This window comes from Pseudarthrobacter raffinosi, from assembly GCF_023913735.1.
GTDB lineage: Bacteria > Actinomycetota > Actinomycetes > Actinomycetales > Micrococcaceae > Arthrobacter > Arthrobacter raffinosi.
Window position 1 is genome coordinate 1 of the sequence record NZ_JAMXBH010000014.1, and the last position, 113,220, is coordinate 113,220.

General features: G+C 65.9%; 109 protein-coding genes and 1 riboswitch (1 of these 110 only partly in view). Of the genes, 42 read left to right on the top strand and 67 right to left on the bottom strand.

Annotated elements, in window-relative coordinates:
* Positions 1-81 precede the first annotated feature (81 nt).
* On the top strand, positions 82-753 hold the full coding sequence (locus NG698_RS13880; protein ID WP_252610533.1) for a GAF and ANTAR domain-containing protein: 672 nt from the start codon (positions 82-84) through the stop codon (positions 751-753).
* Positions 754-881: 128 nt separating this feature from the next.
* A complete protein-coding gene (locus tag NG698_RS13885) occupies positions 882-1,622 on the top strand; it encodes a GAF and ANTAR domain-containing protein (RefSeq protein ID WP_252598635.1) in 741 nt (246 codons plus the stop codon).
* A 147-nt stretch (positions 1,623-1,769) separates the two neighbouring features.
* Here NG698_RS13885 and purU read toward each other — a convergent pair whose 3' ends face one another.
* From purU to gcvP, 9 genes are all read right to left on the bottom strand, one after another.
* Entirely contained in the window at positions 1,770-2,624 is an 855-nt protein-coding gene (gene purU, locus NG698_RS13890; RefSeq protein ID WP_252610540.1) for a formyltetrahydrofolate deformylase, read from the bottom strand.
* Positions 2,625-4,118 carry a D-serine/D-alanine/glycine transporter gene (gene cycA, locus NG698_RS13895; RefSeq protein WP_252598637.1) on the bottom strand — a complete coding sequence of 498 codons (1,494 nt, stop codon included), beginning with the start codon at positions 4,116-4,118 and terminating at the stop codon, positions 2,625-2,627.
* The gene (locus NG698_RS13900; RefSeq protein ID WP_252610542.1) at positions 4,108-4,935 is read right to left on the bottom strand and encodes a methylenetetrahydrofolate reductase; all 828 of its coding nucleotides are present in this window, start codon (positions 4,933-4,935) and stop codon (positions 4,108-4,110) included. Before NG698_RS13900 ends, cycA begins: the two co-directional genes overlap by 11 nt.
* Positions 4,936-4,976: 41 nt before the next feature.
* The gene (gene lipA, locus NG698_RS13905; protein WP_252610544.1) at positions 4,977-5,987 is read right to left on the bottom strand and encodes a lipoyl synthase; all 1,011 of its coding nucleotides are present in this window, start codon (positions 5,985-5,987) and stop codon (positions 4,977-4,979) included.
* Positions 5,988-6,000: 13 nt separating this feature from the next.
* Entirely contained in the window at positions 6,001-7,398 is a 1,398-nt protein-coding gene (locus tag NG698_RS13910; protein WP_252610546.1) for an L-serine ammonia-lyase, read from the bottom strand.
* Positions 7,399-7,565: 167 nt separating this feature from the next.
* Positions 7,566-8,891, bottom strand: a complete 1,326-nt coding sequence (gene glyA / locus NG698_RS13915; RefSeq protein WP_308216152.1) for a serine hydroxymethyltransferase — start codon at positions 8,889-8,891, stop codon at positions 7,566-7,568.
* Positions 8,888-9,271: a glycine cleavage system protein GcvH gene (gcvH, locus tag NG698_RS13920; protein WP_252598640.1), complete on the bottom strand. Its 384-nt coding sequence runs from the start codon at positions 9,269-9,271 to the stop codon at positions 8,888-8,890. The genes glyA and gcvH overlap by 4 nt, the downstream gene beginning before the upstream one ends.
* A gap of 214 nt (positions 9,272-9,485) precedes the next feature.
* The gene (gene gcvT / locus NG698_RS13925) at positions 9,486-10,598 is read right to left on the bottom strand and encodes a glycine cleavage system aminomethyltransferase GcvT (RefSeq protein ID WP_252610548.1); all 1,113 of its coding nucleotides are present in this window, start codon (positions 10,596-10,598) and stop codon (positions 9,486-9,488) included.
* Positions 10,599-10,620: 22 nt separating this feature from the next.
* Entirely contained in the window at positions 10,621-13,473 is a 2,853-nt protein-coding gene (gcvP, locus tag NG698_RS13930; protein ID WP_252610549.1) for an aminomethyl-transferring glycine dehydrogenase, read from the bottom strand.
* Between the two features lie 159 nt (positions 13,474-13,632).
* Positions 13,633-13,730, bottom strand: a riboswitch (glycine riboswitch).
* Positions 13,731-13,848: 118 nt separating this feature from the next.
* Between gcvP and NG698_RS13935 the strand changes: the two genes are divergently transcribed.
* Together NG698_RS13935 and NG698_RS13940 are read left to right on the top strand one after the other, a co-directional pair.
* Positions 13,849-14,664 (top strand): helicase domain-containing protein, encoded by an 816-nt coding sequence (locus tag NG698_RS13935; protein WP_374210095.1) that lies wholly within the window; start codon positions 13,849-13,851, stop codon positions 14,662-14,664.
* Positions 14,665-14,756: 92 nt separating this feature from the next.
* On the top strand, positions 14,757-15,842 hold the full coding sequence (locus NG698_RS13940) for a DUF8462 domain-containing protein (RefSeq protein WP_252599942.1): 1,086 nt from the start codon (positions 14,757-14,759) through the stop codon (positions 15,840-15,842).
* A 99-nt stretch (positions 15,843-15,941) separates the two neighbouring features.
* Here the strand turns inward: NG698_RS13940 and NG698_RS13945 are convergent, their stop codons facing one another.
* Positions 15,942-17,732, bottom strand: a complete 1,791-nt coding sequence (locus NG698_RS13945; protein WP_252599941.1) for an NAD(P)/FAD-dependent oxidoreductase — start codon at positions 17,730-17,732, stop codon at positions 15,942-15,944.
* A 177-nt stretch (positions 17,733-17,909) separates the two neighbouring features.
* Here NG698_RS13945 and NG698_RS13950 point away from each other — a divergent pair, with 177 nt between their 5' ends.
* A complete protein-coding gene (locus NG698_RS13950; protein WP_252599940.1) occupies positions 17,910-19,217 on the top strand; it encodes a helix-turn-helix domain-containing protein in 1,308 nt (435 codons plus the stop codon).
* A gap of 43 nt (positions 19,218-19,260) precedes the next feature.
* Here NG698_RS13950 and NG698_RS13955 read toward each other — a convergent pair whose 3' ends face one another.
* The 7 genes from NG698_RS13955 to NG698_RS13985 all read right to left on the bottom strand — a co-directional run bounded on the left by NG698_RS13955 (position 19,261) and on the right by NG698_RS13985 (position 25,517).
* Complete coding sequence (locus NG698_RS13955; protein ID WP_252610552.1) at positions 19,261-19,929, bottom strand: DsbA family protein; 669 nt, start codon at positions 19,927-19,929, stop codon at positions 19,261-19,263.
* An 82-nt stretch (positions 19,930-20,011) separates the two neighbouring features.
* On the bottom strand, positions 20,012-20,443 hold the full coding sequence (locus NG698_RS13960; RefSeq protein ID WP_252599938.1) for a hypothetical protein: 432 nt from the start codon (positions 20,441-20,443) through the stop codon (positions 20,012-20,014).
* A 124-nt stretch (positions 20,444-20,567) separates the two neighbouring features.
* Positions 20,568-21,335 carry an amino acid ABC transporter ATP-binding protein gene (locus NG698_RS13965; protein ID WP_252599950.1) on the bottom strand — a complete coding sequence of 256 codons (768 nt, stop codon included), beginning with the start codon at positions 21,333-21,335 and terminating at the stop codon, positions 20,568-20,570.
* 17 nt (positions 21,336-21,352) lie between these two features.
* Entirely contained in the window at positions 21,353-22,276 is a 924-nt protein-coding gene (locus NG698_RS13970; protein WP_252599949.1) for an amino acid ABC transporter permease, read from the bottom strand.
* Positions 22,277-22,314: 38 nt separating this feature from the next.
* On the bottom strand, positions 22,315-23,106 hold the full coding sequence (locus NG698_RS13975) for an ABC transporter substrate-binding protein (RefSeq protein ID WP_252599937.1): 792 nt from the start codon (positions 23,104-23,106) through the stop codon (positions 22,315-22,317).
* Positions 23,107-23,382: 276 nt separating this feature from the next.
* A complete protein-coding gene (locus NG698_RS13980; protein ID WP_308216174.1) occupies positions 23,383-24,114 on the bottom strand; it encodes an SDR family NAD(P)-dependent oxidoreductase in 732 nt (243 codons plus the stop codon).
* Positions 24,111-25,517: a DUF6421 family protein gene (locus NG698_RS13985; RefSeq protein WP_252599936.1), complete on the bottom strand. Its 1,407-nt coding sequence runs from the start codon at positions 25,515-25,517 to the stop codon at positions 24,111-24,113. Before NG698_RS13985 ends, NG698_RS13980 begins: the two co-directional genes overlap by 4 nt.
* Before the next feature lie 227 nt (positions 25,518-25,744).
* On the opposite strand from NG698_RS13985, the gene NG698_RS13990 reads away from it, so the two are divergent.
* The 7 genes from NG698_RS13990 (at position 25,745) to NG698_RS14020 (ending at position 32,382) form a co-directional block, all read left to right on the top strand.
* Positions 25,745-26,974: an MFS transporter gene (locus NG698_RS13990; RefSeq protein ID WP_252610554.1), complete on the top strand. Its 1,230-nt coding sequence runs from the start codon at positions 25,745-25,747 to the stop codon at positions 26,972-26,974.
* A gap of 4 nt (positions 26,975-26,978) precedes the next feature.
* Positions 26,979-27,338, top strand: a complete 360-nt coding sequence (locus NG698_RS13995) for an ArsR/SmtB family transcription factor (RefSeq protein ID WP_252599934.1) — start codon at positions 26,979-26,981, stop codon at positions 27,336-27,338.
* Positions 27,339-27,539: 201 nt separating this feature from the next.
* Positions 27,540-27,854, top strand: a complete 315-nt coding sequence (locus NG698_RS14000; protein ID WP_252599933.1) for a heavy-metal-associated domain-containing protein — start codon at positions 27,540-27,542, stop codon at positions 27,852-27,854.
* Between the two features lie 70 nt (positions 27,855-27,924).
* Positions 27,925-30,078 (top strand): heavy metal translocating P-type ATPase, encoded by a 2,154-nt coding sequence (locus tag NG698_RS14005; RefSeq protein WP_252610555.1) that lies wholly within the window; start codon positions 27,925-27,927, stop codon positions 30,076-30,078.
* 77 nt (positions 30,079-30,155) lie between these two features.
* Positions 30,156-30,641: a hypothetical protein gene (locus NG698_RS14010; RefSeq protein ID WP_252599931.1), complete on the top strand. Its 486-nt coding sequence runs from the start codon at positions 30,156-30,158 to the stop codon at positions 30,639-30,641.
* A gap of 156 nt (positions 30,642-30,797) precedes the next feature.
* Positions 30,798-31,418, top strand: a complete 621-nt coding sequence (locus NG698_RS14015; RefSeq protein WP_252610557.1) for a DUF305 domain-containing protein — start codon at positions 30,798-30,800, stop codon at positions 31,416-31,418.
* A gap of 79 nt (positions 31,419-31,497) precedes the next feature.
* On the top strand, positions 31,498-32,382 hold the full coding sequence (locus NG698_RS14020; RefSeq protein WP_252599929.1) for a F510_1955 family glycosylhydrolase: 885 nt from the start codon (positions 31,498-31,500) through the stop codon (positions 32,380-32,382).
* A 141-nt stretch (positions 32,383-32,523) separates the two neighbouring features.
* Here NG698_RS14020 and NG698_RS14025 read toward each other — a convergent pair whose 3' ends face one another.
* Entirely contained in the window at positions 32,524-33,222 is a 699-nt protein-coding gene (locus NG698_RS14025; RefSeq protein ID WP_252599928.1) for a hypothetical protein, read from the bottom strand.
* 202 nt (positions 33,223-33,424) lie between these two features.
* Here NG698_RS14025 and NG698_RS14030 point away from each other — a divergent pair, with 202 nt between their 5' ends.
* The gene (locus tag NG698_RS14030) at positions 33,425-34,066 is read left to right on the top strand and encodes an arsenate reductase/protein-tyrosine-phosphatase family protein (protein ID WP_252610559.1); all 642 of its coding nucleotides are present in this window, start codon (positions 33,425-33,427) and stop codon (positions 34,064-34,066) included.
* A 389-nt stretch (positions 34,067-34,455) separates the two neighbouring features.
* Complete coding sequence (locus tag NG698_RS14035; RefSeq protein WP_252599926.1) at positions 34,456-35,565, top strand: LCP family protein; 1,110 nt, start codon at positions 34,456-34,458, stop codon at positions 35,563-35,565.
* 420 nt (positions 35,566-35,985) lie between these two features.
* On the opposite strand, the gene NG698_RS14040 is transcribed toward NG698_RS14035, so the two are convergent.
* Positions 35,986-36,405: a hypothetical protein gene (locus NG698_RS14040; protein ID WP_252599925.1), complete on the bottom strand. Its 420-nt coding sequence runs from the start codon at positions 36,403-36,405 to the stop codon at positions 35,986-35,988.
* Positions 36,406-36,805: 400 nt separating this feature from the next.
* On the opposite strand from NG698_RS14040, the gene NG698_RS14045 reads away from it, so the two are divergent.
* Positions 36,806-39,046, top strand: coding sequence for a S9 family peptidase (locus tag NG698_RS14045; protein WP_252599924.1), 2,241 nt, complete (start codon positions 36,806-36,808; stop codon positions 39,044-39,046).
* Between the two features lie 45 nt (positions 39,047-39,091).
* On the opposite strand, the gene NG698_RS14050 is transcribed toward NG698_RS14045, so the two are convergent.
* Positions 39,092-39,559, bottom strand: a complete 468-nt coding sequence (locus NG698_RS14050; protein ID WP_252610561.1) for an SRPBCC family protein — start codon at positions 39,557-39,559, stop codon at positions 39,092-39,094.
* A 201-nt stretch (positions 39,560-39,760) separates the two neighbouring features.
* Complete coding sequence (locus tag NG698_RS14055; RefSeq protein WP_252599922.1) at positions 39,761-40,318, bottom strand: GNAT family N-acetyltransferase; 558 nt, start codon at positions 40,316-40,318, stop codon at positions 39,761-39,763.
* 565 nt (positions 40,319-40,883) lie between these two features.
* On the opposite strand from NG698_RS14055, the gene NG698_RS14065 reads away from it, so the two are divergent.
* Complete coding sequence (locus NG698_RS14065) at positions 40,884-41,756, top strand: NAD-dependent epimerase/dehydratase family protein (RefSeq protein ID WP_252610563.1); 873 nt, start codon at positions 40,884-40,886, stop codon at positions 41,754-41,756.
* 15 nt (positions 41,757-41,771) lie between these two features.
* On the top strand, positions 41,772-42,803 hold the full coding sequence (locus NG698_RS14070; protein ID WP_252610565.1) for an aldo/keto reductase: 1,032 nt from the start codon (positions 41,772-41,774) through the stop codon (positions 42,801-42,803).
* Positions 42,804-42,884: 81 nt separating this feature from the next.
* Here the strand turns inward: NG698_RS14070 and NG698_RS14075 are convergent, their stop codons facing one another.
* From NG698_RS14075 to NG698_RS14085, 3 genes are all read right to left on the bottom strand, one after another.
* Positions 42,885-44,051, bottom strand: coding sequence for an acetate kinase (locus NG698_RS14075; protein WP_252610567.1), 1,167 nt, complete (start codon positions 44,049-44,051; stop codon positions 42,885-42,887).
* Positions 44,052-44,152: 101 nt separating this feature from the next.
* Positions 44,153-44,458: a winged helix-turn-helix domain-containing protein gene (locus tag NG698_RS14080; protein WP_252610569.1), complete on the bottom strand. Its 306-nt coding sequence runs from the start codon at positions 44,456-44,458 to the stop codon at positions 44,153-44,155.
* Positions 44,455-44,652: a hypothetical protein gene (locus tag NG698_RS14085; protein WP_252610571.1), complete on the bottom strand. Its 198-nt coding sequence runs from the start codon at positions 44,650-44,652 to the stop codon at positions 44,455-44,457. The genes NG698_RS14080 and NG698_RS14085 overlap by 4 nt, the downstream gene beginning before the upstream one ends.
* 62 nt (positions 44,653-44,714) lie before the next feature.
* Here NG698_RS14085 and NG698_RS14090 point away from each other — a divergent pair, with 62 nt between their 5' ends.
* The 3 genes from NG698_RS14090 to NG698_RS14100 all read left to right on the top strand — a co-directional run bounded on the left by NG698_RS14090 (position 44,715) and on the right by NG698_RS14100 (position 46,374).
* Positions 44,715-45,830 carry a GTP-binding protein gene (locus tag NG698_RS14090; protein WP_252610573.1) on the top strand — a complete coding sequence of 372 codons (1,116 nt, stop codon included), beginning with the start codon at positions 44,715-44,717 and terminating at the stop codon, positions 45,828-45,830.
* Between the two features lie 67 nt (positions 45,831-45,897).
* Positions 45,898-46,020 (top strand): type B 50S ribosomal protein L36, encoded by a 123-nt coding sequence (ykgO, locus tag NG698_RS14095; RefSeq protein ID WP_058931424.1) that lies wholly within the window; start codon positions 45,898-45,900, stop codon positions 46,018-46,020.
* Between the two features lie 96 nt (positions 46,021-46,116).
* On the top strand, positions 46,117-46,374 hold the full coding sequence (locus NG698_RS14100) for a hypothetical protein (protein WP_252599917.1): 258 nt from the start codon (positions 46,117-46,119) through the stop codon (positions 46,372-46,374).
* 103 nt (positions 46,375-46,477) lie between these two features.
* On the opposite strand, the gene pta is transcribed toward NG698_RS14100, so the two are convergent.
* Positions 46,478-48,556 (bottom strand): phosphate acetyltransferase, encoded by a 2,079-nt coding sequence (gene pta, locus NG698_RS14105; protein WP_252610574.1) that lies wholly within the window; start codon positions 48,554-48,556, stop codon positions 46,478-46,480.
* 165 nt (positions 48,557-48,721) lie between these two features.
* Between pta and NG698_RS14110 the strand changes: the two genes are divergently transcribed.
* The 3 genes from NG698_RS14110 to NG698_RS14120 all read left to right on the top strand — a co-directional run bounded on the left by NG698_RS14110 (position 48,722) and on the right by NG698_RS14120 (position 51,256).
* Positions 48,722-49,207, top strand: coding sequence for a hotdog fold thioesterase (locus NG698_RS14110; protein WP_252610576.1), 486 nt, complete (start codon positions 48,722-48,724; stop codon positions 49,205-49,207).
* 6 nt (positions 49,208-49,213) lie between these two features.
* On the top strand, positions 49,214-50,578 hold the full coding sequence (locus NG698_RS14115; RefSeq protein WP_252610578.1) for an AMP-binding protein: 1,365 nt from the start codon (positions 49,214-49,216) through the stop codon (positions 50,576-50,578).
* Positions 50,579-50,650: 72 nt separating this feature from the next.
* Positions 50,651-51,256, top strand: a complete 606-nt coding sequence (locus tag NG698_RS14120) for a TetR/AcrR family transcriptional regulator (RefSeq protein WP_248758956.1) — start codon at positions 50,651-50,653, stop codon at positions 51,254-51,256.
* Positions 51,257-51,295: 39 nt separating this feature from the next.
* Here NG698_RS14120 and NG698_RS14125 read toward each other — a convergent pair whose 3' ends face one another.
* Together NG698_RS14125 and paaZ are read right to left on the bottom strand one after the other, a co-directional pair.
* Entirely contained in the window at positions 51,296-51,703 is a 408-nt protein-coding gene (locus NG698_RS14125; RefSeq protein ID WP_248758955.1) for a VOC family protein, read from the bottom strand.
* A gap of 155 nt (positions 51,704-51,858) precedes the next feature.
* Positions 51,859-53,961 (bottom strand): phenylacetic acid degradation bifunctional protein PaaZ, encoded by a 2,103-nt coding sequence (gene paaZ / locus NG698_RS14130; RefSeq protein ID WP_252610580.1) that lies wholly within the window; start codon positions 53,959-53,961, stop codon positions 51,859-51,861.
* A gap of 234 nt (positions 53,962-54,195) precedes the next feature.
* Between paaZ and NG698_RS14135 the strand changes: the two genes are divergently transcribed.
* Positions 54,196-54,546 carry a PaaI family thioesterase gene (locus tag NG698_RS14135; RefSeq protein ID WP_252610695.1) on the top strand — a complete coding sequence of 117 codons (351 nt, stop codon included), beginning with the start codon at positions 54,196-54,198 and terminating at the stop codon, positions 54,544-54,546.
* A gap of 62 nt (positions 54,547-54,608) precedes the next feature.
* Here NG698_RS14135 and NG698_RS14140 read toward each other — a convergent pair whose 3' ends face one another.
* Genes NG698_RS14140 through NG698_RS14150 form a run of 3 tightly spaced genes read right to left on the bottom strand, consistent with a single transcriptional unit; the run spans position 54,609 to position 57,653 of the window.
* Positions 54,609-56,702 carry a S1 family peptidase gene (locus NG698_RS14140; protein WP_252610582.1) on the bottom strand — a complete coding sequence of 698 codons (2,094 nt, stop codon included), beginning with the start codon at positions 56,700-56,702 and terminating at the stop codon, positions 54,609-54,611.
* A 10-nt stretch (positions 56,703-56,712) separates the two neighbouring features.
* A complete protein-coding gene (locus tag NG698_RS14145; protein WP_252610584.1) occupies positions 56,713-56,961 on the bottom strand; it encodes a hypothetical protein in 249 nt (82 codons plus the stop codon).
* Positions 56,958-57,653 carry a tyrosine-protein phosphatase gene (locus tag NG698_RS14150; RefSeq protein WP_252610586.1) on the bottom strand — a complete coding sequence of 232 codons (696 nt, stop codon included), beginning with the start codon at positions 57,651-57,653 and terminating at the stop codon, positions 56,958-56,960. Before NG698_RS14150 ends, NG698_RS14145 begins: the two co-directional genes overlap by 4 nt.
* Before the next feature lie 260 nt (positions 57,654-57,913).
* Between NG698_RS14150 and NG698_RS14155 the strand changes: the two genes are divergently transcribed.
* Entirely contained in the window at positions 57,914-58,675 is a 762-nt protein-coding gene (locus NG698_RS14155; RefSeq protein ID WP_252610588.1) for an SGNH/GDSL hydrolase family protein, read from the top strand.
* Between the two features lie 25 nt (positions 58,676-58,700).
* On the opposite strand, the gene NG698_RS14160 is transcribed toward NG698_RS14155, so the two are convergent.
* The 6 genes from NG698_RS14160 to NG698_RS14185 form a co-directional block, all read right to left on the bottom strand.
* Entirely contained in the window at positions 58,701-59,204 is a 504-nt protein-coding gene (locus NG698_RS14160; protein WP_252610590.1) for a GNAT family N-acetyltransferase, read from the bottom strand.
* A 9-nt stretch (positions 59,205-59,213) separates the two neighbouring features.
* The gene (locus NG698_RS14165) at positions 59,214-60,074 is read right to left on the bottom strand and encodes a 3-hydroxyacyl-CoA dehydrogenase family protein (protein ID WP_252610592.1); all 861 of its coding nucleotides are present in this window, start codon (positions 60,072-60,074) and stop codon (positions 59,214-59,216) included.
* Positions 60,071-60,862, bottom strand: a complete 792-nt coding sequence (locus NG698_RS14170) for an enoyl-CoA hydratase/isomerase family protein (protein ID WP_252610593.1) — start codon at positions 60,860-60,862, stop codon at positions 60,071-60,073. The genes NG698_RS14165 and NG698_RS14170 overlap by 4 nt, the downstream gene beginning before the upstream one ends.
* Entirely contained in the window at positions 60,862-62,073 is a 1,212-nt protein-coding gene (locus tag NG698_RS14175; protein WP_252610595.1) for a thiolase family protein, read from the bottom strand. The genes NG698_RS14170 and NG698_RS14175 overlap by 1 nt, the downstream gene beginning before the upstream one ends.
* A gap of 92 nt (positions 62,074-62,165) precedes the next feature.
* Positions 62,166-62,828 carry a pentapeptide repeat-containing protein gene (locus NG698_RS14180; protein WP_252610597.1) on the bottom strand — a complete coding sequence of 221 codons (663 nt, stop codon included), beginning with the start codon at positions 62,826-62,828 and terminating at the stop codon, positions 62,166-62,168.
* Positions 62,828-63,286, bottom strand: coding sequence for an SRPBCC family protein (locus NG698_RS14185; RefSeq protein ID WP_252610599.1), 459 nt, complete (start codon positions 63,284-63,286; stop codon positions 62,828-62,830). Before NG698_RS14185 ends, NG698_RS14180 begins: the two co-directional genes overlap by 1 nt.
* Positions 63,287-63,420: 134 nt before the next feature.
* Between NG698_RS14185 and NG698_RS14190 the strand changes: the two genes are divergently transcribed.
* Both NG698_RS14190 and NG698_RS14195 read left to right on the top strand, forming a co-directional pair.
* Positions 63,421-63,594, top strand: coding sequence for a CsbD family protein (locus tag NG698_RS14190; RefSeq protein ID WP_104060426.1), 174 nt, complete (start codon positions 63,421-63,423; stop codon positions 63,592-63,594).
* Positions 63,595-63,809: 215 nt separating this feature from the next.
* Entirely contained in the window at positions 63,810-64,568 is a 759-nt protein-coding gene (locus tag NG698_RS14195) for a dienelactone hydrolase family protein (protein WP_104060427.1), read from the top strand.
* 177 nt (positions 64,569-64,745) lie between these two features.
* Here NG698_RS14195 and NG698_RS14200 read toward each other — a convergent pair whose 3' ends face one another.
* From NG698_RS14200 to NG698_RS14220, 5 genes are all read right to left on the bottom strand, one after another.
* Complete coding sequence (locus tag NG698_RS14200; protein WP_252610600.1) at positions 64,746-66,206, bottom strand: amino acid permease; 1,461 nt, start codon at positions 66,204-66,206, stop codon at positions 64,746-64,748.
* A gap of 187 nt (positions 66,207-66,393) precedes the next feature.
* The gene (locus NG698_RS14205) at positions 66,394-66,777 is read right to left on the bottom strand and encodes a Rieske (2Fe-2S) protein (RefSeq protein WP_252599903.1); all 384 of its coding nucleotides are present in this window, start codon (positions 66,775-66,777) and stop codon (positions 66,394-66,396) included.
* Positions 66,774-69,290: a nitrite reductase large subunit NirB gene (gene nirB / locus NG698_RS14210; RefSeq protein ID WP_252599902.1), complete on the bottom strand. Its 2,517-nt coding sequence runs from the start codon at positions 69,288-69,290 to the stop codon at positions 66,774-66,776. Before nirB ends, NG698_RS14205 begins: the two co-directional genes overlap by 4 nt.
* The gene (locus NG698_RS14215) at positions 69,290-69,637 is read right to left on the bottom strand and encodes a molybdopterin oxidoreductase (RefSeq protein ID WP_104060431.1); all 348 of its coding nucleotides are present in this window, start codon (positions 69,635-69,637) and stop codon (positions 69,290-69,292) included. Before NG698_RS14215 ends, nirB begins: the two co-directional genes overlap by 1 nt.
* Positions 69,638-69,780: 143 nt before the next feature.
* Positions 69,781-71,490: an ABC-F family ATP-binding cassette domain-containing protein gene (locus NG698_RS14220; protein ID WP_252610603.1), complete on the bottom strand. Its 1,710-nt coding sequence runs from the start codon at positions 71,488-71,490 to the stop codon at positions 69,781-69,783.
* A 221-nt stretch (positions 71,491-71,711) separates the two neighbouring features.
* Between NG698_RS14220 and NG698_RS14225 the strand changes: the two genes are divergently transcribed.
* Positions 71,712-72,227 carry a histidine kinase gene (locus tag NG698_RS14225; RefSeq protein ID WP_252610605.1) on the top strand — a complete coding sequence of 172 codons (516 nt, stop codon included), beginning with the start codon at positions 71,712-71,714 and terminating at the stop codon, positions 72,225-72,227.
* The gene (locus NG698_RS14230) at positions 72,227-73,090 is read left to right on the top strand and encodes a DUF4097 family beta strand repeat-containing protein (protein WP_252610607.1); all 864 of its coding nucleotides are present in this window, start codon (positions 72,227-72,229) and stop codon (positions 73,088-73,090) included. The genes NG698_RS14225 and NG698_RS14230 overlap by 1 nt, the downstream gene beginning before the upstream one ends.
* 109 nt (positions 73,091-73,199) lie before the next feature.
* Here NG698_RS14230 and NG698_RS14235 read toward each other — a convergent pair whose 3' ends face one another.
* From NG698_RS14235 to NG698_RS14245, 3 genes are read right to left on the bottom strand one after another with little or no spacing between them, the layout of a single operon-like run.
* Positions 73,200-74,033: a metal ABC transporter permease gene (locus NG698_RS14235; RefSeq protein WP_252599945.1), complete on the bottom strand. Its 834-nt coding sequence runs from the start codon at positions 74,031-74,033 to the stop codon at positions 73,200-73,202.
* A 48-nt stretch (positions 74,034-74,081) separates the two neighbouring features.
* A complete protein-coding gene (locus NG698_RS14240; RefSeq protein WP_252610609.1) occupies positions 74,082-74,903 on the bottom strand; it encodes a metal ABC transporter ATP-binding protein in 822 nt (273 codons plus the stop codon).
* A complete protein-coding gene (locus NG698_RS14245; RefSeq protein WP_252610611.1) occupies positions 74,903-75,913 on the bottom strand; it encodes a metal ABC transporter substrate-binding protein in 1,011 nt (336 codons plus the stop codon). Before NG698_RS14245 ends, NG698_RS14240 begins: the two co-directional genes overlap by 1 nt.
* A gap of 143 nt (positions 75,914-76,056) precedes the next feature.
* Here NG698_RS14245 and NG698_RS14250 point away from each other — a divergent pair, with 143 nt between their 5' ends.
* The 4 genes from NG698_RS14250 (at position 76,057) to NG698_RS14265 (ending at position 80,102) form a co-directional block, all read left to right on the top strand.
* Entirely contained in the window at positions 76,057-76,818 is a 762-nt protein-coding gene (locus NG698_RS14250; RefSeq protein ID WP_252610613.1) for a CPBP family intramembrane glutamic endopeptidase, read from the top strand.
* A 62-nt stretch (positions 76,819-76,880) separates the two neighbouring features.
* Entirely contained in the window at positions 76,881-77,864 is a 984-nt protein-coding gene (locus NG698_RS14255) for a 1,4-dihydroxy-2-naphthoyl-CoA synthase (protein ID WP_252599896.1), read from the top strand.
* A 74-nt stretch (positions 77,865-77,938) separates the two neighbouring features.
* Positions 77,939-79,141: an AMP-binding protein gene (locus NG698_RS14260; RefSeq protein ID WP_252599895.1), complete on the top strand. Its 1,203-nt coding sequence runs from the start codon at positions 77,939-77,941 to the stop codon at positions 79,139-79,141.
* Between the two features lie 79 nt (positions 79,142-79,220).
* Positions 79,221-80,102 (top strand): 1,4-dihydroxy-2-naphthoate polyprenyltransferase, encoded by an 882-nt coding sequence (locus NG698_RS14265; RefSeq protein ID WP_252599894.1) that lies wholly within the window; start codon positions 79,221-79,223, stop codon positions 80,100-80,102.
* A 32-nt stretch (positions 80,103-80,134) separates the two neighbouring features.
* On the opposite strand, the gene NG698_RS14270 is transcribed toward NG698_RS14265, so the two are convergent.
* Positions 80,135-80,476: a DUF4229 domain-containing protein gene (locus NG698_RS14270; protein WP_252599893.1), complete on the bottom strand. Its 342-nt coding sequence runs from the start codon at positions 80,474-80,476 to the stop codon at positions 80,135-80,137.
* Between the two features lie 60 nt (positions 80,477-80,536).
* On the opposite strand from NG698_RS14270, the gene NG698_RS14275 reads away from it, so the two are divergent.
* Entirely contained in the window at positions 80,537-80,998 is a 462-nt protein-coding gene (locus tag NG698_RS14275; protein ID WP_252599892.1) for a PLD nuclease N-terminal domain-containing protein, read from the top strand.
* 7 nt (positions 80,999-81,005) lie between these two features.
* Positions 81,006-81,632: a DUF6264 family protein gene (locus NG698_RS14280; RefSeq protein ID WP_252610615.1), complete on the top strand. Its 627-nt coding sequence runs from the start codon at positions 81,006-81,008 to the stop codon at positions 81,630-81,632.
* Positions 81,633-81,641: 9 nt separating this feature from the next.
* On the opposite strand, the gene NG698_RS14285 is transcribed toward NG698_RS14280, so the two are convergent.
* From NG698_RS14285 to NG698_RS14330, 10 genes are all read right to left on the bottom strand, one after another.
* The gene (locus NG698_RS14285; RefSeq protein ID WP_252610617.1) at positions 81,642-83,135 is read right to left on the bottom strand and encodes a dynamin family protein; all 1,494 of its coding nucleotides are present in this window, start codon (positions 83,133-83,135) and stop codon (positions 81,642-81,644) included.
* On the bottom strand, positions 83,132-85,093 hold the full coding sequence (locus NG698_RS14290; RefSeq protein WP_374209916.1) for a dynamin family protein: 1,962 nt from the start codon (positions 85,091-85,093) through the stop codon (positions 83,132-83,134). The genes NG698_RS14285 and NG698_RS14290 overlap by 4 nt, the downstream gene beginning before the upstream one ends.
* Positions 85,094-85,252: 159 nt before the next feature.
* Positions 85,253-86,338, bottom strand: a complete 1,086-nt coding sequence (locus NG698_RS14295; protein ID WP_252610621.1) for an IniB N-terminal domain-containing protein — start codon at positions 86,336-86,338, stop codon at positions 85,253-85,255.
* Positions 86,339-86,501: 163 nt separating this feature from the next.
* Positions 86,502-88,556: a LuxR C-terminal-related transcriptional regulator gene (locus tag NG698_RS14300; protein ID WP_252610623.1), complete on the bottom strand. Its 2,055-nt coding sequence runs from the start codon at positions 88,554-88,556 to the stop codon at positions 86,502-86,504.
* Positions 88,557-88,559: 3 nt separating this feature from the next.
* Positions 88,560-90,662 (bottom strand): Hsp70 family protein, encoded by a 2,103-nt coding sequence (locus tag NG698_RS14305; protein WP_252610625.1) that lies wholly within the window; start codon positions 90,660-90,662, stop codon positions 88,560-88,562.
* Between the two features lie 156 nt (positions 90,663-90,818).
* A complete protein-coding gene (gene ccsB / locus NG698_RS14310) occupies positions 90,819-91,937 on the bottom strand; it encodes a c-type cytochrome biogenesis protein CcsB (protein ID WP_252599885.1) in 1,119 nt (372 codons plus the stop codon).
* Complete coding sequence (resB, locus tag NG698_RS14315) at positions 91,937-93,694, bottom strand: cytochrome c biogenesis protein ResB (RefSeq protein ID WP_252610627.1); 1,758 nt, start codon at positions 93,692-93,694, stop codon at positions 91,937-91,939. The genes ccsB and resB overlap by 1 nt, the downstream gene beginning before the upstream one ends.
* Entirely contained in the window at positions 93,694-94,449 is a 756-nt protein-coding gene (locus NG698_RS14320; RefSeq protein ID WP_058931385.1) for a cytochrome c biogenesis CcdA family protein, read from the bottom strand. Before NG698_RS14320 ends, resB begins: the two co-directional genes overlap by 1 nt.
* A gap of 14 nt (positions 94,450-94,463) precedes the next feature.
* A complete protein-coding gene (locus NG698_RS14325) occupies positions 94,464-95,099 on the bottom strand; it encodes a TlpA family protein disulfide reductase (RefSeq protein ID WP_252599883.1) in 636 nt (211 codons plus the stop codon).
* Between the two features lies 1 nt (position 95,100).
* Positions 95,101-95,781 (bottom strand): histidine phosphatase family protein, encoded by a 681-nt coding sequence (locus NG698_RS14330; protein ID WP_252610629.1) that lies wholly within the window; start codon positions 95,779-95,781, stop codon positions 95,101-95,103.
* A 202-nt stretch (positions 95,782-95,983) separates the two neighbouring features.
* On the opposite strand from NG698_RS14330, the gene NG698_RS14335 reads away from it, so the two are divergent.
* From NG698_RS14335 to NG698_RS14345, 3 genes are all read left to right on the top strand, one after another.
* On the top strand, positions 95,984-96,532 hold the full coding sequence (locus tag NG698_RS14335) for a YceI family protein (RefSeq protein ID WP_252599881.1): 549 nt from the start codon (positions 95,984-95,986) through the stop codon (positions 96,530-96,532).
* Between the two features lie 108 nt (positions 96,533-96,640).
* Positions 96,641-97,408, top strand: a complete 768-nt coding sequence (locus tag NG698_RS14340) for a hypothetical protein (protein WP_252610631.1) — start codon at positions 96,641-96,643, stop codon at positions 97,406-97,408.
* A 180-nt stretch (positions 97,409-97,588) separates the two neighbouring features.
* Positions 97,589-98,407, top strand: a complete 819-nt coding sequence (locus NG698_RS14345) for an MFS transporter (protein ID WP_252599879.1) — start codon at positions 97,589-97,591, stop codon at positions 98,405-98,407.
* Positions 98,408-98,464: 57 nt separating this feature from the next.
* On the opposite strand, the gene NG698_RS14350 is transcribed toward NG698_RS14345, so the two are convergent.
* Positions 98,465-99,190 carry a redox-sensing transcriptional repressor Rex gene (locus tag NG698_RS14350; RefSeq protein ID WP_374209912.1) on the bottom strand — a complete coding sequence of 242 codons (726 nt, stop codon included), beginning with the start codon at positions 99,188-99,190 and terminating at the stop codon, positions 98,465-98,467.
* Between the two features lie 69 nt (positions 99,191-99,259).
* On the bottom strand, positions 99,260-99,535 hold the full coding sequence (locus NG698_RS14355; RefSeq protein WP_252599877.1) for a glutaredoxin family protein: 276 nt from the start codon (positions 99,533-99,535) through the stop codon (positions 99,260-99,262).
* A 150-nt stretch (positions 99,536-99,685) separates the two neighbouring features.
* On the opposite strand from NG698_RS14355, the gene NG698_RS14360 reads away from it, so the two are divergent.
* Positions 99,686-100,504, top strand: coding sequence for an HAD family hydrolase (locus tag NG698_RS14360; RefSeq protein WP_252610633.1), 819 nt, complete (start codon positions 99,686-99,688; stop codon positions 100,502-100,504).
* Between the two features lie 253 nt (positions 100,505-100,757).
* Here NG698_RS14360 and NG698_RS14365 read toward each other — a convergent pair whose 3' ends face one another.
* From NG698_RS14365 to NG698_RS14400, 8 genes are all read right to left on the bottom strand, one after another.
* Entirely contained in the window at positions 100,758-100,856 is a 99-nt protein-coding gene (locus NG698_RS14365) for a 30S ribosomal protein bS22 (protein WP_003792170.1), read from the bottom strand.
* 156 nt (positions 100,857-101,012) lie between these two features.
* The gene (locus NG698_RS14370; RefSeq protein WP_058931377.1) at positions 101,013-101,225 is read right to left on the bottom strand and encodes a helix-turn-helix domain-containing protein; all 213 of its coding nucleotides are present in this window, start codon (positions 101,223-101,225) and stop codon (positions 101,013-101,015) included.
* A 143-nt stretch (positions 101,226-101,368) separates the two neighbouring features.
* A complete protein-coding gene (locus tag NG698_RS14375; RefSeq protein WP_252610635.1) occupies positions 101,369-102,475 on the bottom strand; it encodes a 3-deoxy-7-phosphoheptulonate synthase in 1,107 nt (368 codons plus the stop codon).
* Positions 102,476-102,809: 334 nt separating this feature from the next.
* A complete protein-coding gene (locus NG698_RS14380) occupies positions 102,810-103,811 on the bottom strand; it encodes an acetylxylan esterase (RefSeq protein WP_252610637.1) in 1,002 nt (333 codons plus the stop codon).
* Between the two features lie 50 nt (positions 103,812-103,861).
* Complete coding sequence (locus NG698_RS14385) at positions 103,862-105,346, bottom strand: rhamnulokinase (RefSeq protein ID WP_252610639.1); 1,485 nt, start codon at positions 105,344-105,346, stop codon at positions 103,862-103,864.
* Positions 105,343-107,388 (bottom strand): bifunctional aldolase/short-chain dehydrogenase, encoded by a 2,046-nt coding sequence (locus tag NG698_RS14390; RefSeq protein WP_252610641.1) that lies wholly within the window; start codon positions 107,386-107,388, stop codon positions 105,343-105,345. Before NG698_RS14390 ends, NG698_RS14385 begins: the two co-directional genes overlap by 4 nt.
* 3 nt (positions 107,389-107,391) lie before the next feature.
* A complete protein-coding gene (rhaI, locus tag NG698_RS14395; RefSeq protein WP_252610643.1) occupies positions 107,392-108,558 on the bottom strand; it encodes an L-rhamnose isomerase in 1,167 nt (388 codons plus the stop codon).
* A 91-nt stretch (positions 108,559-108,649) separates the two neighbouring features.
* Positions 108,650-108,997 (bottom strand): L-rhamnose mutarotase, encoded by a 348-nt coding sequence (locus tag NG698_RS14400; protein WP_252610646.1) that lies wholly within the window; start codon positions 108,995-108,997, stop codon positions 108,650-108,652.
* 150 nt (positions 108,998-109,147) lie between these two features.
* Here NG698_RS14400 and NG698_RS14405 point away from each other — a divergent pair, with 150 nt between their 5' ends.
* The 3 genes from NG698_RS14405 (at position 109,148) to NG698_RS14415 (ending at position 112,253) form a co-directional block, all read left to right on the top strand.
* Positions 109,148-110,179 (top strand): LacI family DNA-binding transcriptional regulator, encoded by a 1,032-nt coding sequence (locus NG698_RS14405; RefSeq protein WP_252610648.1) that lies wholly within the window; start codon positions 109,148-109,150, stop codon positions 110,177-110,179.
* A gap of 107 nt (positions 110,180-110,286) precedes the next feature.
* Positions 110,287-110,751 (top strand): iron chaperone, encoded by a 465-nt coding sequence (locus NG698_RS14410; protein WP_252610650.1) that lies wholly within the window; start codon positions 110,287-110,289, stop codon positions 110,749-110,751.
* Positions 110,752-110,858: 107 nt separating this feature from the next.
* Positions 110,859-112,253, top strand: a complete 1,395-nt coding sequence (locus tag NG698_RS14415; protein WP_252610652.1) for an FAD-binding oxidoreductase — start codon at positions 110,859-110,861, stop codon at positions 112,251-112,253.
* Positions 112,254-112,313: 60 nt separating this feature from the next.
* Here NG698_RS14415 and NG698_RS14420 read toward each other — a convergent pair whose 3' ends face one another.
* Together NG698_RS14420 and NG698_RS14425 are read right to left on the bottom strand one after the other, a co-directional pair.
* Positions 112,314-112,985, bottom strand: a complete 672-nt coding sequence (locus NG698_RS14420; RefSeq protein ID WP_252610654.1) for a DUF1961 family protein — start codon at positions 112,983-112,985, stop codon at positions 112,314-112,316.
* On the bottom strand, positions 112,986-113,220 hold the 3' end of the coding sequence (locus NG698_RS14425) for a rhamnogalacturonan acetylesterase (RefSeq protein WP_252610657.1). It continues 506 nt past the right edge of the window; 235 of the gene's 741 nt are visible here — the last part of the coding sequence; the start codon falls outside the window, past its right edge; it ends in the stop codon at positions 112,986-112,988. It abuts the gene before it with no gap.

Genomic DNA, 113,220 nt, shown 5'->3' on the forward strand with positions numbered 1-113,220 from the left:
GGGCGTCCTCAATACCTTGCATCCAACCAGTCTTAACGACCAGCCCGGCAAGTCCAGCAGGCGCGCCTTAAACCACCCAAATTGTTCAGCAGCGTCCTAGGCGGGCTCTCCATCATCGCCGCGGCCGCTCTGAGCCGCTCGGCCGGCGCCACGGTGGAGTGCGGGGTCACCCTTAAGCACGCCAGGAAAACCACCACCGTAGGCGGCAGCACCGAGCGCGCAGTCCACCTGGACCGCATCGAACAGGCCGTGGGCGACGGGCCGTGCATCGCAGCGTTGAAGGCAGCGACCCCTGTACTGCTGGCCGATGTCCGCACCGACCCGCGCTGGCCGACCTACCAGGAACGACTGATCGAGGAGGGCATCCACAGCGTCCTGGGCGTCCCGCTTGAACTCGGCGAAAACGCGGCCGCAGTCCTGAACTTCTTCGCGCCGGCCACCGGCGTGTTCACCGAGGCGACCATCAGCGAGGCGGCCAGTTTCGCCGACGTCGCCGGCAGTGCCGTCCGCCTTGCCGTCAGGGTGGGAACCGCCGAGAGCGCCGCGGATGACCTGAGCGCGGCGATGATGAGCCGCACGGCCATCAACATTGCCTGCGGGATCATCATGGCCCAGAACCGCTGCAGCCAGACCGAGGCGATGTCCATCCTGATGAAGGTCTCCAGCCACCGGAACCAGAAGCTCCGGGACGTGGCCGACGAGATCGTCCGGAAGGTCTCGGGCGAGGAAGCCAGCACCTACTTCGACATGTAGGGACACCAACGAAACCCGGGCCTGGTGGCTACCTGCCCGCCCTGGAAAAAAGCGAGTACTCACTACTCGTGTGCCACCCCGGCAGGGCCTTTTACGATGAGGGCGTACCGACACATGGGGGCTGGGGCATGATGATCGATCAACTGGTGGACTGGCGCGTCTCGGGGGTCCTGCTGGATATCCGTGGACACTCGGAAGCGGCATCGGCGTGCGCACTGGCCCGGATTGCGGCGTCCGCCGTGAGCGAGATTGCCGGCTACCCCGTGGAGAGCACGGTGACGCTCGTGCGGCCGGACGGGACGCCCTTCACAGCGGCAACCACCGACGCCGCCGGCGGCCTTTCCCGGTGGGACCAGCTCGCCGGACGGGGTCCCACCTCGCGGGCACTGGGCGGCCGCCTGACCATCATTCTCAATGATCACTGCCTGGACAAGCGCTGGGACGAGTACCCGGCAAGTCTCAGGTCAGCCGGCTTCCGCTCCGCCGTCGCCGTGCCATTGCCGCTGGAACGCGGCTACCGGGCCGCACTTACGTTGTATTCAGCGGAAACGAACGTGTTCACCCCGGTTGTCGCCAGCCAGGCGCTGGAGTTCTCCGACGTGGCGGCCAAGAGCCTGGTCCTGGCACTGCAGGTCCGGGCTGGCCTGGCCCAATCCGCGGATCTCCGCGCAGCCATGGCCAGCCGCACCGCTGTCAACGTCGCCTGCGGTGTGATCATGGGCCAGAACGGGTGCTCCTACGAGTCGGCGTTGCAGATGCTCACGCTCGCATCGAACCATCGGAACCTGACCATCCGCGACGCCGCCGAAGCGATGCTGCGCCCGCTCCCGGGCGGGGTTCCGCCCACACACTTCCAGCAGCGCGCCTGACGCAGCGCCCGCCGTCGAGCGTTAAGGGCGCCACGACTGTTGCGCACCCCGCCCCACTCCCCCGAATGTAAGTAGCGCTAAGTGTCGTTATGAGGGCTCATAACGACACTTAGCGCTACTCAGTTGGGCGGGGACGCGCAGGAACGGTCAGCGCAGAACCACTGTGCGCCCGCCGTCGAGCATTACCCGGCCTTCACAGTGCCACCGGACCGCGTTGCTCAGCGCCTTGCACTCAGCGTCGCGGCCCACGCGCACCAGGTCATCGGCCGTGTACGTGTGGTCCACGTCGATGACCTGCTGGGCGATGATCGGCCCCTCATCCAGCTCGGCGTTGACGTAATGCGCCGTGGCGCCCACGGTTTTCACGCCGCGGTCGTACGCCTGGTGGTACGGCTTGGCGCCCTTGAAGCTGGGCAGGAACGAGTGGTGGATGTTGATGGTCCGGCCCGTCAGCTGCGCCGACAGCTCGTCGCTGAGGACCTGCATGTAGCGGGCCAGGACCACCAGCTCCACATCGTATTCATCCACGAGCTCCAGCAGGCGGGCTTCCTGCGCCGGCTTGGTCTCCTGGGTGACCGGGAGGTGGAAGAACGGGATGCCGTGCCACTTGACCAGTTCCTGGTGGTCCGTGTGGTTGGAGACCACGGCCACGATTTCCACCGGAAGATCACCCGTGCGGGCCCGGAACAGCAGGTCGTTGAGGCAGTGCCCGAACTTGGACACCATCACCAGCACACGGCGCTTGCGGCCGTGCGGCTCCAGCTGCCAGTTCATGGCCCACTCAGCAGCCAGCGGCCCGAAGTCCCGGCGCAGGTCCTCCGTGGTCAGCGGCTGCTTGCCGGATTCGAAATGCACCCGCATGAAGAACTGCTGGGCCTGGCGGTCACCGAAGTGCTTGGTGTCGATGATGTCGCAGTCGTGATCCAGCAGGTACCCGGTGATCGCGTGGACGATCCCCGGCGACTCGGCGCAGTTGACGGCCAGAACATGTTCGGTTGCCACTTAGCTCTCCCGCGATGCCTTCGCGTCGGCCAGCTCCGCGTCGGCCAGGGCCTTCTCCTCGGCCACTTCCTTCTCGCCGGCGAGGTCCTTCTGGAACTCCGCGTAGCGGGCCAGGTGAGCCGGACGCTTCCGCAGGATGACCCAGGCGACGCCCAGGATGACGAACCAGATGGGCGTAATCAGCAGCGCCAGAAGGGTATCCGGCTGCGTGGTCAGTGCCCACAGGACGAAGGCGAAGAACGCGAAGACCACCCAGACCATGGGGATGCCGCCCGGCATCTTGAACTTGGACGCCGCGTGCAGGTGCGGACGGCGTGAACGGAACTTCAGGTAGCTGGCCAGGATGATGGACCAGACAAAGACGAAGCAGACGGCGGCCACGGTGGTGACCATGTCGAAGGCCTTGCCGATGTCCTTGCCGGCGTACATCAGGACGATGCCGGAGAGCAGCAGGATGCAGGAGAGGAACAGGGCGTTCTGCGGGACCTTGCGGGCGGACAGGCGGCTGAAGACGGTGGGGGCGTCGCCCTCCTGGGCCAGGCCGTACACCATGCGGGAGGTGGAGTAGATGCCGGAGTTGGCAGAGGACATGGCCGAGCTGAGCACCACCAGGTTCACGATGGTGGCCGCGGCACCGAGGCCGGCCAGGGAGAACATGGCGATGAATGGGCTGTGGCCGGCCTGGAACTGGGTCCACGGCGTGACGGACATCAGGATGATGAGGGCGCCTACATAGAAGAGCAGCACGCGGATGGGGATGGAGTTGATGGCCTTGGGCAGGTTCTTCTCCGGGTCCTTGGCCTCGGCGGCGGTGGTGCCTACGAGTTCAATACCCACAAAGGCGAAGACGGCGATCTGGAAGCCGGCCACAAAGCCCATGAATTCGTTCGGGAACAACCCGCCGTGGCTCCACAGGTTGGTGAAGGTGGCCGGGCCGGCGTCGGACTGGAAACCGCTGAAGATCATAAACAGGCCAACAATGATCAGCGCCGCAATGGCGATGATCTTGATCAGCGCGAACCAGAACTCGGTCTCACCGAATGCCCGCACCGTTGCGAGGTTCAGGACCAGAAGGATGATCACGGTGGCGATGCCCGGAATCCACAATGGCACCCCCGGCCAGAGTTCCTCCGAGTAGGCAGCAATGGCGATGACGTCCGCGATGCCCGTGATCACCCAGCAGAACCAGTAGGTCCAGCCGGTGAAGAAGCCGGCCCACGGGCCCAGCAGGTCAGCGGCGAAGTCGCTGAAGGACTTGTAGTTCAGGTTGGACAGCAGCAGTTCGCCCATGGCCCGCATCACGAAGAACAGCATGAAGCCGATGATCATGTAGACGAAAATTACGGACGGGCCGGCGGCCGAGATGGTCTTGCCTGAGCCCATAAAAAGGCCCGTGCCGATGGCGCCGCCAATGGCGATCAGCTGGATGTGCCTGTTGCTGAGCTGGCGTTCAAGATGGGGCGTTTCCGGGGTGGTGACGGTTTTAGTACTCACGTGCTGCTCCTCGAATCAATGCTGGCTGGAGTGCCGTTGTGGAAGACGCGGCCGCTTCGTTGGGGACCGCATCGAGGTTGTTGAAGCTGTAAAGGTGGATCCCTGCGATGCCGGGCTGGCTTTCGAGCCCGGCCACCAGGGGGTGGGGTGAGTAACGGTCACCGCTGAGCAGCTTGCGCGCCAGTGGGCCTTTGCGGCTAAGGAACTTCAGGGAACTTCCGACGCCGATCTGCGTGGCGAGTGCCACCAGCTTGGTCCGCGGGACGGACCCCGCCACGCCTGCCCAGACGGGCAGGTCCACGCCTTCGCGGCGCAGGAGCGCCGCGAAGTCGAGGATTTTGGGGGCGTCGAAGCACATCTGGGTGACCACGTGGGTGGCCAGGTCCTGCTTGTCCTGCAGGGCGTCCAGCAGGTCCAGGGCCGCCACGGTCGGGTGGCCTTCCGGGTAGCCTGCCACGCCGGCGCGCATCCGGCCGCCGGTGTAGTGGGCGATGTCCTCGAGCAGCGGGAGCGCTGACTCGTACGGCCCGGCGGGCTGCTTCCGGTCGCCGCCGATCACAAACACCTCGCGGATGCCGGCACCGTCGCACTCCCGCATGATCCGGGTCAGCTCGGCCCGGTCGTGGATGCTGCGTGCGGCCAGGTGCGGGATGACGGTGTAGCCGAGCGTGCTCAGCTCCACCGACGTGCGCATGGTCCGCTCGATGCCGTGGTGCGGCAGGCACGTCATGGTCAGCGTGGTGGTCAGCGGAACCAGCGCCTGGACCTGGTCAACAATCCCGGTTGAGGGGATGATTTCGATTCTTGTAGGGAGCATCTTCGGTCCTTTCTGGATCTCGGCTCTGAATACCGGAACGGTCAGCTGGCGTGGGCGGCCAGCAGTGAGCTGGCTTCCTGGCGGGTGCTGCCGGAGGACTCGATGTGCGCGAGTTCGGCGGGGATTTCCCAGCCCTTCTTGCGCATCGCGGTGGCCCAGAGCCGGCCGGCCCGGTAGGAGGAACGGACCAGCGGCCCGGACATGACCCCGAGGAACCCGATCTCGTTCGCCTCGTCCTGGAGGTCCACGAACTCCTGCGGCTTGACCCAGCGGTCCACCGGCAGGTGCCGTTCGGAGGGGCGCAGGTACTGGGTGATGGTGATCAGGTCACAGCCGGCCTCGTGCAGGTCTTTGAGGGCTTCGGAGATTTCCTCGCGGGTCTCGCCCATGCCCAGGATCAGGTTGGACTTGGTCACCATCCCGAGCTTGCGGCCCTGGGTGATGACATCCAGGGACCGGTCGTACCGGAACGCGGGCCGGATCCGCTTGAAGATCCGGGGCACGGTCTCGACGTTGTGCGCGAAGACCTCCGGCTTCGAATCGCAGATCGCCGCGATGTGCTCGGGCTTGCCGGAGAAGTCCGGGATCAGCAGTTCGACGCCGGTGCCCGGGTTCAGCTCGTGGATCTTCCGGACCGTCTCGGCATACAGCCACACCCCCTCATCGGCCAGGTCATCCCGGGCCACCCCGGTGACCGTGGCGTAGCGCAGCTGCATGGCCAGGACCGAGCGGGCCACCTTCGTGGGCTCGAACACGTCCACCGGGGACGGCTTGCCCGTGTCGATCTGGCAGAAATCACAGCGCCGGGTGCATTCGGACCCGCCGATCAGGAACGTGGCTTCCTTGTCTTCCCAGCACTCGAAAATGTTCGGGCAGCCGGCCTCCTCACACACCGTGTGCAGGCCTTCCTTCTTGACCAGGTTCTTGAGCTGGACATACTCCGGACCCATCTGGACCTTCGCCTTGATCCACTCCGGCTTCCGCTCCACAGGTACTGCAGAGTTGCGCTGCTCAACGCGCAGCAGCTTCCGGCCTTCTGGTGCCAGTGTCATCAGTTCTCTTCCCTTAGCATTCCACTACGTTGACGGCGAGGCCGCCCATGGCTGTTTCCTTGTACTTGGAGCTCATGTCCCTGCCGGTCTCGCGCATGGTCACGATCACCTCGTCCAGGGACACCCGGTGCGTACCGTCCCCCCACAGGGCCATCTTTGCTGCGTTGATGGCCTTCGCCGCCGCAATCGCGTTCCGTTCGATGCACGGCACCTGGACCAGCCCGCCGATCGGATCGCACGTCAGGCCCAGGTTGTGTTCCATCGCGATCTCCGCCGCGTTCTCCACCTGCTGGGGCGTCCCGCCCATCACCTCAGCGAGTGCACCAGCCGCCATGGACGACGCCGATCCCACCTCGCCCTGGCAGCCCACCTCGGCACCCGAAATGGACGCCTGCTCCTTGTACAGCACGCCGATGGCACCGGCCGTGAGCAGGAACTTGACCACAACGTCGTCGCGGTCTTGCTGCGTGGCCTTGTCCATGCCGGGCGCGAAATGCAGCGCGTAGTACAGGACTGCCGGGATGATCCCCGCAGCACCGTTGGTGGGCGCCGTGACAACCCGGCCGCCGGACGCGTTCTCCTCGTTCACTGCCAGGGCGATGAGGTTCACCCATTCCTGCCAGTACTTCGCGTCCCGGTCCTTGTCCTCCTTTTCGAGCCGCTCATGCCAGTCCGGAGCACGACGGCGGACCTTCAGTCCCCCGGGCAGCAGCCCCTCACGCTTGAGGCTGGTTGCCACACACTCCTCCATCACGGAGTAGATGTGCAGCAGGCCTTCGCGGATTTCCGCCTCGGACCGGGACGCACGTTCGTTGACGAACATGATGTCGCCGATGGACAGGCCCTTGGACTGGCACCGGCCCAGCAACTCCGCGGCGGTGCGGAACGGCAGCGGCAGTTCCTTCTTGGACTCGTCCAGTTCCTTCAGCGCCGCGTCCTCTTCGCCTTCGCGGACAATGAAGCCGCCGCCGACGGAGAAGAACGTGGCCTTGTGGAGGACTTCGCCTGCCTCGTCAGTGACCGTGAAGGTCATGCCGTTGGTGTGCCGCGGCAAGACAGTGAGCGGTCGCAGGACCATGTCCTTGACCCCGTACGGCAGGGGCACGGAACCGGCGAGCTGGAGCGTGCCGGTTTCGGCGATGGCGGCGAGCCGCTCCTCCACCTCGGCCGGCAGGATCTTTTCCGGGTGGAAGCCCTCCAGGCCCAGCAGGATGGCCGTCATGGTGCCGTGGCCATGGCCGGTTGCCGCCAGCGACCCGTACAGGTCCACCCGCAGCCCGGCCACCTTGTCCAGGCTGCCTGAGCCCTTGAGCTCCTCGGCAAACACGGCGGCAGCGCGCATCGGCCCCACCGTGTGAGAGCTCGACGGCCCGATCCCGACGGAGAACAAATCAAAGACTCCAACGGCCATGATGACTTCCTAACTAAAAATTACTAATGACGAGCCGGGCATCCTGCGTAAGCCGCAGGAAGACCGAACTCCCTGTAGGGGCCGGCGGGCGGGGGTTTTCGAAAGCGTGCGTCAGAGCGACGAAGGAGCAGCACGCGTGAAAACTCCGGTCCGCCGGCCCCGGCACCTCAGCTGAGGTTTGCGACAGACGGGTACAGCGGGTGGGCGGCGGCGAGTGCCTCTACCCGGTGACGCAGGCCGGAAAGGTCCGCGTCGGCGTCGGCAATCAATGCCTCGGCGATGATGTCCGCAACTTCACGGAAAGCTGCCTCGCCGAAACCACGGGTGGCCAGCGCGGGGGTGCCGATCCGGAGGCCGGAGGTGACCATCGGAGGGCGCGGGTCGAACGGTACGGCGTTGCGGTTGACGGTGATGTCAATCGCGGCGAGGCGGTCCTCGGCCTGCTGGCCATCCAACTCGCAGTTGCGCAGGTCAACCAGGACCAGGTGGACGTCGGTGCCGCCGGAGATCACGTTGATGCCCTTGGCGGTGACGTCCGGCTGGACCAGGCGGTCGGCCAGGATGCTGGCGCCGGCGAGGACGCGCTCCTGGCGTTCCTTGAACTCCGGCGTTGCTGCGATCTTGAAGGCCACGGCCTTGCCGGCGATGACGTGCTCCAGCGGGCCGCCCTGCTGTCCGGGGAAGACAGCCGAGTTGATCTTCTTGGCGATCGCGGCGTCGTTGGAGAGGATGATGCCGCCGCGCGGACCGGCGAGGGTCTTGTGCGTGGTGGACGTGGTGACGTGGGCGTGCGGCACGGGGCTCGGGTGCAGGCCAGCTGCCACCAGACCGGCGAAGTGCGCCATGTCCACCATCAGGAAGGCACCCACCAGATCGGCGATCCGGCGGAACTCGGCGAAGTCCAGCTGGCGGGCGTAGGCCGACCAGCCGGCGACAATCAGCTGCGGCTTGTGCTCCAGCGCCAGGCGCTCCACCTCGGCCATGTCAATGGTGTGGGTGTCTTCGCGGACCTGGTACGGGACCACGTTGTATAGCTTGCCGGAGAAGTTGATCTTCATGCCGTGGGTCAGGTGGCCGCCGTGGGCCAGGTTCAGGCCCATGATGGTATCGCCCGGCTTGATCAGCGCGTGCATGACCGAGGCGTTGGCCTGGGCGCCGGAGTGCGGCTGCACGTTGGCGAACTCGGCACCGAACAGGGCCTTGACGCGGTCGATGGCCAGCTGCTCGATGACGTCCACGTGCTCGCAGCCACCGTAGTAGCGCTTGCCCGGGTAGCCCTCGGCGTACTTGTTGGTCAGGACCGAGCCCTGCGCCTGCATCACGGCAACGGCCGTGTGGTTCTCGGAGGCGATCATTTCCAGGCCATTGCGCTGGCGGCGCAGTTCGTCGTCGATCTTGACGGCGATCTCGGGGTCCAGCACCGACAGGTCGGTGTCCAGGCTCGCGGAAACTACCTGCTCAAAAACTGCGGTGCCTGCTGCAGCGGGGCTCACAGTTCGCCACCGTTTACTTCGGCGTATTCCTGGGCGGACAGCAGCGGGCCCTCGGACTCGACGGTCACCTTGAACAGCCAGCCGGCACCGTACGGATCGGAGTTGATCAGTGCAGGATCGCCGATGGCGTCTTCGTTGATTTCCGTGACCTCGCCCGTCACCGGGGAGTACAGGTCAGAGACGGACTTGGTGGACTCGATCTCGCCGCAGGTCTCCCCCGCGGTCACTGTGGAGCCAACCTCGGGCAGGTCCACGTAGACGATGTCGCCCAGCGCCTCAGCGGCAACAGCGGACACGCCAACAACGGACGGACCAGAGCCATCAAAGGCGATCCACTCGTGCTCAGCGGAGTACTTCAGTTCAGCGGCAACCTTAGCCATGTGTGTTCCTTACGTTCGAAATCTGTGGGTGGTCGAGTTGGGCCGGGCGTTCCCCGATATCCTCTGCATGCTGCTCGTTCCTCGCTTTGACGCATGCTGCCGGATACCGCGGACCCCCCGAGGGGCCGGCGGGACGGGGTTTTCGAAAGCGTGCGTCAGAGCGACGAAGGAGCAGCACGCGTGAAAACTCCGGCCTGCCGGTTCCGGACTTGGCTTACTTTTGGCGCTTGTAGAACGGCAGGGCGACAACCTCGAAAGGCTCTGCCTTGCCGCGCAGGTCGATGTCCAGGGCGGTGCCAACCTCGGCGTGCTCGACGTCGACATAAGCCATCGCGACCGGGTAGCCGAGGGTGGGGCTGGGCTGGCCGGAGGTGACTTCGCCAACCACTGCGCCGCCCTTGAGCACCGGGTAGTGCCCGCGGCCGGCGCGACGGCCGAGACCTTTCAAGCCCACCAGCTTACGCTTTGACCCGGCTTCCTTGGCGGCTTCCAGGGCGGCGCGGCCCACGAAGTCGCCTTCCTTGCTCTTGAGCGCCACAACGCCACCCAGGCCGGCGTCGAACGGTGACCCTTCGAGGGAAAGCTCGTTGCCGTACAGCGGCATGCCCGCTTCGAGGCGGAGCGAATCGCGGGAGGCGAGGCCGCACGGGACGATGCCGAACTCGGCCCCCGCTTCGGCGACGGATGCCCACAGGGAGGCGGCGCCGTCGTTCGCTACAAAGAGCTCGAAGCCGTCCTCGCCGGTGTAACCGGTGCGGGCCAGGATGACGTTGTGGCCGGCCACGGTGAGTTCGTTGAACGCGTAGTACTTCAGGTCTGTGACGAGCGGGTGCTGGGCCTCAGCGGTCAGCTTGAGCAGGATGGCCTCTGCCTTGGGACCCTGGACCGCGATCAGCGACGTGATGGCGGAGGCGTCCTCCACCTTCACGTTGAACGCCGTGGCGCGTTCGGCCAGGGCGACGGCGACGGTGGGGGCGTTGCCCGCGTTGGGGACCACGAGGTATTTCTCGTCGCCGAAACGGTAGACGATGAGGTCATCGATGATGCCGCCGTCGGCGTTGCAGATGAGCGAGTACTTGGCCTTCCCGTCCGCGATGGCGGAGAGTTTGCCCACCAGTGCGTAGTCCAGGAACGCGCCGGCTTCCAGGCCGGAGACCCAGACTTCGCCCATGTGGGAGAGGTCGAACAGGCCGGCAGCCTTGCGCACAGCGTGGTGCTCGGCCAGCTCGGAGCTGTACTTCAGGGGCATCTGCCAGCCACCGAAATCGGTGAAGGAAGCGCCGAGTTTCTTGTGCTCTTCGTAGAGAGCGGTGTAGTTCTCAGTCATTGTGAAAGCCTTTCATACGAGACTAGTTCGCGAATTCTTCGATGGGCGGGCAGGAGCAGATCAGGTTGCGGTCCCCGGCTGCGCCGTCGATGCGGCCGACGGGCGGGAAGTACTTGTCCTGCTTGAGGTGGTGGACCGGGAAGGCGGCCTGCTCACGCGGGTACTCGCGGGCCCAGCCGGAAGATACGACGGCGGACGCGGTGTGGGGTGCGTGGCGCAGCGGGCTGTTCTCGACAGTGAAGTCGCCGTTGGCCACCTGGTCGATTTCCTTGCGGATGGTGATCATCGCGTCGATGAACCGGTCGATCTCCACAAGGTCCTCGGACTCGGTGGGCTCCACCATCAGCGTGCCCGCCACCGGGAACGCGAGGGTGGGGGCGTGGAAGCCATAATCGATCAGGCGCTTGGCCACGTCCTCCGCGGTGACGCCGGTCCTGGCCGTCAGGTCGCGCAGGTCCAGGATGCACTCGTGCGCCACCAGCCCACCCTCGCCGGTGTAGAGGACCGGGAAGTACTCATTCAGGCGGGCCGCAACATAGTTCGCCGCCAGCAGCGCCGACTTCGTGGCCTCGGTCAGGCCCTCGGCACCCATCAGCTTCACGTAGGCCCAGGAGATGGGCAGGACGCCGGCGGAGCCGTAGTTGGATGCGCTGATGGCCACGCCGTGGCCGGCTTCGTGCGCTGCCTTGTTGGCGTCACCGGGCATAAACGGTGCCAGGTGCGCCTTGGCTGCGACCGGGCCAACGCCGGGGCCGCCGCCGCCGTGCGGGATGCAGAAGGTCTTGTGCAGGTTCAGGTGCGAGACGTCGCCGCCGAACTTGCCCGGCTGTGCCAGGCCGACAAGGGCGTTGAGGTTGGCGCCGTCGACGTAGACCTGGCCGCCGGCAGCGTGCACGGCGTCGCAGATTTCGGTGACGTCGGCGTCGTAGACGCCGTGGGTGGAGGGGTAGGTGATCATGATCGCCGAGAGGACGTCCTTGTTGGCCTCGATCTTGGCATTCAGGTCAGCGTGGTCGATGCTGCCGTCCGCGGCGGTGGCAACCACAACGACCTTCATGCCCGCCAGGACGGCCGAGGCGGCGTTGGTGCCGTGCGCCGAGGCCGGAATCAGGCAGACCGTGCGCTGGGCATCGCCGCGAGAGAGGTGGTAGCCGCGGATGGCCAGCAGGCCCGCGAGCTCGCCCTGGGACCCGGCGTTCGGCTGCAGGGATACCTGGTCGTACCCGGTGATTTCCGCGAGGTCAGCTTCCAGCCCGCCGATGAGTTCGCGCCAGCCCACGGTCTGGGAATCCGGGGCGAACGGGTGGATCGAGGCGAACTCCGGCCAGGATATGGCTTCCATCTCTGCCGTGGCGTTCAGCTTCATCGTGCAGGAACCCAGCGGGATCATCGTGCGGTCCAGGGCGAGGTCGCGGTCACTCAGCCGGCGGATGTAGCGCAGCAGCTGGGTCTCGGAACGGTGCGTGTTGAACACGGGGTGCTGCAGGTACTCGGAAGTGCGGAGCACCGATTCGGGCAGTTCAAAGCCCTTCGCGTCCACAACCGGACCGGCACCGAAGGCGACGGCGATCGCGGAGAGGACATCCGTCGTCGTAGTTTCATCAGCGGAGACGCCGATGGTGTCCTCGTCGATGTGGCGCAGGTTGATGCCACGTGCTTCGGCGGCGGCGATGACCTTGCCGGCCTTGCCCGGGACGCGGACCGTGACTGTGTCGAAAAAGGTCTCGGTGACCAGTTCGCGGCCGGCGACCTTCAGCGTGGTCGCCAGGGTGCGGGCGTTGTGGTGGACCTGCTCGGCGATTGCCTTGAGGCCGTCGGGGCCGTGGTACACGGCGTAGAACGAGGAGACGATGGCCAGCAGTGCCTGCGCGGTGCAGATGTTGGACGTGGCCTTCTCACGGCGGATGTGCTGCTCCCGGGTCTGCAGCGCCAGGCGGTACGCGAGGGTCCCGGCGTCGTCCTTGGAGACTCCGACGAGGCGGCCCGGCATGGACCGCTCCAGGCCCTTCGCCACCGCCATGTAGGCCGCGTGCGGTCCGCCGAAGAACAACGGCACACCAAAACGCTGGGTCGAGCCGACGGCGATGTCCGCGCCCTGCTCCCCCGGCGGCGTGATCAGCGTCAGCGCCAACAGGTCGGCAGCGACCGTGACGAGCGCGCCGCGCTCCTTGGCAGCCTCGATCACGTCGGTGTGGTTGAAGACCCGGCCCGAGACGCCCGGCTGCTGCAGGACGATGCCATTGATGACGCCGTCGGGCAGGCCCTGGGAGAGGTCGGCGACCTCCACCTCGAACCCGAGGGCTTCGGCGCGGCCCTTCACAATCGCGATGGTCTGCGGCAGGCAGTCGGCATCCAGGACGGTCTTGCCGTCCCGGGCCTCTTTGTTCTTGTTCGCCCGGCGCATCATCAGCACGGCCTCGGTCACGGCGGTGGCTTCATCCAGCAGCGACGCGTTGGCGATGGGCAGGCCAACGAGGTCCTGGACCATGGTCTGGAAGTTCAGCAGCGCCTCCAGGCGGCCCTGCGAAATCTCCGGCTGGTACGGCGTGTACGCGGTGTACCAGGCCGGGGCCTCCAGGATGTTCCGCCGGATCACCGCAGGCGTGACCGTGTCGTAGTAACCCTGGCCGATCATCTGGACAGCCGTCTTGTTCTTCGCCGCGAGCTTCCGCAGCTCCGCAAGGACCTCAACCTCACTGAGGGCGTCCTTAAGGGCCAGCGGCTTGGCCTGGCGGATGGAGTCGGGGACGGCAACGTCCACGAGGCCGTCAACGCTGTCATAGCCAACGGCCTTGAGCATGGCGTCAATATCGGCCTGGCGGCGCGCACCAATATGACGATCGGCAAAGGTGGAAGGGGACGACTGGATGGTCATGAAGGAACTCCATAATTCAGGTGGCGCGCTGGGTACGCCACATTGATTCGGGTTCCTCCCCGCTCTGTATTGGACCTGAGAGTTTCCGCGCCACCTGCTTTTACAGGGTGACGCTTGCACCGTCGGTGAGCCCGTTGCCGGACTACTTTCCAGAGTTGCCTAACCGCGGCGGTACGTGGGCCTGAGAGATTCCCGGAGAGGATTTGCTCCTACGGCGCCTGCTGAACGTACCGGCAGGACTCTCCCGCCGCAGATCAAAAGCATGTGCCACTTCGTCAGTGACACGTCTCACAGGTTAGCCCGATTTCGGGCGGCGTGCAAGATTTCCGCCGGCGACGGCGTCACATCACCATCGGTTGCTCCGTAAAGGCCCTTTTGGGAGCCCTTAAGGGCCCCTACGGAGCAATCGATGGGAAATCGGGTCATCCCGGCACTCCGCACAATGAGGCGCGCGACGAGGTCTGGGAGGAGCTGCTCACCATCATGGAGGACAAGCACGACGGCGGCGACCTCCCCGAAGGCGTGCTGCGCAGGGCGCTGGCGCGGAACGCGGAATTGGTCGAAGCGTTCAGCAGGGCATGGCCGCCGCTCAACTACAGCGCGCTTGTGGGGGACCTCTGGCGGGTGCCCGCCTACCTGCGCCTGTGCGCCCCCTGGCTCAGTCCCGACGAGGTGCAGAAGCTGCAGCGCCAGGACCCGCACGCCTGGACCACGTCCGACCTGCCGCTCCTGGACGCGGCCCGGCAACGGCTCGAACGGGTCGGATTGACGAACGTGAACCTGGCGAGCCTCAGCATCAACTACCGGACGCCGGAAGAGGTCATGGCAGAAGCCGAGCCGGTCATCCGGGCCGTCGTCCCGGACGCCAACGTGCCCACCTCGATCCGGAGCAGCGGCCTTCCCGTCGTCCACGGATCCACACTGCAGCTGGGCTCGATCCTCGACACCTGGCTCGCCGAGCACGACGACGGGACCGCCTGCGTCATCAGCACCACTGACGCGGGACACGGCCCGTTCCTGGCGACGTCCCGCGCCAGGTGGCTGTCCCCGGAACTGGTGAAGGGGCTCGAGTTCGACCTGGTGGTCCTCGTGGACCCGGAGGGCTTCGGTCCGGGCATCGAAGGAGCGGTAGACCGCTATGTCGCGATGACCCGGGCGACCCGGCAGCTCGTCATCCTCACAAGCCCCTGATGTCGGCCCAGCAGGCGATTAGCCCGGACTGCTAGGCTGGTCGAAGTTTCACCACTTTCACCACTTTCACCTAGTTTCACCCGGAGGCGTCTGTGCAGAATCCTTTCAAACCCACTGCCGGAGCCACCCCTCCGGACCTAATCGGCAGAGCCGGGCTGCTGGACGAATTCGAATACGGCTTGCAACAGGGATCGGGTGCTCCGGGGCTGCTCACGATCATTACGGGATCCCGGGGCATTGGCAAGACCGTAATGCTCGGTGCCGCGGAGGCGATCGCCAGAGATCACGGATGGGCCGTGATCTCCCGAACGGCCAATCCGGGATTCCTGGCAAAGATCGGCGACGACATGCTCCGACTTGCAGACGAGTTCGGGGACGGTCCGCCGACGCGGAAGATCACGGCTTTCTCCGCCGCAGGGTTCGGGTTGACCACGCAACTCCCGCAGGAACGCTTTCCGGATTGGCGGCGGACCGGCGAGGAACTCCTGCGACTGCTGGACGCAAAGGGAACGGGCTTAGTCATCACTATTGACGAGATCCATGCCGTCGACCGGACAGAAATCTCGCAGTTGGCTGCCGACGTCCAACACTTCATTCGCGACGGCCTGCCGATCGGCCTGATCTTCGCCGGCCTCCCCTCGGCCGTGTCTGATCTTCTTAACGAAGGCGTAGCCACCTTCCTGCGGCGGGCCGACAGGATCAACCTGCACGAAGCGGCCGTCGCCGAAGTCACCGCCTCTTACCAGGAACTTTTCAGCGAAGGAGGCATCGGCGTCTCCCCGGAGCTGATCAGCGAGGCGGCGGCGGCCACAGAGGGCTACCCGTTCCTTATTCAGCTCGTCGGCTATTACCTCTGGATGGAGGCTGGTAAGTCGGGCTGGACGTTGGATCAGCGCGGCGTCCGCGCCGCCATCGCGGCCGCGCTGCGACGGAACACCCTGGTTGTTGTCGAGTCCGCACTTTCGGACATCTCTGACAAGGACCGCGAGTTCCTCGATGCGATGGCCCAGCAGGATGGCCCTTCGTCAGCTGCCCAGATCGGGAACATCATCAAGTCCAAACCCAATCTGGTCTCCAAGTACCGGAACAGGCTCATCGCAGCCGGGCTGATCGAGTCTGCCGGCTACGGGAAGGTCGACTTTGCCATCCCCGGACTGCGCCAACACCTTCGAGGGTAGAGCCGTCCACGGCCTATCACGTGATGAATCCTCCTGATCTCGATGCCGTAGAGACGGCTGCGCCATGTCGGCGCAGCCGCCCGCCCGGGTGGGTGGTGATCAGCGGGTGTGGTGCGATGCCTGGAGCTCAAACACCGGTGTGGGCAGCCCCTCCAGCCGGGCCTTGAGCTGCAGGGCCAGGTAGTTGGAATAGTGCCGGCTCTGGTGCAGGTTGCCGCCATGGATCCAGAGGTTCTCCACGTTGGTGGGCTTCCACATGTTCCGCAGCTCGCCCTCCCAGGGGCCAGGGTCCTTGGGCGTTTCGGAGCCGAAACCCCAGCACTTGCCCACCCTGTCAGCCACCTCGGGTGAGACAAGGTCAGCGAGCCAGCCGTTCATCGAACCGTAGCCGGTGGCGTAGATGATCACGTCGGCTTCCAGCTCGGTGCCGTTGTCCATGACCACGGCGTTGCCGGTGATCTTGCTGACCTGGCCGTTGGCGAGTTTCACGCGGCCGTCGATGATCAGCTGGGAGGCGCCGACGTCGATGTAGTAGCCGGAGCCACGCCGCAGGTACTTCAGGAACAGCCCCGAACCGTCCACTCCGAAGTCCAGCTCGAAACCCGCAGCCTCGAGCTGGGTGTAGAAACCGGCGTCCCGCTTTGCCATCTCCTGATAGACCGGGATCTGGGCCTCCGGGAGGATCCGGTACGGCAGCGAGGCGAACAGGAGGTCGGCCTTCTCCGTGGTGACGCCGTTGGCCAGCGCCTTCTCCGAGTAGAGGTCGCCGAGGGCCAGGTCCATGAGGGACTCACTGCGGGCAATGTGGGTGGACGAGCGCTGGATCATGGTGACGTCGGCGCCGTGCTCCCAGAGGTCGGCGCAGATGTCGTGGGCCGAGTTGTTTGACCCGATCACCACGGCCTTCTTGCCCGTCCAGTCGCCGCCACCGGGGTGCTTGGAGGAGTGGTACTGCTCCCCCAGGAAGCTCTCGGCGCCGTCGAACGCTGGCACGTTGGGGTAACCGGAGACGCCCAAGGCGAAGACGAGCTGTTTGGGACGCAAGGTGACCGGTGCGCCGTCGCGGATGACCTGGACGACCCATTCTTGAGCGTCCTCGTCGTAGCGGGCGTTGGTGCATTCGGTGCTGGACCAGTAGTTCAGCTCCATGATGCGGGTGTAATGCTCCAGCCAGTCGCCGATCTTGTCCTTGGCCGCGAACACAGGCCAGTCTTCCGGGAACTTCAGGTACGGCAGGTGGTCGTACCAGACGGGGTCGTGCAGGTGCAGGGACTTGTAGCGGTTGCGCCAGGAGTCGCCGGGCTTTTCGTTCTTCTCAATGATGAGGGTGGGCACGCCGAGCCGGCGCAGCCGGGCGCCGAGGCCGATCCCGCCCTGCCCGCCGCCGATGATCACGGTGTAGGGCTGGTCCTCGTAGCCGAGCCTGGCTTCCTGCTCCTCCTTCAGTTCCAGCCAGGACTTGCGGCCCTTGCTGATGTGGTGGGCCACGCCCTTCTCACGATTGGCGCCCTTCTTTTCCTCGAAGCCCTTCAGCTCCTGCATGGTGGTAAGCAGGGTCCAGCACTTGCCGTTGCGCAGGCGCAGATGAGCGTAGCCGCGGGCCTGCGAGGTCTCGAAGTTGACCCAGGCCTCTGTACCGGCAGCGTCCCCGGTGGCGTCCTCGGCCAGGGTCCAGTTGGACGGCTGAATGTCCTCCAAGGTGGCGTCCAGCATGCTCCTGATCTGGTCCTTGCCCTCGAGCGTTTTGAGATTCCAGGTGAAGGATACGAAGTCGCGCCAATACGATTCGTCCTCGAACAATTCCAGTGCTGCCTCGGTGTTGTGGCTGCGCAGCGCGTCGTCGAACTGCGCCAGCCAAGCCTCGGCTATGCCATTTGCGGTCTCAGGCATGTCTCCTCTTTCCATTGCTGACGATGAGTCATTGCCCGGTTCCATAACAGCCGACCGGGTGGTGACTCGCATCACAAGTAAATGTCGCGGGGGGTTACAATCGGGTTACACGGGCCTCCCCCCTTTCCTGCGGGGTCTTCGGGCAGATCGATTCGACGGCGAGTTGGGAGTAGACGCATGCAGCACGCGTTGGCGCCTGATCCCGGGCTCCGTTTCTCCTCTCCCCTGGAGTACGCCAGGACGCTCCGCAGCGCGCAGGATGCCACGCTGGCCGGCTCGCCGGATCCTGCGTTTTCGCCGTCATTGCTTGAGTCGTGGCGCCGCTCCCTGGCTCTGGGAATCAACCCCGAGCAGCACAGTCCGGTGCATCTGCATGACGTTTCTGAAGCCCGTTCTTTGGGCGCCGGACACCGCCTGGCATCCGTGGTTCCGGCGTTGTCCCAGATGCTCGCCGATGAGTCCGCCGCGGGCCGCCACCTGCTGATCGTCACTGACCATCTGGGCGAGGTGCTGTGGCGGGTCGGCAGCGGGTCAGCGTTGCGGCAGGCCGACTCACTGGAGTTTGTGGAAGGTGCCGACTGGTCCGAGTCCGGCATCGGCACCAATGCCATCAGCGAGGCGCTTATTACCGGGGGCCCGGCCCAGTTGTTTTCGGCCGAGCACCTGGTGCGGACCCACCACGACTGGGCCTGCACCGCCGCCCCGATCCGCGACCCTTTCAGCGGGGAGATCGTCGGCGTGCTGGATGTTTCGGGGCCGATCGACACCGTGACGCCGGACAGCCTGCGGATGGTGCGTTGCGGCGTGCGGCTGGCCGAGGAGCTGTTGAGGTCCGCAGGCCCGACGGCGGAACTGAGTCCGCGTGCCGCCGTCGGACTTTCCCGTCCCGGCACCGCCTCTACGCTGTTCCTGCGGCTGCTCGGCGACAAGCCGACAGCAGAGCTCGACGGCGGCCGTGGCGTTCCGATCACGCTGCGCCGAGCCGAAATACTGGCGTTGCTGGCCTCGCGAACACAGGGCTGGAGCGCCGAAGAGCTGGCCTACCAGCTGCACGGCGAGGACGGAGCGGCCGCGACAATTCGGACGGAAATGCACCGGATCCGTGCGGTGTTGGGTGCCGTGGTGGAGCCCAATCCGTACCGTTTTGCCGCTGGCGTGACTGTGGTGTCCGACGCCGACGCTGTGGCCGGGTACTTGCGGGCCGGCCGCCTCGGCGAAGCGTTGGCGGCGTACCCGGCCCGCCTGCTCAACCGCTCGAATAACCTGGCCGTTGAGCTCATGCGTGACGAATTGAATGAGGCTGTTGCGGCCTCGGTCCGTTCCAGCGGAGATGCCGACCTGATCTCACGCTGGTGCGCCAGCGATATGGGCTCGTGCGACATCGCCGCCGCTTCCGCGTTGGCACGATTGACCGGTCCTGAGGACGCGCGTTTCCAGTTGGTGCGGGCCCGAATGGACCGGATTGATCGGGAGTTGCGGGCTTAAGTTTGGCGCCGCCCCCGATGTTGCACGGCACTAACCACAGCCGCTACCGGACGGCGTCGTCGAGCAACTGCCGGAACTGGGCTTCGGTGTTGAGGACGAGTTTTTCGCCGTTCAGGAAGAACGTCGGGGTGCCGGTAACACCGAGGGCTTTTCCGACCGCGATGTCCCGGCGGATCCGTTCCTTGGTGTCCTCGGCGGCAACATCCTGATCGAACCGGGCCATGTCGAGGCCGAGGCCTTCCGCGTAGGTCCGGAAGAGGGCGGCCTGGGAGTCCTGCTTTTCGCCCCACTCGGGCTGGGTCGCGAAAAGCTTCGTGACCATCGGTTCGTAGTGGCCCTGACGCGCGGCGGCTTCGACAGCGAGCGCTGCCGTGCCGGAGTTCGGGTGTCCGGGCAGGGGGAAGTAGCGGAGGACGAACGTGATCCGGTCCCCGTAGTCCTCCTTCAGCTCCGTCACCAAAGGCTCGGCGGCGCGGCAGGCCTCGCACTCGAAGTCCAGAAACTCAACCAGCTGGGCTTTCTCGGCCGGTGGGCTGGTGAGCCGGTGGCTGTCTTCCCTCACCACCGGGGAATCAGCGGCCGCCGGGGGCACGGGCGTGGCGGGTTTGTTCGCGGTAAACACGGCGAACCAGATCAGACCCACAGCCACGAGGACCGCCAGAATGGTCCAGATAGCGACGCGGACGTTGCGCGCGACAGTGACGGCACTCATCGGCCAGTGTTCCCCCTCAGCTTAGAACCCAGTACCTCAATCATAGCCAGAGCGCCACCGCACCGACGGTTTTGACCTGCGGCTACTCCGGTTCGCGCGACGCATCGCTGAGGCGCTCCACCAGCCGGTGCGCAACCGCAAAGCCGCGCGTCCCAGGCTTCCCCGCGTCCGGGCTGACGGCACCCACGTCCGCGCCGTCGTCGGCCATCACACGCTCCCACCTGTACAACTCGTCAACGACGAACCGCCACGCCGGTGGCGGCAGCGCAACGGTAATCTCGTCATCGGTGGGCGGCCAGCCGCCCCAGCCGTCCTTATTCCGCGGGTGGGCGCGGGTTGCCGCCCAGCCCGCCGCGCGGATCGCGTGGCCCTGCCCGACGACGGTCTCGGCGCCGTCCACGGCAGCAATGGCGACGGTGTTGTCAATGGTCCCGTCGATGAACAGCCAGTCCTCCACGCTCATGGTCAACGCGAGCAGATCCTCCTCCTGGTTGTCCGCTCCGGGGTTCGTCACTGCGTCACTCCAACTGTTCCCATTCCACGAATCTAGACCAACATCATCCTTCACCGTAGGCACCAATGCCGGTCCGGGCATGATCCGCTTCGGACATCACGCCCGGACCGCCTGGGTTGAGCCGTCAGAGAACTTTGGAGAGGAACTCCTGGGTGCGGGCCTGCTGCGGATTGGCGATGACGTCGCGCGGCTTGCCGCTTTCGACGACGATGCCGCCGTCCATGAAGGTCAGGGTGTCTCCGACCTCGCGCGCGAAGCCGATCTCGTGGGTGACCACGATCATAGTCATGCCGGACTTGGCCAGGTCTTTCATCACGTTGAGCACTTCGCCCACGAGTTCCGGGTCCAGGGCCGAGGTCGGCTCGTCGAAGAGCATCAGTTCAGGCTCCATCGCCAATGCACGGGCGATGGCCACGCGCTGCTGCTGGCCACCGGAGAGCTGCGCGGGATAGTGGTTGGCGTGGTTTCCGAGACCGACACGGTCCAGAAGTTCCATCGCGCGTGATCTGGCCTTCACCTTGGATTGCCGCTTGACTTGGGTGGGCGCCTCGATAATGTTCTGTAGCGCCGTACGGTGCGGGAAGAGGTTGAAGCGCTGGAAGACCATGCCGATCTCCCGACGCTGGGCGGCGATCTCTTTGATGGTCAGGTCATGCAGGCGGCCGCGGTTCTCGCGGTAGCCGATCATTTCTTCGCGGACGTGGATCCGGCCGGCGCTGATGGTTTCCAGCATGTTGATGCAGCGCAGCAACGTGGACTTCCCGGACCCGGACGGGCCGATCAGGACGGAAACCTCGCCCTGCCGGACCGTCATGTCGATCCCGCGGAGCACATGGTGCTCTCCGAAGTACTTGTGGACCCCGTCAATCCGGACGAGGGCCTCCTTCGTCATGAGGTCGTTGGTGATGGTCACGGTAGCTCATCCTTTATTTTGGGTGCTTTGGCTGCGGCGGCCGCAGGGGTCGGCTTGACCGGGGCAGGGACGATGTTGTCCACGCCCTTTCCGAAGTGGCGCTCAACGTAGTACTGGCCCACCATCAGGATGCTGGTGATCACCAGGTACCAGAGGGCGGCCACGATCAGCAACGGAATGGGCAGGTAGCTGCGGTTGGCGATGCCGTTGGTTGCGAATGTCAGGTCCAGGGTGAACGGCACCGCGAGCACCAGCGAGGTGGTCTTGAGCATCCCGATGGTCTCATTGCCGGTGGGTGGCACGATGACGCGCATGGCCTGGGGCAGAATGATCCGCCACATGATTTTGGACTTGCGCATCCCCAGGGCCTCGGCGGCTTCCATCTGGCCGGAGTCGACGGACTTCAGGCCGGCGCGGAAAATTTCGGCCAGATAGGCTGACTCGTTCAACCCCAGTCCCAGGATTGCTGCCATGAAGGCGGTGATTACGTCCTGGGTGCTGAAGCTGAACAGTTCCGGTCCGAACGGAATCCCCAGGGCGATCTTGGGATAAAGAACGGAGATGAGGCCCCAGAACACCAGCTGGGTGTAGACCGGTGTGCCGCGGAAGAACCAGACCCAGGTCCAGCTCACGCCGCGGAACAGGGGATTGTCCGACTGGCGCATGAAGGCCAGGAGAATGGCCAGCAAGATGGCGATCGCCATCGAGAGGACTGTCAGCAGCAACGTCCAGCCGATGCCCTGGATGACGAGCACGTCCATGAAATAGGTGCCGACGATGTCCCAGCGGAAATTGGTATTGGTGACCAGGCTCTGGCCCAGCAGCGCGGCGAACAGCAGGATGAGGACGGCGCCGGCCCAGCGGCCGGGATGGCGGACCGGAACGGCGTCGATCAGTTCCGGTTTCCGGTGCGCGGCAATGTTCCTGCGGTCGCTGGTATCGGTGGGTGCGAGGCTGCTCAATTCCCTACCGCCGGGTTCACTTCAGACTTCGTGACGGCGCCCGTGGTGTTGCTCCAGGTGTCCAGGATTTTCCCGTAGGTCCCGTCGCTGATGAGTTTGTTCATGACGTTTTTCATGAGCTCGGACAGGGCGGTGTCGCTCTTGGCGACCGCGATACCTTGCGGTGCCGCAGCGTAAACATCGCCCAGGGGCTCCAGCTTGCCGCCGGTCTGCGAGAGGGCATAGCCGATGATGGGGGAATCGGCGGCCATGGCGTCGATGCTGCCGTTCACCAGACGGGTGGTCACATCTGTCTGCGTTTTCAAAGTGACGACGTTGACGCCCGGTTTTCCGGCATCCGTGCATGCCTTGGACCGGCCGGAGACGTCGGGGTCCTCCTGGGTGGTGCCGGTCTGCACCCCTACGGTTTTGCCGCAGATGTCATCGACGCTGAAATTCTTCGGGTTGCCCTTCTGGACGGCCCACAACGTGCCGGCATTGAAGTAGCTGACCATGTTGACGGCCTTCAGACGCTCCGCGTTGATTGTGAAGGAGGAGATTCCCAGATCGTACTTGGCACCGAGAGCGGGCAGGATTCCCGTGAATTCCGACGTCTGGACCTTGACCTTCAGGCCGAGGGTCGCACCGATGGCCTTGGCGAAATCCACGTTGTAGCCCACCGGGGTCTGGCCATCGGCGCCGCCCAGGGATTCGGCAGGTGCGTACGTTGTGTCGGCACCCACCGTGAGGGTGCCCTTGCTCCTGATGGCCTCAGGTACGCTCGCGGCGAGGGCATCGTCCCTGGCCACAGAGGCGGGATCAAAGCCAGTGGAACCCGGGGCAGCTCCCCCCGAGGTCTGTGATGCATTGGTGCAACCGGTCAGAGCAAGAAGGCCGATGGCGAGACTCGCCAGTGCCTTTGTCCTCTTGGACGGAGAAAACGACATTGTTTACCTCTTGGTTGGTGTGGCCCATGAATGGGATTGTTTTCTGACTGCCTGCACGCAGGTCGGCGTGCGGGCGCGCCGGTACTGGCGCTTGGTCGATCTCCCTACCTGCTTGCCGGTCGGGACATAGGTGAAAGATCAGACCAGGGGTAGGCGGGAACCGTTGAGTTCGGCGGCGGACCTGCTGAACAGGGCGGCCGAAGCGGCTCCGAGATCCTTCACATGGGTGAATCCCGGGAATTTCCGGTCGGGCTGGGAAGCCTTCATCTTGTCGTCGACGAGGGCCTTGACCACGAACACGACGGCAGCTGACCGCTGCGGTTGCCGGTGGTTCGTGCTGCCGGATTGTGAGCTGCGGAAGCCGTCGGCCACCGCCAGCGTCCAGGCCTCGGAAGCGGCCTTGATCGCTGCGTAGGCGGCACCACCTGCTGAGGGATTGGCAGCTGCCTGGGCAGACACGATGGCCAGCCGGCCCGCCGGGGACTTTTCAAGGTCGTCGTAGAAGGCGCGGCTGGTGTTTCGCAGTGTCGTCAGGACGCTGGTGTGCAGAAAGTCCCAGTCGGAGTCCTCCTGCCCAGGTATGCCGTCGCCGCCGCGCCAGCCGCCCACCAAGTGGATCAGGCCATCGAGGGGTCCAAGGTCCCGGCGGACCGAGGACGCCAGTTCCCGGACGGCCGCGGGTTCTGCGAGGTTGCAGGTGTAGCCGGTGACGTTGGGCCAGGACTGTGCGAGGTTTTGCACGCGCTCAGTGTCCAGGTCCACGGCGGCGACGCGGAATCCGGCGCCGCTGAGGGCCGATACGACGGCGGTCCCGGCCTCGCTGGTGGAGCCGGCCACCATGACCGTCCTGGGTCCGTCGGGAGCCATCATGCCGCGTCCTTGCGGCTGTTGCCGCCGTTGGGCTCGCCGGTGATTCCGGCCGTGGATTCGATGACGTTTCTCATCTTTTTCTCCAGTGCTTCGTAGAACATTGAAAGTGGGAACTCGTCATCAAGCACCTGGTCGGTCAGGCCCCGAGGAGGGCCGTCAAGGGCCAGCGCCTGGGGCCCCTTGGCCCAGTGGGATGCGGGGTTCGGGGTGACTGTGGCGCTGATGAATTCATAGGCCGCAAGCCAGTGAGCGGTTTTCGGGCGGTCAATTGAACGCCAGTACAGCTCCTCGATCCGCTTCCCGAGTTCGATAACTACTTCTGGCGCTTCCGACCAGTCGATGGACAGTTTCGAGTCCGTCCAATGAAGCACGTTGTGCTGGTGCATCCAGGCGAAAAGGAGCTGACCGCCAAGGCCGTCGTAATTGCGGACCCGGTTTCCTGTCATCGCGAACCGGAAAATCCGGTCGAAGATTACGGCATACTGGACGAGTTTCGCGTGGTTTCGCGCCTCCGGCGGCGCGTTCTCATCCCTCTCGATACGGACGGATTCACGGAATGCCGTCAGATCGCACCGCAGCTCTTCCAGGGTGTAGAGAAAGTACGGCATCCTCTGCTTGATCATGAACGGATCAAACGGCAGATCCCCGCGCATGTGCGTCCTGTCATGGATCAGATCCCACATCACGAAGGTTTCCATGGCCAGCTGAGGGTCTTCAAGCAGCCGCCGCGCTCCGTCGGGGAGAGTGAGGGACGTGATGTCGCTGGCTGCGGCCACCACCCTCCGGAACCGCTCAGCCTCGCGATCCGCGAAAATACCACCCCAGGTGAACTGCGGCGTTTCACGGACGGCTACGCTCTCAGGAAACAACACCGCCGAGTTCGTGTCATAGCCTGGTGTGAAGTCGATGAAGCGAATGGGTACGAAAAGCTGGTTCGAATACTCTGCACCTTCGAGTTCAGCGATGAACTCCGGCCACACTACTTCGAACAGCACGGCCTCCACGAAGCGGTTCGGGCTGCCGTTCTGCGTATACATAGGGAAGACCACCAGATGCGGCAGTCCGTCGATTCGGTGCTGCTGTGGCTGGAATGCGAGCAGAGAATCCAGGAAGTCCGGGACCCCGAACGAGGAGGCAGCCCACCGCTCGAAGTCAACTTCGAGCCGGGCCAGATACTCCGCATCGTGCGGGAACGAAGGGGCCAAATCCCTGATTGAAGCGGTGATCGTGGCGACCTCGTACAGGGCGCGGTCATGGTCCCCCGGATCAGGTATCGAGCCGTCCTTCACCTGGATCTGCTGCAGTTCTCCGGCGGCCCGTTTCAGCTCGGTCCAGGACGAGTTTGAGGCAAGCAGGGTCCCTGTTGAGGAGCGGGATACGTTTTGTGCTTGTGTTGCAGTCATTGCTACGGCGTCCTTCCTTCTCTGTGACCCGCGTAACACTAGTGAACAGAAAGACATCTTTATCTAAAAACAGGGGCACAGTAAGCAAGTCTTAGTCTAGATTCGGGAAATAGAGCTGGTGACCAAGAGTTTCCCGTGCACCCGTTCAAGGTTGGCCCTGTACGGCACTGGGGTTTAGCCGTCTACAATAGGTGCATAGGTACGCACATATTGATTGAGGGATCCTTATGATCGAAGTTCTGGCCGTCCGCGCCTACCGGAAGCTCTTCTCAGCCCAGATTGTTGCGTTGCTGGGGACCGGTTTGCTGACTGTGGCCCTCGGACTGCTGGCGTTCGACCTTGCAGGAGCGCAGGCCGGGGCCGTGCTCGGGACAGCGCTGACCATAAAGATGCTGGCCTACGTCTTCGTCGCGCCAGTCATGGCGGCACTGGTGGAAAAGCTGCCAAAAAAGCCGGTCCTGGTTGCAGCGGACCTGATCCGTGGCGGAATCGCCCTGATGCTGCCCGCGGTGGATCAGGCCTGGCAAATCTATGTGCTGATATTTGTCCTTCAGAGTGCCTCGGCTACGTTCACGCCGGCCTTCCAGTCCCTGATCCCCGTGGTGCTGCCCGATGAACGGCAGTACACGCGGGCCTTGTCACTCTCTCGTCTCGCGTATGACCTGGAATCCCTGGTCAGCCCGGCCCTGGCCGCAGGACTCCTGTCCGTACTTTCCTTCCACGAACTTTTTCTCGGCACCGTGGCGGGCTTTGTGTTCTCTGCGGCATTGGTGGTGACCACCAGACTGCCTGCAGCACCGGCGGCCCGTCAGGAAGGATCACTCTGGCACCGCACCACCCTCGGCGCGAGGATCTTCGCGAGAACGCCGGAACTGCGCGGCCTCCTGGCTTTGAACCTGGCCGTGGCGGCCGCTACATCCCTCGTGCTGGTCAACACGGTGGTCTATACCCGGGACCTGTTCGCAGGATCCAACGCCGACGTCGCCATTGCCCTGGCCTGTTACGGCGCCGGTTCGATGGCCGTCGCGCTCAGCGCACCCTGGGCGCTGGACCGGTTGGCCGACCGTTCGTTGATGATGTCCGGAGCTGCGCTTCTTGGCCTTGGCCTCGCCGGCACGTTTGTCCTGCTGGCGACGGCCGGTCCGTGGCTGATGCTGCTGGGGCTCTGGGCGGCACTCGGCGCCGGGAACTCGATGATCAGCACCCCTTCGGCCCGGTTACTGCGCCGCTCCGCAACGGAAAGCACGCGGGCCTACATCTTCACCGCCCAGTTCTCCCTCTCCCACGCGTGCTTCATCATCACCTACCCGGTAGCCGGCTGGATCGGCGCGTCCGCCGGCCAGCCCGCAGCCGCCGCCGTCCTGGCAGTGGTGGCTATGATCAGTACAGCAGCGGCCGTGAAATTCTGGCCGGCTGCCTCCAGGACCGGCCCAGAACCGGCCAACATGAAAGGGTGATCCGGTGGAAGAGGCCCAAGTCGTCACCACACCGAGCCTTCACCATCCCCGGCTCCCTGATGCCCGCCGACTGGATGCCGCCACGGCCACGTTCCGGATGCTCTCCGATCCCACCCGCCTGCACATTCTCTGGCTCCTGACCCAGGAACCGGCCGACGTCACCACCCTGGTGGAACGCACCGGAGCCTCCCGGACCTCAGTCAGCCAGCATCTGGCCAAGCTCCGCTTCAGCGGCCTCGTCAGCACGCAGAAGGTCAGTCGCAGGGTGGTCTACAGCATCGCGGACGGCCATCTGGCCCGACTTGTCCTGGAAGGCCTGAACCACGCCGACCACACCGTCACCGGGGAACCCAGCCACGGCTGACTGTCCTGGCGGTAAGGCGAGCGCTCGGCCGCCCGCTCCCCCGGTGCTGTGGGCGTCGGCACATTGCAAGATATACCCCATGGGGGTATTCTTTGGGTGTTGCCAGTGAAGTGGTTTGTCCAGGCCCTTGCAATTCCGGCCCTTACAGCCGTTCAACCCCAGCACCTCATCACACCTCTCTTGCAAAAGGACAGAACTGATATGAGTGCATCCCCGGTCCGGACCGAACTGCCCATCGTTGCAGCTGAAACTGCAGGGTGCAGTTGCTGCTCCACCCCTTCAGCGAAGCAGCTGTCACCCCAGGCAGAAGGTACGGAGTACTCCGTCACCGGCCTGACGTGCGGTCACTGTGTCCAGACCGTTGAAAAGGCAGTCACCGCGCTCGACGGCGTGACATCAGCCGCCGTCGAACTCGTCGCCGGCGGGACCTCGCGCCTAAGCGTCTCCGGGCCCCACACGGAAACCTCCGTCCGGGACGCCGTCACCGCCGCCGGGTACAGCCTCAGCAGCAGGTAGTCCACCTCCCGCCCTGATGACAGTCCTGCTGACGCCGTCAGGGAACACTCCCCCCAACAGGAGGGCACCAATGGAAAACCACCACGATCACCACGGCGGGAAAGACCACGCCGGCCACCAGCCCCCGAGCCCCGTACCGGGCCAGGCAACGGCGGTGGCAAGCCCGCCCGTAGATCACGCCGGCCACGCCCACGAGCAGCATGGTGCTCACGACGACGACCACGCGGTCCACAGCCACGGGCAGCACGCCGGGCACAGTACCGCCATGTTCAAGAACAGGTTCTGGCTCACCCTGGTCCTGTCCGTGCCCGTGGTGTACTTCAGCCCGATGGTCGGCCACCTCCTGGGCTATGAGCCCCTGAAATTCCCCGGCTCAACGTGGATCCCGGCCGTGCTGGGAACGGTGATTTTCCTCTACGGAGGCCAGCCGTTCCTCAAAGGCGGACTGCAGGAACTGAAGACCCGGAGCCCGGGGATGATGCTGCTGATCGCCATGGCCATCACCGTCGCGTTTGCCGCGTCCTGGGTCACTAGCCTGGGCATCGGCGGGTTCGACCTGGACTTCTGGTGGGAACTGGCGCTGCTGGTCGCGATCATGCTGCTGGGCCACTGGATCGAAATGCGGGCCCTCGGTTCCGCGCAGGGCGCCCTGGACGCCCTCGCGGCCTTACTTCCGGATGAGGCCGACCGCATCACCGGCTCCGGCACGGAGACCGTGCCCGTGTCCGAACTCCGCGAAGGCGACATTGTCCTGGTCCGCTCCGGTGCCCGCATGCCGGCCGACGGAACCGTCGTCGAAGGCCAGGCCGAGTTCGACGAGTCCATGATCACGGGCGAATCCAAAACCGTGCCCCGCGCTCCAGGAGACAAAGTGGTGGCCGGGACCGTCGCCACGGATAACACCGTCCGGGTCCGCGTGACCGCCGTCGGCGAGAACACCGCGCTGGCCGGCATCCAGCGGCTGGTCGCCGAGGCGCAGGCTTCCTCGTCCAAGGCGCAGGCGCTGGCCGACCGGGCCGCGGGGTTCCTGTTTTACTTCGCCGCCGGCGCGGGCATCATTACCTTCATCGTCTGGACCCTGCTGGGCAGCGTCCCGGAGGCAGTCACCCGCACCGTGACCGTCCTGGTGATCGCCTGCCCCCATGCTCTGGGCCTTGCCATCCCGCTGGTCATCGCCATCTCCACGGAACAGGCCGCCCGCGCCGGGGTGCTGATCAAGAACCGGATGGCCCTGGAACGGATGCGGACCATCGACGTTGTCCTCTTCGATAAGACCGGTACCCTCACCACCGGCGAACCGGACCTGAAGGACATCGCCGCCGTTGCGGGCGGGGATACAGACCGCCTGCTGGCCCTGGCCGCTGCGGTGGAATCCGACAGTGAACACCCCGTAGCACGGGCCATCGTCCGTGCCGCCCGCCATCGGAACCTGACCATCCAGGATGCCACCGGTTTCTCGTCCCTCATCGGCCGGGGCGTCCGTGCCACCGTGGACGGGCGGACAGTTCACGTCGGCGGACCCGCGCTCCTGCGCGAGCTCGGCGCCGTCGAGCCTGAACCGCTGGCCCGCTCCACCCGGACGTGGATGGACCGCGGCGCCGCCGTGCTGCACGTGATCGACGGGAACAGTGTCCTGGGAGCCGTCAGCCTCGAAGACGCCGTCCGCCCGGAATCCCGGCAGGCAGTGGCGGCTCTGCAGAACCGGGGCATCAAGGTTGCCATGATCACCGGTGACGCCCGGCAGGTGGCCCTGGCCGTCGCCGAAGAGCTGCACATTGACGAAGTCTTCGCCGAAGTCCTCCCGGCGGACAAGGACAAAAAGGTCGCCGAGCTCCAGGGCCGCGGGCTGAAAGTGGCGATGGTGGGCGACGGCGTCAACGACTCCCCGGCCCTGGCCAGGGCTGAAGTCGGCATCGCGATCGGCGCCGGCACGGACGTGGCGATGGAATCGGCCGGCGTGGTGCTGGCCGGCAATGACCCCCGCGCGGTGCTGTCCATGGTGGACCTGTCGCGGGCCAGCTACCGGAAGATGTGGCAGAACCTGATCTGGGCCACCGGCTACAACGTCTTGTCCGTCCCGTTGGCCGCGGGCGTGCTGGCCTTCGCCGGGGTGGTGCTGTCCCCCGCGGCCGGCGCTGTGCTGATGTCAGTGTCCACCATCGTGGTGGCGTTGAACGCCCAGCTGCTGCGCCGCGTGAAACTGAATCCCGCGCAGGTACGTTGAACCAGCGAACCACCCGGCAAAGGTCAACCCGGTACGGTTAAACCAAAAGGCCCGCCCACACGAGCAGGAGGAACGCCATGGCAGCAACAGCACCCGGCCCCTTCATGGCGCTCCTCCGGCGTGCAGGGCTGCTGACCGGGCTGCTCGCTGTCATCGCCGGGATTTTCGGGATGCACATTATGTCCGGCGCCCACACCATGCCCACGGCGGCCTCTGCCGGCACGGACATGACCCTGACGCAGATCCAAGGCTCCCATGCTGTACATGGGGGCCACCCGGCAGCCCAGTCCTCCACTGCCGACGCTCTGGTGGCACCGCTGGATCCGGCGGCACCGGTGTCCGGGACGGCGTCGCCCTGCACGTCTCCCGGCAGCTGCCCGGCGATGGCCGCCGGGGACGCTGCCTGCGTCCTGTCCCCGGCGAACACTTCCCTGTCGGCACCGCTGCCCGGCAGCACGCCGTTCCCGGCCTTCAACGTCACCGGTGCCGCCGTGGCCACTACCACCTATGCCTATCTACCGGGCAGTCCTTCCCCCGGCGACCTCTGCATCAGCCGGACGTAAAACTGCCCTGCGCCGCGTCCTGTCCGGCGCACCCTGCGCAACCACTGACGCTGCCCAGCCACCCCGCATACGCCGGGGCCGGCCAACCCGGCCCCACCACCGCACGCATCCGCAACGGCGCCTGACGCCGGCTGACTTCGAAGGACCCTGATTTTGATGAAAAAGACCCTGACCATTTCCGCCCTCACCATCGCTACGGCGATTGCCCTGGCCGGCTGCTCCACCGGTTCCGCCGGTTCCGACGGAGGCAGCGTGCCGGGCATGAACCACGGCAGCTCCGGAATGTCCTCCAGCTCTGTCCCGGCAGCTGCCGACTTCAACGCAGCCGACGCCGTGTTCGCCCAGACGATGATCCCGCACCACGCCCAGGCCGTGGAAATGTCGGACCTGATGCTGAAGAAGGAAGGCATCCCGGCGACGGTGAGCGCCCTGGCCACCAGAATCAAAGCCGCCCAGGGGCCCGAAATCGAGAAAATGACGAGCTGGCTTAAGAGCTGGAACCAGTCCACGGAAGTGCCGTCTGCGATGGCTGGCGGGCACAGCATGTCCGGCATGATGGGCGAGGAGGACATGACCGCCCTCGGTGCGGCCCAGGGCACCGAGGCGTCCAGGCTGTTCCTGACCCAGATGATCGCCCACCACGAAGGCGCTGTCATGATGGCCAAGACCGAAAGCGCCGAAGGAAAGAACCCCGAAGCGGTCCAGCTGGCCAAAGACATCGTGACGGCCCAGGAAACCGAAATCCAGGAAATGAAGGACCTGCTGGCCACCCTGTAGCCAGCACCCCAGGCACCGGCCCGGCCACGGGCCGGTGCCTGACCACCCATACTTTTCGTTCCGCCACCTGGAGAATCCCATGCCCGCGCGCACATTCAACCGTTACCGTCCCGCTTCGGCCGCCGCCGCGGCGACCGCATTTCTGCTCACTGTTGCCGCCTGCACACCCGCTTCGTCGCCGGCCGCGAGCACCGCTGCCCCGACCAACTCCGCGTCCGGCCTGCCCAGCAGCCACATACACGGCCTCACCGTGAACCGCGAAACGGACCAGGTTCTCCTGGCCACCCACGATGGTCTCTACGACGTCACCGCACATCCCGCCACCAAAATCGGCAGCACCAACGACCTGATGGGCTTCACCGCAGGCCCTGGCCAAGGCCTGTTTTACGCCTCGGGCCACCCTGGGCCGGGCTCAGACCTGCCTAACCCACTGGGCCTGATCCAATCCACCGACGGCGGCAAGACCTGGGAGCAGCTCTCCCGCCAAGGCGAATCGGACTTCCACGCACTCACCTCGGCCAAGTCCGGCATCGTGGCCTTTGACGGGACCCTGCGCACGAGCCCTGACGGGAAGACCTGGTCCGTTCAGGCCGCCGGCTTCAGCCCGGCGGCCCTGGCCGCGGACCCATTCAGTGACACGGTCCTGGCGACCACCCGCGACGGGGTGCAGCGCTCCACCGACGGCGGCAAGACCTGGGCCCTCACCCCGGCCGCCCCGGTGATCCAGTTCGTGACCTTCGCCAGCCCCACCGAAGCCATAGGCGTGGAACCGGACGGTTCCGTACATTATTCGGCTGACGGCGGGGCCACCTGGTCCCGGACGGGGCGGATCGAAGGGGAGGTCCAGGCGATAGCGGCGGTGGAGGGTTCAGGCGCGAACCCTTGGGTCTGGGCCGCCACCTCTGCCGGACTGGTCGTATCCACGGACGGCGGGGCCACCTTCCGCGCCTCGGACGCCGTCTGACCCGGTCACGGGAAGGCAGCAGGAAGGGCCTGTCCGCGGAGTGCGGGCAGGCCCTTCCTCTTGCCGTTCATTGCCATCTTCAAGCCCAGCACGGCACTGGGGTAAGCCTTGCTGGGGCCCGAAGAGCGGGGAAATGCGCGCTTAGCGCAGGACGCCGCAGGCGGCGGGGTCAGTGGCCTCTGCCGGGAGGTTCGGGTCAAGCTCACTGGCACCTTCAGGATCGCTGAAGTTGTAGGTTCCGTTGGCGTCGTAATCCACTCCGTGAATCACCAGGACGCCCTCGCCTTCGCGGACGGAGTCAGCGATCTGCTTGGCGGTACCGAGCCCGCCGGCACCGGGGTAGCCGGTCCCGGCTACATCAGTAAATTCGATGTTGTCCCGGCTGTAGTCATAGCTGCCGTCCTGGGAGACGGGGAACCGGGAAACGTCCAGGAAACTGGCGGGGGTGGTGTCACCGGTGGTGTTGAGCGAGACCACAACCGGGCCGTAGGCCGGAACACCCTCGACAGTATTCAGCCGTCCGTCACCGTTGCTGTCCAGCGCCAGCGTGGGGCACTCGTTCAGGGCCTGGTTGCCGTAATGGATGTGCTGGGCGTGCGGGGCATCGGGCGTCAACCCGGTGGCGTGGACCTCGATGTGCTGGATCTTCTGGTTGCGGACAACAGCAGTGGCTGTGCCCGCAGCCCCGGAGCCGTTAAGCTCCGTGAGGGTGGCTCTCAGCGTGACTGTTTTCTCCGCGGACTTTGGGCTCTGGGCCATTACCGGCATGGCACCCAGCGACGCAGCCGCCAGCAGTGCCACACCGGCACCACCAAAAACCAACTTTGTATTCCGTTTCACGATTCACTCCTTGGTCAGCGCCAACAGGGGAATCCCTGTAGTCAAGTGTGATTCGTACCACCATGCCTACAAGGATGGGTCTTCGCTCGAAATATCACGACGGCGGCATCCGGGTGCTGGGGGCGTCGGCACCCGCACGTGTTAAGTTGAAAGGTACGACGGGCCGCACCGGTCCGGCGCATCGGCTGGAAAGAGAAGTTCCGTGGAATCCCCCTCATCTGCCCCCGCACCCGTGAGGATCCTGACGGTCTGCACCGGCAACATCTGCCGTTCTCCCGTGGCCGAACGGCTGTTGCAGGCCGGGCTGGACCAGGTGATGCCGGGCGGATTTGAGGTCACCAGCGCCGGAACCCGGGCCATGGTGGGCGATCCGATGCAGCCGCTGTCCGGCGACGTCGTGCGCACCTTCGGCGGGAACCCGGACGGTTTCGTCTCGCGGCAGCTGACCAGCAAGATCCTGCGCGGCGTGGACCTGGTCCTCACCATGACCTCGGGCCACCGCGGCGAAGTGCTCCAGCTGGACGCCTCCCTGCTCAAGCGCACCTTCACCATCCGCGAGTTTGCCCGCATGCTCGACGTCCTGGACGAGCGTGCGGACAGTGCCGCAAACGTTCCGGTAGCGGACGACGGCGGTAGTCCCCTCAGTGCCAACACCGCCTTCTGGCGGGGGCTGCCCGCGCGCGCTGCGTCCGTCCGGCACCTGTCACTGCCCGCGGATTCTTCCGAAAACGACATCATCGACCCCTACCGGCGCAGCCCCGAGATCTACCACCAGATGGAGGACGAACTGGCCCCGGCCATTGTTTCCATTCTGCGGCACGCGCGCCTGAACACTCCCGCCTAAACGCTCCCGGGCAAGCCGGCGTTAGCGAGGGGCAGGCGCCGCCTCAGGAGTAACCCCTGCAACCAAGGGGAAGAGCACACCTGCCAGAAACAGCAGGCTGGCCAGGAATGGGATGAAAGAGCAGCCCCTGGACCGTATTCAGCCGCTTGCCCATTCGCTTGTAACGCTCGTACTGCTTCTCCCAGGCCGCCCGGCTGGTGACAAGCAGAACCGGCTTCGTATTTTCCATCAGATCCCCCACAGATATCCCGTTCCTGACCAAGAGCCTAGTCCGCCCCGCACTGCGGGGCTTTCCACTGAACCCGGCGAGCCGCCGTCGTACGTTACAGCATGGAAACGACACGCTCCGCGTTGTAGCCGTAACCGGGTCCGAGGGCGGACACTAAGTCATGGCGAGCACCCCAAGCGGTCCTGATCCGATCGGCCCCGGCAATTCCGGCCCCGAGCCTGCTGCGCCTGCCGCACTGAAACGGCGCCGAATGATCGCGGCGGCGCTGTCGCTGCTACTGGTTGCGGTCGTCGCCGTGTCCGCCCTGCTGTTCACCAAGCCTGCCGCGGAAGTTGCGGCCCCGGTGCCCACCATCACTGACACCGCCACCCCCACTCCTTCGGAGACGACACCGCCACCGCCCCCGGCACCGGCCCCTCCCCCGCCGCCCGAACCCATCGCGGAACTCCCCGCCACGCCCATGAACATCCTGGTGATCGGCAGCGACAGCCGCGCGAACGCCCGGGAGCAGGCAGCCCACACCGCAGCCACGGGCGAATCGCAGGACCACCGCGCCGACACGCTCATGCTGGTTCATGTCCCGGCCGACCGCCGCAGTGTGCACGTGGTCTCCCTCATGCGCGACCTGTACGTAAGCATCCCCGACTACGGCTTCTCCAAGATCAACGACAGCCTGCAAGTGGGCGGCATACCGCTCGCGACCCGCACGGTGGAGTCCCTGATGGGGACCCACATCGACCACACCCTCATGCTGGACTTCCACGGTTTCAAGACGCTCACCGACGGGCTGGGCGGAATTGACGTGAACGTCACCGTGCCGTTCCAGTCCACTCACGAAACGCAGCACGTTTTCACACCGGGGGTGAACCACCTCGACGGCCAGGCGGCACTGGAATTCGTCCGCGAGCGCTACGCCTTCGTCGACGGCGACTTCCAGCGGGTCAGGAACCAGCAGACGTTCCTCCGCGCCATCCTCGCCCGGCTCACCAGCGACGGCGCCCTGCACGACGTGACCGCGGTGCGGGCCCTGGTGAATTTCGCATCCGGCTACCTCACGGTGGACCAGGGCTTTGATCCTGTGGGCGTCGCGATCCTGGCCTACGGCATGCGCGGCATCGACCCCAACGCCGTGGTGAGCCTGACCCTGCCGACTGCCGGGGTGGGCACAGCACCAGGAGGGGCGTCGGTCGTATTCCCGGACTACGGCGGGATCGCCCAGGTGGCGGCTGCCATGCGCGAAGGCCGGCTGCCCGAGTACGCGGGCGGGTAGTACGCCGGGCAACACGGTCCGGGTACTGGCGGGCACCAAGTGAAACGGCCCTTGGCTGTGCCAGGGGCCGTTTCATCGGTGACTTAACTCCGGGTGGGATCCGGGCGCAGCGGTGCGGGCCCCGGATCCGGGACGGGCAGCGGTCCGGGAGGTTCCGGCGTCGGGCTGGGCCTGTCCGGTCCCGGGTGGCCGGGATGGGTGGGCCCCGGATTGAAGGGGTCCGGGCCTGGTTCCGGCGGGAACGGCTCTGGTTCGTGCACTGGCGGGATGGTCATGGAACTTCCCCTCTCACGCTGGGCGGGTACGCCTTTGCGTGATCAGGATACGCCTGCCCCGCCATCAACGCTCTCTCACATCCTGCAGAAATTTCCCGAACCCTCTCTCACTCCGGCTGTGAGTGCGTTCTAGTCCGACCTGCTTCTAGGCCGGACGGCGCAGTCGGACCGGGCGGGAAACCGGCGCCTTGGCTGCTTGGTCGGCTTCCTGCATCCGCGGGACGGCAAACGTCACCACCAGGCGCGCGTCGGCGTCGTTGTCGGTGGACCTGATGGTCAGGCTCCTAGTGCCGGGCGGCACGGACGGGGTGAAGACCTGCAGGTTCCGGGAGCCCACGCTGGCGGAGTCCCGGAATGTGTATTGCGTGCCCCAATGGTCTTCGATGGCAATTTCCGGGATGGCTCTCCCGGCAGCGGACTCCACGTGGATGTTGACCACAAGGCAACTGCTCCAGACTTCGACGGAGAGCACCGTGAACTCGGCGCCCCGTGCCAGGTGCAAGCCGTACGTGGGCGGCAGGAGCATCTTCCGGAGGGTGCCTTTCGGTATTAGGTTTCGCATCATCGCCCCCAATATTACTAAGAGTGCTTACAATTAGCCCGCGATTATGACGCCCTGTCAAGGTCCCTGCTCCGCGTTCTGCGGCAACCCGCACCAGCATGGCCAGGGACGCATAAAAGTGGCCCCCGGCCAGGCCGGGGACCACCGTATCGGAAGGGTCGCCCGCAGACTGCCGATGCGCTATCTGGCGCTGTGGCGTGCCGAAACGGCTAACCGCCCTAAGAGGCAGATGAAAAAGAACGCGTCCGGATCCTCCCGGTAATGCCGTTCTAGCACCCGGTGAAGGGCGATTCAAGGGGTTCCGGCCGGTAACTTAGCGGCCCGTCCGGCCCGGCTGCAGGAGGGCGCTACCCCGGTAGCGAACGGCGGCCATTTTGTCCGCCCGGCTCTATATATTGAAGGCATGACCCAGACTCCGCTGCAGGATTCCGCCACTTCGTCCGCCGCCTCCTCCCCCGCGCCCCCAGTGGCCAAGAAGGTCCCGCACGAGCGGACGCACCACGGCGACACTTTCGTGGACAACTACGAGTGGCTGCGCGAGAAGGAATCTGCCGAAGTGGTTGAGCACCTGAAGGCCGAGAACGCCTACCAGGAGGCCATCACCGCCCACCAGGAGCCGTTGCGCGAGGCCATCTTCCAGGAAATCAAGGGCCGCACGCAGGAGACAGACCTGTCTGTCCCAAACCGCAAGGATGGCTGGTGGTACTTCAGCCGCTCGGTTGAGGGCAAGGAGTACGGCATCCAGTGCCGCGTCCGCGCCCAGGACACCGGCAACCCCGTTGCCGACTGGACTCCCCCCGCAGTGGAGGCCGGCGTCGAAATCCCCGGCGAGGAAGTGCTGCTGGACGGCAACATCGAGGCCGAAGGCAAGCCGTTCTTCTCGGTGGGCGGATCGGCCGTCACGGTGGACGGGAACCTCTACGCCTACGCCGTGGACAACGCCGGCGACGAACGTTTCACCCTCCACATCAAGGACCTCCGCACCGGGGAACTCCTCCCGGACGTCATCGAGAACATCTTCTACGGCGTCAGCTTCTCTCCCGACGGCACGCGCATTTTCTACACCGTGGTGGACGATTCGTGGCGCCCGTACCAGGTCAAGTCCCACGTCCTGGGCACGCCGGTCTCCGACGATGAGGTGATTTATCAGGAGGACGACGTCGCCATGTGGTTGGGCTTTGAGCTCTCCTCTGACAGGCGCCACCTCGTGCTGGGCATCGGCTGCTCCGAGTACAGCGAGACCCGCCTGCTGCGTTTCGATGACCCGACGGCGGCCCTCACCACCGTGATTTCGCGGGACGAGCGCGTACTCTACGAGGCTGAGCCGTTCCTGCTCACCGGTCCTGACGGCGAAAAATCAGAACGCATTCTGCTCACCCACAACCGCGGTGCCATCAACTCCATGGTCTCCCTGGTGGACCCCGCCGAGCTCGCCAAGCCGTTGGCCGAGCAGCACTGGAGTACCGTCGTCGAGCATTCCGACGACGTCCGCGTCAACGGTGCCGGCGTCACCTCCACGCATCTGATTGTGTCAGTCCGCAAAGACACCATCGAACGCGTCCAGGTGATGGGACTGGCCGGCCTCGGTACGCCCGCTCAGGAAGCTCCGGTGGAACCGGCGTTCGACGAGGAGCTGTACACGGCCGGCGTCGGCGGTTCGGACTACGAGGCACCGGTCATCCGGCTGGGCTACACGTCGTACTTCACGCCGTCGCGCGTCTACGATTTTGTGCTGCCCACCCCGGCGCAGCCCGCCGGCGAACTGCTGCTCCGCAAGGAAAGCCCGGTGCTGGGTGGCTACGACGGCAGCGACTACGTGGCCACCCGCGAATGGGCCGACGCCGCGGACGGCACGCGGGTCCCCCTTTCTGTTCTGCGGCACAGGAGCGTCAAACAGGATTCGACGGCGGCGGGCCTGGTCTACGGGTACGGCTCCTACGAGCTGAGCATGGACCCCGGTTTCGGCATCGCGCGGCTGTCGCTGTTGGACCGCGGCGTGGTGTTTGTGATCGCGCACATCCGTGGTGGCGGCGAGCTGGGCCGGCACTGGTATGAGGACGGCAAGAAGCTCGCCAAGAAGAACACCTTCACCGACTTTGTGGACGCCACCGACTGGCTGGCCAAGTCCGGGTGGGTGGATCCGTCCCGGGTTGCGGCGCTGGGCGGCTCGGCAGGCGGGCTGCTGATGGGCGCGGTGGCCAACCTGGCACCGGAAAAGTACGCCGCGGTGGTGGCGCAGGTGCCGTTCGTGGATGCCCTCACCACCATCCTGGACCCGGAGCTTCCGCTGTCCGCCCTGGAGTGGGAGGAATGGGGAAACCCCATCACGGACCCCGCGGTGTACGCCTACATGAAGTCTTATTCGCCGTACGAGAATGTGCATTCAGTTGCGTACCCCAAGGTGGCTGCGGTGACGTCCTTCAACGACACCCGCGTCCTGTACGTGGAGCCGGCCAAATGGGTCCAGGAGCTGCGGAACAAGACCACCGGCGCGGAGCCGGTGGTGATGAAGATCGAAATGGACGGCGGCCACGGCGGCGCGTCCGGGCGCTATGTCCAATGGCGCGAGCGGGCGTGGGACTACGCGTTCATCGCCGACTCCCTCGGCGCCAAGGACCTTCTGCCCGGGGCCGGCCTCAAATAACCCCATCGGACCCCTGGATTTCGACCGGGCGCCAACCACCCGCCGTCAGGCGTCGCTGCTCCCCAGCTCCGGATGCTCAGTCAGCAGTTCCGCCAACGTCTCGAGGTTGGCGCGGACCGTCCTGGCCTGGGCTTGTTCCACGAACCGGTCGGCCAGTTTGCCGAACACCCCGCCCAGGCCAGACGCCGCATCGATCCGGAAGTTCAGGCGGGTCCCGTCACCTTCAGGTTCCAAGACATTGGTGACAGTGAATTCCAGCTTTCCTTCCACCGAGCGGGACACAAAGCGAGTTGGAGGCTGGAATTCGATGACCTCCGTTGTCCAGTCGAATTTCCTGCCCACCACCTTGCTTGCGCCCTTAACCCGGGTTCCGACTGCAACGGGCTCGGTCCCGACCGTTTCGGCATGGACGGCCGAGGAGTCCCAGACGGGGATGTTTTCGCCCTTTGACAGGAAATTGAAGACTTCCTGTGGAGGGCGGGCAATGTAGACAGTTTCTTCCACGGTGGGCATCGGATTCTCCTTGGACACGCCTGTTGCCAGCCCGGCTTGGCCGGCAGCTAGGCACAGGAAAAGTCTGTCCCCGGCGCCTGAGGCCGTCAATGGCCTGAGATAACCCATCGATTGCTCCGTAACCGCCGTTTTCAGGGGTCAAAAGGGCCGTTACGGAGCAACCGGTCAGATCTCGACAGGCTCGATCACCGCGTGCGTCGATCACCGGCGCCGCGCGCGCCATTCGTCCTCGAGGATCGCGTACATCAGCTCAGTGGCCCACTGGCCCTTGTAATGCCACTTGTCCACCAGCCGGGCCTCCAACCGCATGCCCAGCCGTTCGCATAGAGCGGCGGAGGCGGTGTTCAGGGCGTCGAGCTTTCCCTCGATCCGGTGCATCCCCAGTTCCTCGAACCCCAGCTTCAGCACCGCATCCGCGGCCTCGGCCCCGTAGCCCTTGCCCCGCGCGGCCGGCGCCAGGCTCCATCCGACTTCGCCCTGCCCGCTGCCCGGCAGCCACTTCAGCACAACCTCGCCGAGGAGTCCCGGGCCGTCCACGGCCTCGAGGGCCAGGCATATCCAGTCACCCTCCTTCTCGAAGACGAAGTTGGCGTACTTGCCCACGGACTCCATACACTTGGTGTAGCTCTTGGCCTCCCCCGGCAGGAAGCGGGCCGTCTCGGGCAGCGAATGGTAGGCATGGAAGGCATCCAGGTCCGCACCTTCGAACCGGCGCAGGATCAAACGCTCGGTGCGGATGGGCAAAGTGATCTCAGGCATGGAATGAGGCTACGCCATGCCCCATCGGTTGCTCCGTAACCGCCGTTTTCAGCGCCCACAAGGGCCGCTAGGGAGCAATCGATGAAACGACGACGACTGTCACTCCGACGGGGATTCTGCACTCTTCGCGTCGCAGCGCGGGAACCTGCCGGGCGCCGCTGGTGGAAGCTATGCCCGCCTGATCTGGCGTCAGCCTTGACCGCATTGCCTTCAGGAAATTTCCAAACTCCCCGCTCTGACCCATGTCGTCCATTCTCCGTCGTCGCGCCGCTGCTTTCTATAACGAAGGTAGGTCTGGCAGTCCTAGGAAAAGCAGGGCGGGGCAACCCTGCTGACAGGTATCCACAAAGTGCGTAGCGTCGTGCCCATACCCCTCACGAAAGCCGTTTCCGGGCTGGGATCGTTCGGCTAGTTGCCGTCTACACCAGGCCGCATGGGCCATCGAACCCCAGCCGCCGACCCTGACCGGGAGTCGAGCGGGGTTGTCCCGTTGTGCTGGGACTTAGCGCTTTGGCGGCGGGCCAGATCGGTCCCGCCGAGTAACACCATCTGAAGGAGCATACCCATGAGAATTGCAGTGACCGGCGGAAGCGGAAAACTCGGACGGCACGTGGTCCGCAGGCTGACCGACGACGGCCACCAGGTGTTGAACCTGGACCGGGCCGGGGAAAGGAGCCCCGGGCTGGCCATCGTGGACCTGCGCAACTATGGCCAGGTCCTTGACGTGTTCCTGGGTCTCGACGACCGGCATGACGGCTTCGACGCAATCGTCCATCTGGGAGCCATTCCCGCACCGGGCATGAGTCCGGATGCCGCCACCTTCGAGAACAATATGCTCTCGACCTACAACGTCTTCCAGGCGGCGCGCCGGGCCGGCATCAAGAAGGTGGTTTACGCCTCCAGTGAGACGGTGCTGGGACTGCCGTTCGACGTCGACCCTCCCTACATCCCGGTGGATGAGGAATACCCGGCCCGGCCGGAGAGCACGTACTCACTCGTGAAGCACCTCGAGGAGCAGATGGCGATCCAGCTGACGCGCTGGGATCCGGAGCTGAGCATTGCGGGCCTGCGGTTCTCCAACGTCATGGATCCTGAGGACTACGAACGGTTCCCGTCGTTCGATTCGGACGCCTGTGCGCGGAAGTGGAACCTCTGGGGCTACATCGACGGGCGCGACGGCGCGCAGGCTGTGGCGCGTGCGCTGGAAAACGGCCAGCCCGGGTTCCAGGCTTTCATCATCGCGAACGCGGACACTGTCATGACGCGTTCCAGCGCCAGCCTCGCCGCGGAGGTGTTCCCCAACGTCACCGTGACCAAGGAACTGGGCGAACACGAGACCATGCTGTCGATCGACAAAGCCCGGCGCCTGTTGGGATTCGAGCCTGAACACACGTGGCGGACCTACCACTCCAACAAGACCACCCCCACCGAAAACTGACCCCCGAGGAGCACCATGCAATACCGAACCCTGGGCCACAGCGGCGCCGTGGTTTCCGCTTATGCGCTGGGAACCATGACCTTCGGTGCCGAAGCCACCGAAGACGCATCCCATGCCATCCTGGACAGCTACTTCGACGCCGGCGGCAACTTCATCGACACCGCGGACGTTTACAGCGCCGGAGCCTCGGAAGAGATCATCGGCCGCTGGCTGGCCCAGCGGCCGGAAGCCAAGGACCGCGTGGTGCTCGCCACCAAGGGCCGCTTTCCGATGGGAACGGCCCCAAACGACGTCGGCACCTCCCGCCGCCGCCTGACCCGAGCGTTGGACAGTTCCCTCCGCCGACTGGGCGTGGAACAGATCGACCTTTACCAGCTGCACGCGTGGGACCCCATCACTCCGCTGGAGGAGACGCTCCGGTTTCTGGACGACGCCGTCAGCAGCGGCAAGATCGCCTACTACGGTTTCTCCAATTTCCTCGGCTGGCAGCTGACCAAGGCGGTCCACGTTGCCCGGGCGAACGGCTGGAACCCTCCGGTGACCCTGCAGCCCCAGTACAGCCTGTTGGTACGCGAGATCGAAGCGGAGATCGTCCCGGCAGCCATGGACGCCGGGATCGGCCTGCTGCCGTGGTCCCCGTTGGGCGGCGGCTGGCTATCGGGCAAGTACAAACGGGACCAGCCTCCTTCAGGTGCCACGCGGCTTGGCGAGAACCCCGAACGCGGCATGGAGGCCTGGAAGGCTCGCAATGACAATCCCCGCACCTGGGCCGTTATCGCGGCCGTAGAAGACATCGCCGCTGCCCACGACGTGAGCCACTCCCAGGTGGCGCTGGCATGGCTGGCCGACCGGCCGGCGGTCACGTCCGTGATCCTGGGTGCCCGGACCACGGAGCAGCTCGTGGACAACCTTGCCGCGGCAGACCTGCAGCTCACCCCGGACGAAACCGACCAGCTAACGCAGGCCAGTCAGCCTCAAATCGGGGTCTATCCGTACGGTCCGATGGCCCAGGAGCAGCGCAGCCGCAAGATCGAAGGGGGACGGTAGCGCCGGGCATCCGGCAAGACCTCGAAGCCGTTTCACCGTCGATTGCTCCGTAACCGCCGTTTTCAGGGCCCAAAAGGGCCGTTACGGAGCAACCGATGAGAGGACGACGGCTGCAGTTGCCTCCGCGATGGCCAGTTCCTCGTCGGTGGGCACCACCAACACCGGGATGACGGACGCCGCCGTGGAAATCACCCGCGGTTCCTTGGACCGCTCACTGTTCAGGCCGGCGTCGAGCTCTATGCCCAGCGCATGCAGCCTGTCAGTCACCAGCGCGCGGAACTGGTGGGAGTTTTCGCCGATCCCCGCCGTGAACACGAGCGCCTTGGCGCCGCCGACGGCCACATGATATCCGCCGATGTACTTGGCCAGCCGGTAGGACGTGACCGCGAGCGCCATCGTAGCCTTGGCGTCGCCGGCCTCTGACGCCTCCACCACCGAGCGCATGTCGTTGTTCCCGGCGAGCCCCTTCAGCCCCGATTCGCGGTTGAGCATGGCGTCGATGTCCTCCGGCGTCCACCCGAACCGGCCGAGAAAGACCAGGATGGACGGATCGAGGTCGCCTGAGCGGGTGCCCATCACCAGGCCCTCCAGCGGGGTGAAGCCCATGGACGTGTCCACCGAATGACCGCGGCGGATGGCCGTGACGGAGGCGCCGTTCCCCAGGTGGGCGATCACGCCGTCGAACTCGTCCACGGGCACGTCCAGCAGCGCGGCGGCCCGGTGCGTGACGTACTCGTGCGACGTGCCGTGGAAGCCGTAGCGGCGGATGCCGTGGTTCGTGTAGAGCTCGTCCGGAACGGCGTAGCGCCAGGCGTGCTCGGGCAGGGTGCGGTGGAAAGCGGTGTCGAACACGGCCACCTGCGGCAGGTCCGGCCACTTCCTGCTGATGGCGCGGATGCCCAGGACGTTGGCGGGGTTGTGCAGCGGCGCCAGCGGATTGAGGCGCTCGATGGCACGGGTGATCTCGTTGTCGATCAGCACGGGCTCGGCGAACCGCTCGCCGCCGTGCACCACGCGGTGGCCCACCGCAGCAAGTTCAAGATCGCCAAGTTCCGCATGGATCGCGGCATCTACCTGTTCCAGCGCCTCCGCATGGTCCCGGGGGCCCTCGATTTCGCCGTCGCCATCACCGCCGTTGCCCATGCCGATCTTCTCGATCAGCCCTTCGGTCAGCACAATGCCGGCGGCCACGTCCCGGACCTGGTACTTGAGCGAGGACGAACCGGAATTGATAACGAGCACAAGCATAGGGCCTCCTGAAGCCTCGGTGCCGCGGGGTACAGCTGACGAGGGGTGTGCCGGAGCCTGGCGCAGCGCTCCATGCGAGACCCACTCTATAAGTTGCCGCGTCAGCCGCCGGCGATATCCCGCAGGGTCTGCAGGTGCCCGTCCCAGGCTTTCCGCCCTGCAGCGGTCACGCTCGCCGAAGTCCGCGGCATCTTTCCCGCGAAGCCCTTCCGGATCTTTGCGTACCCGGCCTTTTCCAGCACCGCCAGCTGCTTGCTGAGCACGGAATCGCTGACCTGGATGGCGTCCCGCAGGTCCTTGAAGTCCAGCGACTCCGCGCCTGCCAGCGCCGCCATGACGGAGAAACGGACCGGCTGGTGGATAAGGTCGTCGAGCCGGTGGCGGGGATGCTCCGCTGCGGTGCTCATGCGCGCAGTTCGCGGAAGGCTGCGGCCAGGCCAACGCCGGCAAGCACGACGGCGGCGCTCACGTAGAACCAGATGTTTCCGTCGCGGAAGAGGCTGACTCCGACCCCCAGCGCGACGCCGTAAAGAGTGAAGTAGGCGATCAGTGAGGTCAGGAACCGCCGGGTGTACCCGGCTTTTGTGGACGTCTGGAACATCGGCCAAATGCTCGCTGTTGGCGAACTTGTTTTTGCGAATCATTCTCATTAGAGTGATCGGCATGCATATCACTGTGATCAGCTCCCTGGACGCCCTGTGCCGCCAGCAAGCCTGCCAAGACGCGGCCGCGGCCAATCCCGGCGCCGTGGTGGTTCTGCACGACCTGTTGGAGAACGGCGTGGTCATCCGCAGGATCTCCAGCCAGTCCGGGCTTGTGGAGCGCGCCGAGACGCAGCTGGAACACGGCTGCCTGAGCTGCACCGTGCGGCTGGACCTCGTGCCCACCATCGAGCGGCTGCTGGAACGCGGGGAGACCCAGGCCATCATCGGGCTCCCTCCGGCCGTGTCCGCGGAGGCCGCGATCGGAGCCCTGCGGCGTGGCCTTTCCCTCCCGGTAACGATTGATTCCGCTGTCCTTGCCTGCGCCCCTGACACGCTGGAGGACCACATTTGGGACCATCACACCCTGTTTGAGTCCGGGTTCACGCCGGTCCCGGAGGACCAGCGCACTGCTGGTGAATTCCTCATCGGCGAGCTGTCGTTCAATGACACCGTCCTGCTGGCGGAGGTGGACCTGTTTCCGGCCGACCCCGCCTTGCGTGTTCGCGGCGTGCAACTGGTCAGGGAACTGGCCCCTCACGCTGACGTGGCGGAAAACGCCCGCCTCATCCGCCCAGGCCGCCACAACTACCACGACGCGCTGAGCCGGACGGTCCCCGGTTCGGTGCGGATCCCGGCGTCGTCCTCCATCTCACCGTTCACCACTGTCACGCACCGGGCCCAGCGTCCGCTGCACCCTGAGCGGTTCCGGCACGCCCTGGCGTCCCTCGCGGAGGGCTGCTGCTGGTTGCGGGGCCGCCTGTGGATCGCCGCCGCACCGCAGTGCCGGATCGCCATCCAGGGCATCGGGCCGCGTGTGTGGCTCGAAAATACCGGACCGTGGTTGGCAGACCAGGAGGCCGGTGCGGCGCCCGATCCCCTCAACCATGTGGACGCCCACCTGGACTGGCATCCGGAACACGGGGACCGCGGAAGCGTGCTGGCCGCGACCGGAGAGGACATGGACCCGGCGGAAATTGCGCAGCTGCTCTCCGCCTGCGAACTCACCGACGCGGAAATGGAGGCCGGGTTCGCCGGTCTGACCGACCCGTTCCAGCTCGACCCCGCTCCGTCCTGACGGCCCCGGCCGCACACTGCACCTACCCGCAACCGTCAAAACCGCTATTAATACAAGGAGCAAGCCCATGAAAGTCAGAAATTCCCTCCGCGCCCTGAAGAAGGTTCCCGGCGCCCAGATCGTCCGACGCCGGGGCCGCACCTTTGTGATCAACAAGAAGAATCCTCGGATGAAGGCCCGTCAGGGCTGAGGCTGCAGACCGGCTCACCCCGCGCCTGCCGTTGCGTCAGCCGCGGCAGGCGCCTAGAGTCGGCGGACACGTTGCACTACGCAGAGAGGGACTTTCATGCCGAACGACACCACTCAGCCCGACAACACCGAGCCCGGGACCGCAGAACCCGCCCCCGGCACCAAGGACCCTACCGGCGTCGAGGGTTCCAACCCGGCCCTGGACGATACCGGAAGCCCCAAAGCCGAAGAGGTGGGCGAGGCCGCTGAGCCGCCCGAAGATCTGCAAAACCTGGACCTCACGCCCCTAGGACTCTCCGATGAGCCGGCCAAGGAGGAAGACCCGGACAGCATGGCCAAGCCGGAAAACAGCTAAGCCAGCGAGCCGGTATGGGCGACGGCGGCACCCAACCCGGTGCCGCCGTCGGACGTTTGAGCCTGTAAAGCTCCTAACCTCAACGCGGGGTCACTCGCCGTTACTACGAGGCCGGCACCTGCGCCTGGATGGCCGTGATGGCCACCGTGTTCACGATGTCCTCCACGGTGCAGCCGCGCGAGAGGTCGTTGACCGGCTTGCGCAGGCCCTGCAGGACGGGCCCGACGGCGACCGCGCCCGAGCTCTGCTGCACCGCCTTGTACGTGTTGTTGCCGGTGTTCAGGTCGGGGAAGATGAACACCGTCGCCTGCCCTGCCACCGACGAGCCCGGCATTTTGGAGGCCGCGATGGAGGCGTCCACGGCGGCGTCGTACTGGATGGGGCCTTCGACGGCGAGATCCGGGCGGCGTTCACGCACCAGTTCGGTGGCCTGCCGGACTTCGTCCACGGCCTCGCCGGAACCCGAGCCGCCGGTGGAGTAGGACAGCATGGCCACGCGCGGCTCCACCCCGAACTGCGCGGCGGTTTCGGCCGAGGCGAGGGCGATGTCCGCGAGCTGCTCCACGTTGGGATCGGGGTTCACGGCGCAGTCGCCATAGACCAGCACCCGGTCCGGCATAAGCATCAGGAACACCGAGGACACGATCTTCACGCCGTCGCGCGTTTTGACGAACTCGAGCGCCGGGCGGATGGTGTGCGCGGTGGTGTGCGCGGCGCCGGACACCATGCCGTCCACCACTCCGAGCTGGACCATCATGGTGCCGAAGTAGCTGCCGTCCTGCATGATTTCCAGGGCCTTGGGCAGGTCCACGCCCTTGTGGGCGCGAAGTTCGGCGTACTTCTCCGCGAACCCCTGCCGCAGTTCCGAGGTGGCCGGGTCCACGATGTTGATCCCGGCGAGGTCGACGCCGTTGGCCGCTGCCAGCTCCCGGACCTGCGAATCCGGTCCCAGCAGGGTGAGATCGCAAACGTCGCGGCGGTGCAGGATTTCGGCGGCCAGCAGGATCCGGACGTCCGTTCCCTCCGGCAGCACCACGTGGCGGCGCTGACCCCTGGCCCGTTCGATCAGGTCGTGCAGGAAGCGCAGCGGGGTCATCCGTTCCGGGCGCGGCAGGTGGAGGCGCTCCACCAGTTCGGCCTCGTCCACGCGCTTTGACCACAGGCCCAGGGCCGAGGCCACCTTGCGGCGGTGCCCGGACCAGATCTCGCTGCGGACCTCGGAGACCCGCTTGGCCGTGGTGTAGGTGTCCTGGCTGGCGGCAAACACCGGGAACGGCGCTTGCGCCAGGAGCGGGTAGATGTTGGCGTCCGGGGCCAGCCCACCGGTCAGGATCAGCGCCGACGGCACGGGGAATTCCGGCGAGAACGACGACGCCAGGCAGGCCACCATCACGTCCGCGCGGTCGCCGGGAACGATCACCAGGGCACCCTCGTCCAGCACGTTCAGGAAGTTGCCCACATTCATGGCCGCCACCTTGATGTCACGGACGTCGCGTTCCATGTCCGCAAGGCCGGCGATCTGCCGCACACCCAGCGCCGCAGCAACCTCGCCGGTGGTGGGCCGGGCGATCTCCTCCAGCTCCGGCAGGACATACACCGGCCGGTTGGATGCGCCGGGCTTCACGGCGGCCGCGATCTCCTCCACTAAGTCCGGGTCCGCGCGGTTCACCATGATGGCCAGCAGCGTGCACTTTTCCGCCACCAGTTCCTTGCGGGCAACCTCGACGGCGGCCGCGGCCTCGGCGACGCTGAGCCCCTTTGCGCCCACCACGGCAACCACCGGCGCGGCCAGGTTGTTGGCCAGCCGGGCGTTGAGGTCAAATTCGACGGCGGCGTCCTGGCCGGTGAGGTCCGTCCCCTCCACGATCACCACGTCGCAATGCCTGGCGATCTCGGCGAAGATCTCCACGCAGCGCGCATCGATGTCGGCGCGTTTTCCCTCTGCCAGGAGGGCACGCACTTCGGTGGACGTCAGGCCGCCACGGCAACGGTCGTCGTCGAGCGCGAAGCGTGATTTCATCAGCGCCACCATGGGGTCGCTGGCGGCATCAGGGCCGTGGACCACCGGTTTAAAGAAGCCGATCCGGTCCGCGTGCCGGTGGAGCGTGTCCGCCAGGCCCAGGGCCACGAGCGATTTGCCCGACCCCGGGGTGGTCGCGCTGACGTAGATGCCTTTGGCCATGGTCCGCCCTTTGCTGTGCGTGGTGCCGGTCCCTCCATCCTTGCACTTCCGTGCCGGGGGTCCCACCGATCAGGGGTACCCACAGACCGGTCTGCCCTTGACACCGGACCCGCATCTGGGATTACCTAATGAACATTCGGTAAATAAAGCTGGAGGCAATGACGCATGGCTGAAGCAGCACTCTCCGGGGCCACCCACCCCATCCTGGAAAACGACTACGCCTCCGAATGGATGGGCATCGAAGTCCTCGCCGTCAGCGACGGGCACGCCACCATCCGCATGACGCTCCGGCAGGAAATGCTCAACGGGTTCGGTATGGCCCACGGCGGAATGATCTTCGCCTTCGCCGATTCCGCGTTCGCCCTTGCCTGCAATCCGGTCAATCCCACCCCCGAAGAGGCCGACAGCATCACAGTTGCCGCCGGCGTCGACATCAATTTCCTGAAGCCCGCCTACCGCGGCCAGGTGATCACCGCCGTCGCGGACCGCCGATCCAGCTCAGGGCGCAGCGGGCTGTACGACATCCAGATTTTCGCGGCCGATGCCGATACGCAGCCCGGTGCGCAGGCCGATTCGTTACCCAGCTCCGGCAACCCTGGGGAACTCATCGCCGAGTTCCGCGGACGCAGCCGCACCATTCCCAAGAAGTAGGAAACCATGACCCTCCACGCCCCCGAAACCCCCATGCCGCAGTCCACGTCCCAGGGCACAGATCCCATTCTGGACCGCGAGGAAACCATCTCCCGCGACGAGGTCGAGGCCCTCCAGCTCACCCGCCTGCAGCACACCGTGGCCTACGCCTACGACCGCGTGCCGCTCTACAAACGCAAATTCGACGACGCCGGCATCCACCCCGCCGACCTCCGCGAACTCAGCGACCTCGGCAACTTCCCCTTCACCACCAAGGAAGACCTGCGCGCCGAGTACCCGTTCGGCATGTTCGCCGTGCCGCAGAGCGAAGTAGCCCGCGTGCACGCAAGTTCGGGCACCACAGGCCGGCCCACCGTCGTCGGGTACACCAAGCAGGACCTGGCCGACTGGGCCAAACTGGTGGCGCGCTGCCTCCGCGCGTCAGGCGTCCGGCCCGGCATGAAGGTCCACAACGCCTACGGTTACGGCCTGTTCACCGGCGGCCTGGGCGCGCACGCCGGCGCTGAAGCACTGGGCTGCACCGTCATCCCGATGTCCGGCGGGCAGACCGGACGCCAGATCCAGCTCATCCAGGACTTCCAGCCGGACGCCATCCTGGCCACGCCCACGTACCTGCTCACCATCGCCGACGCCATGGCCCACATGGGTATCGACCCGACGTCGACCTCGCTCAAGTACGCAGTCCTGGGCGCCGAACCGTGGACGCAGGAGATGCGGCACGAACTCGAAGGCACCATGAACATCAAGGCCTGCGACATCTACGGCCTGTCCGAAGTGATGGGCCCGGGCGTCGCCGGCGAGGCCGTGGAAACCCAGGACGGCAGCCACATCTGGGAGGACCACTTCCGCCCCGAAATCATCGACGCCTTCAACCCTGTCGTGGGCAAGGAAAACGTCCTGCGCGACGGCGAACACGGCGAGCTCGTTTTCACCTCGCTCACCAAGGAAGCGTTGCCGATCATCCGCTACCGCACCAAGGACCTCACCCGCCTCCTGCCCGGCACCGCCCGCCCCGCACACCGCAGGATGGGCCGCATCACCGGCCGCAGCGACGACATGATCATCCTCCGCGGCGTGAACCTGTTCCCGTCCCAGATCGAGGAAATTGCGCTGCGCATCCCCGAGCTCAGCCCGCACTTCCAGCTCGAACTCACCCGCCCCGAAGGCCAGCGGATGGACCAGCTGACGGTCAAGATCGAACGCCGGGACGCGGTGACAGTTGAGCAGGGTACGACGGCGGCGCGCACCCTGCAGGAGCAGATCAAGATCCACGTCGGTTCTTCGTGCGCCGTTGACGTGGTGGAGCCGGGTTCACTGGAGCGGTCAAACGGCAAGCTGCGCCGGATCTACGACCTGCGCCCCAAGGCATAGCGCGAACGGACACTTGAGGCCCGGGCTGCGCCGCTACAGGGATTACCGAACGTTCGTGGGAAAATAGCCGGTATGCCCACTACAGCAGTCCCCAGCAAGCGCGGCCGTCCCGGTTACGACCAGCAGTCGGTGCTGCTCATCGCCGTCGACGTCTTCAACCGGCACGGCTATGACGCCACGTCCATGGGCATCCTGGCCGAGAACCTGGGCATCTCGAAATCGGCCATCTACCACCACGTGCCGTCCAAGGGAGACCTCCTGAGGCTCGCCCTGGACCATGCGCTCGGTGGCCTGGAATCAATCCTCGAACAGCCCGGGGCGCAAAGCGGCGCCGCGGACGCACGGCTGGAATTTGTCCTGCGTCAGACCGTGGCCGTCCTGGTGGAGCGGCTGCCGTTTGTCACGCTGCTCCTACGGTTGCGGGGCAACACTGACATTGAGCGCGACGCCCTGGAACGCCGTCGCGCGTTTGATCACGAGGTGGCCGCCCTGATTTCCGCAGCCCGCGACGAAGGCTCGCTGCGCCAGGACATCGATCCGCGCACCGTCACGCGCCTGCTGTTCGGCACCATCAACTCAATCGTGGAATGGTACAAACCGGGCGGCTCCCTCACGCCGGAAAAACTGGCCGACGACGTCATCACCATCGCGTTCGACGGGCTCCACGCGCAGCACTAGGGAATGCTGCGGCCTGCTGAGTGCGACCTGCTGAGGCGGTCAGAGCTGGTATTCGGCCTGCATGCCCAACGTCTCGTGAACGCAGAGGATGTTGTGCTCCGTGTCCATGAACCAGGCGCATTTCTCGGAGTCCGTGGTGCAGATGTGGTTCTCGGTCTTCAGGTTGGGCAGGTCGTAATCCTGGAAACGGACGCCCCTGGCCTCCATGTCCTGCACGATCCGCTCAATGTTTCGCACCTCAAAACTAAGGGCGGTGTGCTCGGAGTGCTTCCCGTCCGAGACCGGCAACAACTGCAGCATCGGGCCGCCGTCGCTACCGAGTAATTCGCTTCCATTGTCTGTCATTCCGCGGTGCGGGAGGCCCAGTTTTTCGGTGTAGAAACTGCGGGCGCGCGCTGCGTCATCGACGGGCAGGATGGTTGTGGCTGTGTTCAGGGCTAGGTTCATTTGGCCACCTCCTACGGTGCAAATTTTACGCCACGGCAACCCGGAAAGATCCAAACGCTCTCTCACATGATGCGGGAAAACCCCCGACGCTCTCTCACCAGTGCGAGAGCGTCGCCGGAAACCGTACATTAAGTGAGAGAGCGTCCGGGGTGGGGCTACTTTTCGACGAGGGTGAGGACGTCGTAGGTGGCGACGATCTCGTCATTCTGGTTGGTCAGGAGCGCGTCCCAGGCCACCTCGCCGTACTCGTCGGTTTCGCGTGGCGTGATCTTCTTGGCCGTCAGGGTGACCCGGATGGAATCCCCGGCAGCCACAGGCGTGATGAAGCGGAGGTTCTCCAGGCCGTAGTTGGCCAGGACCGGGCCCGGCGCCGGTTCCACGAACAGCCCGGCGGCCCAGCTCAGCAGCAGGTATCCGTGTGCCACGATGCCCGGGAAGAACGGGTTGGCTTCGGCCGCTTCCTGGTTGGTGTGGGCATAGAAGGTGTCGCCGGTGGAGTTGGCGAACGCGGTGATGTCCGCCAGGGACACTTGACGCAGGTCGGACCGGACGGCGTCGCCGATCCGCAACGAAGCCAGCGACTTCCGGAACGGGTGCGTTCCCTCGGTCTCCACGGTAAAGTTCCGGTCCGCCCCGGTGTGCCAGAGGCCGGTGACGGCGGTGAGCATGTTGGGCGAGCCCTGGATGGCGGTGCGCTGCATGTGGTGCATTACCGAGCGGATGCCGCCCAGCTCCTCACCGCCGCCGGCGCGGCCTGGCCCGCCGTGGACCAGGTGCGGGACGGGCGAACCGTGGCCGGTGGAGCTGCGGGCGTCCTCGCGGTTGAGCATCAGGACACGGCCGTGGTGGGCGGCGATCCCGGTGACGAGTTCGCGGGCTACGGCAGGATCGTTGGTGCACACCGATGCCACGAGGGAGCCGCCGCCCCGGGCGGCGAGGCGGACGGCGTCGGGCAGGTCCTTGTATCCGATCACGGAGGCGACCGGGCCGAACGCCTCCAGGGAGTGGACCGCGTCAGTCTCGGCGTCAGCCCAGCTCAGCACCACAGGCGACATAAAGGCGCCAGCATCCACTACGCCCGTGGTGCCGCCGGCAGAGGTGACCGACGGCGAATCCAGCGTCCCGTACGCAAGCTCACCGCCGGCGTCGAGCATTGACTGCACCGCGGCGCGGACATCGGTGAGCTGCTCGAGCGACGCCAAAGCGCCCATCGTGACGCCATCGGCGCGGGGATCCCCCAGCACCACACGCTCATCCACACGCCTGCCGACAGCGGCGATCACCGCCGGCACCAGCTCCTGCGGGACGATGGCGCGGCGGATGGACGTGCACTTCTGGCCCGCCTTGACCGTCATTTCGGTGACCACTGACTTGATGAACGCGTCGAATTCCGGCGTGCCCTCCACCGCGTCCGGACCAAGGATGGCGGCGTTGAGGGAGTCCGTTTCGGACGTGAACCGGACGCCGCCCTGCACCACGTTGGGATGCGATTTCAGGGACAGCGCGGTGGACGCGGAGCCGGTGAAGGCCACCAGGTCGCGGTAGTCCAGCACGTCCAGAAGGCCGCGGACAGAGCCGGAAATCAGCTGCAGCGAGCCCTTCGGCAGGATGTTGGATTCGATGATCGCCTTCACCACGGCCGCGGCCACATACCCGGTGGGGGTGGCCGGCTTGACGATGGTGGGGACCCCGGCGATGAATGCGGGCGCGAGTTTCTCCAGCATGCCCCAGACCGGGAAGTTGAACGCGTTGATCTGCACGGCGACGCCGGGGATGCGCGTGTAGATGTGCTCGGCCACGAACGAGCCGTCCTTGGACAGCACCTCCATGGGACCGTCCACCACTACCTGCGAATTGGGCAGCTCGCGCCGGCCCTTGGAGCCGAACGTGAAGAGGACTCCGATGCCGCCATCGATGTCGATCATCGAGTCGATCTTGGTGGCACCGGTCTGGGCCGAAAACGTGTAGAAGTGCTCGCGCCGGGCGTTCAGGTACTGCGCCAGCTCCTTGAGCTTGAGCGCGCGCTGGTGGAAGGTCAGCTTGCCCAGTTCCGCCTGTCCCGTGGTGCGGCCGTAATCCACGACGGCGGCAAGGTCCAGGCCGTCGGTGCTCACATTGGCCAGGACTTCTCCGGTGCTCGCATCCCGCACGGGGACAGCGTACGCTGCCGAACCGGCGTCGGGAGTCCACCAGGAATCCTGCACAAAACTGGGAACGGTCTGGACGGTGTCGACTGTGGTTTCTGCAGTGGTGGTCATCGTTGACGGGTCCTTCCAAGGCGGGGACAAAACGCGGCCAGGGCTTTACTGACCGTCCGTTCGGTAATATGTCTACAGTACATGACTGTGCCGTGCCGCACACTGGAAGTTCAGCCTCGCCAAAGGAGACCCATGAGCGCCCTATCCCCCGACGCCGCTGCGCCGGACACCACCCCGGGCGCCACGCCGGTCGCCACGCCGTGGAAGATCGTCCTCGGGGAGCTCGACGAGAAGATGGGCGTGAAAATCCTGGAGCAATCGGTTGAGCGCGTGGTGGCGACGATGCCTGTGGAGGGCAACAGGCAGTCGTTCGGGTTGCTGCACGGCGGCGCGTCCCTGGCAGTGGGCGAGGCTGTGGGCTCCTGGGCGGCGGTCATCCACGCCAGCACGTTGGGGAAAACTGCCGTGGGGGTGGACGTCTCCGCGACGCACCACCGCTCCGCGCGGGAGGGTCAAATCACCATCACCGCCACTCCTATCTACCTCGGCGGCACCCTGACCACGCACGAGGTTCTCATCACCAACGACGCCGGCCAGCGCCTCTGCACGCTGCGCATCACCAACCTGCTGATGAAGAAGAAGTAGCCGTCCCACCCCATGTAGGTCGCGCTAACTGTCGTTTTGCGTGCCCAAAACGACAGATAGTGCTACCTAGTTGGGGTGGGGCGCTGCCGCTTCCGCCGCTTCGCCAGCACCAGGAGCACACCGCCGACGGCGAGCGCACCAGCCGCCAGGCCGGCGAACAGAATCAGCCCGGATGCGCCGGTGTTGGCCAGGCCAGCCGCCGCGCTGTCACCCAGCGGACGTACGACGGCGGCGCTGTCACGTTTTGGGGGCAGCGCACCGTTCGCGGCTGGCACCGCAGCCGGGGGCTGAGATTGCGGGGCTGGCTGGGAGGGCTGGCTGACCGGGGTGAAGTCGAAGGCCACGGCACCGGATGTGCTGAATCCGTTGACCGTTTCGGCCGTGAAACGCAGCGGGCCTGCCACCGCGGGGGCAGTAAAGGACCACGCACCGCCAGCGTCCACGGGAACCTCAATGGGCGCCTGGCCACTCACGGTGATCCGGACCTTCGAACCCGCCGCGACAGCGGACGCCGGAGCTGCGGCCACCGTGCCGGTAACGGTCTGGCCGGCGTCGAACGTTGCCCCCGACGCGGGCGACGTCACAGCCGGCTTGTTGAGGAAGAGTTCCAGCTGGTAGCCGGGGAGCACAGTCAATGAGTCCTGCAGCGTGGCGGCCACGGCGAAGTTTACCGGCGGCGCTTCGTTTGGTTTGGGTGCCTCTTCACCGGCCGAGTGGGTGCCCACGGCGTAGTTGCCGCTGACCCAGGGCCCGCCAGAATCGCCGCCGCTGGACTGGACATCGAAGGACAGGAAACCGTTGAAGGCCCGCAGGTCTGTCGGATCCGTCGCATAGTTGAGTCCGCCTGCCACGTAGATCCCCACCTCGTCGATGGTTCCGCAGGACCACGCTGAGGTTCGGCCGGAGCGACAGACCGGCATGCCGATTACCGGGGCGGCCGTCCCTATGATCTTGACGTCCCTGCCGGCCTGCGAGGGATCGTTCCATGTGCTGGCGGCGGGCAGTGGATCGAGGCCGGCGCGAAGTTGACCAATAACGGCGATGTCCGTGCCGACGTTGCCGGGGTCATCATCGTTGCCGGGGCGCAGGACTGTGGAGTTTCCGGGTCCGCCAAACTGGCTGAACCCGAAGGTCCCCAACAGGTCGCTACGGTTCCATTGCGGAAATTCCACGGTGGCCGTTGCCGCGGCGCCGTCATCCGTGCAATGTCCGGCAGTGAGGACGCCCGGCAGGCCTGCCGGGTCAAAAACTGAAAAGCCAGCGGAGCAGATTTCTCCGATGTCGGTGAAGTAGCCCTGGCCGCCGGAAAGGTCGGCCTGCGGCGCGAGCGGCGCCCCGGTGTCGAGCTGCACGTTGGCGTAGCGGGCCACAAACTCGGCGGGCGAGATCTTGCCGTCCGAGTTTGGGCTGGTGAGGCTCGAGCCGGCATTTCCGTCGTCGGCCGAATCAGGCACTGTGGCCTCGGACCCGTTGATTCCGCCGGTACGAACTACGAACCTGCTCCCGGTGTACGCCACGGCCTGCAACCCAGCCGCGCCCACATCGCGGAGGTACGCCTGGTACAGCTCCTGGGTGCTCCGGGCCAGTTCGGTGCCGGTCGCCGGAGAACCGGTCGACTGGGTGCCCGTTGCGGCCGGCGCGTCGGTTCTGTCAGCAGGCCCGTCCGACGGCGGCGCGGCGGGTGCGGTTTCAAGGTCGACGGCCGGGATAGTCGCGCTGAGCCGTGCCACCTCCGCTTCCAGCTCGGCCCCGCTACCGGCGACCAGAATGCTGCCGTTGTGGATCCGTGTTCCGAGGTAGCCGGAGATATCCTGCAGGGCCGCCGCAACGTCCGCAGCCTGCTTGCCCAGCTGGCCCGCAGCCGCGAACTCGTCTGCGGTGAGGCCAACATCGCGGAGGGCAGCTTCCCGAAGGCCGGCGTCGCCGGGGTGCGCGTCGCCGGGGCCGGCCTCGCCGGGCTGCGCGTCACCGCCTCCGGAACCTCCCGCCGTCGGGCGTTCCGCAGCGTCCGCCGACGCAACGGCAGGCGAAGCAACCGGTGGCGGCTCAACGGCCGGCTGCTCAACCGCCCAGGCCGGCACGGCCCCGAGCCCCACGGAAAGTGCCACTCCGGCAGCCGCTGCTACTGCAAATACGCGTTTCAAACTGTGTGCCATCGCTTTCGTTCTATTCATCTGTATCGCTCCGCCGTGCCATGTACGCGGCCACCACCGCGGCCAGGCACAAGACTGCCCCGCCCACCATGAGGAAGATCTGGCCCGGGAGCCACTCGCCGTCGACGGTCCCGTCGCCGAGCCCGAAGTTCTCCTCCGTAGTCCCGAAATCTGAAGCGAGGACGGCCCAGAACGGCCCGGCCACAATCATCACAACTCCCGACACCGCGAGCGACGCCGCCACGTACTTCATGGAATTCATGGCGCCACCCTGCTACCGAGCAGGCTCTGGACGGCGCCCAGTTCGGCCTCGGACAGGCCGTTGCGCAGCAGGAAGGTGCGGGTGTCCAGCTCCCGGACAAACTCCACCACGGCCCGGCCGCGCCGCTCCAGCAGGCGTGTCAGTGCGGCGTCGTCGATGTGGCGTTCGCCAGCATGGGGCGGGCCGTGCGTCCGGAAGCGTTCGTTGATGCCTCGGGCGGCTTTGGCATAGCCGTCCGCAATGAGCTGGTCCGGGTCGCCGGCGAGGTCCTGGAGCATGGCTGCCACCATGCCGCTCCGGTCCCGTCCCGCCGCGCAGTGAATGACGACGGCACCGGCCTCGGCTGCCGCGACAGCGCGGAACACCGCCACGAACTTCTCCGGGTAGAGCCGGACGTTGTGCAGATAATGGGCGGGATCATTGAGGTACGGTCCGCCGACGGCAGTGAACCGCGGATCATCGGGTTCTTCAGTGGGTGCGGCGACGATCGTGACGCCGGACCAGGCTGCTGCGTCCACCGCAGGGTCGGTGTCCCGGCGCTGCGCTTCACGGGAGTTACGGAGATCAATCACCGTGCGAACGCCGTCGTCGTACGCCTGCCGCCAACCTGCCTCGGTGAGCCATTCGCGGCGCCCCATCCGGTAAACGCGGCCGGCAACGTGCCAGGCATTCACGGCTCCGTCCCAGCTCACGGCTCCCCCTGTCGTCTCCACCCGGACAGCTAACCACACAGCCGCCATCGCCCGCACGCGATGGGCAGGTACCGGACAGTGTAGCGGCGCAGAAAATCGAGTACTCCGGACCCGTGACGGGCTTGTGCGTGGGGCGTACGGTGGCTGTTACATGCCTGTCTCACTTGTCCAATTGATAGTCAAAAGGGGAAAATTCAATGGCACGTTCTGGAGTACGACGTCGGCGCTCGGCTTTTGCGGCAGGCCTCGCCACCATAGCAATGGCTCTGGGGTTCGCGGCCATCCCAGCCGAAGCTGCGCCGCAGGCGAAGACCGACTATGTGGCGTTGGGTGATTCGTACGCCGCTGGGCAGGGCGCGGCTCCTTACACGGACCAGACCTGCTTTGTGAGCCGTAGGGGATACCCGGTCATTGCGGACAACCTCCGGGGACTGGAGCTAACGGCGAATGCAGCTTGCTCGGGGTACACGATTGGAGCAGTTGCCGGCAACCTCCCGGCCAGCCTCGCCGGCGCCGAGATCATCACGATCACCGTCGGCGGTAATGACCTCGACACTACGGGTTTGTTGGCCACCTGCTTCGCAGCTCCGGATGCATGTCTGGGGGCCGCTGCAGTTCGTGCTGCAATGCTTCAGGACGCACGCGACAATCCCAGCACAAGCGCACTCGTGCAAGGCTTGGCTGGCCTTAGCCTAGCGGTCGACGCGCAGGCACCTGGCGCACGAATCGTGTTTACCGGCTATCCGATGCTCTTTGATCCGACCTTTCCGGATCCCCGGGCAGGCGTGGTCAATCAACTGACTGCTGGGCTGAACGATGTTATCCGCTTGACCGCACTTGGAACTGGTGCTGAGTTCGTCGATGTCGCACCGGCCTTTGCAGGCCATGGCATTGGCTCAGCCGAGCCCTGGATCAACTTCAATGCCGCCACCATTCAGGATCCCGCCAATTTCCACCCCAACGGAGAGGGCTATCGGCACGGCTACTTTGCGTCACTGGTCGGCAAGCTGACCGGGCAGTAACCACGCCCCGCTCGCCAAGCACCCGTCACGCGTGCTTGGCGAGTCGGTGCTCCAGACCGTTCCGGACCATGGCCCACTCGTGCTCCAGGATTGAAAACACCACGGTGTCGCGGAGGACGCCGTCGCTGGTCCGCCGGTGGCTGCGCAGCACGCCGTCCTGCTTCGCACCCAGCCTGGCGATCGCCTCCCTGGACTGGTGGTTCAGCCAGTGCGTACAAAACTCCACGGCCACACGGGGCGTGCCGGCGTCGATATTGCAGTAAGTGGTCATGCCGATGATCCGGCCAGGGCCGCCGGTGGCAGGATCGATCAGCCGCGTGGTGAACGGCAGCATGGACCCCTGCTCCTGCATCGCCAGCCTGCGGTCGATCTCCGCCGCCATCCCGTCCGGCGCCGGGACCGACGTGTACCAGAGCTTCCACAGCTCGCCATCCTGTGCGGCCGCCACCAGACCATCATGGTGATCGTGCTTCAGCGGCTCAAGAATCACGTGCCGGCCGGTCAGGGTGAGGGGTTCAAAGAGGGTCACCCGGAAATCCTACTCAGCCCAGTCGAAGAATCCCTTGCCGGTCTTCCGTCCAAGCTCTCCGCGGGCCACCTTATCCTTGAGGATCTGCGGCGGCGCGAACCGCTCCCCCAACGTGGACTGCAGGTATTCGGCAATTCCCAGCCGCACGTCCAGGCCCACAATGTCCGTGGTTCTCAGCGGGCCCGTGGGGTGCTTGTAGCCCAGCACCATGGCGGCGTCGATGTCCGCCGCGGACGCCACACCCTCCTCCACCATGCGCATCGCCTCCAGCGCGATGGCCACACCCAGCCGTGATGAAGCAAAACCCGGTGCGTCATTGACGACGACGGCGGTCTTGCCGAGTGCCTCCACCCACCTTTTCGCCGCGGCAGCCAGGTCCGGCGAGGTTTGCTCGCCGAGCACCACTTCGATGAGGGTGGAGGCAGGGACGGGGTTGAAGAAGTGCAGGCCGAGGAAGTTCTGCGGCCGCTTCAGCTCCCGGGCCAGGCCGTTGACCGACAGGGACGACGTGTTGGACGCCAGGTATGCGTCCTCTGCCAAGCGCTCCTCGATGCCCCGGAGCGAGGTGACCTTCAGGTCCCAGTCCTCGGGGACGGCTTCGACCACCAGCTGGCGGTCCTTGAAGTCGTCATAATCGACCGTGACGGCGAGCCGGGACACCATCTCATCCAGGTTGGCGTCAGTGGCGCCGCGTTCGATGCTCTTGGCGGCGGCGGATTCCACGCGTTCCCGGGCGGCTTCGGCGGACGCTTCATCGCGCTCCACCACCAAGACATTGGCCCCGCTGATCAGGAAGGCGTGGGCGATCCCCGCGCCCATGCGGCCGCCACCGAGGACGCCGACGGTGGAGGGAAGGTTCGGGTTCGTCATGGTTTCTTCTTCTCTGATTTCTTGTCGAGGAAAGCCTGCATGCGGTCAAACTTGGCCTGGGATTCAAAAAGGATCCCCTGTGCCAGTTGGTCAATCAGCGGGTGGGCTTCCGCCGGGGCGTGGAAAACCGACTTTGTAATCCGCACGGCCAGCGGGTCCTGGCGGCCGATCCGGTCCGCCAGGTTGTGCGCGGCATCCATCAGCTCCGGCGCCTCGTGGATTTCGGTGATGAGGCTGGCCGCCAGGGCCTCCTCGGCGCGGAGGACCAGGCCCGCGAGCAGGATCTGCTTGGCCAACGGCTCCCCCACTAGCTCCTTGAGGCGCCAGCTGGCCCCGGCCGCAGCGAGGATCCCCAGCCCTGTTTCGGGGTTGCCGATCCGGACACTGGGCGTTCCGATCCGGAAGTCTGCGGCGTAGGCGAGCTCGGCGCCGCCGCCCAGGCAGTAGCCGTCCAGCGCGGCAATGACCGGCAGGGGCAGCTTCGCGATCCGCACGAAAATCGTGGAGTTAATGCCCTGCAGGGCATCATCGCGGCGCCGCTCGCGCAGCTGGGCGATGTCCGCACCCGAGGCAAAGACGCCGTCGACCCCTGCAATGATCAGGACTTTGGGATTCTGCTCAAGCGCAGCGCAGACCACGTGCAGTTCGTCCACCATCTGCTGGTCGATGGCATTCCGGACTTCCGGTCGGTTGAGGAGGACCACCACGCGGTCCTCCCGCTCCTCGACCAGGAGCGTGCGGAAGTCGCGGGTGCTCAAGTGTCCGTTCGCGATTTCCGGGGCGGGCATCAGACACGCTCCAGCAGCATCGCGGTGCCCTGGCCCACGCCGACGCACATCGTAGCCAGGCCGATCCTGGCGTCCTCGCGTTCCATCCGGCCCAGCAGGGTGATGGCAAGCCGTGATCCGCTGGAACCCAGCGGATGCCCCAGACTGATGGCGCCGCCGTCGTTATTCACCGTGTCCGGGTCCAGCCCGAGCCGGCGCATGCTCGCGAGCGACTGCGTGGCGAACGCTTCGTTAAGCTCGACGGCGCCCAGGTCACCAGCGCTGAGGCCGCTCCGTGCGAGCACTTTCTGCGTCGCCGGGACCGGGCCGATGCCCATGATTTCGGGTTCGCAGCCGGCGGAGGCGCCGTCGATGATCCGGGCCCTCGGCGTCAGGCCCAGCCGGGCGATGGCGGCCTCGGACGCGACGATGATGGCCGAAGCGCCGTCGTTCAGCGTGGACGAGTTCCCGGCCGTGACCACGGACCCGCCTGGAACCACGGGGCGCAGCCCGGCGAGGACTTCCAGGGTGGTGCCGGCGCGCGGGCCTTCGTCAGTGTCCACCACCGTTTCGGCCTTGCGGGACTTCACCGTCACCGGGACGATCTCGTCCCTGAAGCGCCCTGCGGCGATGGCGGCGAGGGAACGGTCGTGGGAGCGGACCGCGAAGGCATCGGCGTCCTCGCGGGTGATGCCGTCCATGCGGGCCACTTCCTCCGCGGTTTCCGGCATGGAGTAGGTCATCTTGCCGTCGCGGGCGAGCCCGCCCTTCTGGAAGAGGGGGTTGACGAAGCGCCAGCCGATGGACGTATCGAAGATCTGTCCCGGTTTGGCGAACGCCGTGGCGGGTTTTTCCTGGGCCCACGGCGCGCGGCTCATGGACTCGACGCCGCCGGCGATCACCACGTCCGCGGCGCCGGACTTGATCATGTGGCTGGCCTGGATGATGGCGCTCAGCCCGGACGCGCACAGCCGGTTGACCGTGATTCCCGGGATGTGGAGGGGAAGCCCGGCCAGCAGGACTGCCATCCGGGCCACGTTGCGGTTCTCCTCGCCAGCGCCGTTTGCGTTGCCCAGGATGACTTCCTCGATACTGTCCGGGTCGAGGCCCGCCCGGGACACGGCCTCCCGGATCACCAGTGCAGCCAGATCATCAGGACGGACCGCCGATAACGCACCGCCATACCTGCCCACGGGAGTGCGGACGCCGCCAACAAGAAAAGCCTCGACCATAAGAACAAATCCTTTACGCCAGGGAGCCGGAATCTTCGGAGCCGTCCAGTGACCGCCCTACTTACCGACCGTTCGTTCTATAAAGACTACACTCACAGGACAAGGACGCCGAGGTGCCCAGCCAGGAGTGGCGCCAGCAGGCTCAGCTGATAGTCGTCGATCACGACGCCGGCCAGGCTGCCGAGGCCGCTGATGGTCCGGAAATCCGTGCCGCGAAGATCAAAGTCCTTCAGCCGCGAGCCTGTGAGATCCAGGGTGCCGATGGTGCAGTTCTTGAGCGCCACGCGCGTCCCGGAGGCGGAACCGAGGTCCAGTTCGTTGATGATGCAGTCGCTGATGACAACGTCCGTCAGCTTGGACCCGCGCAGATTCAGGAAGTCCAGCTTGCCGCCGTCGATCCGGACCGACTGCCAGCCGGTCTCGTACAGCTCAGCGGAGCCCAGCCGGGGATTGTTCAGCTGCACGTCCCGCCACGTGGAGCGGGCGGCCCGGAACACCGGCGCGTACAGCTCGGACAGGATGCAGTCCCGGAACGTGGCCCCGCGGAGCTGGGTGTCATTGAAGGAGACGCCCTGGAACTCACACTCGGCAAAATCCGTGCCGCTCAGCTCCAGACCGTCGGCGACCGCCCGGCTGTACCGGACGCCGTCGTACCTTTCACCACGCTGGAAGTCCGGGGCCGGATCATCCGTGACATCCTCCAGGCTGACGGGCGAGAGCCGGGGAGCCGTTACCTTGGGGGGCTTTGCCGCCACTAGAGCGATTCCGCTTTGGCGGCGATTTCCGCCAGGTCCTTCGTGAGCGCCTTGCGTGTCATGCTCATGCCCAGCTTGCCGAAGAGAGTCATGCTGACCTTGCTGAGCAGGGTGGGCTTGACGACGTCGGCGCCGAAGGTCAGCGTCAGGTCCGTCCCGCCGTCGCGCTCGGCCAGGCTGAAGCGCGAGGTGTAGTCGGCACCGCCCTGGAGGGCCTTGACCGTGTTGCTGCGAGGAGGATCGGCCTGCGCCACCCACATCTCCACCGTTTCCGAGCGGCCCATCATGGTTCGCGTTTCCTTCCAGCGCGTCCCCTCGCCATAGGGCCCGTCGCTGAGCATCTGCACGGCGTCGATGCCGGACAGGGTGGAGGCGGAACCCGGGATGTCCGAGATGACCGCCCAGACCTTTTCCGGCGTGGCATGAATGTGCTGGGTCAGGCTTGTGCTGTGTTCCATGCATCGAGCCTAGTCGGGGGCGCTGACATTCGACAGGCCGCTGATATCGGGGGCCCCTTGAAATGGTAAGCATGCTTTGTGTTATTCTGAAACGGCATTGTTTGATCCCCTGAAAACGAAAGGCGGCCAGACTCATGGGCCTCGGAGACAAGATCAGTAACGAAGCAGAGCACCTGGGCGGCAAGGCCAAGGAAGCGACCGGCAACGCCACGGACAACGACAAACTCAAAGCCGAAGGCCAGGCGGACCAGGTCAAGGCTGACGCCAAGAAGGTCGGCGAAAACGTCAAGGACACCTTCAAGAACTAGTCCTCCCATATTCGAGCGGCGGCGGATTCCCATGGGGGATCCGCCGCCGTTCTCGTGTCCGCCGACCGCCATCCGTTGCTCCCCACCGACCCCCTCGCCTCGCAAGCTCGGCCAGGGAACCCTGCCGACGTGGGCCCAGGCGCCCTTTTGACGCCCCAAAGGGCCCGTACGGAGCAGTCGATGGAGGGCTTGACGGCGGCGGCTACCCTTGGCCCATGACTTATGTGGACCTGAGTGCCCAGAGTGCCGCTGCCGGCGGTTCGCCTTCGCTCGGCGGATATCTCGCCACGCCATCCGGACCAGGTCCGTTTCCCGCGGTCCTGATGATCCACGAAGCCTTCGGCCTGAACGAACTCGTTCGCGGGCATGCAGACCGGATGGCCCGAGCCGGGTACCTGACGCTGGCGGTGGACCTGTTCAGCGACGGCGGCCCGCGCCGCTGCCTGGTCAGCACCATGCGGAGCATGCTCAGGGGAAGCGGCCGCGCGTTCACCGACCTCGCCACCGCCCGCTCCTGGCTGGCCACTTCGCCGCTGTCCACCGGCAAGACCGGGGTGATCGGGTTCTGCATGGGCGGAGGATTCGCGCTGCTGGTGGCCCGCGACGGCTTCGACGCGGCCTCGGTCAACTACGGCCGCCTGCCCGGCAATCTCGAGGAAAGCCTCCGCGGCGCCTGCCCCATCGTGGCCAACTTCGGCGGCCGGGACCTCACCCTTAAGGGCGCGGCCGGCAAGCTTGAGACCGCCCTGGACAACCTCGGCATCGAAAACAGCGTCAAGGAATTTCCCACTGCAGGCCACGCGTTCCTCAACGAAATCGACCTGGGCCCGGCGGTTTTCCGGCCGCTGATGCGGGTCATGGGCATCGGCCCTGACCCGGAGTCCTCCCCCGAAGCCTGGCAGCGGATCGAAGACCACTTCGCCCGGCACCTCAAGAGCGTGGACGCCAACCGACCCCCATCGGTTGCTCCGTAGGCGCCCTTTTGAGCGCTCAAAAGGGCGGTCACGGAGCAACCGATGGGGGTTTCGACAGGCTCCACCAACGACGACGGCGGGCCGCCCCCGAAAGGGTGACCCGCCGACGTCGGACTTCTTAGCGTCCGACTTCTTAGCGTCCGTCCGCAGAGCGTCCGGCTGCTGAGGCGAAAAGACCTAGCAGAAGAGCTCGCTCTTGGGCTCGTTGTGCTTGACCTTCTGCCAGCCCAGCCACAGGACCAGGGCGAAGAACGGGATGGTGGCCAGTGTCCAGAGACCGAGGTGGAATACCTCGCCGGTCTTGCTGGTCATGGTGTCGAAGCCGATGAGCACGGCGATGGCCAGCAGCGCAATGAGTCCGGCCCAGCTGCTCCAGGTTCCGCCGGGCGCGGGCAGGGAGGAGACCTTGCCCTTCTTGTGGCGCAGCGCGATCTGGCTGGCGAAGATGGCGCCCCAGGTGAAGATCACGCCGATCGATGCGGAGTTGAGCGCGAGGTCGAAGGCGTGTGAGCCGCCCAGCCAGATGTTCAGCAGGATGCCAACGAGGTAGACGGCGCCGATGGCCAGGATGGCGGCGTACGGCACGTGGCTCTTGGACATCTTGGTCAGCCACTCCGGGGCGTGCCCGTTGTTGGCCATGGTCCGGAAGATCCGGCCGATCGAGTACAGGCCCGAGTTGCAGGAGGACAGCGCGGCGGTGATGACGATCATGTTCATAACATCGCCCATCCAGCCAAGGCCCATCTGGCCGAACACGGTGACGAACGGCGAGGTGCCGACCACGTACTGGTCCGAGGGAAGCAGCATCGCCAGGAGCGTCACGGAACCGACGTAGAACACCACGATGCGGAAGACGACGGCGCGGATCGCTTTGGGAACTTCCTTGGCGGGGTCCTTCATTTCGCCGGCCGTGATGCCGACGAGTTCAATGCCGTTGTAGGCGAAAATCACGGCGTTCAGGACCAGGATCATCACCAGCGCACCCTTAGGGAACATTCCGCCTTCGGCTGCGAAGAGGTTGTTCACGCTGGCGTTGCCGTCGCCCACCTGGGCGTTGGTGACCACCATGAAAGTGCCCACGGCCAGGAAGATCACGATGGCGCCGACCTTGAGGCAGGATGCCCAGAATTCAAATTCGCCGAACGCCTTGACGCTCATGAGGTTGACGCCCACGAGCAGCAGCAGTGCTGCGATGGCGCTGAGTTCGACCGGCACGTTGGGGAAGAAGAACTGGAAGTACAGTCCGATCGCGATGAGTTCGGCGATGCCGGTCATGGCCCAGTTGATGAAGTACATCCAGCCGGACAGGTACGCGCCCTTCTTGCCGAACATCTCACCGGCGTAGCTGACGAAGGAACCCGACGTCTGGCGGTACATGATCAGCTCGCCCAGGGCCCGCATCAGCAGGTAGGCGATGACGCCGGCAATGGCGTAGGAGAAAATGAGCGCAGGGCCAGTGGAGGCCAGGCGTCCGCCTGCACCCATAAAGAGGCCGACGCCGATGGCGCCGCCCATGGCAATCATGGTGACCTGGCGTCCGCTCAGGGATTTTTTGTAGCCCTCGGCGCTGAGGGTGGAGTCGACGACGGCGGATTGCGCCGTTGGGCTCACGAGTTCTGTGGGGGTACTTTGAGGCACAACAATTCCTTGTGGGTAGGGGATTGGCCGGCACCCTTGGCAGGGACTTCTCCATCCCGAAAATTCGGTTTCTTGATGTTTCAAGGAATTTTCTGCATGGAAAGTCACAGTACGTCGAAGTTCGCGCGGCCTGTCTATCCTACAAGACTCAAACCGCAGCAAGTGACGCGGGCTACACCGAGCCCGGTTAAGCCAAACTATTGCCACGAATATGGGGATACTTCAGAACAATGTTCCGTTCGGCATCCTCCTGAACGCTGTACGTGCGCAAAGGTTCGGCGCCGGTGCTTGAGCAGCCCGTTTCCAGGCTGAACGCGTGCTGGTGCAGCGGGCACATCACCACCTCCCGGTCGATGGTGCCGTCCGCAATGGGGCCGCCGCGGTGGGGGCAGACCGCGGACAGGGCGCGCAGGGTCCCGTCCCGCAGCCGGAAGACCGCCACTTGCTCGCCGTCCACCCCGAAGGCCCTCCCCTCACCGAACGGGATCTGGTCCACCGGGCCCAGGATGTGGCCGGTGGTGATGACGGGCTCGGTGCTGGGCTGGTTAGCGTCTGTCTGGTCGGCGCTCATCGGACCGGCACCTGGGGCAGGACCGTGAGCGGCAGGGACGTGCGGAACTGGCCCGGCGTGAGTGGATCGTCGCGTTCACTCCACGGGTCCACGTAGCTGTCCACGGATGCCTGCATGGCCGCGTCCAGCGTGGCCGCGATGCCTTCGGAATCGTCCACGATCACTGCGCGGAGGTGTTCGATGCCCAGCCGCGGCACAAAGGAGTAGGTCCTTTCCAGCCAGTTGGCGTTCTCACGGTAGTACTGCATAAAGCGGCCGGTCAGGACCTTCACCTCCTCGGGGTCGTCCACGGTGGCCAGCAGGTCGCCCTTGCGGATGTGGGCGCCCGCCGCTCCCCCGACGTAGAGTTCCCACCGTCCGCCCTCCACAGCCACCACACCCACGTCCTTGACCAGCGATTCGGCGCAGTTCCGTGGGCAGCCGGACACAGCCAGCTTCAGCTTGGCCGGCGACTCGATGCCCTGGAACCGGGACTCGATCTCGATGCCCAGCTTCGTGGAATCGCCGGTGCCGTACCGGCAGAAGTCCTTGCCCACGCAGGTCTTCACGGTGCGGAAGCTCTTGCCGTAGGCGTACCCGGAGGGCATGTCCAGGTCGGCCCAGACCTGCGGGAGGTCCTCCTTGGGGATCCCCAAGAGGTCGATCCGCTGCCCGCCGGTCAGTTTGATCAGCGGAACGTTGTGCTTCTCGGCGACGTCGGCGATGCGGCGCAGCTGCTGCACGGACGTCACGCCGCCCTTCATCTGCGGGACCACGGAGAACGTGCCGTCGCGCTGGATGTTGGCGTGCACGCGGTCGTTGATGAAGCGGGCGTCGCGTTCGTCGATGTACTGGTCCGCGAGCATCATTTTCAGCAGTGACGCGAGGCCCATCTTGGACTTCGCATCCTCGGCGCTCCCCGGAGCCAGTGCCGTGAACACCTGGGACACGGAGCGCAGGCCCTTTTTCCGGATGGCGGCCATCAGGGCCGGCTTGTCCAGCGGGATCCCGGGCACGTAGTAGCTGGCGGCCGGGTCCTCCTCCACCGCGCCGTCCGCCGCCCACTCCACCACCTGCTTCACCAGGAGTTTGCAGGAACCGCAGCCCTTGCCGGCGCGGGTGGCGTCCATGGCACCGGACACTGTGGTGCAGCCGCCCTTCACGGCGGCCACGAGTGCCCCCTTCGAAACGCCGTTGCAGTTGCAGACCTGGGCGCCGTCGTCGAGCTCGGCCACACCCACCGCCTCACCCGGCCCGCCGACGTCGAACAGCAGCGCGATCCGCTCTTCGGGCAACGGCAGCCCGCGGTCGTAGGCCTGCGTCAGGTAGGCCACCTTCCGGCTGTCGCCCAGGAGCGTGGCACCCACCATCTTGTTGTCGCGGACCACGATGGACTTGAAAATGCCGCGGCTGGGCTCCGAGAAGACGATGTGCTCGTCGGTGTCGAACTCGGGACCGTGCAGTCCCATGGATGCGACGTCGACGCCGGCAACCTTCAGCTTGGTGGCGGTCCGCGAGCCCAGGTAGGCCGAGGATGTGTCGACGCCGGTCACGTGGTTGGCAAGCACCACGGCCTGTTCCCACAGCGGCGCCACCAGCCCGTAGACCTCGCCGCGGTGCTGGACGCACTCCCCCACCGCATAGATATCGTCTTCGTCCTGGACCCGCAGCCGGTCATCCACCACAATGGCCCGCTCCACCGGCAGCCCGCTCAGCACAGCCACGTCCACGTTCGGCCGGATGCCCGCGGCCACCACCACCATGTCGCAGGCGATGTCCTCCCGGTCCCGGAGGCTGACGCCGCTGACCGTGTCCCTTCCGAGGACGGCAGTGGTGCGGCTGGACGTGTGCACCCGGATGCCTAGGGCCTCCACGCTCCTGCGCAGCACCGCGCCGCCGTCGGGCCCCATCTGCGCATTCATGAGGTGCCCGCCGGAGTGCACCACCTCCACGTCGATCCCGTGGCTTTTCAGGCCGTAGGCCGCCTCGAGGCCCAGCAGGCCGCCGCCGATCACCACCGCCCGCCGGTGATGCTCCTGCTGCGCATGCTGGACCATCTTGCGGGTGTCATCGATGGTGCGGAACCCGAACACACCGTGCTTCACGGACCCGCCCGGAGTGTACAGCCCGTCCATCGGCGGCATGTGGGAGCGGCTCCCGGTGGCGATGATGAGGGTGTCGTACGGTGTCACGCGGCCGTCATTGGAAAAGACGTGCTTCGTGAACTTGTCGATCCGGTCAACACGGACCCCGGCGTGCAGCGTGATGCTGTTCTCGCGGTACCAGGGCAGCGCGTTCAGGAAGATGTCGGCGTCGCTTTCCTCGCCGGAGAGGACGTGGCTGAGCATGATCCGGTTGTAGTTGCCGTAGGGCTCGTCGCCGAACATGGTGATGGTGAATTGCTCGGCGCCGCCGCGGGCCAGGATCTCCTCCACGGCCCGGGCGCCCGCCATCCCGTTGCCCACCACCAGCAGCCGACGGCGTGGCGCGGCGCCTGCGTGCCTGCCCTGCGGCCGGTCCAGCACGCTGGTCATCAGTGCTCAACCATGCCCAGGTCAACAACCACGGATCCCCCAACACCATCCGGGGCGGCGAGATAGAGCTCCACCACCGAGCCGCCGTCGATGTCCTCCACGACGCGCAGCGGCACATGGACATCGCTCTTGGCGCCGATGGGGAAATAGCGCATGGGCACGCCGTTCCGCATCAGCACCACGGTGATGAGTTCACTGCTGGAATTGCCGCCCCGGAAGTAGAGCGTCTGGTTGATGACGCCGTCCGGGACGTAGTGCGAGAGTTCGCGGTGGATGGGGACGGGTTTCTCCAGCCCGGTGCCCACAAACGGGAAGATGCCCTGCAGGAAAAGGTTCTTGGTGATCACGGACAGATCCTTTCGGCCGGCGGGAGTGTGGCATAGGCCTATCTTCCGCCGCCGATGTTTCCGCCTGCCGGTCGGTGCGTAACTTTTCCTTTGCGCAAATCTCACCGCTTCCGGGCCGCCACCGGCCGGCCCCTGCGACTACATCAGGCCGGGGCCAGCACGCCCTTGTCCATCGAGTACCTGATCCAGCGGCCGGATTCGTCCGTCCGCGAGGTGTCGCTCTTCTTGGCGCACTTGGCAAACCAGTCCCGGAGGGCGCGGTCGTGGCTGACCATAACCAGGGTCCCGGTGAAGCCGGCGAGCGCCTCTTCGAGCTGCTCCACCAGGACCGGCGCCAGGTGGTTGGTGGGTTCGTCCACAATCAGTGTGCCGTAGCCGCCCAGCAGCAGGCGGGCCAGGGCAAGCCTGCGCTGCTGGCCCGCGGACAGGCTGCCTACGGGGACGTGGAACTCGCTGGTGCGGAACAGCCCCAGGCGCAGGAGTGCCTCGGCGTGCTCGTCGATGTTGCCGCCGAGGCCCGCCGCGAAGGCCGGCAGCAGGCGGAGCGTGGGCCGTTGCGGCAGTTCGAGTTCCTGCTGCAGGTAGCCCACCCGGGCCGGCCGCTGCACCCTCCCGCCAACGGGCTCCAGGGTTCCCGCCAGCACGGAGAGCAGGGTGGATTTGCCGGCGCCGTTCGGGCCTGTGATGAGGATCTTCTCGCCCGTGCCGGCCGCGAAATCAGTGACGCCCAGGCGGCCTGGAACCGCGACGCCGCGGGCAACGAGGACCGCCGATGCCGTCAAGTGGGAGTCCCCGGATGCGGTGGTCGCCACGGAGGCACCCGAAGGAGCCTCCGGTTCCACGGCCAGCTCCGCCGCCAGCCGCAGCGGCACCGGCGGGCGGTCGATGGGGCTCGCTTCCAGCCGCCGGAGCCGTTCCTGCGCGTTGCGGACCTTGCTGGTGGCCGCTTTCTGCCAAGTGCCGGCCTTAAAGTCGAAGCCCACCTTGTCATTGTCGCGCTGGCGGGCGTAGCCCATCTTGTCGGTCACGGTGTCCGCCTGCCGCTGCTCCGCCTCCATCGCGACGATCCACTCGTGGTACTGCTGAACCCAGCGCTGGCGTTCGGCGGCCTTCTCGCGGAGGTAGCCGTCGTAGCCGTTGCCGTAGCGGGTCACGGTACGGCGCTCGGCATCAACCTCAATCACGGTGCTGGCCACCTTGCGGAGCAGCACGCGGTCGTGGGACACCACCACCACTGTCCCGCGATGGGCGGCCAGCCGGTCCTCCAGCCAGGCGGTTCCGCGGGCATCGAGGTGGTTGGTGGGTTCGTCCAGGAGCAGGATGTCCGCCGGATCGGCCAGGACACAGGCCAGCGCCACGCGTTCCTGCTCGCCGCCGGAGAGCGATCCCAACGTCCGCTTCCGGTCCAGGCCACCCAGGCCCAGCCGGTCGAGCGCCGCCTCCACACGGGATTCCGCGGCGTAGCCCTCGCGCAGCTGGTACTCGGTCTGCAGCCGGCCGTAGGTTTCCAGCTCGTCGTCCTCGGCATCGGCGAGGCCGGCCTCCAGCCGGTCAAGTTCGGCTTCGAGGGCGCGCAGCGAGGACAGGGAAGCGTCGACGGCGGCTCCCACGGTGAAGGATTCGGGCAGGCCGTGCGTCTGGGCAAGGTAGCCCACGCGGCCGTGGCTGACCGCAGTTCCTTCGTCGGGCGCTTCCAGCCCTGCCAGGATCCGGAGCAGCGTGGATTTGCCGGCGCCGTTTTCGCCGACGATGGCAACATGCTCGCCGGCCGTGATGACCAGGCCGATTCCGTCCAGCAATTGCCGGTCGCCGTAGCCATGGGAGATGCCGGAAAGGTTCAGTTGTTCAGTCAAGACAAGTCCTCGCAAGATTCCGCAGTGTGGCCGCCGGAACTGATGCTCGACGGCGGCCCTGGATTCGGGGGAACAGTCCGGCATAGCCGGGCTGTTGCTCAGGACTTCATCGCTCCAGCTTCCCCGCCGGAAGCCGCAGCGTCAAGCCGGGACACCACCGGTGACACCAATATTCGCCAGAAAGTATTGACATGACACCAAAGTGACGTCAAAATGGTGTCATGCAACTCAACCAGTACGTATCCGCCGTCCAGCATCAGCTGGGCGTCGCGGCCGAAGCCGGTGGCCCTGAGGCCCGGGAACTCAGCGACCGCCTCACTGCCGCGCTTGAGTCCACCGTCCGGCTCGTCCTCCTCGAAGCCCTCTCCGACGCCGCCAGCGAGATCACCCTCGAGCTGGCCCCGGCGTCGGTGGAGGTACGGCTCCGGGGCCGCGATCCGGAGTTTGTGGTCACCAGCCCGCCCGTTGCCAGCGACTTCGAAGCGGTGACGGAACGGTCCAGCCAGCCTTCCCGGCAGACTCCGGAAGAGTTCGACGGCGCCAGCACCTCCCGCACGACGCTCCGCCTTCCCGATCACCTCAAGCAGCAGGTTGAAGAGGCCGCCGGCATTGAAGGCCTGTCCGTAAACTCCTGGCTGATCCGGGCCGTCGCGGACGCCCTCAACGGGAACCAATCCACCCAACGGACCATTCGCCGCGATCCCGGCGAGCAGAACTTCACAGGATGGGCACGCTGATGAAAACCTTCGAGACCCCCCAGCCAATCGCCGTCGTGGTGGACGTGTCCGTCCGTGCCGACATTCTGGTTGTGGCCGGCAACCGCACCGACACCGTGGTCAACGTCCGGCCCCGCGAAGCAACCCGGGCCCTGGACATCAAGGCGGCGGAGCAGACCACCGTGGACTACACGGATGGACGCCTGCAGGTAAGGCTGCATCCGCAACGCCGCCACACCTGGTTCAGCGACGGCGGCGCCGTGGACATCGCAGTTGAAGTGCCCATCGGCTGCAGCCTTGAGTTGAAGTCCGGAATGGGCGATCTCCGCTGCGAGGGCGAATTCAGCTCCGCCGAACTGAAGACGGACATGGGCCACGTCCACCTCGACCACTCCACGGAACTCCGGGTCCACACGGGCATGGGCGACGTGACCGTGGAACGCGTCGCGGGGCGGGCGGAAATCAAGACCGGCTCGGGCAAGATTCGGATCCGGGAAATCGACGGGACCGCCAGCGTCAAGAACGGCAACGGCAGCACGTACATCGTGGATGCCGCCGGTGAACTCAAGGTCAGTGCCGCCAACGGGGACGTCTCCCTGGAACGCGCCGGCGTCACCACCACCATCAAGGCCTCCAACGGCGACATCACGGTCGGCGAGGTGGTCCGCGGAATCCTCACCCTACAGACCGCCGCAGGTTCGTTGGCCATCGGCGTCCGCGAAGGCACCGCCGCGTGGCTGGACCTCAGCACCAAGTACGGTCGCGTCCGCAACGGACTCGATGCCACCACCGGGCCAAGCGAGACGGACGCCAAAGTGGAGATCCGCGCCCGCAGCGCCTACGGCGACATCACCGTGCGGCGCTCCCCCGTTCCCACCCGGTAAACCACACCAGGTCAGACCACAGCAAAAGAACAACGCGGGGTCACTTAACGCTCATGTTTCCCCTCGTATTGGGCAGTAATTGACCCCGCGTTGCTGTGGACTCCCGGGCCTAGGCAACCAGAAGCGCGGCGGCCTTCCTGCGGCGGGCCTTCGCCAGCCGGGTGCCGATCAGTCCCTGCCGGGGGCTGAACAGGTAGACGGCAGCGAACACCACGCCCTGCGTGAGCACCACCATGGCGCCCGAAGCCGTGTCCAGGTAGTAGCTGAAGTAGATGCCGGCGATGGAGCACACCGCTGAAATCACCGGTGCGATGACCAGCATCCGGTTGAAGCGGTCCGTGAGCAGGTAGGCGGTGGCACCGGGGATGATGAGCATCGCCACCACCAGCACCACGCCCACCGTCTGCAGCGCCACCACCGACGTCAAAGCCAGCAGCCCCATAAGCAGCGCCCCCAGCCGTTTCGGGGAGAGCCCGATCGCGTGGGCGTGCGTGGGATCGAACGCATAGAGGGTCAGGTCGCGGCGCTTCAGGATCAGGATGACGAACGCGACGACGCCGAGCACCAGCACCTGGATCAGGTCCGGGATGCTGACGCCCAGGAGGTTGCCGAAGATGATGTGATTCAGGTCAGTCTGGCTGGGCGTGACGGAGATCAGCACAAGGCCCAAGGCAAACAGCGAGGTGAACACAATGCCGATGGCGGCGTCCTCCTTCACGCGGCTGGTGTTGCGGATGACGCCGATCAGGGTCACCGCGATCAGCGCGAACACCAGGGCACCGAGCGCAAACGGGGCGCCCACAATGTAGGCCAGCACAACGCCGGGCAGCACGGCGTGGGAGACGGCGTCGCCCATCAGGGACCAGCCGATCAGCACCAGCCAACAGCTGAGGACAGCACAGACGACGGCGGCGAGCGCGGTGGTGACGATGGCGCGGACCATAAAGTCGTAGCTGAGCGGTTCGAGCAGAATGTCGAAGATTTCCACGGGTCAGCCCCTGCTCTCGATGATGGCGGAGGCGCCGGCGGCTGCGGGGTGGACGACGGCGGCCGTGACGGCGGGGTGGGGAGGTACCGGAAGGTCGCGGTTCAGCACATCCAGGCCGAACGCCATGGCGAGGTTCTCCGGCTGGAGCACCAGTTCCGGGGCGCCGTGCATCAGGACCCGGCGCATGAGGAGCACGGCTTCGTCGCACAGGTTGGGCAGCGCGTGGAGGTCGTGGGTGGAGATGAGGATGGTGCAGCCGTCGGAGGCCAGCTCGCGCAGCAGCCGGGTGATGGTGGCCTCGGAGCGCTTGTCAACGCCGGCGAACGGTTCGTCCAGGAGCATCATGGTGGCACCCTGGGCAATGCCGCGGGCCACAAAAGCACGCTTCTTCTGCCCGCCGGACAGCTGCCCGATCTGCCGTTCCGCGTACTCGCCCAGTTCCACGCGGTCCAGCGCCAGATCGACGGCGGCGCGGTCGGCCTTGGAGGGGCGCCGGGTGAAGCCCTGGTGCCCGTAGCGTCCCATCATCACCACATCGCGGACGGACAGCGGGAACTGCCAGTCAACGTCCTCGCTCTGCGGCACATAGCCGATCCCGCCCTCCTTGCGCGCCCTGGTGGGTGACTGTCCGCCGATCAGTACGCGGCCGGCGTCGGGCTTGATCATTCCCATGATCACCTTGAACAGGGTGGACTTCCCGGACCCGTTCATGCCGATCAGGCCGCAGATCCGGGCGGCGTCCACGGTGAGCGAGGCGGAATCGAGCGCCAGGACCTCGCCGTAGTGGACGGTGACGTTTTCAACGAGGATGGCCGGGGAGCTCATTACTTCGCCCCTGCTGGGGCCCCGGTGGAGGTTCCGGCTGAGGTGCTGGCCAGGGCCTTGGTGATGACATCGGCGTCGTGCCTGATCAGGTCCAGGTAAGTGGGTACGGGCCCGTCGGCTTCGGACAGCGAATCCACGTATAGCGTGCCGCCGAACTTCGCTCCGGTGGCGCCCACCACCTGCTGCATGGGCGCATCGGACACCGTGGATTCACAGAACACGGCAGGAACCTTGTTGGCCTTGACGTACTCGATGGCGCGGGTGATCTGTTGCGGCGTGGCCTGCTGTTCGGCGTTGACGGCCCAGATGTAGACCTCTTTGAGCCCGGCATCACGGGCCAGGTAGGAGAATGCGCCTTCGCAGGTCACCAGGGCGCGCTGGTTCTCCGGGAGGCCTGCGAGGCTTGCTTTCATCTCGTCCTGCACACCCTGCAGTTCGGCCTTGTAGGCGTCACCGTTGGCTTTGAATACCGCAGCGTTCTCCGGGTCAAGCTCGCTGAACGCCTTCACCATGTTGTCCGTGTAGATCTGCACGTTCACGGGCGACATCCAGGCATGCGGGTTCGGTTTGCCCTGGTAGGAGTCCTCGCTGATGGACATGACCTCCACACCGTCACTGACCACGGCGTGCGGCACGTCCAGGCCCTCGACGAACTGCCCAAACCAGGCTTCGAGGTTCAGGCCGTTGTCCAGGATGAGATCCGCCTTGGCTGCCTTGCGTATGTCGCCGGGGGTCGGTTCGTAGCCGTGGATCTCGGCGCCCGCCTTGGTGATGGACTCCACGGTGAGCTTGTCCCCCGCAACGTTCCGGGCGACGTCGGCCAGCACCGTGAAGGTGGTCAGGACCACGGGCTTGTCACTGTCACTGTTGCCTGAAGCGTCACCCCCGCACGCGGTAAGGGAGAGGGACACAAGGACGACGGCGGTGGCGCCGGCAGCGCGGAATGCCGCCGTTCCCCGGGCGAGGGTTCGGGCGGCTACTTTGGCGCGCCGAAACAAAAATTTAGGCATACCGAACATTCTACGCGACGCCGATCTGGCCCCGCAATGTGACGCCCACCCGCCCACTCCCAACTAGGTAGCGCTAACTGTCGCTTTGGGGCCTCAAAACGACAGTTAGCGCTACCTAGTTGGGGGGGAGCTAGGCTGAAGACATGGCCATCACGCACCGGAAACCACCCGCGCCGCAGCCCGAGCTGTACCGGTTTTCCGCCCTTGATTTCACCGCCGTCGGCCTCTATGTGGCCGCGGCCGGGCTCTTCGCCGTGGCCGGGGAACTGCTGGTCCCGCTCATAAGCCAGCTTGCCCCCAGCCCGGCCGCGGCGTCGTACGCCGTGAACCTCATCTTCTATGGCTCGATCGGGATCCTGGCGCTGGCCGCCGCCCGCCGGGTGGTAGCCCGGGACCTGCGCGTGCTGGCCACCCGTCCGTGGTTCACGCTGCTGATGGTACCGGCGGCGGTGGTGGCCATGATGATCCTCACGGCGGTGGTGGTGTCGGCCGGCGGCGGAGTGGAGACGTCGGCAAACCAAGCCGGACTGCAGGCGCTGATGCAACAGGTTCCTGCCTGGCTGATGGTGCCGGTCCTGGTGGTGGTGGGCCCGTTTGTGGAGGAGTACATCTTCCGGCACCTGCTGATCGGCAAGCTCAGCCGCCGGCTCAACATCTGGCTGTGCTGTGCCCTCTCTGTGGTCCTCTTTGCCGGCATCCATATCGCAGGCCAGGAAGCCATCACGCTCAGTGCTTTGCTCCCCTATCTGGCCATGGGCGGCACGCTGGTGTTTGTCTACGTGTGGACCGGGAAGAACCTGATGTTCTCCTACTTTGTGCACGCGGCGAAGAACCTGCTGGCGGTCATCTTCATCTACGCCATCCCGCCCGAGCTATTCGAGCAGTTGCAGCAGGTCCAGCCCTGACAGCTGCCGTTCCCGAGGGCAACGAGTTCTGCATCAGCTGACCCGATTACTAGACTTGTCCGGTGAGCAACCAACTTCCCGCCAAGGTGTCCGACGTCTTTGACCCCACCCGCTGGCGCACCGTGTCCGGTTTCGACGACTTCCAGGACATGACGTACCACCGGCAGGTAGAGCGGGTCTCGACAAGCTCGACCACCGGGACGGGCTCAACAACCGGAACGGAAACCAGGGACCTGCCCACCGTCCGCATCGCCTTCAACCGCCCGGAAGTCCGCAACGCCTTCCGCCCCGGCACGGTGGACGAGCTCTACCGCGCCATGGACCACGCCCGCATGACCCCGGACGTCGCCACGGTCCTGCTCACCGGCAACGGCCCCTCCCCCAAGGACGGCGGCCACAGCTTCTGCTCCGGCGGGGACCAGCGCATCCGCGGCCGCGACGGGTACCGCTATGCCGACGGCGAGACCCAGGAAACCATCGACCCCGCCCGCGCCGGACGCCTCCACATCCTCGAGGTCCAGCGGCTCATGCGGACCATGCCCAAGGTGGTCATCGCCGTCGTGAACGGCTGGGCTGCCGGCGGCGGGCACTCCCTGCACGTGGTCTCGGACCTCACGATCGCCTCCCGCCAGCACGGCAAGTTCAAGCAGACGGACGCCACGGTGGGAAGTTTCGACGCCGGGTACGGCTCGGCGCTGCTGGCCCGCCAGATCGGCCAGAAGTCCGCCCGCGAGATTTTCTTCCTGGCCCGCGAGTACTCCGCGGACGACATGGTCCGCATTGGCGCCGTGAACGAGGCCGTAGACCACGAGCGCCTCGAAGAGGTGGCCCTGGAATACGCCGCGGACATCGCCCGGCAGTCACCGCAGGCCATCCGGATGCTGAAATTCGCCTTCAACCTTGCCGACGACGGCCTGGCCGGCCAGCAGGTCTTCGCCGGCGAAGCCACCCGTTTGGCCTACATGACGGACGAGGCGGTGGAAGGAAAGGAAGCCTTCCTGGAGAAACGCGACCCGGACTGGTCCCGCTTCCCGCACTACTTCTAGGCACCACGTCTAGGCACAAACTTCCAAGCCGGCCGGCCTCCAGGCCCCGGCTGACTTCAAAGGCAGGACGGCACATGAATCTCGGAACCCAGACCATCGGTCCCACGGACATCGACCCGGTGCTCAAAGCCCTGGCTGCCGCCCTCCACGGTGAGGGACCCGCCGTCGAACTTTCCGTGGGCCCCGACGGCGAACTGGTGGTGGGACACACCGAGACGCCCGGCTGCGATGACGCCGTGGCGGTGGTCCGCACGTCCGGCTCCACCGGCGCGCCGAAGGCTACCATCCTGACCGTCGAGGCGCTGGCGGCCTCATCCATGGCCACCGCCCTGGCGCTCAAGGGCGAGGGCCAGTGGCTCCTGGCCCTCCCCGTGCAGTACGTGGCAGGCGTGCAGGTCCTGGTGCGGTCACTGTTCGCCGGCACCCGCCCGTGGGTGATGGACATGTCCGGCGGTTTCACCCCCGAGGCGTTCACGGCCGGCGCCCTGGAGTTGACCGACAAGTTCCGCTTCACCTCGCTGGTCCCCACACAGCTCCAACGCCTCCTGGAGGCGCCGTCGCCGGAGACCCTGGCCGTCCTGCGGCGGTTCAACGGCATCCTGCTGGGCGGCGCACCGGCGTCGGCCGGGCTGCTGGACGCCGCCCGCGAGGCCGGCGTCAGGGTGGTCGCCACGTACGGGTCCGCCGAAACCTGCGGCGGCTGCGTGTACGACGGCGTGCCGCTGGAAGGCGTCCAGGTCCGGGTGGCCGACGACGGCCGTATCCTGCTGGGCGGCGACACCGTGGCCGCCGGGTATGTGGATGCGCCCGAAGCGACGGACACGTTTTTCGAGGAGGACGGCGTCCGCTGGTACCGCACCAATGACCTCGGCACGCTGGACGCGGACGGCCGGCTCACCGTGCTGGGCCGCGCCGACGACGTCATCATCACCGGCGGCGTCAAGGTCTCCGCCGCGCATGTGCAGGAAGAGCTGGAAAAGTCCGACGGCGTTGCGGCGGCTTTTGTGGCCGGCGTCCCGTCAACGGAATGGGGCCAGGCCGTGGCCGCCTTTGTTGCGCTCGACGCCGCTGCCTCCGGCGCCACCGCGGACTCAGGTGTCGCGGGCTCCCCAGCAGGGGATCACACCGTCGTACTTAAGGAGGAATGGCACAGGCGGCTGGGCCTCCTGGCGCCGAAAACCGTCCTGGCTGCCCCGGAACTGCTGATGCTTCCCAACGGCAAGCCGGACCGCCTGGCGATGATCGAACGGCTCAACGCGCTGCATCAGGGAAAGTAGAGTAGAGCTGCACCGGCGGCCCGTTCGCGGCCGCCACCACCGTTTCACCGTTCTCCCGACCCAACACGAGGTACTGACCGTGGCCACAGCCGCACAATGGATCCAAGGCGCCCGCCTCCGCACTTTGCCGGCCGCCATCGCCCCGGTACTGATCGGCACCGCCGCGGCCTACGAGCTGGATTCGTTCCGCCCCGTTAATGCCGTGCTGGCCGCCCTGGTGGCGCTGCTGCTGCAGATCGGCGTGAACTACGCCAACGATTATTCCGACGGCGTCCGCGGCACCGACGAGGACCGCGTGGGACCCCTGCGGCTGGTGGGTTCCGGCGCCGCCCAGCCGGAACACGTCAAATATGCAGCGTTCGGCGCCTTCGCGGTGGCCATGCTGTTCGGCCTGGCGCTGGTGTTGATCACCCAGAGCTGGTGGCTGATCCTGGTGGGAGTCGGCTGCGTCATGGCCGCCTGGGGCTACACCGGCGGCAAGAACCCCTACGGCTACATGGGCCTGGGCGACGTCTTTGTGTTTGTCTTCTTCGGCCTGGTGGCAACACTCGGCACCACCTACACCCAGGCCGGCCAGGTCAACCTGCCGGCCGTTATCGGCGCGATCGGTACCGGTCTCATTGCCTGCGCCCTGCTGATGGCCAACAACGTCCGCGACATCCCCACCGACATCCAGGCCGGCAAAAAAACCCTGGCCGTGCGCCTGGGCGACAAGCACGCCCGCGAAAGCTACGTGCTGATGCTCGCCGTGGCCGTCCTGCTGGTGGTCATCCTGGCTCCCGGGCGGCCGTGGATGCTGATCGTGCTGCTGCTGATCCCGGCCTGCCTGATGCCCGCCTGGCTGATGATCAACGGCCGCAAGCGCAAAAGCCTCATTCCCGTGCTGCAGCAGACCGGCCTGATCAACCTCGGCTACAGCCTGCTGTTCTCACTGGGACTGGTGCTCAGCCACGGATTCTAGGCCGAATCCGGGCGGGGTCAAGGACTCGGGCTCTAGGACTCGGGTGCCTTCGGGGCCGGTGTTCCGGTTTCGGGGGCCTTCGGGCCGCTGTTCCGGATGGTGACATCCGGGTTGGCGTCCAAGAGGCTGTCCTCGGCTTCGGCGTCGGCCACCTCGCTTTCACTGCGCAGCGGCTTGGCGTTGCCGGAGAGCCGTCCGTGAATGGCGGCAGCGGCGGCGTCGCGCTGTTTCTGGAAGAAAAGGTAGCTGACCGCAAACGCGATCAGCGCTGCGCAGATGACTGACAGCACCGCCCCCAGCTTCAGGAACATAAAGAGCACAAAGAGCGGCGCAAACAGCGCCAGCCGGATCAGGGAGTATTTCAGAAAAGCCACGGTTCAAGTTTAGCCGCTCTGCCTGAACGCCCCCGGCCCGCGGACGATAGACTTAATGCCATGCTCTTCCGTGTGGTTCTCGCCGTCGCCATTCTCGTCATCTTTGTGTATGGCCTGGTGGACGTGATCCGCACTGATGGCCGCCTCACCCGCGGGATCTCCAAGCCGGCCTGGATCGTGGTGATGATTGTCCTTCCGGTGCTCGGCGCCATCCTGTGGCTGCTGATCGGCCGTCCGCGTGACTCAGCCCCGGTCCGCCAACCGCGCAGCCACCCCACCGCGCCGGATGATGATCCCGATTTCCTCCGCAACCTGGAAATGCGCCGCCGCAACCAGGCCGACGCTGCCCGCCTCAAGAAGCTCAAGGATGACCTTGAGGCGAACGCCAAGGCGGACGGCGGTCCCGCTCGCACCGGACAGGACAACGCCGGTACGCGGGGCAAGGATGGGATCGGCCACGACGAAGCCGGCGGTGCCAGCACGGGAGACGCGGACACCCACGATACCGGCGACGTAAAGTAGGCAAAACGTGGCCCAGCACCCCGACGGAGAATCCCAACAGCCAGTTGCACCCGCCGGGGCTGCCACGCCCCCTCTGCCGCCGCCGCGGCCCGGGCTGTCCTACGCCGCGCCGGCGCCCATCGTTGTCATTCCGCCGACACCGCGGAGCGTCCGCCTAGCGCGGACCTTCTGGCTGTTCAGCTTCGTGGCAGGCCTGGCCGTGCTCATCGGTTCCTTCCTCACCCTCGACTCACACCTGGAGCGGCTCCGCACCGTGGTGGACCAGATGTCCCCCGGCGGCGGACCTGACGCTGTAACCACATCCGCGGCCATTGTTTTCTGGGGTAGCCTGGGCGCCCTGCTGCTGGTGATCCTGCTCGAAGCGGCGGCGCTGGCAATTTTCTCAGCGCGCCGCGGCTGGTCCCGCTGGCTCATGATCCCGCTGCTGGCCGGGCAGGTAATGGTCATGGTGGTGGCCGCAGCTTTCCTCGTCCCCGAGGGCGACGCCGGCAGCTATGTTGTCCTGCTCTGGGGAGCCCAGTTGCTCCTTGCGTTCCTCGGCCTTGTGGCGGTTTTTGCGCCGTCGGCGGGCAGGTGGCTCAAGTCAGCGCGGATCCAGTCGGCGCAGGTCAGGCCGGCGCGGACGCGGCAATAAGGGCTGACCTCAGGCGGACTGCGGGTGCAGCTGCAGGGCGGAGCATTCAGCCACGACGCCCTCACAGCTGCGCATCACCACGCGGCAGGCCTCCACGGCTGAGCGCTCCGTCAGCGGGTTTTCCGATACCGTCCGCCACCGGTTCAGGCAGCGGCGGGCTTCGGCCAGGACTTCGTCCGGTCCGGCATCCGGAGCCAGCCCCAGCCTCAGGGCGGACGCCGCTCCCCAGCCGCCGACCAGCCTTTCGGCTTCCGCCGCCAACTCATCGCTGAGGGATACACCGGTGGTACGGATCGTGGCGAGCAAGCGGAGCTCACGGAACTCATGGGCGTTGGCCTGAAGGCGTTCCAAGGCTGCGGCCAGGCGGCCGGCCCCCTCCCTGGGCGCGCTGCGCAGCAAGCTTTCCACTCCCACCAAGGCAGTACGGGCTTTGAGGGCATCCCCGCGGGCCTGGAACTGCCGGGCCACAAGGTGCAGCAACGGGTCCAGCCCGCTGCGCCGGGCCAGTTCATGCGCCAGTGGCGTGGGTTCAGTGAAGCCACTCCGAATCAGCACTACGCCCAGCCGTATCCCAAACAGCCCGAACCGCTCAAGGAGGGAGGCGCGGGCTTCGGCGCCCAGGCTTTGCGGGACAGAGGCCCTGATGAACCTGTCCGCCGAGAGCAGCATCCGTTCCCGGGCCGACCGCTCCATGCCGGCCAGGACCTGCATGGACTCGAAGTCCGACTGGCGCATGCTGCGTGCGCTTTGCGCCAGCAGCCCGGCCACCGGGACCACCCCCAACGCCAGCTTCCGCAGGCTGTGGTCCCGGCGGTACCGGTCAGCGATGTCACCCGCGGAGAGCAGCGAATCAATGCGGCCCGCACCGATCTCGTCGGCACGGGACAGCACGGCAAGGGCGTTCACGGTTCCCGACCTACCCGTCTCGGTATCCCTGAAGGATTCGAGGAACCGCAGGTCCGAGGCGTGCATGTGGCGCATGAGGTAAATGATGGCATCAGCCTCGGAGGGCGCGTCCACGGGGATGAGGAAATCGGTGGACCGGGCAGAGACGTCTTCGGACAACGAGGCAATTCCCGGGGTGTCTATCAGGGTGAGCTCGCGCAGGGCCGGCGAGGGCCACTCCACCACCAGCCGTTCCATGTCCTCGGCGCGGGCGTTGCCCAGGACAAACACCAGGCGGCCGTCCACGCGCTTCAGCGGCAGGATATGCGGTTCACCGGCAATTGGGTAGGCCGTGATCCGCGGCGTGTGCCCGTAACGGTACCAGGTCACAATCCTTGTGCATTCCCCGGTGTCGGTCGGGGCGATCTCCTCCCCGATGATGGCGTTCAGCAGCGTGGATTTTCCCGCCTTGACCATGCCTGCCACAGCGATCCTGAGGGGTTCGGACAGCCGCCTGGCATAAGTCTCCAATGCCGCAGCCGCAGCGGGGTCGTCCGCATACACGAGCAGGGCGTCCTGGATCAGGTCCGCCACTCCCGCGCTGATGGACTCCTTCATCTGCCCGCCGCACCCACCGGCGCCGTGCCCACCGGCTGGCCGCCCGCCGTCGGACTTCCCGGCGCCGGGTTTCCCGACGCCGTGCCGCGCCCGGCCGGAGACTGCTCCGCCGGAGACTGCGCGGCCTGCGGCCCCGGGGATTGGGCCACTTCGGCGGCCACCAGGCCGGCGGCATGGTGCAGGGCGTCCACCTTCTTGAGCTCGGCCTTGATCTCGCGGATGCGGATGTCCTTTTCCAGCGTGTAGGTGGTGGCTGCCTTCTGGGCCGCCGCCACCGAATCCGCCAGGGAGCGATGGTGTTCGTCCGCGATTTCCGTGAAGTGGTCCCGGGTGGAGCGCTGCACCAGCCGGAGCCGGTCCTTGAGCTGCTTGCCCACCTGGAACGTGACATCGTCCAGCTGCCGGCGGACCAGCGCCTTGGCTTCGGCCTGCCGGCGCTTCAGCCGTGCTTCCTTGTCCTCGCGGTACGCCTTGCGGCCCAGCAGCAGGCCCGCGCCCACTGACAGGGGATTGATCAGGGCCATGCCGAAAATCCCGGTCAGGAGCCCGAACATCAGCACGCCGCCGTAGGACCCGCGCATGCCGATCAGGACCTTCTGCAGGGGGTTGATGTGCCCGTCGTCGAGCCTTGGCATGTTGTCCACCGGGTCCAACGCGTCGTCGGTGTCCGAGATGTGAAGCACCGGCAGGGCCACTTCGTCCTCTGAAAAATGCTCCGCCACCTGTGCGGCCAGCCACTGCGCGCGTTCGCTGGTCCACACAAACGTGTCCGAGATCGCGGCGGCGGCGCACTCCTCGAGCCACGCGGAAAACTGGGTCCAGGTGGGGCCGGGATCGCCCTGGTCAATAGCGGCCTCGGCTTCGCGCTGGATGCGCCGCAGGCGGTCCCGGAGGTCGTACTCCATGTCCGCGATCAGGTCGCCGATGCCGTCGTTGAGCGTAATCTGCCACCGGGCGGAACGTTTGCGCAGCTCATCGGCCTGAGACTTCGCCTCCTCCAGCCCTGCAATCATCCGCGGCGTCCCGTCAGGATCCTCAAGCGCTCCCAGCTCGGACCGCAAGGACAGGCGCAGGTTCTCAGTCACGGAGAGCAGGTCCTGGCTGACGGAGCGCCGTTGCAGCCGCTCCGCCTTGCCCACAATTTCATTCCGGAGGTGGCCGATCAGCACGGGGAAACCCGACTCGGCGTTGAGTTCGCTGTCCTGAAGGCGTGCAGCCTCCAGCCGGAGATCCGAGGAAACCGCGAACAGCGGGATGTCCGGCGCCACCTGCGCGAGCTGGGCACGGTCCATGGCCTCCACACGCCGCCAGTCCGGATACAGGTCCGTTTTGGACAGGATGCCTGCAACGCTCGGGGTGATCCGCATGGCCTGGCGCAGGAACCGCATTTCGGGCTCGGTGTATTCCTGCGAGGCGTCTGAAACCAGCAGCATGGCGTCCGCTGTGGGCAAGGCTGTGAGGGTGGTCAATGTGTGCGAGGAGCCCAGTCCCCCCACACCCGGGGAATCGATGACCGTCAGCCCGCCGGCCAGGACCTTGCGGGGCAGGAAAACTTCGGCCGCTACCAGCTTCTTGACGTTTCCGGGGTTGCCCCGCTCGGAAACGTAAGCCGCCAGGTCCGCTATGTTGATGGGCTGCCGCTCCAGTGCGGCGTCGTCGCCGGGCTCTGTGCCGGCTTTGGGCAGCAGGATGGCAGCGGACGCGGGTTCCCCGTGGCGGACCACGGTGGGCACCGAGGTGGCGATGTCGTCGTCGACAGGGCACACCGGGGCGTTCACCAGGGCGTTGATAAGTTTGCTTTTTCCTTGCTTGAATTCCCCCACCATGATCACGCGGATACTCGGATCCTTCAGCCGGCGCAGGGTCTGGTCCAGGCGTTTCCGCAGGTCCGCGCGGTCCCCTATCCCCACCAGCTCGATGCCCTGCTCCACCAGCAACGCCAGCTGGCCGGCGTTCATCGGCACCGGCGCACGTCCAGGACCTCCCGGTCGTTGCGATTCAGCCATGATCTGTCCTTTGCAGCAGGAGTGCGGGTGGGGCGGGGGATAATCCGCGAAGAGCCCGGCAGGAGGTCGATGGCCTCCTGCCGGGCGCTCCCGGTACTCGGAATTTGATGATCAGAGGCTGATCTCCGAATCTTCGACCGCGACGTCGGTGTCCACAGCCACGTCAGTGTTCGTCGAGTTGTCCTCGGTGGAGTTGTCCTGGAAAGAATCCTCAACCACAACCTCAACCGGGTTGAAGGAATCAACCACTTCCACCTCGGTGGTCTCCGCCTGCGAGTTGTCGTTGAAGGATTCCTCAACCGCAACCTCGGTGGTGGAGTTGTCTTCGATGGAGTTGTCTTCGATGGAGTTGTCCGAGTTGTCGTTGACTACGATCGAGTTGTCCTCGGTGGAGTTATCGGAGTTGTCCTGGAAGGAATCCTCAATCTTCACCGAGTTATCCACGGAGTTATCCGAGTTATCCGAGTTATCGGAATTATCGGAGTTGTCCGAGTTGTCGGAGTTGTCGTTGAACGAATCAGCGACATCCAGGTCAACGTCGGTGTTGAACGAATCGGCCACATCCAGATCGCGGTTGCCGATGTTGACGTCGCCGCCGGCGGTGATCGAGTTGTCCGTGGAATTGTCCGTGGTGTTGTCCGTGTTGTAGGAGTCGGTGGTGTTGTAGGAGTCCCGGACGTTGTTGTCGTCGCCCGCGGCCAGGGCCTGATCGCCGGATGCGATGACAGCCTCGTTGTCGAACCACTGGTTCACGTCGCCGTCGGCCCAGATGTTCTGGTTGACCGACTGGTCCGTGATCGTGTCCCGGTCATCCACCGTTGAGGTGTAGGAGTAGTTGTTCACCACGTGATGCAGCTGCTGGACAGCGTGGGCGTGATCGTCATGGTGGTCGTGCCCCGGGGTGTGGCCTGAACCGCCGCCTGCAGGAGGCGGGGTGTGGCCGGCGCCGCCGATGCCTCCCGTCCATGAGGTGTTCCCGCCGGTGTTGTACTCCCGGTCGAAGGAAGAAGCGTTGACAGTGATGGGTGCGTAGTCCAGGACAACCGGCATAGCGGCGTCAACATCGGCGGAGCAGACTTCGCGCAGGCCGGCACCCTCGAGTGAACGCTCCGGATCGTTCAGGAACTCCTGGGCAGCGGCGGGGTTGTTGAACAGGCCCATCAGGAACTGGACGAGCTGGTTTGCGAGTGTAGGCATTGGATGGTCCTCAAATCTTCTCGGAGTTGTGGATCGCCAGGCCTCGGTGCCGGGCTTAAATCAAAGCTAAGGTCCTTCGTGGGGGCCGGGCATCGGTTGTGTCCCCGTACCCGGATGCCCCGCATTAGGGGTTTGCCTGTTTCGTGGCTAGGGGCAGCAGGGCTCAGTCCGGGCCCTGATGATCTGCACTTAGCGCCAGCCTCAGGCGCACCAGCAGATCGGAGCGGTTTTCAGCCCCAAGCCTCCGCCGCATCCTGGCAATGTGATGTTCAGCGGTCCTGGGGGAAATGTAGATGGCTTCGCCGATTTCCCGGTACGTCTTCCCTTCCAGGACCAACCGCGCCACTTCCTTTTCGCGTTCGCTGAGCCCCGAGGCGTCAGGATGCGCGCCATGGTTGTTCTCGGCGGCGCTGCGGCGTACTTCCGGTGACAGCCCGTCGGGTGGCCCGGTGGTTCTGCCCTGCGGGTGGAGGTCCCTGGCGCAGGCAAGGAGCCGCATCATGTCCCTGCGCTCGTCTGCCTGCGCGGCAGCATGTCCTGCCAGCCGGGCCCCTTCCCACGGCATGCCCACCACTTTCAGTCCCCGGGCGGCGTTCTCCACATCCGTCGCCTGGAACCGGCCGGCCAGGACGCTGACCCAGGCCTTGCCTGCGGCGGCGAACACAGCGGCCATGTGACTGTAGTCCGCGGCCCGTACCAGCGCTGCCGCGTGCGGGGCAAGGTCGGCCGGGCTCTTGTTCAGCAGGGCAGCCTGGACCGCCGCCCAGTGAAGCGGAACGGCCCACAGGGGTGGCTCCCCCAGCTTGGTCAGCAGAGCCCACGCTTCATCCAGATAATCCGCGACGCGCCGTGTCTCCCGCAACCGGGCGGCAGCAATCATCAGTTCGCCCCACGGCAGAAGGCTGTAAAGGTCGACGGCGGAGTGCAGCATCGCTTCGCGGGCGCGCTCCCAGGCCATCACGAGGTCATGAACGTCGCCGCTGCGCCGCGCAAGGCCCACTTCCAGGGCCGCGCACAGGAACTCGTCCCTGGGAACCAGCGGCCAGTGGTTGGCTTTGGAGGCTTCGTTGATGGCCAGCCGTGCTTCGCCAGCATCGTCCTGCTGCATGGCCGACCACGCCTGCAAGAGGTGGAGCCGTGGCTTGGCGGCGTCACCGCCCTGCCTCGCGGCGACGGCGGAGCGGATGATGGTGTCCGCTACGTGGGATTCACCGCTGTGGAGGGCCAGTAACGCGGCCAACGCTCCAGGGGTGTCCGGAAGGGGCAGCGCCGAACCGGACGCGTTGAGCATGTCCGAAGCATGGATCAGCAGGGGAAGGCCCTTGTGTGGATCCCGCTCCATCGACTCCATCACGCCCTTGCCCGTTTGCGAAAGCGCCACCGCCAGTAAGGTGGGCGACACCGGTGCCGACCCGGCGGAAAAGGCCTCTTCCGCGCCCGCCCGGTCGCCGCTGCCGATCATGACCACCGCGGCAAGCGGGGCGGACCGGCCCATGTTCGCCGGACCAAGCCAGGCATAGAGGTCGGCACTGCGGACCAGCAGCCCGCGCTGTGCCCAGACGGAAGCAGCAACATCCACGCCAAGCCTGACATCCGGCGGATCAGAGCTCACCAGGAGCCCGTCAATAATCCGGCCCGCGGCGTCGAGGTCGCCCGTTGCGGCTGCGGCCTGGGCGCGGCGGGCAGCGATGCGCAGTTCGTCCGCCCCTGCCAGCAGCGCTTCGCTGTACAGCTGGGCGGCCAGACCGGGGTTCTGAGGCAGTGCTTTGTCCGCTGCGGCTTCGAGTTCGGCGGCGACCCTCGGGTCCGACAGTCCGCCCCTCGCCAGCTCGCGGGCAAGGTCGCCGAAGGGCCGGCCCTCGGCCGAAACAAAACCGACGAGTTCCCGCTGCAATGCATGCACACGGGCTGTGGGCGTGCCGTTCAGGAGTGCGTGTTGCACCGGGCCGACGACGGTCCCGTCGGTAAGCAGCAGGCCCGAGGCCTCGGCGCGGTTTACCACGGCGTCCAGGCCCGGACTGTCAGGGCTTTCCAGCTTGTGCGCCAGCTCACCGGGCAGCGGACCGGGCAAGGTGAACCCCACGGACAGCGCCAGCAGGAGTTCACGGACTGCCGCATTCTCGCCCCGCAACTGCTGTGCCATGTCAGCGGCTCCGGCGGGAGCCGAGGTCCCTGCCTCGTGCAGTTCCCGTTCGGGCTGCGTATGATCGGCGGCCATGCCTCAGACCGCCGGTTCGGTGGTTGGGACAGGATCCGTGGTGGGGGACGGTTCCGCGAACGGGTCGGGCATCGGCGCAGAGGCCGTTGTCGGATCGAGCTCCGGCGCAGGTGCCGACGACGGCTCGGGAGCCGGTCCGGTGGTCGGATCGGGAGCCGGGTCAGTGGTCGGATCGGGAGCCGGGTCAGTGGTCGGATCCGGCGCAGGGTCGGTGGTCGGATCAGTGGTCGGATCCTGTGCAGGGTCGGTGGTCGGATCCGGAGCCGGATCGGTCGTCGGATCCGGGGCCGGGTCAGTGGTCGGATCAGGTACAGGATCGACGGGCAATGGGACCAGGTCCGGCGACAGGTCCGTCGTCGGGTTGGTCACCGGACCCGGGGTGGAGCCTCCGGAACCCTGTACAGGCTCACCAGAAGTGCCCGTCCCGGCAATGGCCCCGCCGGGGACTGGTTGGCCTGCTTCGGTAGGTGGCCTGCTGGTAGACGAGGCAGCAATGTCCAGTCCCGTGGAACTGGCCGGCGCGCTGCTGTCCTGCAGCTGGGCGCTGGCTTCAATCCCCTGCACGGGGAGCTGCGCCGCGCCTGCTCCTGCACCTGCCGCGCCTGCTCCTGCCGCGGGGCCACCGGAGCCAGGTCCGCCGGTTCCGTCAGGAGGAGCAGCGCTTGGGGTGTCCTTCGCCGCATCTGCCGGCGGGGCGAGCATCGCCGAAAGGCTGCCGAGTCCGTCCGGGCTCTGGGCTGCAGTCGCCGTGAGCCCGGTGAAGAGCGCCACTACCGCTGCTACCGCAGTCAGCCGCACGGTCGAACGTGGCCCGTGCGCGCCGCCCTTGCGCCCGCCCGCATGGGTGCCGGCGGCATGGGTGCCGGCGGCATGGGCGCCGGCGGCGAGTGCTGCAGCACCGGCGTCGGCATGCCGGGACCAGCTGGCTCGTCGGCCGGCAGCTCCATGATGCCCGTCAGCCTGCGTGAGCACGACGGCGTCAGCCAGCTGTGCGGTCATGGCAGCGGGCTGCGCGGCCCCCTCTGGCTGAGCGCGAAGGGCGGCAACCGCCGCGCCGAGGCAGATGGATGACTTCGGATCGGCGTCCACGGCGATCGGCCGGTCCAGCTGCTCCGAAATCAGCTGTGCCACCAGGGGAATGCGCGATGAGCCGCCGATGAGAAGCACCGCGGACAGGTCGTCCGGGGTGAGCCCCAGGTCCTGCAGGGAACGCTCCAGGGCGTCCACTGTTTCCCGGATGGGCTCGCTGATCATCGCCTCGAAGTCGGACCGGACCAGCCGCACCTGCTGCTGGAATCCCGGCAGCAGCACCGAAATGCTCGCCTCGCTGTCCGCGGACAACGCCTCCTTGGCTTCCACACACTCCCGCCGCAGGCGCGACAGGGCCGCCAGCGCAACGGGCGCCGACGGGTCAAGATTGGCCAGGCCCTGCCCGGCGTGATCGGCAACGTACCGCAGGACGGCTGCGTCGAAGTCGGCGCCGCCCAGTCCCTCGATCCCTTCGGGCCGGCCCAGCAGTTCAAAGTGGCCGGCGTCCGTTTTCTTCAGGACGGCGGTGTCAAAGGTCCCGCCACCGAGGTCGTAGACGGCGATGGTACTGCCAGCCTCCACCCGCACCTGGGCGGCGTAGTGCAGCGCCGCCGCTTCCGGTTCGCTGATCAGCGTGACCTTGGTCAGGTCTTTTGAGGCCAGGGCAGCGAGGATGAGCTGCGTTCGGTGCGCACCCCACGAGGCAGGGTGGGAAAGGATAATGTCCGACGGCGGCGCTCCCTCGCGTTCTTCAGCCCGGTCTGCGACCCATCGGGCCATAGTGGCGAAGACGTCCTCAGCAGGGAGGGAAAGCGTGCCGACGGCAATGGGGACGTCGTCTCCGACCCGCCTTTTGAACTCCCGCACCACGCGCTCCGGGGAGTCAAGGCCGCGGCGCTCGGCCGCCTCCCCCACCAGGATGGGGCCTTCCTCGGGGTAGTAAACCACCGAAGGCACAGCCGTTCCGCGGAGCCCCAGCGGCAGGCTCTCCGGGACAAGTGAAGCGTCGTGATTAATTCGAACTATGGCGGCGGCGGTGAAACTGGTCCCGACGTCAAGGGCGAGAACATAGTTCATGGGCACCTCGGCAAAAAACGCAGCTAGCTGTCTGCGAGCTTCATCACTGACAACTCCCACCAAGGTAGCATCACCGTCTGCGGGGCAACACCCTTATTCATACATCGATTGGCGTATCAGTCGACCGTTGCCAAGGACAGCCGGAGAAACCCCAGTTCAGAGGCCCGAATAGGAGTGCAGACCGTTAAAGAACTGGTTGACGATGGTGAAATTGAAGACCACGCAGAGGTAGCCGACGATCGACAGCCACGCGGCGCGGGTGCCGGTCCAGCCACGTGTGGCGCGGGCGTGCAGGTAGCCCGCGTAGACCACCCAGATCACGAAGGTCCAGACTTCCTTGGTGTCCCAGCCCCAGAACCGGCCCCAGGCTTTTTCAGCCCAGATGGCACCGAACATGAGGGTGAAGGTCCAGCCGATGAAGGCGATGGCGTTGATGCGGTAGGACAGGTTTTCCAGGCTCAGTGCCGAGGGAACCAGTCGCATAAAACCAAGTTTGTCAGCACCACCGGCAGCCACCGTCTTTTGCCGGTGGGACTGCACCAGTTGCAGGGCGGACATGGCGAACGTGAGGGTGAAGAGTGCGGAGGAGAGCACCGCGATGGAGACGTGGATGATCAGCCAGTAGCTCTGCAGCGCAGGGACCAGGTGGCCCACGGGGGTCCAGTAAGCAACCGAGGCGGCCACCAGCATGATGATGGCCAGGCCCACCACAAACGTGCCCAGGAACCGCAGGTCGCGGCGGATCAGCACCAGCAGGAAAACGGCCACGGCCACAAAGGCGCCGGTGGTCAGGAACTCGTACATGTTGCCCCACGGCACCCGGCCTGCACCCACGGCACGCGTGATGACGCCGGCGGCATGGATCAGCACGCCGAGAACGGTGAGGGCAACGGCGACCCGCGCCGGAACGCGGCGTTCCGCCGCGTAGCGCATATCGGCGTCGGCCGTCTGCCCTGCCCCGGAAGCGTCGCCGCCCCGCTTGGCCACGGACGACGACGGCCGCTCGGCCCGGCCCACGGGTCCGGCCAGGTGCGAGTCCACCCTGTTGGTTGCCACAGTGTCGGCTACCGCGGCTGAGCCAGCAGAAGTGCCGGCCATCGCGGGCACCTTGGTTCCGGCAGCCTCGGCCGCCTTCAGGTCAATGGCGCGCAGCGCCCTGCTGCTCTTCGCGAGGTCCCAGGCGAAGGCGATGAAGGCCACGGTGTACGTGCCGGCGGCGAGCAGCATAAACAGCTCGCTGTACTGGCCCATGGTTTCGTTGATGGCGAACGGCATTACTGGTCCTTTTTCGGCCCGGTGGGGCCCGCTGGGGTGGTGAGCGAGTCTGCGCCATTATCGCCCTGGCGGCTGGGAGTTTGCTGGGTGACGCTGGAGTCGGAATCGTCAGCAGATTCGCCGGAATCAGAATCCGCAAGCTGCCACTCTTCGGACAGCAGCTTCCTGACGGCAACCGCTTCCGCGGCGAGCCGGTGGTCCTCACCGCGGGCAAGCAGGCCATACTCCACCATGGTGCGGCCGTCCTCGTGGGTCCCGGTCCGCACCCAGACGCGGCGCCGGTTCACGTAGAGCGAGACGATCAGGCCGCCCACGGCCAGCAGCGCGAAAATGAGGGCGTAGAGCTGGCCCGGGTTGTGGTGGATGTCCACGCCCACGTAGCGCTTCACGCTGTCAAAGCTGATGCTGCCTTTGCCGTCCGGCAGGGTGTAGGTGCTGCCCGGAGCCAGGGTAATGCCGCCGGCGTCCAGGTTGCGGGCGTTCAGCGGCGTGAGGTCACTGACGTCCAGTTCAAAGACGTTCTGCGGCGAGCCAGCGTCCAGGCCAAGGTCCCCGAAGTACGAGTTCAGGGTCAGCTGCGGGTTGAAAAGGTCCGGATCGCCGCTGAAGGACACCCCCTCCTCGGTGATAAACGCCGTGGGCAGGAAGAACCCCACAAAGCCCAGCTGTTCGGGCCGTGCGTCGGGGACCTTGATCACCAGGGACGAGTAGTAGTTGTCACCCTGGAGCTTGGCCACCACGGGACCCTGCATGGCCACGTTGCCGGCGCCGTCACGGATGGTCACCACGGGCGCGTAGCCGTTGCCGGTGAGGTAGATGCTGGTGCCGCCCAGGGTCACGGGATCGTTGACCTTCAGGACTTCCTGCTTGGCGGGCGAGTCCGGGGTTTCCCGCGTGGTGACTTCGGCGTTGAAGTCGATGGGCTGGCCGATTTTTCCTGGTGATTCGCGGTCAAACAAGACGTCGAATTTGTCCAGCTGGATGGAATACGGCTGCAGCTGGCTGGACTGGAAGTTGGCGCCGGGGGTGAACTGGTCGTAGCCCACCAGCGTGTTCACGAAGGTGTCGCCCTCCACCAGGATGCGCTGGCCGCTGTAGCCGAACAGGCCGCCCACGGCGACCGAAACCAGCACGCCGATCAGCGACGTGTGGAACACGAGGTTCCCCACTTCCTTGGCGAAGCCGCGCTCGGCGCCCAAAGACGGCCGCGCGCCGTCGTCGTCCCTCACGTCAACGCGGTAGCCGCGCTTCTTCAGCACCCCGGCGGCACTGCGGATGGCGTCCGACGCCGGGAGGCCGGCGTCGGCGGGAACCACCAGGGTGCCGTACTCGGGGAGGCGGGAGAGACGTTTGGGGGTCCGCGGCGGCTGGGAGCGCATGGCCTTGTAGTGGGCGATGGCGCGCGGGACCACGCAGCCGATCAGCGAGATGAACAGCAGGATGTAGATGGCCGAGAACCAGGCCGACGAGTAGACGTCGTAGAGCTGCAGGGTGTCCAGCAGCTTCCCGTAGTCCGGGTTGTCCTTGATGTACTGCGTCACGATGGACGGGTTGGCCGGGCGCTGCGGGAACAGCGAACCGGGCACCGCGGCGATGGCCAGGAGCAGCAGCAGGAACAGCGCCGTGCGCATGCTGGTCAGCTGGGTCCAGGCCCAGCGCAGCATCTCCACCGGCCCCAGGACTGGCAGCGCCGCCTCAGTTTTGGCGGCGGCAACGGGTGCCGGGGACTTTTTGTTTTCTTTCACGCGCTCGCTCATCAGATCGGCAACTTCACATCGGTTTGGAACCAGTACTGCAATTCGGTGACCCAGGTGCCCCAGACGCCGCTGGCCATCAGCAGGCCCAGCACCACCAGGATCCCGCCGCCGATCCGCTGGATGGCCAGGCGGTGCGTGCGGAAGAAGGACATCACGCCCATGCCGCGTCGCACCGCCAGGGCGATCAGCAGGAAGGGGATGCCCAGGCCCAGGCTGTAGACAAATGCCAGGAGGGCACCTTTGGCGGCGGAGGAACCGCCGGACAGGCTCAGGAGCTGGACGGCGGAGTAGGTGGGGCCGATGCACGGGGCCCATCCCAGGCCGAACGTGAGGCCCAGCAACGGCGCGCCCCACAGGCCGGCCGGCGGCTTGGCATGGATCTTCGCATCACGCTGCAGCCAGCCGAAACCGCCCATAAACACCACACCCATGAGGATGACCAGGAGCCCCAGGAGCTGTGTGATCCAGGCATTCTGCGAGCCGGTGATCAGGGTGCCGAGCTGGCCGAACGCGCCGCCCAGAAGCACGAAAATCACCGAGAACCCCAGCACAAAAAGCCCGATGCCCGCCAGCATCCGGCCGCGCTTCTGCTTCTCCAGGTCCACGCCGCTCAGGCCCGTGACGTAGCCTAGGTAGCCGGGCACCAGGGGCAGCACGCACGGCGACAGGAAGGACACCAGGCCGGCGAGCAGCGCCACCGGGATGGCAAGCAGGAGCGAGCCGTTCAGGATGGTTTCGGCGAAGGGGCTGTTCACGGTCCGGGCCGCCGCTACTCTGCCACGGCGGCGGTGATGAGGGCTTTGAGGGTGCCCTTCTGGATTTCGCCCAGCACGCGCGAGGCCACGCGGCCCTGCTTGTCCAGGACCAGCGTGGTGGGGACTGCCCCCGGCGGGACCAGGCCGGAAACGGCCAGGAGCACGCCGCCGTTCTTGTCGTCGAAGCTGGGGTAGGTCAGGTTGAAGGTCTTGTCGAAGGCCTCTGCGGTGCCTTTTTCATCGCGGAGGTTGACGCCGAAGAACTGCACGCCCTGGTCCTTGAAGTCCTTGTGCAGCTCTTCCAGGATGGGTGCTTCAACGCGGCAGGGTGCGCAGGCGGCGAACCAGAAGTTCAGGACCGTCACCTTGCCCTGGAAGTCCGCGGGGGCTATCTGGGTGCCGTTGAACAGCGTGCCGTTAATGGCGACGGCGGCCTTGCGGTCCGCCGCGGTGAACTCGGTCACCGAGCCGTCCCCGGCCACGTAGTTCTTGTTGTCGCCGGCTTTGGCCTGCTTGGCGAGGGCGTCTTCCTGCGCACAGGCGGACAGGCCCAGGGTCAGGGCGGTCAGGGCGGCCCCGCCGGCCGCGAGAACGGCACGGCGGGACGCTGTGCCTGAAATTGCGCGGGACGTTGCGCGAGGGCCAGTCATGTCAGGCTCCGGGGGTGCTGGCGGCACCGGGAAGAAGTACGGCAGCGGGCTCACTGTACTCAACGCGCAGGAGCGAGCCGTCGTCGTCGAACACCAGGGAGGTGATGGACGTCAGCGTGCACTCGCGTTTGCGCGGGTCATGCCACAGCGGCCTGCCTTCGGCACTGAGGCGGGTGGCCCAGATGGGGAGCTGGTGGCTGACCATGATGGCTTCCGGGCCATCGGTTCCGTAGTCCCCGGCGGCCAGTTCGATGGCCCGGAGCCGGACGTCCTCAACAGCTGACATGACGCGCGCGGCCTGTGCCTTGTACGGTTCGCCCCAGGACGGCCGGAACGGGTTGACCAGGTGGGGCCAGTGCTTGGGCTTCCGGAGCTCGGCCTTGGTGACCTTCATGCCCTGGAAGTAGTTTTCCGCTTCAATGATGCGGCTGTCCGTGTGGAGTTCCAGACCAAGCGCCTCCGCCGTGGGGGCCGCTGTTTCCTGCGCCCTGACCAGCGGCGACGCCGCGAGATAGACGATCCTTGCCCCGCGCGCGGCACGTTCGGCGAAGTGGGCGGCGAGCATCTGCGCCATTTCGCGGCCCAGCTCGGAGAGGTGGAATTCGGGCAGCCTGCCGTACAGAACGCGGTCAGGATTGTGGACCTCGCCGTGGCGGAGCAGATGGACAGTGGATTGGGGCATGTTTACCAGTTTCTCAAAGATGGCGTGCTATCCGAAATCTTCTACATCCAGTAGAACTCAAACTTTTGGAAAAATGTTCCGGAACGGGGAACAAAACATGCAAATGCATGTTTATACTGGATGCAGCGGATAGTTGAGGATTCAACAGATGAAGCGTCAAGCTATCCGGACGTACCACCCGACAAACCCAAGGAGAAACACCATGACTCTTCCCGCAGACGTCACCACCGGCACCTGGACCCTCGACAACTCGCACAGCGAGATCGCCTTCACCGTCCGGCACGCAGGCATCAGCAAGGTCCGCGGCCAGTTCAAGGATGCCGTGGCAACCCTGGACCTCGCCGACAACGTGGCCGATTCCAAAATCAGCGCCACCATCCAGACCGCCAGCTTCGACTCCGGCGATGTCAACCGCGACGGCCACGTCCGCGGCGAAGACTTCTTCGACGTCGAGGCCTTCCCGGAAATCTCCTTCGTCTCCAACAGCCTCGTGGCCAAGGGCAACAGCTACGAGCTGACCGGGGACCTCACCATCAAGGGCGTCACCCGCCCCGTTGCCCTTGAGACCGAGTTCAACGGCGTGGCCGTGGACCCGTTCGGCATGACCCGCGCCGGCGTCTCCGCCGAAACCACCATCAGCCGCAAGGACTTCGGCCTGACCTGGAACGCCGTGCTGGAAGCCGGCGGCGTGCTGGTCAGCGACAAGGTTGCCGTCAACCTGGAGCTCGCGTTCATCGCACCCGCAGCATAGTTTTCTTCCTGAAGCACCCCGGCCGCCATGTTTCCCCGGAATCTGGCGGCCGGGGTGCTTTGTTTTATCCCCTAGATACCGGCGGATCCGCGGTCTACAGTGTGACCCATGAGCAACAGTGAAGTACCGCAGCCCCAGCAGCCCCAGCAGCCCGACGCCGAGCAACCCGGCGCCCAGCCGCCCGTCACTCAGCCGCCCGTCACTCAGCCGCCTGCCACTCAGCCGCCTGCCGGCCACGTTCCTCCTGCCCGGAACGTTCCTCCGGCCGGCTACCAGCCGCCACCCGCCTACCCGCAGCCGGGCCAGGCTTATCCCGCGCCGGGCCAGGCCTACCCGCAGCCCGGCCAGCCATACAACCAGCCGGGCCAGCCGGGCGGCTTCCGTTTTGAGATGCCAACCGACGGCCCCCGCAACTTCAACGACGTTATGCCCAAGGCCGGGTTCTCCGGCATGTTCAGCGTGACCGGGCTGCCCACCGAGCTCAAGGTCTCGTACTGGATCTGGCTCATCGGCGGCATGCTGGGAGTCCTTGGCGGCCTGTTCGGCGTGTTGGGTTCGCTGGCGTTGTTCGTCGTGGCACCCGGGCTGGCCGTTGTGGTCCTCCTGCTCGTCCTGGTGGCACTGGCCCTGGCGGCGGCCCAGATTGTCCTGGTCCTGAAGATGAAGGAGGGCAAGGAATGGGCAAGACTTGCGCTGACCATCGTGGCCGGCGTTTCGCTGGTGCTCGCCGTGCTTGGCGGCAGCGTGGGCGGCGGCGGCATGGGCCAAGGCATCGGCAACAACTGGCTGGGCTTCCTCATCAGCGCCGCGGCAACGGTGCTCATGTGGCTGCCGAACTCGCAGGCCTGGTTCAACGCCGCCAAGGGCCGCGCGTAGACCGGATCCAGTAGAAACACAGTCTTGCGCGACCCCCGCTGAGTTCTGTGGGAATACCTCTCCGGAATGATCCCCCGCGGCACCCGCCGGGGGTACGGTGGGAAGTAAGCCGTACTGGGGGCAGGCCAGTTGGACTGCACCCAGCAGCCGAACTGACATCCGACCTGCAAAGGACCGCTCATGAGCACGCCTGTCCCGCCTCCCGTTCCGAACGAGCCCGAGCCCGGCAACCAGCCGCCAGCGCCCCGATACGGCGAGAACAGCCCGCAGTTCGGGCAGCCCACACCGCCGGCGCCCCAGTACGGGCAAAACGCACCGCAGTATGGCCAGCAGACTCCCCCGGCACCCCAGTACGGGCAAAACGGACCGCAGTACGGGCAAAACGCCCCGCAGTATGGCCAGAACAACCCGCCGCAGTTCGGCCAGCCCACGCCTCCGCCTTATGGTCAACAGCCGTACGGGCAGTCCCCTTACACGCAGTACCCGTCCGAGCAGCCGCAGGCCACGGGATCCAACGGGGTTCCCCAGCTGGTCAACATCTCGTTCTGGCTGCTGATTGGCGCGGGTGTTGTGTATGTCATCAGCCTGCTGATGGGCATTGGCATGCTCGATGACCCGGCGATGCGCCGCGCCTTCGAAGACGCCATGCGCAGCGGTGGCGCTACCGGCACGGAGTTTGCCTTTGACGATTTCAAGGGTGTCCTCGCCGGGTCGCTCGTGGTCTTCGCCATCATCGGCGCTGGGCTGTACGCGCTGGTGGCGTTCTTCGTCCGTAAGGGCAAGAACTGGGCCCGCATCCTCGGTACCGTTTTCGCGGCACTGTCCATTTTCGGCCTCTTCGGACCACCGAGCCTTGGAACCGTGGGGACGCTGGCCGGGATCGCAGCGATCGTGCTGCTCTACCTGCCGGCCGCGGCACCTTACTTCCGCAAGCAGCAGCCGTTCGCTAACCCGTACGGCGCCCCGGGCACCACGCCTGGCAACCCCTACGGGCAGTAGTACCAACGAGTCGCATCCACACCCTAACGGACGTGGGCCCCATCAGCCGCCGACGAACTAGGCGGTCTGGTCCGGGGTCTGCGCCCGTTGTGCGTGATAGGCGAGGATCTGCAGTTCGGTGGCCATATCCACCTTGCGGAGGTTGACGCCCTCGGGGACTTGCAGCATAACGGGGGCGAAGCTCAGGATGCTGCGGACGCCGGCCGCCACCACGCGGTCGCACACGGCCTGCGCCACGTGGGCCGGAAGTGCCAGGACCACCATGTTGGCGCCCGTCCGCTGCAACACGGCCTCCATGTCCGCAGCGTCGCTGACGCGCAGCCAGCCGACTTCATTGCCCACCACCATCTGGTCGGCGTCGAAAATTGCCACGACGTCAAACCCGCGGGACTCGAAGCCGCCGTAACGGGCCAGGGCCTTGCCGAGGTTACCCGCGCCAACAATGGCGACCTTCCAGTCGTGGGTCAGCCCTAGGGCTGCGGAGATGTGACGGCTCAGGTACTGCACTTCGTAGCCCACTCCGCGCGTGCCGTAGGAACCCACATAGGAAAGGTCCTTGCGAAGGGTTGACGAGCTCACTCCTGACGCTTCCGCCAGCGATTCCGAAGATACCCGTTCGACGCCGTCGGACAGCAGCGTGTTAAGGGCGCGCAGGTAGATGGTCAGCCGGGCCACCGCTGCGGGCGGTATTTGTTTGGTGGACTCGGCACCGTGGACGGGCTGTGTACTGTGGCCAGCCTCTGTACCTTGGACAGCATGGGGAGATGGATCCAGTGAAGTCACTATCCCCTCCATCCCATCGCGTCGTGACTCCACTCTAGAGCCCCGCCGCTGGTGCCAACAAAGCCGGTGTCATTCTGCGAGGCCGCTTTCCGATTGGGCCATGGCGCGTTTGAGGACGCGCTCCAGCCGGGCTTCGTCGATCTTCCAGAAATCGCGTTGGATTCCATCCACCAGGACTACGGGGATTTCCTCCGCGTACCGCTCACGCAGTTCCGGCAGCTCGTCCACCTGCTGTTCCGTCCACCCGAGTCCCAGCGAGGCAGTAACGCGTCCGACGGCGTCGCGCGCTCCTGCACACAGGTGACAGTCTGCTTTGGTGATGAGGACTACCTCGGGTTTTGCCATGCCTTAACCGTATCGCCCTTCAGGGCAGAGAGCTGGGCAGAGGACAGCGGCCGACGGCGGGGCGTACGGCGACGCGGGTATCCGGGCGAGCGCTGGCACTCGCGCTGGCACTGAAATCTTGGTCACCGAGTATTGACTAGACTCGTGGACATGCCCGAGGAGAAGTACGTCGCTGTGGTGACCCAGCCGGATGCGTTGATGCAGACCGGCGAAGCCGCCTTCTTCGACGTCGATAACACCCTCATGAAAGGCGCCAGCCTCTTCCATGTTGCCCGCAAGATGCACCAACGCGGCGCCTTCACCCTGACGCAGGCTGCGGGGTTCGCATGGAAGCAGTTCAAATTTGTGGCGCGCGGCGAGAACATGGACGATGTCCACGCTGTCCGCGACTCCGCCCTCACCCTCGCCGAGGGCATCACCGTGGAAGACGTCAAGGCCCTGGGCGAAGAGGTCTACGACGAAATGATCGCGTCCAGGATCTGGCCCGGCGCCAAGGCACTGGCGCAGCAGCACCTGCGCGTGGGCCGGCGGGTCTGGCTGGTTACCGCAACCCCCATCGAGGTTGCCGCGGTCATTTCCACCAGGCTCGGCCTGACCGGAGCCTTGGGCACCGTGGGCGAGGTTGCCGACGGCATGTACACCGGCCGGCTGGTGGGCGACATCCTGCACGGTTCCGCCAAGGCAGTGGCAGTGCAGGCCCTGGCCCACGCCGAAGGCCTGGACCTCAAGCGGTGCTGGGCCTACAGCGACTCATATAATGACATCCCGCTGCTGACCCTCGTGGGGCACCCGGTAGCCATCAACCCTGATGCCAGGCTCCGCCGCCACGCTCGGGACAACAACTGGCCGGTCTACGACTTCCGTGCGGGCCGCCGCGCCGCCACCCTGGGGCTCAAGGCAGCAACGGCCGGCGGCGCCGTCTACGGGCTCTGGCGCGGATACTCCCGGATGCGCGGCCCCCGGGCATAAGCTGCCGCCACAGCGGTCGCCGTCGATGTTTCGCGTAGGAGCGCATCGCCGTCGATCGCGGGACAGAGGTCGCCCAGCGACCGCCGGACCGCCTATCGGCGGAAGTGAAAGCCCGCGGGTCCCGGCCCGAGCTTGCGAGGGTTGGGAAAGGCTGAACGCTAAGCGACGGTGAAACGTCGATGGCGACCTCGCGGAGACAAAAAATGCCCGCTGCCGGATAGGCAACGGGCATTTCACGCTTGTCGAAGTATCTCTACTTCTTATTGCGGCGCTGGTGACGGGTCTTACGAAGCAACTTGCGGTGCTTCTTCTTGGCCATACGCTTGCGACGCTTCTTAATAACTGAACCCACGAAAGTTCCTCACAAACTAGATGCAGTACCTGTCTGATGGAAATGGTCCGTGGACAGAGCTACAGACTGAAACAACTGACAGATTCTTACAATGACGTAAAACGTTCCTTAACAGGGTACCGCTTCTTGGCGATGCCCACTGACCGCAGGTAATGCTCAGGCGGTTTCGGAGTGCCCGTCCACCACAGCACCCTTGAGGTACTGCTCGACGGCGCTCTCCGGCACCCGGTACGACCGGCCGAAACGCACGGCGGGCATTTCGCCGGAGTGGACCAGCCGATAGACGGTCATTTTGGAGACGCGCATGACCTCGGCCACTTCGGCCACGGTCAGGAACTTCGCGTTCGAGAAGTTCTGTTCTGCGGACATTTCCCTATTCCTTTGCTGATGGATGACGACAGTACCCCAGCTTTGATTCATATTTCGGTGTGCCGATGCTGAGCCATCCACCAACCATGTGTTAGATACTCTAGAGGTTCATGGGGCTGTAGTGAAAGTCATCCGGGCAATCATTAAGCGGTCCGGCGCTTCCGGGCGGACGCCGCGAGCTGATCGAGGACCGAAACGGAGACGTCCCAATCCATGCACGCGTCCGTGACACTCTGCCCGTAGACCAGTTCCGCCCGGCCCGCCGCATGCTCGGTGACATCCAGGTTCTGGGCTCCGCCCACCAGGAAGCTCTCCAGCATGACACCCGCGATGGCCTGTGCCGCCTCGCCGCCGTCCTCCAGCTGTGCGCCGATTTCCAGCGCCACTTCCGCCTGCCGGTGGTGGCTCTTGCCGCTGTTGGCGTGGCTGGCGTCCACGATCAGCCGGGGGTTGAGCCCCTTGCCGGCGAGCTTGGCGGAGGCGCTTTCGACGTCGGCCGCTGAGTAATTGGGGCCCTTCCGTCCACCTCGGAGGATGACGTGGGTGTCCGGGTTCCCGGCAGTGGCCACCAGCGCGGCCCGGCCATCGCCGTCGATCCCCAGGAATGCTTGGGCGGCAGCGGCGGCGCCGCACGCGTCGAGCGCAACCTGGAGGTCGCCGTCGGTCCCGTTCTTGAAGCCGATGGGCATGGAGAGACCGGAGGCAAGCTGGCGGTGGATCTGGCTCTCGGTGGTGCGCGCCCCGATGGCTCCCCACGAGATGAGGTCCGCCATGTACTGGGGGCTGATGGGTTCCAGGAATTCGGTGGCGGTGGGCAGTCCCAGCGCGGTGACCTGCTGCAGGAATTCCCTGGCGGTCCGGAGCCCGGTGACCATGTCATGGCTGCCGTCCAGGCGAGGATCGTTGATCAGGCCCTTCCAGCCCACCGTCGTGCGGGGCTTTTCGAAGTAGGTGCGCATCACGATCAGGAGGTCGCCACGGTGCTTCTCGGCCTGGCTGACCAGGCGGCGGGCGTATTCCAGTCCAGCCTTGGGATCGTGGATGGAGCACGGGCCCACGATGACCAGCAGCCTGTCATCCACGCCGTCCATGATGGCCCGGACTTCGTCGCGGCCACGCTCGACGACGTCTGTCACCCGGGCATCCAGGGGCAGCTCGGCGATGAGCTCCTGGGGCGTGGGCAGCGGCGTGAATTCGCTGACGCGCAGATTGGACGTGGATTTTGAGGGAGTGGCTGTCGCGGTGCTCATGTTCGGGTCCTGTTCCAGATAGGAAGCGGGCCCAGATCAGAACCCGCCGGAGAAATGGCGAAGGGCAGAGAATGATCTCTGCCCTGTTGGCTCTGAAGGAAGATGGATGCGTGTCAGTTAGACGCGGGCTCCTCCAGAGCCAACGAAAAATACGCATACCAACGGTTTGTCATAGGCAAACCATAACCGCGGGCTGCGACAGCCGCAAAATCACGGCCGTCACACATGGAAATCCGGGCTTAAGTCAGTCGCTCGTCCCCCAACTGAGTAGCGCTATCTGTCGTTTTGAGCGTCCAAAACGACAGATGGCGCTACCTACTTGGTCACTTGGGTGTCAGGCCAGGAGCTCGCGGAGGTACTGCAGCTGCCTGATCCAGTGGTGCTCCTGGCCGCCCTCGTGGTTGTTGAACCGGTAGACCGCGATGTCCTTTTGTGCCGCGGAGCCGCTGCCGTAGGCGTTGAAGCTGGCGAACACGGTGGATGGCGGGCAGACATCGTCCATCTGCGCCACCGAGTACAGGGCAGGTGCGGTGGCCGCCCGGGCGAGGTTGACGCCGTCGAAATTGTTCAGGACCGCGAGCATCGGCTCGTACCGGTCCCGGTGCCTGCCCAGGAACGCCGCGATTTCCGGATAGGGGCCGCGGGCAGCGATGTCGATCGACCGGGGGAAGTCCTGCAGGAAGGGGACGTCGGGCAGCGCGGCGATGACGCCGTCGAGCCTTCCCGCCACCAGCCCCGCAACCGCCACCACAATGCCGCCACCCTGGCTGATTCCGGCCAGGACCACGCGCGAAGGATCCACCTCGGGGTGGGACTGCGCCGCTTCCACCGCACGGAACGCGTCCACGTACACGCGGCGGTAGTAGTAGTCCTCGCGGCTGCCGGCGCCCCTGGTCATCAGCCCCGCGTAGGCCACCTCGCCCGCGGACGGGTGGGGATCCGCCGTCTCGCCGAGGATCCCGCCATAGCCCTGGCCGCGCGTGTCCATGATGAACTGCGCATAGCCGGCCTGCGCCCATTTGGTGTCCTGGTTGACGAGGCCGCGGCCGCCCGAGTAACCGATGTACTGGACAACGACGGGCAGCCGGCTTCCGGCGCGCCGGTTCGCCGGGAGGTGCAGCCAGCCCCTGATCGGTGCGCCGCCGTAGCCGGCGAACGTCACGTCGAAGGTGTCGATGACCGACAGGTGGTTCTCGACCGGCCCGAACATTGCGTTGAGCGGGAACGTCCGGGCCTCGTCGAGCGTGGCGTCCCAAAAGTCCTGCAGATCGGCGGGCGGCGTGACCCTCGAGGTGTAGCCGCGGAGCTGGTCAAGGGGAAGGTCGAATAGGGGCATGCTGCTGTCCGGTCCTGTCGCGCTTGATAGGTGCTGCTGGGTGGCGGGTGCTACAGCCGCGAAAGCTGCGGCGTGAACGTCTGCAGCTCGTGCGAAGACACCACCAGTCGGCGCAGTTCCGTGAGCCCCCCGCTGACGTGCCCGGCAGCACGGGCCTGGACCAGGACATTCCCGAGGGCGGTCGCTTCCACCGGCCCGGCCACCACTTTTTTGCCGGTGGTGTCGGCCGTGAGTTGGCAGAGGAGTCTGTTTTGGGATCCGCCGCCCACGATGTGGACGATGTCCACGGTGCGGTCTGCCAGGCGTTCGGCGTCCGCGATGGTGCGCGCGTAGCCCGTGGCGAGACTGTCCATGATGCAGCGGGTGATGGCCGCGGGGTCATCAGGCAGTTGTTCCCCGGTGTGGCGGACTGTGGCGCGGATGCGCTCCGGCATGTTGTCCGGGGCGATGAAGGCGGAATCGTCCGGATTGATCTGCGGGCCACCCGGAGGCAACGCCGCTGCGGCGGCCAGCAGATCAGCGAGTTCCGGGATGAAGCCCTCCGCGGCCCAGGTCCGCTGGCATTCGCTGAGCAGCCATAGCCCGCCCATGTTCCTCAGGTAGCGGATAGTGCCGTCCACGCCGCGCTCGTTGGTGAAGTTCGCTGCCCTGCTGGCCTCGGTCAGGACCGGCTGATCCAGTTCCAGCCCCACCAGAGACCAGGTGCCCGAGGAGATGTACGCGAAATTCTCTTTCTCAGACGGGACGGCGGCGACGGCGGAGGCGGTGTCGTGCGAGCCGACGGCCACCACCTTGGTGCCGGCCGGCAGACCCACCCTGGACGCGATCTCCGGCAGCAGCGTGCCTACGGTTTCGCCGGGCTCGATCAGCGGCGGGAACAGGTCTTTGGGCAGGCCCAGGGCGGTGAGGAACTCGGAGGCCCACTCCCCCGCGACGGCGTCAAACAGACCTGTGGTTGAGGCGTTGGTGGATTCCGTGCGGCGCTGTTCCGTCAGGAAGAATGCGATGAGGTCCGGGATCAGCAGCGCCTGCAGACCGTCCAGATCCCGCTCCGTGGCCAGCTGGTACAGGGTGTTGAACTGCAGGAACTGCAGCCCGGTAGTGCCGTAAAGCCGGGCAGGGTCCAGTTTCCGGTGCACGGGCGCGACGGCGGCGCGGCTGCGGTCATCGCGGTAGCTGAACGGCTGCGCCGTCAGCTCCCCGGCGGCGTTGACGAGGCCGTAGTCCACCGCCCAGGTGTCGATCCCGATGCTCATGATGGTCTCGCCCTGCACGGCCGCCACGGTGGCGGCGGCGCTCAGGCCCGCGAGGACCTCGGCGAACAGGGCGTCGAAATCCCAGCGGAGGCCGCCGTCGAGCTCCACCACACCGTTGGGGAAACGGTGCACCGTTTCCAGCTCCACGATGGAACCGGTGATCCGGCCAAGGATGACCCGGCCGGAGGAGGCACCGATGTCGACGGCGGCGAACACGCTGCGGGCGGAAGTACCGCCGCCGTCGACACCGCCCTGTGCATGGGATGCGGTTCTGCTCATCGGAGGAAGGCTGCTGCCACGCCGGCGTCCACGGGGATGTGGAGTCCGGTGGTGTGGGACAGTTCGGCGCTGGTGAGGACGGCGGCGGCGTTGGCCACGTTCTCCGGCAGGACTTCGCGCTTGAGCAGGGTGCGCTGGGCGTAGTACTTGCCCAGTTCCTGCTCGTCCACGCCGTAGACCGCGGCGCGTTTGGCGCCCCAGCCGCCGGCGAAGATGCCGGAGCCGCGGACCACACCGTCGGGGTTGATGCCGTTGACGCGGATGCCGTATTCGCCCAGTTCGGCCGCGAGAAGCCGGACCTGATGGGCCTGGTCAGCCTTGGTGGCCGAGTAGGCGATGTTGTTCGGGCCCGCGAACACGGAGTTCTTGGAGGAGATGTAGATGATGTCTCCGCCCATGTCCTGGCCGATCATGACTTTCGCGGCGGCCTTGGAGACCAGGAAGGAGCCCTTGGCCATCACGTTGTGCTGCAGGTCCCAGTCCTTCTCGGTGGTTTCGAGCAGCGGCTTGGAGATGGACAGGCCGGCGTTGTTGACCACCAGGTCCAGGCCACCGAACGCCAGCACCGCCTCCTGGATCGCGGCTGCGATCTGCGCTTCGTCGGTCACGTCCGCCTGGACGCCGATGGCGACGTCCGCGCCGCCCAACTCCGCGGCGACGGCCTGGGCGCTCTCCAGGTTCAGGTCGGCAATAACTACGCACGCGCCGTCGGACGCCAGCCGGGTGGCGATCGCCTTGCCGATGCCCGACGCCGCGCCGGTGACCAGCGCGATGCGGGAGGCGTGCGATTTCGGCTTCGGGAGGCGCGCGAGCTTGGCTTCCTCGAGGGACCAGTATTCGATCCGGAACTTCTCGGATTCCTCGATCGGGGCGTAGGTGGAGATCGCCTCGGCGCCGCGCATCACGTTGATTGCGTTGAGGTAGAACTCGCCGGCGACACGGGCGGTCTGCTTGTTCGCTCCGTAGGAGAACATGCCCACACCCGGGACCAGCACAATCGCCGGGTCGGCGCCGCGCAGCGCCGGGGAATCCGGTACCGCGTGGCGGTGGTAGTAGGCCTGGTAGTCCTCGCGGTAGGCAGTGTGGAGTTCCTTCAGCCGGGCGATGGAGTCCTCGATGGAGGCGTCCGCAGGCAGGTCCAGGATCAGCGGCTTGACCTTGGTGCGCAGGAAATGATCCGGGCAGGAGGTGCCCAGGGCACCCAGGCGCGGGTGCTCGGCCGCTGCCAGGAAGTCAAGCACGACGGCGTCATCACTGACGTGCCCCAGCTGCGGTTTGTCCGTGGAGGCCAGGCCGCGGATCACCGGTGCCAGCGCGGCGGCCTTGGCTTTTCTTTCCGCTTCCGGGAGCGCGCCATAGCCGGCCAGCTTGGCACCGAAGGGTTCGGCTTTGCCGTTCTCCTCGATGAACTTCTCGGCCTGCTCAATGATCCACAGCGAGTTGGCCTCGGCTTCTTCGCTGGTGGAGCCCCAGGCGGTGATGCCGTGCCCGCCGAGGATGGTGCCGATGGCCTGCGGGTTGGCGTCCTTGATCGCGGCGATGTCCAGGCCGAGCTGGAAACCGGGCCGGCGCCACGGAACCCATAGAACCTTGTTGCCGAAGATCTTGGTGGTCAGGGTCTCGCCGTCCACCGCGGTGGCGATGGCGATCCCGGAGTCCGGGTGCAGGTGGTCCACGTGCGCGGCGTTCACCAGGCCATGCATGGCGGTATCGATCGACGGTGCGGCGCCGCCCTTGCCGTGCAGGCAGTAATCAAACGCGGCCACCATCTCGTCTTCGCGCTCAACGCCCGGGTAGACATTCCTCAGCGCGTTCAGCCGGTCCAGGCGCAGCACCGCGAGGTTCCCCGCTTTGAGTGTGCCGAGGTCTCCTCCGGAGCCCTTGACCCACAAAAGCTGGACATCCTCACCCGTGACCGGGTCCTTCTCCGTGCCCTTGGCCGAGGTGTTGCCACCGGCAAAGTTGGTGTTCCGCTTGTCCGCACCCAGGCGGTTGGAACGGCTGATGAGGTCCTGGACTGTCTTATTGATTCCCGTAGTCATTGCTTAGGCGCCCCATCCGGCTTGCTGGCCGCCTGCGCGGTCCTCGTTGATCTGTTTCTGGTAACCGCTGGCCTTGAAGGCGGCCATCGGGTCCGCGGGCAGCCCGCGGGATTCACGCCATTCGGCCAGGATGGGCCGGACGTCCGTGTAGAACGCGTCGTTGAACAAGCCGTTGGCGGCCAGGACATCCCCGGACCGCTGGGCCTCGCTCAGGGCTGCGGTGTCCACCAGCAGGGCGCGGGCCGTCATCTCCTGGACGTTCAGGACCGAGCGGATCTGGCCCGGGATCTTCTCCTCCAGGTTGTGGCACTGATCCAGCATCAGCGCCACACCGGAATCCTTGCCGAAGCCGCCGCCACGGATTACCTCGTACATGATCCGGAACAGCTGGAACGGATCCGCGGCCCCCACGATCAGGTCATCGTCGGCGTAGAAGCGGGAGTTGAAATCAAAGGAGCCCAGCTTGCCCAGGCGCAGCAGCTGCATCACGATGAACTCGATGTTGGTGCCCGGGGCGTGGTGGCCGGTGTCCAGGCAGACCATCGCCTTATCGCCCAGCGCCAGGGTCTGCGCGTAGGAGGTACCCCAGTCCGGAACGTCGGTGTGATAGAAAGCCGGCTCGAAGAACTTGTACTCCAGGACCAGCCGCTGGTTCCCGCCCAGGCCCGCATAGATCTCCTGCAGCGACTCGGCCAACCGGTCCTGGCGTCCGCGAAGATCGTCCTGGCCCGGGTAGTTCGTGCCGTCCGCCAGCCAGACCTTCAGGTCCTGCGAGCCCGTGGCATGCATAATCTCGATGCACTCAAGGTGATGGGCGATGGCCCGGCGCCGCACCGACCCGTTCGACGACGTCAAGGAACCGAACTTGTACTCGTCATCCTGGAACGTGTTCGAGTTGATGGTGCCCAGGCCTACGCCCAGGCCGGCCGCGTACTCCTTCAGGACGGCGTAGTCATCCACCTTGTCCCACGGAATATGCAGGGCCACAGTGGGGGCCAGGCCGGTCAGCTCGTGCACCTTCGCGGCGTCCGCGATCTTCTCCTGCACCGTCCGCGGCGTGCCCGGCGTGCCGAACACCTTAAAGCGCGTGCCTGAATTTCCATAGGCCCACGAGGGGACCTCGATGGCAAGCTCCCCGAGCCTGCCCAGCGCCGTTGCTACGTCATTCATGTTGGTTTCTTCCCGGTCCTTAGTGATGTGGCCTGTTGTGCTGTGGTGTTTAGTGATGTGGTTCTTGCGGCCCGCCAACGGGGCCAATGCGTCAGCTGCGGGTGGACTCCGCCACCGCGAGCTGGTGGTCAAGATTGAAGACTTCGTCAAGAACCTGAAAACCTTCGTCGGGGGCCTGGCCCGGATTGTCGAACAATGTGGCCATCTCGGCCTGCCAGCGGGCATTGACCTCGGTCAGCGCCATCCGCGCCCGGACGGCGTCGAAATCGTCGCATTCGACATAGCCCACCAGGAGCCCGTCCGCGCCCAGGAACAGCGAGTAGTTGTTCCAGCCGGCGTCTCTCAACGCACGGAGCATCTCCGGCCACACGGCAGCATGCCGGCGCCGGTATTCGTCGATCAGCTCTGGCTGGACCGAGGAGCGGAAACACACCCTCATCTGCAACTCTCCTGAACATCCCAAACTTTGAATCGTTTCATTGTTACGATTCAAAGTACTCTTGAAGTCAAGTAGGTGTCAAGCAATTTCCAGACCACAATCCGGGACTACGGGAAAAGTGCTGCACGCGGCATATCAGCACGGAGAAACATGAATCGCTCAGCCAGCATTAAGGACGTCGCCAACCACGCAAGCGTGGCCGTGGGCACGGTGTCCAACGTCCTGAACTACCCGGACAGGGTTTCCCAGCGGACCAAGGAGCGGGTCCTGCGTGCCATCAACGAGCTGGGCTTCGTCCGCAATGACGCCGCCCGCCAGTTGCGCGCCGGTCACAGCAGGACCATCGGGCTGATCGTGCTCGACGTCGGCAACCCCTTCTTCACATCGGTGGTGCGGGCCGCCGAAGACGCCGCGGCACTCCAGGGCAGCGCCGTGCTCCTCGGCGACAGCGGCCACAACGCCAGCCGGGAATCCAACTACATCGACCTGTTCCAGGAACAGCGCGTCCAGGGGCTGCTCATCTCCCCCGTCGGCGACGTCACCGACCGCCTCGACCAGCTGCGTGAGCGCGGCGTGCCCACCGTCCTGGTGGACCGGCTCGCCGATGAGAGCAAGTACAGCTCCGTCTCAGTGGACGACGACGCCGGCGGGTACCTCGCTGCCCGGCACCTGCTGGACACCGGCCGCCGTCGGCTCGCCTTTGTGGGTGGCCCCGCCTCGATCCGCCAGGTGGCGGACCGCCTGCAGGGCGCGCAGCGCGCCGTGCAGGAGGAACCGGACGCCACCCTGGAGGTCCTGGATTCGGACGGCCAGACTGTGCTGGCCGGTCGGAGCGTGGGCAACATGCTCGTGGAGCGTGGGCTCGCGGACCTGCCGGATGGCATCTTCTGCGCCAACGACCTCCTGGCCCTGGGTGTGATGCAGTCGCTGACCATGACGCACAGGCTGAGGATTCCCGAGGACATTGCGCTGATCGGCTATGACGACATCGACTTTGCCGTCTCCGCGGTGGTACCCCTCTCCTCCATCCGGCAGCCCACCGAGGCGCTGGGGCGCACGGCTATCGAGCTGTTGGCCGAGGAACTCGACTCCAACACTCCAAAGCACCGGGCCGTCATCTTCACCCCCGAACTGGTGGTCCGGCAGAGCACCGCCCCGGCGAAGGGATCCTTCGCCGGCTAGGGATCTCCGCTTCGAGCAGTTATGGATTCGAGCAGTTCTGGAGAAGCCTCCTTGACGCCCGGACACTAGCGTGGACCCCAAGAGACCGCCAAGGAAGGAAACCCGCAATGACGGACACGAACAAGACCGGCACGAGCGCCAAGTCGTACGACGGCTTCGATGCAGACGAACGCGCCGCAATGAAGGAACGGGCCCAGGAGCTCAAGACGGCTACACGGCGCGGATCACGCGGCGCCAATGTTGATGGGGAGAGCGACGTGCTTGCGAAGATCGCCGAGATGCCGGAACCGGACCGCGTCATGGCGGAGCGGATTCATGCCATCATCAAGGCCAGCGCCCCGGAACTCACACCAAAGACCTGGTACGGAATGCCCGGGTATGCCAAGGACGGCAAGGTTGTCTGCTTCTTCCAAAGCTCGCACAAGTTCAAGACCCGGTATTCAACCCTCGGCTTTAACGACGTGGCCGGCCTAGACGACGGCACCATGTGGCCAACCGCCTTCGCCCTCACGGAGCTCACGGCCGAGGACGAGACAAGGATCGTCGAGCTCGTGAAGAAGGCGGTCGGCTAGCGGCTCAGCTTGCCCCGGACGGGGACGCCCGAGCTCCCGCAATTTCCTCTTGCCAGTTCGTGCCAACGGTGGGACTCTGCTGGAAGAGCGAGAGGTCCGTGAGTCCCATGGCACAAAGCACGGAAATCGACGGCGTTGCTGTCGATGAATTACAAACAACCTTTCGGGGCGACCTCGTCCGTCCGGCTGACGCTGGTTACGATGAGCACCGCAAGGTGTGGAACGGATCGATTGATCGCCGTCCCGCACTCGTAGCCCGCTGCACCGGCGTCGCAGACGTGCGATCTGCCATCCGGTTCGCCCGCTCGCACAATCTGCTGGCCGCTGTGCGCGGAGGCGGACATAGCTTTCCCGGGCTGTCAGTGTGCGACGACGGAATGCTCATCGATCTCGGGCCCATGAAGGGCATCCGCGTGGACCCCGAGGCTCGGACGGTCCGCGTCCAGGCCGGCGTGCTGCTCGGCGAACTCGATCGCGAGACGCAGGAGTTCGGCCTCGCCGTCCCGTCGGGAATCGTCACGCATACCGGGGTTGCGGGCCTCACGCTGGGCGGCGGCATCGGCTGGGTCATGCGCAAGCACGGACTCACCATCGACCAGCTGCTGTCTGTGGACGTGGTCACCGCGGACGGCGAACTGGTCAGGGCCAGCGAGGATCAGAACGCCGATCTCTTCTGGGGCGTGCGGGGCGGCGGCGGGAACTTCGGCATCGTCACCGACTTCGAGTTCCGGCTGAACCCAGTGGGCCCCTACGTTATGGCTGGTCCGGTCTTCTGGCCGATGGAAGATGCCCCCGAAGTGCTCCGCTTTTACCGGGACTGGATCGCGGACTGTCCCGACGAGCTCATGACTATCGCCGTGCAGCGGAGGGCCCCGGCACTGCCGATCGTCCCGCCAGACCTGGTGGGCAAGCGCGTCCTTGCGGTCACGGCCTGCTTCGCGGGACCGGTCGAGGAGGGCGAACGGGTCCTGCGGCCGCTCAAGGAATTCGGTTCGCCCGTGCTCGATTTTTGCCGGCCCAAGCCATTCCTGGAGCATCAAAGGACGTTTGATCCGTCGTTCCCGCACGGCTGGCATTACTACGTCCGGTCGTGCGACGTCGCGGCCCTCAGCGACGACGTCATCGACGTCATGGCTGAGTACGGCAGCCGCATTACCTCGCCAGTCACCAGCGTCGCCCTGTGGCAGATGGGCGGTGCGGTGGGAAGGATCGACGACGGCGCTACCGCCTTCAACGGCCGCCAGGCCGGGTTCACGTTCAACATCAACGGCAACAGCAAGACCGCCGACGGCTTCGATGCCGAGCGCCAGTGGGCCCGGGACTATTGGTCTGCCCTGGCGCCCCACCACACCAGCGTCTACGTGAACTTCCTCATGGAAGAGGGCGAGGAACGCGTCAGGCATGCATACGGCGCCGCCAAGTACGACCGGCTCAAGGCACTCAAGCAAAAATACGACCCAACGAACTTCTTCAGGCTCAACCAGAACATCAGGCCTGACTGATGACCTTGCTATTGGATCGGAGAACGTCATGCTCAAAACCTTGGATGTGACGAGCCCCGGTCAGATTTTCTGCACTCTGAGGTTCCGGTAGGCGGCCTTCAGCGGTGCCATCTGGCGGAAGCCGATGCGGCCGCCGCCCAGCACTTTGTCCGACGGGTCCCACCATTCAAAGAGCGGCAATCCGTTGATGGCGAAGGCCACACGAGGTCCGTCCTTCACCACTTCCATCCGGTAGAAATCCACCGCATCCTCGGTAGGCGGCAGCGGATCCGCGCCCTGGGCCACCAGATCAAAGCCGGCGCTTTTCCGGAGGTTGCAGGTACGGAAGGCCCGCTCGGACTCGTATTTGTGCCGGAAGTAGGACACGTGCAGGGCGTCGATATCGCCGGAGTGGTACTGCGGGTAGTAGCCCGTCCGCGGTTCGAGTCCGGCCGAAAACAGGTCTTGGCCGCCGTGGCCCGCGGCTGAGAAGAACAGTATGGCCAGGCCCGGCTCCGCGATGGGCAGGAACTCCCAGCTGATCCGGATGCCGTCAGGGAACTCCTCGGGGCACCAGAGTGTCCAGTGCGCGTGGTCGCCGAACTCTTCATCGTCCAGCGAGCCGGACAGCTCAAGCGCACCGTTGTGGCTTCCCGTGCTCAGCGGCCCTTCCGCCACCCAGCCAGACAGGTCCGCCGGGCCGGCGAGGGGGTTGCTGTAGAGCAGCCCGGTGCTGGCTTGCCGCGCGCCCACCTAGCCCCGCCTCGCCGTCGTGAGCACCGCCGTCGGAAGTACCGCCGTCGCGCTGTCCTGGGAGCCCGCCCCGCCCGGGCCGAAGCCGAGCCGCCCAAGCTGGGCGGCAACCTCCGCCGCCACGAGGGACGCACCGCGCTGGGAGAAGTGCGTATTGTCCGCCAGCCCTGCCGGCCAGAACGCGTGCTCGCCCGATCCGAACTGGCAGAACAGGGACTGCGATTCCGCAACCCCC

Bases quoted from the DNA above. Each gene is read 5' to 3' on its own strand.
- NG698_RS14335 (WP_252599881.1), top strand. From the start codon at position 95,984: ATGACTCTTCCCGCAGACGTCACCACCGGCACCTGGACCCTCGACAAC.
- NG698_RS14155 (WP_252610588.1), top strand. From the start codon at position 57,914: ATGGCTCTGGGGTTCGCGGCCATCCCAGCCGAAGCTGCGCCGCAGGCG.
- NG698_RS14295 (WP_252610621.1), bottom strand. From the start codon at position 86,338: ATGCCTACACTCGCAAACCAGCTCGTCCAGTTCCTGATGGGCCTGTTC.
- NG698_RS14290 (WP_374209916.1), bottom strand. From the start codon at position 85,093: ATGAACGCCGGCCAGCTGGCGTTGCTGGTGGAGCAGGGCATCGAGCTG.
- NG698_RS14380 (WP_252610637.1), bottom strand. From the start codon at position 103,811: ATGCCCCTATTCGACCTTCCCCTTGACCAGCTCCGCGGCTACACCTCG.
- NG698_RS14085 (WP_252610571.1), bottom strand. From the start codon at position 44,652: ATGTTCCAGACGTCCACAAAAGCCGGGTACACCCGGCGGTTCCTGACC.
- lipA (WP_252610544.1), bottom strand. From the start codon at position 5,987: ATGACACTGGCACCAGAAGGCCGGAAGCTGCTGCGCGTTGAGCAGCGC.
- NG698_RS14410 (WP_252610650.1), top strand. From the start codon at position 110,287: ATGACGGACACGAACAAGACCGGCACGAGCGCCAAGTCGTACGACGGC.
- NG698_RS14230 (WP_252610607.1), top strand. From the start codon at position 72,227: ATGAAAACCTTCGAGACCCCCCAGCCAATCGCCGTCGTGGTGGACGTG.
- NG698_RS14225 (WP_252610605.1), top strand. From the start codon at position 71,712: ATGCAACTCAACCAGTACGTATCCGCCGTCCAGCATCAGCTGGGCGTC.
- NG698_RS14120 (WP_248758956.1), top strand. From the start codon at position 50,651: ATGCCCACTACAGCAGTCCCCAGCAAGCGCGGCCGTCCCGGTTACGAC.
- NG698_RS14340 (WP_252610631.1), top strand. From the start codon at position 96,641: ATGAGCAACAGTGAAGTACCGCAGCCCCAGCAGCCCCAGCAGCCCGAC.
- NG698_RS13990 (WP_252610554.1), top strand. From the start codon at position 25,745: ATGATCGAAGTTCTGGCCGTCCGCGCCTACCGGAAGCTCTTCTCAGCC.
- NG698_RS14205 (WP_252599903.1), bottom strand. From the start codon at position 66,777: ATGAGCGCCGACCAGACAGACGCTAACCAGCCCAGCACCGAGCCCGTC.
- NG698_RS14195 (WP_104060427.1), top strand. From the start codon at position 63,810: ATGACTTATGTGGACCTGAGTGCCCAGAGTGCCGCTGCCGGCGGTTCG.
- NG698_RS14125 (WP_248758955.1), bottom strand. From the start codon at position 51,703: ATGAACCTAGCCCTGAACACAGCCACAACCATCCTGCCCGTCGATGAC.
- NG698_RS14325 (WP_252599883.1), bottom strand. From the start codon at position 95,099: ATGACTGGCCCTCGCGCAACGTCCCGCGCAATTTCAGGCACAGCGTCC.
- NG698_RS14355 (WP_252599877.1), bottom strand. From the start codon at position 99,535: ATGGCAAAACCCGAGGTAGTCCTCATCACCAAAGCAGACTGTCACCTG.
- NG698_RS13965 (WP_252599950.1), bottom strand. From the start codon at position 21,335: ATGACGAAGGAGGCCCTCGTCCGGATTGACGGGGTCCACAAGTACTTC.
- NG698_RS13985 (WP_252599936.1), bottom strand. From the start codon at position 25,517: ATGACTGCAACACAAGCACAAAACGTATCCCGCTCCTCAACAGGGACC.
- NG698_RS14415 (WP_252610652.1), top strand. From the start codon at position 110,859: ATGGCACAAAGCACGGAAATCGACGGCGTTGCTGTCGATGAATTACAA.
- NG698_RS14050 (WP_252610561.1), bottom strand. From the start codon at position 39,559: ATGCCCACCGTGGAAGAAACTGTCTACATTGCCCGCCCTCCACAGGAA.
- NG698_RS14245 (WP_252610611.1), bottom strand. From the start codon at position 75,913: ATGCCTAAATTTTTGTTTCGGCGCGCCAAAGTAGCCGCCCGAACCCTC.
- NG698_RS14075 (WP_252610567.1), bottom strand. From the start codon at position 44,051: ATGCTTGTGCTCGTTATCAATTCCGGTTCGTCCTCGCTCAAGTACCAG.
- NG698_RS14145 (WP_252610584.1), bottom strand. From the start codon at position 56,961: ATGAATTCCATGAAGTACGTGGCGGCGTCGCTCGCGGTGTCGGGAGTT.
- NG698_RS14015 (WP_252610557.1), top strand. From the start codon at position 30,798: ATGAAAAAGACCCTGACCATTTCCGCCCTCACCATCGCTACGGCGATT.
- NG698_RS14250 (WP_252610613.1), top strand. From the start codon at position 76,057: ATGGCCATCACGCACCGGAAACCACCCGCGCCGCAGCCCGAGCTGTAC.
- NG698_RS14090 (WP_252610573.1), top strand. From the start codon at position 44,715: ATGCATATCACTGTGATCAGCTCCCTGGACGCCCTGTGCCGCCAGCAA.
- resB (WP_252610627.1), bottom strand. From the start codon at position 93,694: ATGAGCGAGCGCGTGAAAGAAAACAAAAAGTCCCCGGCACCCGTTGCC.
- NG698_RS14185 (WP_252610599.1), bottom strand. From the start codon at position 63,286: ATGGAACACAGCACAAGCCTGACCCAGCACATTCATGCCACGCCGGAA.
- NG698_RS14070 (WP_252610565.1), top strand. From the start codon at position 41,772: ATGCAATACCGAACCCTGGGCCACAGCGGCGCCGTGGTTTCCGCTTAT.
- NG698_RS14240 (WP_252610609.1), bottom strand. From the start codon at position 74,903: ATGAGCTCCCCGGCCATCCTCGTTGAAAACGTCACCGTCCACTACGGC.
- gcvH (WP_252598640.1), bottom strand. From the start codon at position 9,271: ATGGCTAAGGTTGCCGCTGAACTGAAGTACTCCGCTGAGCACGAGTGG.
- NG698_RS14020 (WP_252599929.1), top strand. From the start codon at position 31,498: ATGCCCGCGCGCACATTCAACCGTTACCGTCCCGCTTCGGCCGCCGCC.
- NG698_RS14360 (WP_252610633.1), top strand. From the start codon at position 99,686: ATGCCCGAGGAGAAGTACGTCGCTGTGGTGACCCAGCCGGATGCGTTG.
- NG698_RS14405 (WP_252610648.1), top strand. From the start codon at position 109,148: ATGAATCGCTCAGCCAGCATTAAGGACGTCGCCAACCACGCAAGCGTG.
- NG698_RS14370 (WP_058931377.1), bottom strand. From the start codon at position 101,225: ATGTCCGCAGAACAGAACTTCTCGAACGCGAAGTTCCTGACCGTGGCC.
- NG698_RS14190 (WP_104060426.1), top strand. From the start codon at position 63,421: ATGGGCCTCGGAGACAAGATCAGTAACGAAGCAGAGCACCTGGGCGGC.
- paaZ (WP_252610580.1), bottom strand. From the start codon at position 53,961: ATGACCACCACTGCAGAAACCACAGTCGACACCGTCCAGACCGTTCCC.
- NG698_RS14390 (WP_252610641.1), bottom strand. From the start codon at position 107,388: ATGACTACGGGAATCAATAAGACAGTCCAGGACCTCATCAGCCGTTCC.
- NG698_RS14235 (WP_252599945.1), bottom strand. From the start codon at position 74,033: ATGGTCCGCGCCATCGTCACCACCGCGCTCGCCGCCGTCGTCTGTGCT.
- NG698_RS13910 (WP_252610546.1), bottom strand. From the start codon at position 7,398: ATGGCCGTTGGAGTCTTTGATTTGTTCTCCGTCGGGATCGGGCCGTCG.
- NG698_RS14110 (WP_252610576.1), top strand. From the start codon at position 48,722: ATGGCTGAAGCAGCACTCTCCGGGGCCACCCACCCCATCCTGGAAAAC.
- NG698_RS14260 (WP_252599895.1), top strand. From the start codon at position 77,939: ATGAATCTCGGAACCCAGACCATCGGTCCCACGGACATCGACCCGGTG.
- nirB (WP_252599902.1), bottom strand. From the start codon at position 69,290: ATGACCAGCGTGCTGGACCGGCCGCAGGGCAGGCACGCAGGCGCCGCG.
- gcvP (WP_252610549.1), bottom strand. From the start codon at position 13,473: ATGACCATCCAGTCGTCCCCTTCCACCTTTGCCGATCGTCATATTGGT.
- NG698_RS13955 (WP_252610552.1), bottom strand. From the start codon at position 19,929: ATGAGTGCCGTCACTGTCGCGCGCAACGTCCGCGTCGCTATCTGGACC.
- NG698_RS14115 (WP_252610578.1), top strand. From the start codon at position 49,214: ATGACCCTCCACGCCCCCGAAACCCCCATGCCGCAGTCCACGTCCCAG.
- NG698_RS13980 (WP_308216174.1), bottom strand. From the start codon at position 24,114: ATGATGGCTCCCGACGGACCCAGGACGGTCATGGTGGCCGGCTCCACC.
- NG698_RS13950 (WP_252599940.1), top strand. From the start codon at position 17,910: ATGCAGCACGCGTTGGCGCCTGATCCCGGGCTCCGTTTCTCCTCTCCC.
- NG698_RS14005 (WP_252610555.1), top strand. From the start codon at position 27,925: ATGGAAAACCACCACGATCACCACGGCGGGAAAGACCACGCCGGCCAC.
- NG698_RS14080 (WP_252610569.1), bottom strand. From the start codon at position 44,458: ATGAGCACCGCAGCGGAGCATCCCCGCCACCGGCTCGACGACCTTATC.
- NG698_RS13900 (WP_252610542.1), bottom strand. From the start codon at position 4,935: ATGCTCCCTACAAGAATCGAAATCATCCCCTCAACCGGGATTGTTGAC.
- NG698_RS14000 (WP_252599933.1), top strand. From the start codon at position 27,540: ATGAGTGCATCCCCGGTCCGGACCGAACTGCCCATCGTTGCAGCTGAA.
- NG698_RS14135 (WP_252610695.1), top strand. From the start codon at position 54,196: ATGGGCGTGAAAATCCTGGAGCAATCGGTTGAGCGCGTGGTGGCGACG.
- NG698_RS14035 (WP_252599926.1), top strand. From the start codon at position 34,456: ATGGCGAGCACCCCAAGCGGTCCTGATCCGATCGGCCCCGGCAATTCC.
- NG698_RS13945 (WP_252599941.1), bottom strand. From the start codon at position 17,732: ATGCCTGAGACCGCAAATGGCATAGCCGAGGCTTGGCTGGCGCAGTTC.
- NG698_RS14275 (WP_252599892.1), top strand. From the start codon at position 80,537: ATGCTCTTCCGTGTGGTTCTCGCCGTCGCCATTCTCGTCATCTTTGTG.
- NG698_RS14305 (WP_252610625.1), bottom strand. From the start codon at position 90,662: ATGAACTATGTTCTCGCCCTTGACGTCGGGACCAGTTTCACCGCCGCC.
- NG698_RS14300 (WP_252610623.1), bottom strand. From the start codon at position 88,556: ATGGCCGCCGATCATACGCAGCCCGAACGGGAACTGCACGAGGCAGGG.
- NG698_RS14170 (WP_252610593.1), bottom strand. From the start codon at position 60,862: ATGCCCGCCCCGGAAATCGCGAACGGACACTTGAGCACCCGCGACTTC.
- NG698_RS14055 (WP_252599922.1), bottom strand. From the start codon at position 40,318: ATGCCTGAGATCACTTTGCCCATCCGCACCGAGCGTTTGATCCTGCGC.
- NG698_RS14040 (WP_252599925.1), bottom strand. From the start codon at position 36,405: ATGATGCGAAACCTAATACCGAAAGGCACCCTCCGGAAGATGCTCCTG.
- NG698_RS14345 (WP_252599879.1), top strand. From the start codon at position 97,589: ATGAGCACGCCTGTCCCGCCTCCCGTTCCGAACGAGCCCGAGCCCGGC.
- ykgO (WP_058931424.1), top strand. From the start codon at position 45,898: ATGAAAGTCAGAAATTCCCTCCGCGCCCTGAAGAAGGTTCCCGGCGCC.
- NG698_RS13885 (WP_252598635.1), top strand. From the start codon at position 882: ATGATGATCGATCAACTGGTGGACTGGCGCGTCTCGGGGGTCCTGCTG.
- NG698_RS14400 (WP_252610646.1), bottom strand. From the start codon at position 108,997: ATGAGGGTGTGTTTCCGCTCCTCGGTCCAGCCAGAGCTGATCGACGAA.
- NG698_RS14285 (WP_252610617.1), bottom strand. From the start codon at position 83,135: ATGAAGGAGTCCATCAGCGCGGGAGTGGCGGACCTGATCCAGGACGCC.
- NG698_RS14065 (WP_252610563.1), top strand. From the start codon at position 40,884: ATGAGAATTGCAGTGACCGGCGGAAGCGGAAAACTCGGACGGCACGTG.
- NG698_RS14330 (WP_252610629.1), bottom strand. From the start codon at position 95,781: ATGCCCCAATCCACTGTCCATCTGCTCCGCCACGGCGAGGTCCACAAT.
- NG698_RS14045 (WP_252599924.1), top strand. From the start codon at position 36,806: ATGACCCAGACTCCGCTGCAGGATTCCGCCACTTCGTCCGCCGCCTCC.
- NG698_RS14385 (WP_252610639.1), bottom strand. From the start codon at position 105,346: ATGAGCAGAACCGCATCCCATGCACAGGGCGGTGTCGACGGCGGCGGT.
- NG698_RS14375 (WP_252610635.1), bottom strand. From the start codon at position 102,475: ATGAGCACCGCGACAGCCACTCCCTCAAAATCCACGTCCAATCTGCGC.
- pta (WP_252610574.1), bottom strand. From the start codon at position 48,556: ATGGCCAAAGGCATCTACGTCAGCGCGACCACCCCGGGGTCGGGCAAA.
- ccsB (WP_252599885.1), bottom strand. From the start codon at position 91,937: ATGCCGTTCGCCATCAACGAAACCATGGGCCAGTACAGCGAGCTGTTT.
- gcvT (WP_252610548.1), bottom strand. From the start codon at position 10,598: ATGACTGAGAACTACACCGCTCTCTACGAAGAGCACAAGAAACTCGGC.
- NG698_RS14100 (WP_252599917.1), top strand. From the start codon at position 46,117: ATGCCGAACGACACCACTCAGCCCGACAACACCGAGCCCGGGACCGCA.
- NG698_RS14140 (WP_252610582.1), bottom strand. From the start codon at position 56,702: ATGGCACACAGTTTGAAACGCGTATTTGCAGTAGCAGCGGCTGCCGGA.
- rhaI (WP_252610643.1), bottom strand. From the start codon at position 108,558: ATGAATGACGTAGCAACGGCGCTGGGCAGGCTCGGGGAGCTTGCCATC.
- NG698_RS14165 (WP_252610592.1), bottom strand. From the start codon at position 60,074: ATGACGAACCCGAACCTTCCCTCCACCGTCGGCGTCCTCGGTGGCGGC.
- NG698_RS14175 (WP_252610595.1), bottom strand. From the start codon at position 62,073: ATGGTCGAGGCTTTTCTTGTTGGCGGCGTCCGCACTCCCGTGGGCAGG.
- NG698_RS14010 (WP_252599931.1), top strand. From the start codon at position 30,156: ATGGCAGCAACAGCACCCGGCCCCTTCATGGCGCTCCTCCGGCGTGCA.